The organism is Schaalia radingae (assembly GCF_900106055.1).
Lineage (GTDB): Bacteria > Actinomycetota > Actinomycetes > Actinomycetales > Actinomycetaceae > Pauljensenia > Pauljensenia radingae_A.
On sequence record NZ_LT629792.1, the window covers coordinates 2,248,718 to 2,364,060 of the forward strand.

The 115,343-nt window shown below is 58.7% G+C and carries 101 protein-coding genes, 3 tRNA genes and 2 pseudogenes (2 of these 106 running past the window's edge); 42 read left to right on the forward strand and 64 right to left on the reverse strand.

From position 1 onward, the window contains the following. The 5 genes in view from BLT69_RS09905 to hrpA are tightly spaced (at most 18 nt apart) and all read left to right on the forward strand, a layout consistent with a single transcriptional unit that may run on beyond the window. On the forward strand, nucleotides 1-253 hold the 3' end of the coding sequence (locus BLT69_RS09905; protein WP_092648940.1) for an alpha-mannosidase. The gene continues 2,774 nt to the left of window position 1, outside the view; only the last 253 of its 3,027 coding nucleotides appear in the window; its start codon lies beyond the left edge, outside the window; it ends in the stop codon at nucleotides 251-253. 13 nt (nucleotides 254-266) lie between these two features. Further along, nucleotides 267-1,640: an extracellular solute-binding protein gene (locus BLT69_RS09910; RefSeq protein WP_092648941.1), complete on the forward strand. Its 1,374-nt coding sequence runs from the start codon at nucleotides 267-269 to the stop codon at nucleotides 1,638-1,640. Then, complete coding sequence (locus BLT69_RS09915; protein ID WP_092648942.1) at nucleotides 1,637-2,569, forward strand: carbohydrate ABC transporter permease; 933 nt, start codon at nucleotides 1,637-1,639, stop codon at nucleotides 2,567-2,569. Before BLT69_RS09910 ends, BLT69_RS09915 begins: the two co-directional genes overlap by 4 nt. 1 nt (nucleotide 2,570) lies before the next feature. Beyond that, nucleotides 2,571-3,413, forward strand: coding sequence for a carbohydrate ABC transporter permease (locus tag BLT69_RS09920; protein ID WP_092648943.1), 843 nt, complete (start codon nucleotides 2,571-2,573; stop codon nucleotides 3,411-3,413). 18 nt (nucleotides 3,414-3,431) lie between these two features. Further along, on the forward strand, nucleotides 3,432-7,784 hold the full coding sequence (hrpA, locus tag BLT69_RS09925; RefSeq protein ID WP_092648944.1) for an ATP-dependent RNA helicase HrpA: 4,353 nt from the start codon (nucleotides 3,432-3,434) through the stop codon (nucleotides 7,782-7,784). Here hrpA and BLT69_RS09930 read toward each other — a convergent pair. Then, the gene (locus tag BLT69_RS09930) at nucleotides 7,774-9,231 is read right to left on the reverse strand and encodes an alpha-L-fucosidase (protein ID WP_092648945.1); all 1,458 of its coding nucleotides are present in this window, start codon (nucleotides 9,229-9,231) and stop codon (nucleotides 7,774-7,776) included. The two genes, hrpA and BLT69_RS09930, sit on opposite strands and share 11 nt — an antisense overlap. A gap of 241 nt (nucleotides 9,232-9,472) precedes the next feature. Between BLT69_RS09930 and BLT69_RS09935 the strand changes: the two genes are divergently transcribed. The 8 genes from BLT69_RS09935 (at nucleotide 9,473) to BLT69_RS09970 (ending at nucleotide 15,848) form a co-directional block, all read left to right on the forward strand. Then, nucleotides 9,473-10,399: a carbohydrate ABC transporter permease gene (locus tag BLT69_RS09935; RefSeq protein ID WP_082628613.1), complete on the forward strand. Its 927-nt coding sequence runs from the start codon at nucleotides 9,473-9,475 to the stop codon at nucleotides 10,397-10,399. 10 nt (nucleotides 10,400-10,409) lie between these two features. Then, on the forward strand, nucleotides 10,410-11,348 hold the full coding sequence (locus tag BLT69_RS09940; RefSeq protein WP_257590324.1) for a carbohydrate ABC transporter permease: 939 nt from the start codon (nucleotides 10,410-10,412) through the stop codon (nucleotides 11,346-11,348). After that, nucleotides 11,345-11,524, forward strand: a complete 180-nt coding sequence (locus tag BLT69_RS09945; RefSeq protein ID WP_058237517.1) for a DUF6903 family protein — start codon at nucleotides 11,345-11,347, stop codon at nucleotides 11,522-11,524. Before BLT69_RS09940 ends, BLT69_RS09945 begins: the two co-directional genes overlap by 4 nt. Before the next feature lie 16 nt (nucleotides 11,525-11,540). Continuing rightward, entirely contained in the window at nucleotides 11,541-12,893 is a 1,353-nt protein-coding gene (locus tag BLT69_RS09950) for a carbohydrate ABC transporter substrate-binding protein (protein ID WP_070725461.1), read from the forward strand. 9 nt (nucleotides 12,894-12,902) lie between these two features. Then, complete coding sequence (locus BLT69_RS09955) at nucleotides 12,903-13,427, forward strand: SprT-like domain-containing protein (protein ID WP_257590325.1); 525 nt, start codon at nucleotides 12,903-12,905, stop codon at nucleotides 13,425-13,427. Nucleotides 13,428-13,511: 84 nt separating this feature from the next. Beyond that, nucleotides 13,512-14,642, forward strand: a complete 1,131-nt coding sequence (locus BLT69_RS09960; RefSeq protein WP_058237519.1) for a 6-phosphofructokinase — start codon at nucleotides 13,512-13,514, stop codon at nucleotides 14,640-14,642. Nucleotides 14,643-14,653: 11 nt separating this feature from the next. After that, a complete protein-coding gene (locus tag BLT69_RS09965) occupies nucleotides 14,654-15,238 on the forward strand; it encodes a phosphoribosyltransferase (protein WP_058237520.1) in 585 nt (194 codons plus the stop codon). Continuing rightward, complete coding sequence (locus BLT69_RS09970) at nucleotides 15,219-15,848, forward strand: nucleoside/nucleotide kinase family protein (RefSeq protein ID WP_058237521.1); 630 nt, start codon at nucleotides 15,219-15,221, stop codon at nucleotides 15,846-15,848. The genes BLT69_RS09965 and BLT69_RS09970 overlap by 20 nt, the downstream gene beginning before the upstream one ends. Here the strand turns inward: BLT69_RS09970 and BLT69_RS09975 are convergent. Continuing rightward, the gene (locus BLT69_RS09975) at nucleotides 15,832-16,551 is read right to left on the reverse strand and encodes an ROK family protein (RefSeq protein ID WP_257590326.1); all 720 of its coding nucleotides are present in this window, start codon (nucleotides 16,549-16,551) and stop codon (nucleotides 15,832-15,834) included. The two genes, BLT69_RS09970 and BLT69_RS09975, sit on opposite strands and share 17 nt — an antisense overlap. A gap of 111 nt (nucleotides 16,552-16,662) precedes the next feature. On the opposite strand from BLT69_RS09975, the gene BLT69_RS09980 reads away from it, so the two are divergent. After that, entirely contained in the window at nucleotides 16,663-17,559 is an 897-nt protein-coding gene (locus BLT69_RS09980) for a type 2 periplasmic-binding domain-containing protein (protein ID WP_157886406.1), read from the forward strand. Between the two features lie 89 nt (nucleotides 17,560-17,648). On the opposite strand, the gene BLT69_RS09985 is transcribed toward BLT69_RS09980, so the two are convergent. The 3 genes from BLT69_RS09985 to BLT69_RS09995 form a co-directional block, all read right to left on the reverse strand. Then, a complete protein-coding gene (locus BLT69_RS09985; RefSeq protein ID WP_092648950.1) occupies nucleotides 17,649-18,494 on the reverse strand; it encodes a carbohydrate ABC transporter permease in 846 nt (281 codons plus the stop codon). Beyond that, on the reverse strand, nucleotides 18,491-19,447 hold the full coding sequence (locus tag BLT69_RS09990) for a carbohydrate ABC transporter permease (RefSeq protein WP_257590327.1): 957 nt from the start codon (nucleotides 19,445-19,447) through the stop codon (nucleotides 18,491-18,493). The genes BLT69_RS09985 and BLT69_RS09990 overlap by 4 nt, the downstream gene beginning before the upstream one ends. Before the next feature lie 106 nt (nucleotides 19,448-19,553). Next, nucleotides 19,554-20,861 (reverse strand): ABC transporter substrate-binding protein, encoded by a 1,308-nt coding sequence (locus tag BLT69_RS09995; RefSeq protein ID WP_092648952.1) that lies wholly within the window; start codon nucleotides 20,859-20,861, stop codon nucleotides 19,554-19,556. Between the two features lie 288 nt (nucleotides 20,862-21,149). Here BLT69_RS09995 and BLT69_RS10000 point away from each other — a divergent pair, with 288 nt between their 5' ends. Then, the gene (locus tag BLT69_RS10000; RefSeq protein ID WP_092648953.1) at nucleotides 21,150-22,346 is read left to right on the forward strand and encodes a glycoside hydrolase 5 family protein; all 1,197 of its coding nucleotides are present in this window, start codon (nucleotides 21,150-21,152) and stop codon (nucleotides 22,344-22,346) included. On the opposite strand, the gene BLT69_RS10005 is transcribed toward BLT69_RS10000, so the two are convergent. From BLT69_RS10005 to mtnN, 3 genes are read right to left on the reverse strand one after another with little or no spacing between them, the layout of a single operon-like run. After that, nucleotides 22,322-23,221: a hemagglutinin gene (locus BLT69_RS10005; protein WP_227469118.1), complete on the reverse strand. Its 900-nt coding sequence runs from the start codon at nucleotides 23,219-23,221 to the stop codon at nucleotides 22,322-22,324. The two genes, BLT69_RS10000 and BLT69_RS10005, sit on opposite strands and share 25 nt — an antisense overlap. Then, the gene (locus BLT69_RS10010; protein WP_058237530.1) at nucleotides 23,205-23,681 is read right to left on the reverse strand and encodes a low molecular weight protein-tyrosine-phosphatase; all 477 of its coding nucleotides are present in this window, start codon (nucleotides 23,679-23,681) and stop codon (nucleotides 23,205-23,207) included. Before BLT69_RS10010 ends, BLT69_RS10005 begins: the two co-directional genes overlap by 17 nt. A gap of 4 nt (nucleotides 23,682-23,685) precedes the next feature. Then, on the reverse strand, nucleotides 23,686-24,408 hold the full coding sequence (mtnN, locus tag BLT69_RS10015; protein WP_058237922.1) for a 5'-methylthioadenosine/S-adenosylhomocysteine nucleosidase: 723 nt from the start codon (nucleotides 24,406-24,408) through the stop codon (nucleotides 23,686-23,688). A gap of 121 nt (nucleotides 24,409-24,529) precedes the next feature. On the opposite strand from mtnN, the gene BLT69_RS10020 reads away from it, so the two are divergent. After that, entirely contained in the window at nucleotides 24,530-26,002 is a 1,473-nt protein-coding gene (locus BLT69_RS10020) for a mannitol dehydrogenase family protein (RefSeq protein ID WP_092648954.1), read from the forward strand. A gap of 3 nt (nucleotides 26,003-26,005) precedes the next feature. Here BLT69_RS10020 and ppgK read toward each other — a convergent pair whose 3' ends face one another. From ppgK to BLT69_RS10055, 7 genes are all read right to left on the reverse strand, one after another. Continuing rightward, complete coding sequence (ppgK, locus tag BLT69_RS10025) at nucleotides 26,006-26,758, reverse strand: polyphosphate--glucose phosphotransferase (RefSeq protein ID WP_092649159.1); 753 nt, start codon at nucleotides 26,756-26,758, stop codon at nucleotides 26,006-26,008. A gap of 150 nt (nucleotides 26,759-26,908) precedes the next feature. Beyond that, nucleotides 26,909-28,186, reverse strand: coding sequence for a CehA/McbA family metallohydrolase (locus BLT69_RS10030; RefSeq protein WP_092648955.1), 1,278 nt, complete (start codon nucleotides 28,184-28,186; stop codon nucleotides 26,909-26,911). Continuing rightward, nucleotides 28,186-29,295 carry an ABC transporter ATP-binding protein gene (locus BLT69_RS10035; protein WP_092648956.1) on the reverse strand — a complete coding sequence of 370 codons (1,110 nt, stop codon included), beginning with the start codon at nucleotides 29,293-29,295 and terminating at the stop codon, nucleotides 28,186-28,188. The genes BLT69_RS10030 and BLT69_RS10035 overlap by 1 nt, the downstream gene beginning before the upstream one ends. Then, complete coding sequence (locus BLT69_RS10040) at nucleotides 29,292-30,134, reverse strand: carbohydrate ABC transporter permease (protein ID WP_092648957.1); 843 nt, start codon at nucleotides 30,132-30,134, stop codon at nucleotides 29,292-29,294. The genes BLT69_RS10035 and BLT69_RS10040 overlap by 4 nt, the downstream gene beginning before the upstream one ends. Further along, the gene (locus tag BLT69_RS10045) at nucleotides 30,131-31,027 is read right to left on the reverse strand and encodes a carbohydrate ABC transporter permease (RefSeq protein WP_092649160.1); all 897 of its coding nucleotides are present in this window, start codon (nucleotides 31,025-31,027) and stop codon (nucleotides 30,131-30,133) included. The genes BLT69_RS10040 and BLT69_RS10045 overlap by 4 nt, the downstream gene beginning before the upstream one ends. Before the next feature lie 4 nt (nucleotides 31,028-31,031). Next, complete coding sequence (locus BLT69_RS10050; protein ID WP_092648958.1) at nucleotides 31,032-32,468, reverse strand: extracellular solute-binding protein; 1,437 nt, start codon at nucleotides 32,466-32,468, stop codon at nucleotides 31,032-31,034. 237 nt (nucleotides 32,469-32,705) lie between these two features. Beyond that, nucleotides 32,706-33,944, reverse strand: coding sequence for an ROK family transcriptional regulator (locus BLT69_RS10055; RefSeq protein WP_092648959.1), 1,239 nt, complete (start codon nucleotides 33,942-33,944; stop codon nucleotides 32,706-32,708). Between the two features lie 110 nt (nucleotides 33,945-34,054). Between BLT69_RS10055 and BLT69_RS10060 the strand changes: the two genes are divergently transcribed. From BLT69_RS10060 to BLT69_RS10075, 4 genes are read left to right on the forward strand one after another with little or no spacing between them, the layout of a single operon-like run. Beyond that, nucleotides 34,055-35,701 (forward strand): L-serine ammonia-lyase, encoded by a 1,647-nt coding sequence (locus BLT69_RS10060; protein WP_092648960.1) that lies wholly within the window; start codon nucleotides 34,055-34,057, stop codon nucleotides 35,699-35,701. A gap of 16 nt (nucleotides 35,702-35,717) precedes the next feature. Continuing rightward, nucleotides 35,718-36,542 carry a hypothetical protein gene (locus BLT69_RS10065; protein WP_092648961.1) on the forward strand — a complete coding sequence of 275 codons (825 nt, stop codon included), beginning with the start codon at nucleotides 35,718-35,720 and terminating at the stop codon, nucleotides 36,540-36,542. 28 nt (nucleotides 36,543-36,570) lie between these two features. Further along, nucleotides 36,571-37,638, forward strand: coding sequence for a tRNA glutamyl-Q(34) synthetase GluQRS (gluQRS, locus tag BLT69_RS10070; protein WP_092648962.1), 1,068 nt, complete (start codon nucleotides 36,571-36,573; stop codon nucleotides 37,636-37,638). A 19-nt stretch (nucleotides 37,639-37,657) separates the two neighbouring features. Then, entirely contained in the window at nucleotides 37,658-38,494 is an 837-nt protein-coding gene (locus BLT69_RS10075) for a tyrosine-type recombinase/integrase (protein ID WP_257590328.1), read from the forward strand. Here BLT69_RS10075 and BLT69_RS10080 read toward each other — a convergent pair. The 21 genes from BLT69_RS10080 to BLT69_RS10185 form a co-directional block, all read right to left on the reverse strand. Continuing rightward, entirely contained in the window at nucleotides 38,491-38,829 is a 339-nt protein-coding gene (locus BLT69_RS10080) for a hypothetical protein (protein ID WP_092648963.1), read from the reverse strand. The two genes, BLT69_RS10075 and BLT69_RS10080, sit on opposite strands and share 4 nt — an antisense overlap. Beyond that, nucleotides 38,826-39,050, reverse strand: a complete 225-nt coding sequence (locus tag BLT69_RS11320) for a phage holin (protein ID WP_092649162.1) — start codon at nucleotides 39,048-39,050, stop codon at nucleotides 38,826-38,828. The genes BLT69_RS10080 and BLT69_RS11320 overlap by 4 nt, the downstream gene beginning before the upstream one ends. Before the next feature lie 20 nt (nucleotides 39,051-39,070). After that, nucleotides 39,071-39,787 carry a peptidoglycan recognition protein family protein gene (locus tag BLT69_RS10090; protein ID WP_092648964.1) on the reverse strand — a complete coding sequence of 239 codons (717 nt, stop codon included), beginning with the start codon at nucleotides 39,785-39,787 and terminating at the stop codon, nucleotides 39,071-39,073. A gap of 6 nt (nucleotides 39,788-39,793) precedes the next feature. Next, the gene (locus tag BLT69_RS10095; RefSeq protein ID WP_092648965.1) at nucleotides 39,794-40,243 is read right to left on the reverse strand and encodes a hypothetical protein; all 450 of its coding nucleotides are present in this window, start codon (nucleotides 40,241-40,243) and stop codon (nucleotides 39,794-39,796) included. A 12-nt stretch (nucleotides 40,244-40,255) separates the two neighbouring features. Then, complete coding sequence (locus BLT69_RS10100; protein ID WP_092648966.1) at nucleotides 40,256-42,028, reverse strand: hypothetical protein; 1,773 nt, start codon at nucleotides 42,026-42,028, stop codon at nucleotides 40,256-40,258. Continuing rightward, complete coding sequence (locus BLT69_RS10105) at nucleotides 42,025-44,076, reverse strand: phage tail protein (protein WP_092648967.1); 2,052 nt, start codon at nucleotides 44,074-44,076, stop codon at nucleotides 42,025-42,027. The genes BLT69_RS10100 and BLT69_RS10105 overlap by 4 nt, the downstream gene beginning before the upstream one ends. 140 nt (nucleotides 44,077-44,216) lie before the next feature. Next, nucleotides 44,217-44,480, reverse strand: coding sequence for a hypothetical protein (locus BLT69_RS10110; protein WP_092648968.1), 264 nt, complete (start codon nucleotides 44,478-44,480; stop codon nucleotides 44,217-44,219). A gap of 11 nt (nucleotides 44,481-44,491) precedes the next feature. Further along, a complete protein-coding gene (locus BLT69_RS10115) occupies nucleotides 44,492-44,926 on the reverse strand; it encodes a hypothetical protein (RefSeq protein WP_092648969.1) in 435 nt (144 codons plus the stop codon). A gap of 2 nt (nucleotides 44,927-44,928) precedes the next feature. Beyond that, nucleotides 44,929-45,363 carry a hypothetical protein gene (locus tag BLT69_RS11325; protein WP_092648970.1) on the reverse strand — a complete coding sequence of 145 codons (435 nt, stop codon included), beginning with the start codon at nucleotides 45,361-45,363 and terminating at the stop codon, nucleotides 44,929-44,931. A gap of 12 nt (nucleotides 45,364-45,375) precedes the next feature. Continuing rightward, on the reverse strand, nucleotides 45,376-45,732 hold the full coding sequence (locus BLT69_RS10125; RefSeq protein ID WP_092648971.1) for a hypothetical protein: 357 nt from the start codon (nucleotides 45,730-45,732) through the stop codon (nucleotides 45,376-45,378). Next, nucleotides 45,729-46,040, reverse strand: a complete 312-nt coding sequence (locus BLT69_RS10130; RefSeq protein ID WP_092648972.1) for a hypothetical protein — start codon at nucleotides 46,038-46,040, stop codon at nucleotides 45,729-45,731. The genes BLT69_RS10125 and BLT69_RS10130 overlap by 4 nt, the downstream gene beginning before the upstream one ends. Before the next feature lie 5 nt (nucleotides 46,041-46,045). Continuing rightward, complete coding sequence (locus BLT69_RS10135; RefSeq protein ID WP_092648973.1) at nucleotides 46,046-47,596, reverse strand: HK97 family phage prohead protease; 1,551 nt, start codon at nucleotides 47,594-47,596, stop codon at nucleotides 46,046-46,048. Continuing rightward, nucleotides 47,589-48,746, reverse strand: coding sequence for a phage portal protein (locus BLT69_RS10140; RefSeq protein WP_157886407.1), 1,158 nt, complete (start codon nucleotides 48,744-48,746; stop codon nucleotides 47,589-47,591). The genes BLT69_RS10135 and BLT69_RS10140 overlap by 8 nt, the downstream gene beginning before the upstream one ends. 71 nt (nucleotides 48,747-48,817) lie before the next feature. Then, nucleotides 48,818-50,263 carry a terminase large subunit domain-containing protein gene (locus tag BLT69_RS10145; protein ID WP_092648975.1) on the reverse strand — a complete coding sequence of 482 codons (1,446 nt, stop codon included), beginning with the start codon at nucleotides 50,261-50,263 and terminating at the stop codon, nucleotides 48,818-48,820. Next, on the reverse strand, nucleotides 50,260-50,592 hold the full coding sequence (locus tag BLT69_RS10150) for a hypothetical protein (RefSeq protein ID WP_157886408.1): 333 nt from the start codon (nucleotides 50,590-50,592) through the stop codon (nucleotides 50,260-50,262). The genes BLT69_RS10145 and BLT69_RS10150 overlap by 4 nt, the downstream gene beginning before the upstream one ends. A 120-nt stretch (nucleotides 50,593-50,712) precedes the next feature. Beyond that, nucleotides 50,713-51,021 carry an HNH endonuclease gene (locus BLT69_RS11280; RefSeq protein ID WP_092648977.1) on the reverse strand — a complete coding sequence of 103 codons (309 nt, stop codon included), beginning with the start codon at nucleotides 51,019-51,021 and terminating at the stop codon, nucleotides 50,713-50,715. Next, the gene (locus tag BLT69_RS10160; protein ID WP_092648978.1) at nucleotides 50,960-51,193 is read right to left on the reverse strand and encodes a helix-turn-helix domain-containing protein; all 234 of its coding nucleotides are present in this window, start codon (nucleotides 51,191-51,193) and stop codon (nucleotides 50,960-50,962) included. Before BLT69_RS10160 ends, BLT69_RS11280 begins: the two co-directional genes overlap by 62 nt. A gap of 1,320 nt (nucleotides 51,194-52,513) precedes the next feature. Continuing rightward, nucleotides 52,514-52,774 (reverse strand): hypothetical protein, encoded by a 261-nt coding sequence (locus BLT69_RS10925; protein WP_162272399.1) that lies wholly within the window; start codon nucleotides 52,772-52,774, stop codon nucleotides 52,514-52,516. Beyond that, nucleotides 52,753-52,929, reverse strand: a complete 177-nt coding sequence (locus BLT69_RS10870) for a hypothetical protein (RefSeq protein WP_157886410.1) — start codon at nucleotides 52,927-52,929, stop codon at nucleotides 52,753-52,755. The genes BLT69_RS10925 and BLT69_RS10870 overlap by 22 nt, the downstream gene beginning before the upstream one ends. A 34-nt stretch (nucleotides 52,930-52,963) precedes the next feature. Beyond that, entirely contained in the window at nucleotides 52,964-53,242 is a 279-nt protein-coding gene (locus tag BLT69_RS10180; RefSeq protein WP_092648982.1) for a hypothetical protein, read from the reverse strand. Further along, entirely contained in the window at nucleotides 53,239-53,475 is a 237-nt protein-coding gene (locus BLT69_RS10185; protein ID WP_092648983.1) for a helix-turn-helix domain-containing protein, read from the reverse strand. The genes BLT69_RS10180 and BLT69_RS10185 overlap by 4 nt, the downstream gene beginning before the upstream one ends. Nucleotides 53,476-53,577: 102 nt before the next feature. On the opposite strand from BLT69_RS10185, the gene BLT69_RS10875 reads away from it, so the two are divergent. After that, nucleotides 53,578-53,898 (forward strand): helix-turn-helix domain-containing protein, encoded by a 321-nt coding sequence (locus tag BLT69_RS10875; protein ID WP_157886411.1) that lies wholly within the window; start codon nucleotides 53,578-53,580, stop codon nucleotides 53,896-53,898. On the opposite strand, the gene BLT69_RS10190 is transcribed toward BLT69_RS10875, so the two are convergent. Further along, nucleotides 53,864-53,936, reverse strand: a tRNA-Arg gene (locus BLT69_RS10190). The genes BLT69_RS10875 and BLT69_RS10190 overlap by 35 nt on opposite strands. A gap of 133 nt (nucleotides 53,937-54,069) precedes the next feature. On the opposite strand from BLT69_RS10190, the gene BLT69_RS10195 reads away from it, so the two are divergent. Beyond that, entirely contained in the window at nucleotides 54,070-55,059 is a 990-nt protein-coding gene (locus BLT69_RS10195) for a diaminopimelate dehydrogenase (protein ID WP_092649163.1), read from the forward strand. 29 nt (nucleotides 55,060-55,088) lie between these two features. Here BLT69_RS10195 and BLT69_RS10200 read toward each other — a convergent pair whose 3' ends face one another. Together BLT69_RS10200 and mgrA are read right to left on the reverse strand one after the other, a co-directional pair. Next, on the reverse strand, nucleotides 55,089-56,072 hold the full coding sequence (locus tag BLT69_RS10200; RefSeq protein ID WP_157886412.1) for a PfkB family carbohydrate kinase: 984 nt from the start codon (nucleotides 56,070-56,072) through the stop codon (nucleotides 55,089-55,091). A 13-nt stretch (nucleotides 56,073-56,085) separates the two neighbouring features. Then, nucleotides 56,086-57,156 (reverse strand): L-glyceraldehyde 3-phosphate reductase, encoded by a 1,071-nt coding sequence (mgrA, locus tag BLT69_RS10205; RefSeq protein ID WP_083314349.1) that lies wholly within the window; start codon nucleotides 57,154-57,156, stop codon nucleotides 56,086-56,088. Between the two features lie 230 nt (nucleotides 57,157-57,386). On the opposite strand from mgrA, the gene BLT69_RS10210 reads away from it, so the two are divergent. Together BLT69_RS10210 and BLT69_RS10215 are read left to right on the forward strand one after the other, a co-directional pair. After that, complete coding sequence (locus BLT69_RS10210; RefSeq protein ID WP_257590329.1) at nucleotides 57,387-59,048, forward strand: xylulokinase; 1,662 nt, start codon at nucleotides 57,387-57,389, stop codon at nucleotides 59,046-59,048. Then, nucleotides 59,041-60,513: an arylsulfatase gene (locus tag BLT69_RS10215; protein ID WP_058237536.1), complete on the forward strand. Its 1,473-nt coding sequence runs from the start codon at nucleotides 59,041-59,043 to the stop codon at nucleotides 60,511-60,513. The genes BLT69_RS10210 and BLT69_RS10215 overlap by 8 nt, the downstream gene beginning before the upstream one ends. Before the next feature lie 93 nt (nucleotides 60,514-60,606). Here the strand turns inward: BLT69_RS10215 and BLT69_RS11285 are convergent. The 5 genes and pseudogenes from BLT69_RS11285 to BLT69_RS10240 all read right to left on the reverse strand — a co-directional run. Continuing rightward, nucleotides 60,607-60,924: pseudogene (locus tag BLT69_RS11285) on the reverse strand (acetylxylan esterase); the annotation flags it as partial. 139 nt (nucleotides 60,925-61,063) lie between these two features. Then, entirely contained in the window at nucleotides 61,064-62,797 is a 1,734-nt protein-coding gene (locus tag BLT69_RS10225; protein ID WP_058237928.1) for a dipeptide ABC transporter ATP-binding protein, read from the reverse strand. A 191-nt stretch (nucleotides 62,798-62,988) separates the two neighbouring features. Continuing rightward, on the reverse strand, nucleotides 62,989-63,963 hold the full coding sequence (locus tag BLT69_RS10230) for an ABC transporter permease (RefSeq protein WP_058237537.1): 975 nt from the start codon (nucleotides 63,961-63,963) through the stop codon (nucleotides 62,989-62,991). Then, nucleotides 63,956-64,882, reverse strand: a complete 927-nt coding sequence (locus tag BLT69_RS10235; protein WP_058237538.1) for an ABC transporter permease — start codon at nucleotides 64,880-64,882, stop codon at nucleotides 63,956-63,958. Before BLT69_RS10235 ends, BLT69_RS10230 begins: the two co-directional genes overlap by 8 nt. A gap of 394 nt (nucleotides 64,883-65,276) precedes the next feature. Beyond that, nucleotides 65,277-66,893, reverse strand: a complete 1,617-nt coding sequence (locus BLT69_RS10240) for a peptide ABC transporter substrate-binding protein (protein ID WP_058237539.1) — start codon at nucleotides 66,891-66,893, stop codon at nucleotides 65,277-65,279. A gap of 334 nt (nucleotides 66,894-67,227) precedes the next feature. Between BLT69_RS10240 and coaE the strand changes: the two genes are divergently transcribed. Next, complete coding sequence (coaE, locus tag BLT69_RS10245) at nucleotides 67,228-67,920, forward strand: dephospho-CoA kinase (protein WP_092648986.1); 693 nt, start codon at nucleotides 67,228-67,230, stop codon at nucleotides 67,918-67,920. Between the two features lie 57 nt (nucleotides 67,921-67,977). Here the strand turns inward: coaE and BLT69_RS10250 are convergent, their stop codons facing one another. From BLT69_RS10250 to BLT69_RS10260, 3 genes are all read right to left on the reverse strand, one after another. Next, entirely contained in the window at nucleotides 67,978-72,447 is a 4,470-nt protein-coding gene (locus BLT69_RS10250) for a lamin tail domain-containing protein (protein ID WP_162272400.1), read from the reverse strand. Between the two features lie 122 nt (nucleotides 72,448-72,569). Next, entirely contained in the window at nucleotides 72,570-73,964 is a 1,395-nt protein-coding gene (locus BLT69_RS10255; RefSeq protein ID WP_058237541.1) for a family 4 glycosyl hydrolase, read from the reverse strand. Continuing rightward, a complete protein-coding gene (locus BLT69_RS10260) occupies nucleotides 73,961-74,755 on the reverse strand; it encodes a DeoR/GlpR family DNA-binding transcription regulator (RefSeq protein ID WP_070725441.1) in 795 nt (264 codons plus the stop codon). The genes BLT69_RS10255 and BLT69_RS10260 overlap by 4 nt, the downstream gene beginning before the upstream one ends. A 131-nt stretch (nucleotides 74,756-74,886) precedes the next feature. On the opposite strand from BLT69_RS10260, the gene BLT69_RS10265 reads away from it, so the two are divergent. The 5 genes from BLT69_RS10265 to BLT69_RS10285 all read left to right on the forward strand — a co-directional run bounded on the left by BLT69_RS10265 (nucleotide 74,887) and on the right by BLT69_RS10285 (nucleotide 82,382). After that, a complete protein-coding gene (locus BLT69_RS10265; RefSeq protein ID WP_092648988.1) occupies nucleotides 74,887-75,864 on the forward strand; it encodes a carbohydrate kinase family protein in 978 nt (325 codons plus the stop codon). Nucleotides 75,865-75,891: 27 nt separating this feature from the next. Beyond that, nucleotides 75,892-77,271 carry an ABC transporter substrate-binding protein gene (locus BLT69_RS10270; RefSeq protein ID WP_193599957.1) on the forward strand — a complete coding sequence of 460 codons (1,380 nt, stop codon included), beginning with the start codon at nucleotides 75,892-75,894 and terminating at the stop codon, nucleotides 77,269-77,271. A gap of 92 nt (nucleotides 77,272-77,363) precedes the next feature. Then, complete coding sequence (locus BLT69_RS10275) at nucleotides 77,364-78,305, forward strand: carbohydrate ABC transporter permease (RefSeq protein ID WP_058237930.1); 942 nt, start codon at nucleotides 77,364-77,366, stop codon at nucleotides 78,303-78,305. Beyond that, on the forward strand, nucleotides 78,302-79,111 hold the full coding sequence (locus tag BLT69_RS10280; RefSeq protein WP_070725436.1) for a carbohydrate ABC transporter permease: 810 nt from the start codon (nucleotides 78,302-78,304) through the stop codon (nucleotides 79,109-79,111). The genes BLT69_RS10275 and BLT69_RS10280 overlap by 4 nt, the downstream gene beginning before the upstream one ends. 40 nt (nucleotides 79,112-79,151) lie before the next feature. Continuing rightward, a complete protein-coding gene (locus tag BLT69_RS10285) occupies nucleotides 79,152-82,382 on the forward strand; it encodes a PIG-L family deacetylase (protein WP_070725434.1) in 3,231 nt (1,076 codons plus the stop codon). Here the strand turns inward: BLT69_RS10285 and BLT69_RS11145 are convergent. From BLT69_RS11145 to BLT69_RS10310, 5 genes are all read right to left on the reverse strand, one after another. Next, nucleotides 82,379-83,869, reverse strand: coding sequence for an App1 family protein phosphatidate phosphatase (locus tag BLT69_RS11145; protein ID WP_070725432.1), 1,491 nt, complete (start codon nucleotides 83,867-83,869; stop codon nucleotides 82,379-82,381). The two genes, BLT69_RS10285 and BLT69_RS11145, sit on opposite strands and share 4 nt — an antisense overlap. After that, nucleotides 83,853-86,543 (reverse strand): beta-glucosidase, encoded by a 2,691-nt coding sequence (locus BLT69_RS10295; protein ID WP_070725430.1) that lies wholly within the window; start codon nucleotides 86,541-86,543, stop codon nucleotides 83,853-83,855. Before BLT69_RS10295 ends, BLT69_RS11145 begins: the two co-directional genes overlap by 17 nt. A gap of 86 nt (nucleotides 86,544-86,629) precedes the next feature. Next, nucleotides 86,630-87,988, reverse strand: a complete 1,359-nt coding sequence (locus BLT69_RS10300; RefSeq protein WP_070725428.1) for an MFS transporter — start codon at nucleotides 87,986-87,988, stop codon at nucleotides 86,630-86,632. Between the two features lie 166 nt (nucleotides 87,989-88,154). Next, complete coding sequence (gene pgm / locus BLT69_RS10305; protein ID WP_058237549.1) at nucleotides 88,155-89,825, reverse strand: phosphoglucomutase (alpha-D-glucose-1,6-bisphosphate-dependent); 1,671 nt, start codon at nucleotides 89,823-89,825, stop codon at nucleotides 88,155-88,157. A gap of 60 nt (nucleotides 89,826-89,885) precedes the next feature. Then, nucleotides 89,886-90,221 (reverse strand): hypothetical protein, encoded by a 336-nt coding sequence (locus tag BLT69_RS10310; RefSeq protein WP_092648989.1) that lies wholly within the window; start codon nucleotides 90,219-90,221, stop codon nucleotides 89,886-89,888. Nucleotides 90,222-90,329: 108 nt separating this feature from the next. Between BLT69_RS10310 and BLT69_RS10315 the strand changes: the two genes are divergently transcribed. The 3 genes from BLT69_RS10315 to BLT69_RS10325 all read left to right on the forward strand — a co-directional run bounded on the left by BLT69_RS10315 (nucleotide 90,330) and on the right by BLT69_RS10325 (nucleotide 92,163). Further along, the gene (locus tag BLT69_RS10315) at nucleotides 90,330-91,664 is read left to right on the forward strand and encodes an AGE family epimerase/isomerase (protein WP_058237551.1); all 1,335 of its coding nucleotides are present in this window, start codon (nucleotides 90,330-90,332) and stop codon (nucleotides 91,662-91,664) included. A 173-nt stretch (nucleotides 91,665-91,837) separates the two neighbouring features. Beyond that, nucleotides 91,838-91,924: transfer RNA gene (locus BLT69_RS10320), tRNA-Ser, on the forward strand. Between the two features lie 150 nt (nucleotides 91,925-92,074). Continuing rightward, nucleotides 92,075-92,163, forward strand: a tRNA-Ser gene (locus BLT69_RS10325). Nucleotides 92,164-93,156: 993 nt separating this feature from the next. On the opposite strand, the gene BLT69_RS10880 is transcribed toward BLT69_RS10325, so the two are convergent. The 3 genes from BLT69_RS10880 to BLT69_RS10330 all read right to left on the reverse strand — a co-directional run bounded on the left by BLT69_RS10880 (nucleotide 93,157) and on the right by BLT69_RS10330 (nucleotide 94,010). Further along, nucleotides 93,157-93,303: a hypothetical protein gene (locus tag BLT69_RS10880; protein WP_157843526.1), complete on the reverse strand. Its 147-nt coding sequence runs from the start codon at nucleotides 93,301-93,303 to the stop codon at nucleotides 93,157-93,159. A 147-nt stretch (nucleotides 93,304-93,450) separates the two neighbouring features. Beyond that, nucleotides 93,451-93,630, reverse strand: a complete 180-nt coding sequence (locus BLT69_RS10885) for a hypothetical protein (RefSeq protein ID WP_157886413.1) — start codon at nucleotides 93,628-93,630, stop codon at nucleotides 93,451-93,453. A 65-nt stretch (nucleotides 93,631-93,695) separates the two neighbouring features. Continuing rightward, complete coding sequence (locus BLT69_RS10330; protein WP_058237552.1) at nucleotides 93,696-94,010, reverse strand: ADP-ribosyltransferase; 315 nt, start codon at nucleotides 94,008-94,010, stop codon at nucleotides 93,696-93,698. Between the two features lie 97 nt (nucleotides 94,011-94,107). Between BLT69_RS10330 and BLT69_RS10335 the strand changes: the two genes are divergently transcribed. Beyond that, nucleotides 94,108-94,722 carry a type IV toxin-antitoxin system AbiEi family antitoxin domain-containing protein gene (locus tag BLT69_RS10335; protein ID WP_157886414.1) on the forward strand — a complete coding sequence of 205 codons (615 nt, stop codon included), beginning with the start codon at nucleotides 94,108-94,110 and terminating at the stop codon, nucleotides 94,720-94,722. 268 nt (nucleotides 94,723-94,990) lie between these two features. On the opposite strand, the gene BLT69_RS10340 is transcribed toward BLT69_RS10335, so the two are convergent. Both BLT69_RS10340 and BLT69_RS10345 read right to left on the reverse strand, forming a co-directional pair. Then, the gene (locus BLT69_RS10340; RefSeq protein ID WP_058237554.1) at nucleotides 94,991-96,256 is read right to left on the reverse strand and encodes a VG15 protein; all 1,266 of its coding nucleotides are present in this window, start codon (nucleotides 96,254-96,256) and stop codon (nucleotides 94,991-94,993) included. A 189-nt stretch (nucleotides 96,257-96,445) separates the two neighbouring features. Then, the gene (locus tag BLT69_RS10345) at nucleotides 96,446-97,753 is read right to left on the reverse strand and encodes an ISL3 family transposase (RefSeq protein ID WP_092648991.1); all 1,308 of its coding nucleotides are present in this window, start codon (nucleotides 97,751-97,753) and stop codon (nucleotides 96,446-96,448) included. A gap of 253 nt (nucleotides 97,754-98,006) precedes the next feature. Here BLT69_RS10345 and BLT69_RS10350 point away from each other — a divergent pair, with 253 nt between their 5' ends. After that, nucleotides 98,007-99,791: a hypothetical protein gene (locus tag BLT69_RS10350; RefSeq protein WP_157886415.1), complete on the forward strand. Its 1,785-nt coding sequence runs from the start codon at nucleotides 98,007-98,009 to the stop codon at nucleotides 99,789-99,791. A gap of 263 nt (nucleotides 99,792-100,054) precedes the next feature. Further along, nucleotides 100,055-101,362 carry an ISL3 family transposase gene (locus BLT69_RS10355; protein ID WP_092648991.1) on the forward strand — a complete coding sequence of 436 codons (1,308 nt, stop codon included), beginning with the start codon at nucleotides 100,055-100,057 and terminating at the stop codon, nucleotides 101,360-101,362. On the opposite strand, the gene BLT69_RS10360 is transcribed toward BLT69_RS10355, so the two are convergent. Both BLT69_RS10360 and BLT69_RS10365 read right to left on the reverse strand, forming a co-directional pair. Further along, entirely contained in the window at nucleotides 101,345-102,040 is a 696-nt protein-coding gene (locus BLT69_RS10360) for a hypothetical protein (RefSeq protein ID WP_058237557.1), read from the reverse strand. The two genes, BLT69_RS10355 and BLT69_RS10360, sit on opposite strands and share 18 nt — an antisense overlap. A 14-nt stretch (nucleotides 102,041-102,054) precedes the next feature. Beyond that, on the reverse strand, nucleotides 102,055-102,639 hold the full coding sequence (locus BLT69_RS10365; RefSeq protein WP_157886416.1) for a hypothetical protein: 585 nt from the start codon (nucleotides 102,637-102,639) through the stop codon (nucleotides 102,055-102,057). 551 nt (nucleotides 102,640-103,190) lie between these two features. Between BLT69_RS10365 and BLT69_RS10370 the strand changes: the two are divergent. From BLT69_RS10370 to BLT69_RS10390, 4 genes and pseudogenes are all read left to right on the forward strand, one after another. Next, nucleotides 103,191-104,302, forward strand: a pseudogene (locus tag BLT69_RS10370) (IS1249 family transposase). Nucleotides 104,303-105,070: 768 nt separating this feature from the next. Then, nucleotides 105,071-106,282 (forward strand): L-2-hydroxyglutarate dehydrogenase, encoded by a 1,212-nt coding sequence (lhgD, locus tag BLT69_RS10380; protein ID WP_092649165.1) that lies wholly within the window; start codon nucleotides 105,071-105,073, stop codon nucleotides 106,280-106,282. 47 nt (nucleotides 106,283-106,329) lie between these two features. Continuing rightward, nucleotides 106,330-107,670, forward strand: a complete 1,341-nt coding sequence (locus tag BLT69_RS10385; protein WP_092648995.1) for an MFS transporter — start codon at nucleotides 106,330-106,332, stop codon at nucleotides 107,668-107,670. 211 nt (nucleotides 107,671-107,881) lie between these two features. After that, entirely contained in the window at nucleotides 107,882-108,754 is an 873-nt protein-coding gene (locus BLT69_RS10390) for a nitroreductase family protein (RefSeq protein ID WP_257590331.1), read from the forward strand. Between the two features lie 100 nt (nucleotides 108,755-108,854). Here BLT69_RS10390 and BLT69_RS10395 read toward each other — a convergent pair whose 3' ends face one another. The 4 genes from BLT69_RS10395 to BLT69_RS10410 form a co-directional block, all read right to left on the reverse strand. After that, entirely contained in the window at nucleotides 108,855-110,288 is a 1,434-nt protein-coding gene (locus tag BLT69_RS10395; protein ID WP_157886417.1) for an MFS transporter, read from the reverse strand. Between the two features lie 220 nt (nucleotides 110,289-110,508). Beyond that, on the reverse strand, nucleotides 110,509-111,048 hold the full coding sequence (gene hemG, locus BLT69_RS10400) for a menaquinone-dependent protoporphyrinogen IX dehydrogenase (RefSeq protein ID WP_058237564.1): 540 nt from the start codon (nucleotides 111,046-111,048) through the stop codon (nucleotides 110,509-110,511). Nucleotides 111,049-111,164: 116 nt separating this feature from the next. Continuing rightward, the gene (locus BLT69_RS10405) at nucleotides 111,165-112,238 is read right to left on the reverse strand and encodes an ABC transporter permease (RefSeq protein ID WP_070726113.1); all 1,074 of its coding nucleotides are present in this window, start codon (nucleotides 112,236-112,238) and stop codon (nucleotides 111,165-111,167) included. Beyond that, the gene (locus tag BLT69_RS10410; protein ID WP_092648997.1) at nucleotides 112,235-113,131 is read right to left on the reverse strand and encodes an ABC transporter ATP-binding protein; all 897 of its coding nucleotides are present in this window, start codon (nucleotides 113,129-113,131) and stop codon (nucleotides 112,235-112,237) included. Before BLT69_RS10410 ends, BLT69_RS10405 begins: the two co-directional genes overlap by 4 nt. A gap of 136 nt (nucleotides 113,132-113,267) precedes the next feature. On the opposite strand from BLT69_RS10410, the gene BLT69_RS10415 reads away from it, so the two are divergent. Beyond that, nucleotides 113,268-114,605, forward strand: a complete 1,338-nt coding sequence (locus BLT69_RS10415; RefSeq protein WP_092648998.1) for a sensor histidine kinase — start codon at nucleotides 113,268-113,270, stop codon at nucleotides 114,603-114,605. Next, a complete protein-coding gene (locus tag BLT69_RS10420; RefSeq protein ID WP_092648999.1) occupies nucleotides 114,602-115,315 on the forward strand; it encodes a response regulator in 714 nt (237 codons plus the stop codon). The genes BLT69_RS10415 and BLT69_RS10420 overlap by 4 nt, the downstream gene beginning before the upstream one ends. A gap of 2 nt (nucleotides 115,316-115,317) precedes the next feature. Here BLT69_RS10420 and BLT69_RS10425 read toward each other — a convergent pair whose 3' ends face one another. Then, on the reverse strand, nucleotides 115,318-115,343 hold the final stretch of the coding sequence (locus tag BLT69_RS10425; RefSeq protein ID WP_092649000.1) for a DEAD/DEAH box helicase family protein. 3,172 nt of this gene lie beyond the right edge of the window; the window shows 26 of its 3,198 coding nt (coding positions 3,173-3,198); its start codon lies beyond the right edge, outside the window; it ends in the stop codon at nucleotides 115,318-115,320.

A 115,343-nucleotide genomic window follows, 5' to 3' on the forward strand; every position in this document is an offset into this window, starting at 1 on the left:
GCATGCCCTGATTGAGGCAGTCAAGCTGGCTGATGACGAATCCGGTGACGTGATCGTGCGCTTCCATGAAACAAGAGGCGGGCGCACCACGGCGCGATTCAGTGTCGATATTCCCGACCTGGCGTCGATTGGCCTGGTGGATGGACTGGAGCGCGAGTGCGAGGACGAGGCTGACCTTCGCGCCGATGAAAGCGGCTTCGACGTTGATCTCAAGCCATTCGAACTGGTGACAGTTCGTATGCATCGCAACTAACTAGGAGTAGAAAATGAGAAAGAAGTATGCGGCAACCGCAATCCTGTGCAGTGCAGCGCTGTTGGGGATGGCTGCATGTTCCGGTGGAAGTCAATCTGGACAAAGTGGTTCAGCTGGAAATGGCGATCCCAACACACTGACCATCGCGTATCAGAAGACTGCTGCCTTCCACCAGCTTGAAAACATGCTGGAAAAAGCGAAGACCGAATTTGAAGCGTCCCATGAGGGCATTACTGTCAACATGCAGCCTATTGAGGCTGATCAAGATCAGTACTTCACCAAGCTCGCGTTGATGAACGGCTCGCCTTCGACCGCACCTGATGTCATCTATGAGGACACATTCCAGGTCATGCCGGACGCTGAAGCGGGGTACCTGTACCCGATGGATGAGTTCCTCGATCAGTGGGAGGACTGGGATCAGTTCGACAAATCCGCGCAACAGGCCGGTGTCGCAACCGACGGAAAGACGTATGGAGTCTCCTTGGGAACAGATACACGCGCACTGTACTTCCACAAGGACGTCTTCAAAGAAGCCGGATTACCCGAGGACTGGCAGCCGAAGAACTGGGATGAGATTCTTGACGCGGCCAGGACGATTAAACAAAAGGCTGACGCCATTCCGCTGGCGATTTACGGCGGCAAAGCTGCTGGTGAAGCATCAACCATGCAGGGCTTTGAAATGCTGCTGTACGGCACAGATGACACGCTGTATGACGAAGAGTCCCAAAAATGGATCACCGGGTCGAAAGGATTCCGCGATGCTCTGGGATTCTATAAGACAGTGACTGACGAAGAACTCGGATTGCCACTCGATATTGCGTTAGAATCTTCCGTTGGAGACAAGACATCGCATGAGCTCCTACCCGCAGGCAAGGTTGGTATCGTCATGGACGGTTCGTGGGTACCGGGAAGCTGGATCGAAGGCGAACAAGAGTGGGACGAATGGGCCGATAAGATCGGCTTTGCGAAGATGCCGACTCAGAATGGTCAGAAACCAGGATTCACGTCCATGTCTGGTGGATGGCTCTTGTCCATCGGCGGGTCGACCGCCAACCCGCAGGCAGCGTTCGACTTCATTTCCATCGCCACAAATATGGAAAACTCCAAGCTCTATGACACCACCGAGTCTCAAATTGCCGTGCGCCGGGATGTTCAGGAAGACCCAGAGTATTTGAACTACAACGAGTCTTTCGAGTTCTTCTCCGGTCTGGTGCAGTACACGCATTTCAGGCCGGCAACACCGGACTACTCCCAGATTTCTTCGAATATCCAAGTGGCAACCGAGTCGATGGTCACCGGCGAAGCCACTCCGGAGCAAGCTGCTGAGCAGTACGACCAAGCATTGATCGGCATCGTCGGAGAAGAAAACACACAGGCAGCTCAATGAGTACTGGTCATTTAGAACGTGAGACTGTCCGGGCAGGCGCATCGTTGGGACAAACCCGATCGACTGCCCGGCGTCTCGCCGAGTTCGGCGCGCTGGCACCGGCGCTGCTGCTGATGGCAGTTTTTCTGGCCGGACCAATCGCCTATTCACTGTACGGATCCCTGACAAACCAGGCCATGACGGGAATTCGCGCGGCTGAGCCACAGTTCGTGGGACTGGATAACTACAAGGCTCTTCTGGGCGCGCCTGAATTCTGGAAGTCAGTGCTGCTGACAGTCGTATTCGTCCTTGCCTCCGCAGTTATCGGCCAGAACGTCCTGGGCATGTCGGTTGCACTGCTGATGCGACGCGTCCCCAGATGGGTGGCGACATGTGTGGGCACTCTTGTCATTATCGCGTGGGTTCTGCCTGAAATTGTCGCCGCGTTCGCCTTGTATGCATTCTTCCAGAAAGACGGAATGCTCAACTCCTTCCTGGAGATGATCGGCCTCCATGGCCCCTCGTGGCTCATTGGCTTCCCGATGCTGTCGGTCATCATCGCCAACATCTGGCGCGGAACAGCTTTTTCCATGATGGTGTATGCGGCAGCTCTTTCGAACGTGCCAGCTGATGTGCAGGAAGCCGCCATGATCGACGGGGCAGGCGGATGGCAGAGACTGATCCACGTGACAATACCGATTATCAAGGGATCGATTTCAACCAACCTTCTGCTCACCACGTTGCAGACTCTGGGTGTCTTCACACTGATCTGGGTCATGACAGGTGGCGGGCCCGGGACCCAGTCATCAACTCTTCCTGTTCTGGCGTTCCAGCGCGCATTCAAGTTCTCCCAGGTCGGATACGGCACCGCAATCGCCACCGTGACCCTGATCCTCGGTGCCCTGTTTGCGCTGGTCTACATCAAGGTCCTCAAACCGGAGGTGGACTGACATGGCGCCCTCTGTTGCACAACCGAAACAATCCTCAACAAAACTGTGGGCGTCGGTCGCCCTGCTGGTCGTCAGCATCGCGTTCCTGGTGCCTCTGGCCTGGCTGCTGGTGTCCGCAGTGCATCCATCTCCAGGAGTGTCACTCTCCATCCCGTCGTCAGTGACAATGGAGCATTTTTCTGAAGTAGCCGACTGGGATCTCACGTTCCGTCCGCTGCTCAATTCCATGATCCTGTCACTGGGCACGGCTCTGCTGACCGTGGCCGCCGGAGCGCTTGCCGCATACCCGCTGTCACGCTACAAGTCCCGATTCAAGCGCTCCCTCATGTACACCATCCTGTTCGGCACCTGCCTGCCGATCACCGCAATGATGGTGCCGGTGTATTCACTGTTCGTCCGGATGGATCTGCTGGATTCTCACGGTGCCATCATCTTGTTCATGACGGCAACGTCACTGCCGATGGCCGTGTGGATGCTAAAGAACTTCATGGACGCTGTGCCTGTGTCACTGGAGGAGGCAGCCTGGGTTGACGGATCATCTGCGATGGGCACGTTGTGGCGAATCGTTCTGCCGCTCATGCGTCCCGGACTGGTCGTTGTGTTCATCTTCGTGTTCACCATGACATGGGGGAACTTCTTCGTTCCCTTCGTGCTGATATTCGATTCAGCCAAGCAGCCCGCAGCCGTCGCAATCTTCAACTTTTTCGGAGCATACGGCACCGTTGCCTACGGGAAACTTGCAGCATTCTCGCTGATGTATGCAGCCCCCGTGCTGGCACTGTATGCCATCTCCCAGAAAGTCTCGGGCGGCTCATTCGCAATGGCTGGAGCAGTCAAAGGCTAATCGACATAGACTGGGCCGGTGCCCCGACGACCACGTAAACATTCAGCGTTCAAGCCGTTCACACCTGAACAGCTTGCGCAGCGCGTCGCCGCCATTCCGGTGATCACATACCCGGATTTGCCGGTCAGCGACAGGCGCGACGAGATCGCCGCTGCGATTCGGGATCACCAGGTTGTCGTGGTGGCCGGGGAAACCGGCTCAGGCAAGACGACCCAGCTCCCGAAGATCTGCCTGCAGTTAGGGCGCGGTGTGACCGGCATGATCGGACACACTCAGCCCCGACGCCTCGCCGCACACACTGTTGCTGAACGTATCGCCCACGAACTGGGGCAGAAAGTGGGGCGCGAAGCCGGCCAGGTTGTGGGCTACCAGGTTCGTTTCACTGACGAGGTCGGCCCGACGACGCTGGTGAAACTCATGACTGACGGCATTTTGCTCGCTGAGATCCAGTCGGACCCACTGTTGCGTCGTTACGACACTCTGATTATCGACGAGGCCCACGAACGCTCCCTCAACATCGATTTCATCTTGGGGTACCTCGCCCGCCTGCTTCCTGCGCGCCCTGATCTGAAGGTCATCATCACCTCCGCCACGATCGATTCGCAGCGTTTTGCCCGTCACTTCGGGACACCGGAGGACCCCGCACCTGTCATCGAGGTGACCGGACGTACCTACCCGGTCGACATACGCTACGAACCGCTTTTTGACGACGAGGGTGACCACATCGACCAGGATGAAGGTATCTGCCGCGCTGTCGATGAGCTGCGTACGGAAGGTCCCGGCGACATTTTGGTGTTCCTGCCCGGTGAGCGCGACATCCGTGACACGCAGCAGGCGCTGGCTGACCATCTAGGAAGCACTTCTGACATTGACATCCTGCCGCTGTATGCGCGGCTCACATCGGCCGAACAGCACCGAATCTTTGAGCGTCATTCGCGTCGCAGAATTGTCCTGGCCACGAACGTGGCTGAAACATCACTGACTGTGCCGGGGATCCGATATGTCATCGACCCGGGTCTGGCGCGCATTTCCCGCTACTCGAACCGCACGAAGGTGCAGCGCCTGCCCATCGAGCCGATCTCGCAGGCTTCAGCGAACCAGCGGGCCGGGCGCTGTGGTCGCGTCGCCAACGGCGTGGCGATCAGGCTGTATTCCGAGGATGATTTCGACGCGCGCCCCGAGTACACCGAGCCGGAGATTCTGCGTACCTCACTTGCCAGCGTCATCTTGCAGATGGTGTCACTGGGGTTGGGTGACGTGCAGCGCTTCCCGTTCATCGACCCTCCCGCGCAGCGTGCCGTTCGGGACGGCCTGCAGCTTCTGGTGGAAATCGGGGCACTGACCGCTGACCACGGGCTGACGGCGATCGGCCGCTCCCTGGCGCATTTGCCGATCGATCCGCGGCTGGGCCGCATGCTCATTGAAGGTGACCGTAACGGATGCGGCTCCGATGTCCTTGTCATCGTGGCGGCCCTGTCGATCCAGGATGTCCGCGAGCGCCCTCTGGACTTTCAGCAGGCTGCCGACCAGGCGCATGCGCGCTTCGTGGATCCGCATTCAGATTTCATCACCTACCTGAACATCTGGCGCTACCTCAACGTGCAGTCACGTGACCTGTCCGGCTCCGCTTTCCGCCGCATGTGCCGCGCAGAGTTTCTGCACTATCTGCGTTTTCGTGAATGGCGTGACGTGGTCGGGCAGTTGCGGGACATGGCGCGCCCCCTCGGCCTGGATACTCACCGCATCGGCATTCCCAGCCCGAAAGAAGTGGCGTTTGCTGCCAACAGTGGCGGAATCGCAAACGCCGCTGCGCGCGCAGCCGTTGCCTACACGCGTTCAACGTCCTCACCTGATGCTGACGAAATCCACCGCTCGCTTCTGGTTGGCTTACTGTCAAACCTGGGTAACTGGGATCCGGCGAAGAAGGAGTATGCGGGCACTCGCGGCACACGATTCACCATCTGGCCCGGCTCCGGCCTGACCCGCAGCCACCCCGAATGGGTGATGACGGCGGAGCTGGTCGAAACTTCGCGCCTGTTCGCCCGCACGGTGGCGCGCATCAAACCCGAGTGGATCGAGCCTCTGGCCGGCCCTCTGCTCACCCGCGTCTATTCCGAACCATACTGGTCATCAGGCAAGGGCGCTGCGATGATCCACCAGAAAACCATGCTGTACGGGTTGACGCTGGAAGCTGACCGTACGGTCCTGCTCGGCAGGCTCGACATCACGATGGACGAGGGTGGCCCACGCCGTTCCCGAGTAGCGCGTCCGGGAACACTGGCTGGTATTGCGCAGGGTTTGCGCGGCCATGAGGGGCCCAGTGTGTTCGCTGATGCACTGTCGGACGCCCTGGGAGAAACGACCGTTGAGGAGGACTCCCCCGTCAGCGTGGAAGAGATTGAGCCGCTGACTGCACGCCAGTTGGCGCGCGAAATGTTTATCCGCCATGCGCTGGTGCGTGGCGAATGGCGTGAGCACCACCGTTTCATGGCACAGAATCGTGACCTGCTGGAGCAGGCTCATGAGGTGGAGCAGCGTTCACGCACGAGCGGACTCGTTGCAGGCGAAGACTCCCTCGTCAATTTCTTTGACGACCTGCTGCCTGAGGGCATCATCTCTGCCCGCCACTTTGACCGGTGGTGGGCCAAAAAGCGCCGCTCGAAGCCTGACCTGCTGACGTACCCGCCACAGCTGCTGTTGCCGCGCGGCTCGGGAACGGATGCCGACGCATTTCCTGACACGTGGAACGAGGGCGACCTGGAGTTCCCCCTGTCCTACGAGTTTCACCCCGGTTCCGCCCGTGACGGCGTGACGGCGACGATTCGTGTAGAAGAGCTTCCGCGCGTGACGGGACGCGGCATGGACTGGCTGGTGCCTGGGTTGCTGGACGAACTGGTGATTGAGACGATCCGTGCGCTGCCCAAAGCGAAACGGCGTCTGCTGGCTCCGGCTCCGGAAGTGGGAGTGGATGTGGCTCAATGGATTCGTTCACGCATCGGCGGGGACGATGAAGTCGTGAGCGTTGAAGTGGACGAGCCTGAGGACCCTCGTTCCCTGAACGCCGCGATGGATCGCCTGGCCAAGTGGGGGGCGACCAGCGGATCAGTCAGGCGTAACAAGACGGCATCTGCGCCGTCGCAGCCAGAGCCAGAACACGCCCCGGTCGTGAAGCGCTCGGCCGGCATTGATCCCGATCCCGCCAGGCGTCCGCCTTTTGAGGAGGTGTTCGCTGATGCGGTGCGTCAGATTCGTGGCGTTGACCTGGGTGCAAAGGATCTGGCTCATGCGCGTGAGAATGTTCCCTCCCATGTTGTGATGACGCTGCGAGTAGTGGATCAGGATGGTCGTGAGCTGGGTTCGGGTCCGTCATTGACGTACCTGCAGCGCACGTTGGCACGCACAGCCGACGATGCCGTGCGCACCGCTGTTCGCGGGGCTGTGGCCGAAGCGTTTGCACGGGCGGCTGCACCCTCGCCTGCGCTGACACCGGAACCTGTCACGGAGTTTCCCGACGATGTGCCCTGGTCGGTGGAGCCAGATGCGACGCAGGTGGCATTGCGCGGTTTCCCGGCGCTTGTTTCTGACAAAGATGAGGTGCGTCTGCAGATCGTGGCGAATCCCGATGAGGCGAACCGTCTGCACCGCGTGGGGGTGGCGCGGCTATTGGTGCGCGAAGTTCAGCTGGCGACTGCGCGGGTGACGACCCGGTGGAGTGGCCGGCAGGCAATGATGCTGGCTGCCTCCCCGTATGAGTCGACGCAGGCGCTGGTTTCTGACGCGCAGTGGGCCTCCGCGTTGAGCCTGGTGGACCAGCTTTCCGGTGATGACGGGTCGGCAGCGATCCGCAGCCGCACCCGTTTCGACAGCCTGGTTGCGCAGGCCCGCGACCGGCATGAAGACCGTGTTTACGAGATCCTTCAGCATGTGATCCGCACGCTTGAGGCTTCCAGCGAGGTGGCGGACAGTGTGCGTACTCATCAGCACGCGTCACTGAATGAAGTTCGCCAGGAGGTGCGTGATACGACTGAGGCGCTGGTCTTCCCCGGTTTCATTTCAGCCACACCGTTTGAGGTTCTGCCTCACCTGGCCAGGTATGTGCGTGCCGGTGCCGTGCGCCTCGACCGTGCGGCGCGAGGGCGACCCATGCTCGATCAGGACGCGCAGAATGCGGACGTGATCGGTGATGTTGAAGACGCCATTGAGCAGGCGCAACGCGCATTGGATGAGCATCCGTTCAATGCGAAGCGGGCGCGCACGATCAGCGAGGCGCGCTGGTTGCTCGAAGAGCTGCGCGTCTCACTGTTCGCTCAGCAGCTGGGCACTCCGCGGAAAGTTTCAGCCAAGAGGATCTACTCCCTGCTCAGGCACTGACTGGCCATACGTGCGCCAGGCGCACTGATCCGCGTGACTGCTCGACCGACACTGTGATGCTGGCCAGTTCGACCGGATCGAACGAAATGATGCGCTGGTAGCCCACTGAGTTCGCGCCGCCTAGATCGACGGTGGAGCCATCTGGCAGGATTCCACGCACCGTGACTCGATCGATGCGCTGGCCTTCAGCGATGGCTTCACGGATAATGACGGCGCTGACAGGGGTGGACCGGTCAAAGCTGATGGTCAGCGTGGGCGCTGAGTCTCCCTCGTCCGGCTGCCAGTACGGGGCGGTCAGCAGGGCGGGAATGAGGGGGTCGTACGAGTCATCGAACGGGGTGCCCGCCTGGGCGGTGAGCGTGTCAGGCACGGTTGACGTGGACGCGTCCACGGTGACGGTGCTGATGCGGCGCGCGTAGAAGTCGCGCACCAAATCTCCCAGCCCCTTCAACGAATCGATGTCGGGTTGGGCCAGGACGCCCTTGCGGGTGGGTGGCACGTTGAGCAGCAGCGAGCAGTTCCCGCCGACGCTGCCGCGCCAGATGGCGAACAGTTCATCAGGGGTGCGCACGTGCTCATCTTCGGCGGCGTGGTGGAACCATCCGGTTCGGATCGACGTGTCCACTTCGGCCGGGTACCACACAAGCGGCCCGTCGTAATTGGCGAGGGCAGCTCGCGATCCGAGGTCCTCGTCGGTGGATTTCACTTCGCGTGAGAATGTGCCGTCATCTGCTTTTTGAGAGTGTTCCTGTGTGCGTTCGGCGGACTGGAGTTCTGCTGGAAGGACGCTCCATTCTGCCGGCCTGGCAACGCCGGCCTCGTTACCGCACCAGCGCACATCGGGTCCGCAGATGTTGATGACTGCTTCGGGCTGCAGGGCGCGGATCAGGGTGAAATATCGTTCCCAGTCGTAGTACTGGACCTTGCCGTTCTCTCCTTCACCGTTGGCCCCGTCGAACCAGACGGAGAAGATCGGGCCGTAGTTGGTGAGCAGCTCGGTGAGCTGGTTGACGAAGAAGTCGTCGTAGGCGACGCCTTGCCCGTAGGTGGCTTCGGTGCGATCCCACGGGGACAGGTAGACGCCGAATTTGAGGCCGAAGCGGCGGGCTGATTCGCTGGCTTGTGCGACGATGTCACCCTGGTAGGGGCTGGAGGCGACGCTGTGGTCGGTGTAGGCGCTGGGCCATAGGCAGAAACCGTCGTGGTGCTTGCAGGTGAGGATCACGCCGGTCATTCCGGCGTCCTTGAGGGCGCGCATCCACTGGTCGGTGTCAACGTTGCCGGGAGTGAAGAGTGCAGGATCTTCGTGCCCCTCGCCCCATTCGCGGTCTGTCATCGTGTTCATGCCGAAGTGGATGAAGGCGTACATTTCCATCTCCTGCCAGCGGAGCTGACGGAATGATGGTCGAACGTTGGACAGATAATTCAGTGCGTCACCCGCATGCATGATGGAAAGTCCTTTTCTTTGTATCTGACAGCAGCGATTAAATGTTACATAACACTCACTAACTTGTGATAGTTTGGCACCCTTTCTGATGTAGATTGTTACGAGGTTCTTTTCCGGCCAGCTGACAGTAAATGTCAATGACCCGGAGACTTGGATTCTGACGAATTGAGGATGCCGATGTTGTCACGCTATTTGGCGGAGCACCCTCACATCCTTTCTTTCAACTCAAAGAGGATCAACTATGTCAACGACAAATAGGCGAAAGCGCAGGTCAGCCGAGCTTCAGCGCAATCGAAGCATCTTCGGTATTGCGTGCGCACTCCCGACGGCCATCCTGTTCACTGTCTTCATCGTCGTTCCGACGATCAACATTTTCAGAATGTCACTCTACAAATGGAGCGGTTTTTCTGGTGTTCCCGAATTCGTTGGGCTGAACAACTTCAAGATTTTGTTGGGTGACATGAATTTCGTCCACTCGCTACAAAACACCCTTCTACTCCTTATTGTCGTGACATGTATCACGATGCCCGTTGCCGTGATCTTTGCTGCAATGCTGATTCAAACGAAGATTCTCGGAGCAAATCTGCTCCGCTTCGTGATGTATATTCCGTCGATTCTATCGGCAGTTGTCATCGCAGCAATGTTCTCCGTCATTTACGACCAGGCTGATACTGGTCTAGTAAACGGTACCTTGCACATCCTGCGTCTTGACTGGCTTAAGCAAGTCTGGCTCGGCGACCACAAGATCGTCATTTTCTCAATCGCATTCGCAATGGTATGGCAGTCCTTTGGCTACTACATGGTGATGTATATGGCGTCCATGACTGGCATCGATAAGAGCCTGTACGAGGCAGCATCATTGGACGGAGCCGGCCAGATCCGCACCCTGGTGAGCGTGACGGTGCCACTGATCTGGAGCAACATCCGAACGACATTGATTTTCTTCATCCTAGGGTCGGTCAATCTGAGTTTCGTCCTTGTTAAGGCAATGACTGACGGCGGTCCAGATAACGCATCCCAAGTCATTCTGGGATACATGTACGACCAGGCCTATACAAACTCCTCATACGGTTACGGCATGGCGATCGGAGTAGTGATCTTCCTGTTTAGCTTCATCTTGTCATTGATCGTCAGCCGCGCGACCAAACGCGAACCAATTGAGCTGTGAGGGAAGAAAGATGACACCAACTGTTTCAGTTTCCACGAAGAAATCCTCTTCAAAGAGGATGCGCAAAGCCTCGGGGAGTGTTGCCGACAGGTGGACCCCGCATCGCATCTTCAACCAAGTCATTCTCGTCTTGGTTTCCCTGACGATCGTCATCCCGACGATCTGGGTTTTCCTTGCCTCCTTCAAGCAGAGAGACGAGTTTTACGGAAACCCGTGGTCCCTACCTCGCAGCCTTTACCTACAGAACTACGTCGACGCCTTCACCGACGCCAGAATCGGCGACTTTTTCTTGAATTCTCTGTTCGTCACTGCTCTGGCAATGGTGCTAGTTGTCGCTATCGCGCTGCCTTGCGCTTACGTACTGGCACGATTCGACTTCCCTGGCCGCAGGATCTTGCAGATGGCCATCCAAGGCGGACTGTTCATTAACGTGAACTATATTGTCGTCCCAATCTTCCTGATGCTGGTCGGATTCGACTCATCGGTATACCAGTGGTTCCCCAACGGCCTGTTCATTAACAACCTCGTGGTACTTGCCATTGTGTACGCCTCAACTTCACTGCCCTTCACAGTGTTCCTGCTCCAGGACTTCTTCGCGCGCATCCCTGAAGATTACGAAGAAGCTGCCTTGCTTGATGGCGCCAACCAGTTCACCGTCATGGTTCGCATTTTCTTCCCCATGGCGACACCAGCCATATCCATGGCAATGCTCTTCAACTTCCTGAGCTTCTGGAATGACTACATCATTTCAATGACGCTGATGACCGATTCATCCAGCCGCACCGTCCAGGTCGGTCTGCTCAACCTGATGGCAACGCAACGGGCAGCCACCAATTACGGCCGCCTGTACGCAGGCATGGTCATCGTGATCGTTCCAGTGATCATTTTCTATTCACTCGTTCAAAAGCGTCTACTCAACGTCACCAATGCTGGAGGTATCAAGGGATGAGCGACCGCGCACTACGAATTATCGGCATGATCGGTGCCGCATTGATCTTCATATTCTTCGTTGCACTGGTCGTCATCGGTCAACGTACAACCAGCTGGGGTAGCCTCGGCATCCAGCTAATCGGACTGGCTGGCGTCCTCGGCATGCTCGCTTTCTACAACCATCAATACCGCTAACTAGAAAGAGGTAATCGTGAAACATCACACCAAACGCACTTTGTTGTGCGCGGGAACCTGCCTTGCGTTGACGGCAACGCTAGGCGCATGCGGCGCCGGCGGATCTCAAAGCGCATCAGACGGCAAATCGACGTTGAACCTGGCGTTCTTCGATGGCGGAAACGGCCCTGAACCCTACCAGGAGGTCGTGGCAGCCTACAAGGAACTGTTCCCTGACGTGGAAGTCAACCTTGTGACGTCAACGGAAATCGAAGACGAAATCATGCCTGGCATGAAAGCGGGCAGGTACCCGGACTTGGTCCAGCGTGGCCTGAATGCAAAGGCCGGGCTCGTTGAAACCATGCTCGGTGACAACGCAATTGCCGATGTCACCGATGTCCTGTCGATGCAAATTCCCGGCGAGGAAGTCACCGTTGGCGAAAAGCTGATCGACGGCATCATCGGACCCTACACGAACCCAAATGGCGACGATCGTACCTTCCTGCTGCCGACGTTCTACTCACCTGCCGGATTGGTCTACAACAAGACCCTGCTGGAAGAGAACGGCTGGGAAGTTCCGCAAACATGGGATGAAATGTTCGAACTAGGCAAGAAGTCCAAGGAAAAAGGTATCTCGGTCTTCACCTACGCAACCTCAGGCTACTTCGATTCGCTCGTGGGTGCCCTGCTTGCAGACGCTGGCGGCGAACAGCTCTTCCAGGACGTGATGTTCTATAAGAAGGACGTGTGGAAGTCGGACGAGGCCCGCAAAGTCCTCGACACGATCGGCAAGATCGTCAGCCCCGATTACCTGCACCCGGACACACTGGGATACGCGAACGTGCAGGACTCAAAGAAGAATCAGCAGACGGTTCTCAATGGTGATGCAGTGTTCATGCCCAACGGAACTTGGATCCGCAACGAAATGAAGGACGCCCCGAAGACTGAAAACTTCAAGTGGGCGCTCTCACCCGCTCCCGGTTTTACTCCCGACGAGCGCTACCTGACGGTACTGATGGACGCACTGTGGACGCCAACTCAGGCAAAGAACCCTGAAGAAGCTAAGCGTTTCATGGCATTCATGTACTCCGACAAGGCTGCCGAAATCTTCGCCAAGATTGGTCAAGCTCAGCCCATCAAGGGCATTACCGACAAGCTCGAACCAGAACTCGCTGAGTTGTATGGTGCTTTCGACCAGGAAGGCGTCAAGATTATTCCCGGCACCTCCTTCAGCCAGAATGCAAGCGTTGAAGGTGTCAGTATCAAGGATGACCTGTACTCAACGATCGACTCAATTGCCTCGGGCAAGAAGACCGTTGATGAGTGGCAGAAAAAGCTCAACGACGATTCGAACGCTCTGAATGAGGCGATGCCCAAAGATCAGAAGTAACCTGTCCAGGTGACTGATGATCTGAGCTGGGTGCTTAAAGAAGCACAAACCCTGCTCACTTCGCACGGCGTGCATGGTTGGACTGTTCAGTTCGACCGTGCACGCCGTCGTGCTGGACAGTGCAACCACACGACGCACACCCTGTCGTTTTCTCGGTCGCTGATGACGCTGTATTCCCCAGATGAAATTCGAGACGTCATCGCTCACGAAGTGGCTCACGCTCTGGCAGGCGCCAGCCACCACCATGACGAGGTATGGAAGAAGGCGGCTCGCAACCTGGGGGCGCGACCCGAGGCGCGCCTGTCTGCGGCCTTGCCTGCTCCTGAGGCGCCGTGGATCGGAACCTGTCCGCACTGCGGAGCACGCAGGTATCTATATTCCGCACCCAGGCGCGTGTCATCATGCGCGTCATGTTCACCACACTTTGATGTCGCCTTGATCTGGCAGTGGGAACACCTCGGCCACCCTCGTACCCCACCGGGGCGCTACCAGCGTGAACTGCGCTCACTGACACGCCGATCTTCACGACGTTAAATCATCCTCGTCATTACTCGTGGCACGACCTCGTCCACTACCATGGGAATCACTGCCGATCGGCGCACAGGAAGGAAGCGGATCATGGCGAAGAAAATACAGCGCGTGGGAATCCTTACCGCAGGGGGCGACAGCCCTGGGCTTAACGCAGCAATCCGCGGGTTCGGAAAAGCGGCCATCGGGCATTACGGGATGGAACTGATCGGCTTCCGCGACGGCATCCGCGGCATGGCGGAAAACCGCACCATTCCCATCGATTCACGCTTCCTCTCCGGGATCCTGACCGTCGGCGGCACGATCCTTGGAACTTCGCGCGACAAGCCGCACAAGATGAACGTCAATGGCAAAACCGTTGACATGACGGACACGATCCTGGCGAACTGCGAGAAGAACAAACTGGACTGTGTCGTGTTCATCGGCGGTGGCGGAACTGCGAAGAATGCGAACCGGCTGGCCAAAGCAGGTCTGAACGTCATCCACCTGCCCAAGACCATTGACAACGACATCGCGCACACCGACACAAGTTTCGGATTCTCCACTGCACTGGGTATCGCGACCGACGCGATTGATCGTCTGCATTCAACGGCCCACTCCCACCACCGCATCATCGTGGTGGAAATTATGGGTCACAAAGCAGGGTGGCTGGCACTGGGAGCCGGCATCGCCGGCGGCGCCGACATCATCCTGATCCCCGAAATCGCCTATTCCATCGACTCCATCGCCGCATCGATTCGCAAACGTGCCGAGGCCGGGCATTCGTTCTCGGTTGTCGCGATTGCCGAGGGCGCCCGTGACACTCAGGACACCGCTGACCTCGAAGCTGCTGAAGCACTGCTGTCTGCTGCAGACAGCCCGGAAGCAAAGTCGGCAGCCAAGATGCATAAGCAGTCCCTGGAACTGGCGCATCGCGGCAACGCATTCAAACTGGCCGAAGAACTTGAAGCGGCCACCGGCCTGGAGTCCCGCGTGACGGTGCTGGGGTATGTGCAGCGTGGCGGCACGCCGAATGCTGAAGACCGCATGCTTGGCACGTTGCTCGGCGGGGCTGGCGCAGATCTCGTGGCCAAGAAAAAATACGGCATCACCGTGGCAGCACAGGGACAGGCGGCTGTGCCGGTGCCGTTGAAGGACGTGGCCGGCACGCTCAAGACTGTTCCTCTGGATCACCCGTGGATCACTGCTGCACGCCACGTCGGAACCGGAATGGGCGACTAGAAGGATTATTCGTGACACTTCCATTCGATGACGGAGCCACCACTACCGACGGACGACCAGCTGACCTGCAGCCAGATCGCGAAACCCTCACGTGGCAGGGGTTCGGTGACGCCTCGCGCGCACTCACCCAGAGCATTGTGGATTCAGGCTGGATGCCGGAGCTGATTGTCGCGATTGCACGCGGAGGACTGCTGCCCGCCGGTGCGATTTCCTACGCCATCGGCGTCAAGGCGATGGGCACGATGAATGTCGAGTTCTACACCGGGGTGGGTCAGACTCTGACTGAACCGCAATTGTTGCCCCCCTTGATGGATGTTTCGGCGATGGACGGCAAACGCGTCCTGGTGGTCGACGATGTTGCCGATTCCGGCAGCACCCTGAAGATGGTGATGGACATGATCAACGCTCACGGTCTGTCACTGGATGGTCATACCACTGTCAAGGCAGAGGCCCGCAGCGCGGTGATCTATAAGAAGCCTCGCTCCGTGATCGAACCGGACTACATGTGGCGTGAGACTGATAAGTGGATCAATTTCCCCTGGTCAACATTGCCGGTGATCCAGCGCAGTCAGGACAATGACACCAAGCGCGTCTGAATCAGTTGCTCGCCAGATCGTTGACCGCATCGCCGCTCACCCCCGCCTGCGCCTGCTGGGAATAACCGGCCCGCCCGGCACTGGTAAGTCCACCGTGTGTGCCCTGGTGGCACGAGGGTTGGATGAGCGCGGCATCGAGGTCGCGGGAATTGTTCCGATGGATGGTTTCCACCTGTCGAATGCAGTGCTGCACGCGTTGGGTCGGGCTGACCGCAAGGGCGCTCCCGACACCTTTGATGTTGATGGGTATTGTGAAATCCTGCGCCGTGTTCGGCGTGCCGAAGGAACCGTTTTCGCCCCCGAATATCGCCGCGACATGCATGAGCCGATTGCTGCGAGCGTCGCAATTGCCCCTCGGGGGATCGTGTTGACGGAGGGGAACTATCTGGGCGTGGATCTGCCGAGATGGCGTGACGTTCGCGGCCTGCTCGATGAGCTTGTTTTCATCGACACTGATCGCACCGAGCTGGTGCGACGCCTGGTGGAGCGGCATAAGCAGCACGGACGGCGTACCGACGAGGCGGCGCACTGGGTGCGAACGGTGGACAGCGACAATATTGACCTGGTGTGTGCGGCTGCGGGCCGCGCAGATTTTACTGTGCGAGCGTAGAGTCAACCAGCCACTGCACGATCGCTGCGGTGGCAGCGCCCTGCGCCCAACGGTCAAAACTGCCGGAGCGCTGATGGACGCGGATGTGCGGGTCATCGGGCCGGGAAAATGACGTCAGTTCACGCTGGAAATTGTCCGCCCACGGTGTCTCCAGCAGGCACACACCTTCCCCGTCCAGAACAACATCACGCACGAGGGCGGCTGATGCCACTGTCTGCACATAGACCGCAAGGTTCGTGGCAAATTCCCTGATGGCACGCTGGCTGGCCTGGTCACCGTCTTGAGCCAAAGCGATGAGTTCGTCAGCCGAGGCGGGGCGGCCGTCATCGTCGACAATGGCGCGACCCGAGCGCGCCCGAGATATCACTGCGGGAACCGTCAAGGCGCCGTTGGCGCACCCGATATGACCGTACTGACATACTCCATGCGCTCCGGCCAAGGGGATATGAGCCGTCATACCCAGGCCCCGCAGCGGCGAACGCACAGCTCGCAGGCCGTGCACTATACCGTGTCCGATTCCGGCACCAACCGTGACGATGAGGAAGTCCTCGCAGTTCCGTCCCAGTCCGAACCACAGTTCCAGCATGGTCAGGGCTGAAACATCGTTGATGACTGTCAGTGGAATCGTCAGGTCGAGCTCACGGGCCAGGTCGATATCGTCCCACCCGAGGAATCGACTGGATCGGACAACCGTTCCGTCCACCTGTCCTCCTACGCGCCGGATCTGGCCGACCAGTGGCTCTCGGCCGACGGCACGCAGCGCTATGGCCTGCCCAAGGACTGGGATACCGAGGCTTTGTTCTACAACGAAGACATGGTCAAAGATGCCGGCTATGCGCCCGAAGACCTGTGGAAACTGGAATGGAATCCGGCTGACGGCGGTTCCTTTGAGAAGTTCCTGGCTCATCTGACCGTCGACGCAAACGGTGTGCGCGGCGATGAAGAAGGCTTCGATAAAAACAACGTGAAGGTCTACGGAATCGGATACAACGACGCTGGTTCCGGCTACGGACAGGTCCAATGGTCGCCGTACGCGCTGTCGAACGGGCACTGGACATGGACCGACAAGAATCCGTGGGGTCAGCACTTCAACTACGATGCCCCTGAATTTCAGGAAAGCATCACCTGGTGGCGCTCGCTCATCGAAAAGGGCTACATGCCGCCTTTGTCGGTGGCGTCCTCCGGCATCGGCACAATCGAATCGCTCGGTTCGGGTGCCTATGCGACGCTGATTGAAGGATCGTGGAACATCACGAACATTGCCACGACCACGGAGCTTCCCATTCAGGTCGCACCCACGCCCATCGGCCCAGATGGCCAGCGTGCATCGGTGATGAACGGCCTGGCTGACTCGGTGTGGATCGGGACGTCGCATCCGGAAGAATCGTGGCGGTGGGTGAAGTACCTGGGTTCGGCTTCTTGCCAGGACGTCATCGCTAAGCAGGGTACCGTGTTCCCCGCGATCATGTCGTCAACGGAAAAAGCCATTAAGACCTTTGAGGACATGGGGATCGACGCACGCGCATTTTCCGTTCATGTCGAAGAAGGCACAGCCGTTCCTTCCCCGGTGGCTGACCGCTGGGCACAGGTCGAATCGTTGATGAAACCGGCAATGTCCGCTGTCATCGCCTTCGAAGATGACCCGTCAGCACTGACCGAGGCCAATAATCGCGTCAACACGCTGATGAGTTCGAACAGAGACGACGAATAACACGATTCGCCGTCACGCAAGTCGCCCTCGTTCATGATGAGCGAGGGCGACTTGCTGTCTGGGCCACTCATCACGCTATGAGCGTGTTCCTAACCTTTCACTCCGCCAACTTCCACTCCGCGGAAGAAGAACTTCTGAGTCGCTGCAAACAGGACGATAATTGGCAGGAGGGCGATAATCGTTCCGGCAGCCACGACCCTCGGATCAGATCCCAGCGTCTGGTTCGAGGCCAGGTACTGCATTCCAACTGTGAGGGTGTACTTTTCCGGGTCTGACAACACCACGAGTGGCCACAGAAAATCATCCCAGGCGCCAATAAAGCTCATCAGGGCAACGACCGCTGTCATGCCTCGGGCATTGGGCCACACAATGTGGCGTATGCGCTGGACTGTTGTAGCACCGTCGATGGCAGCAGCATCCAGAATATCCTGTGGAATAGCTCGACAGGCCGTGGCCATCAACAAAACGTTGATCGCACCGATCGCTCCGGGCAGGATTACTCCAACAAGTGAATTGGCCGCCCCCAGCGCTTTCACCGTCAAATACTGACTGGTAAATGTTACTTCGCCAGGCAGCAGCAAGGTGGACAAAATGATTGCCATGACAACCGCCTTGCCTTTGAACTTCATGCACGCCAACGCATACCCTGCGAGCAACGAGAAAAAGCAGTTCAGGACAACGACCGACACCGCAACGATCAAAGAGTGCCACGCGTATGAAAACACGGGAATGGTGCGCATGACTTCTCCGTAGTTGCTCAGAGTGAAGTCATGCGGAATCAGACTGGGAGGGAACGAATACAGATCTTCATTCTTCCCCTTGAGAGACGTCGTAAGCTGCCACAGAAACGGGAAAACAGAAATGACGAAGATGACGATCAGGAGGATATAGCGAATCGTCAGTCCTGAGATCTGGCGCGTTTTCTTTGATGTCATTGTGACACCTTCTCTTTTTCGGACCTCTTATCGCCGCGTTCAATGGAACGGCGCACTTTTCGCGAGAGCCTGTGGATTCTGATCGCTTCGCGGATCTCCTGTCCCTGATTCATCCACCCAACCATTACCAACGGCACAATGGTGAGCAGGAACAAGATCACAGACAATGCCGATGCATAGCCGAGGTTCCCTGCCAGCCCCGAACCGGTCTGTTTGATATGTCCCACCATGGTTTGTGCTTCACCGCCGGGGCCGCCTCCGGAGCCAACAATCGTATAAATCTCCGTGAAAACTCGCATCGCCGACACTGTAATAAGGGCGGATATCAGGAGCATTGCGCCGCGAACACCGGGCACCGTGACAGACCAGAATTTGCGCCACGCTCCTGCACCATCGATCTCTGCAGCTTCGTATAGATCCGGATTGACATTCGACAGTGCAACCAGATAGATCACCATGTAATATCCCAGCCCCTTCCACACCGTCAGAGTGATGGCGACGAAGATGATCCACCATCGGTGAATCAAGAAGTCGACGGTACTGAGCCCGAGAGCATCAAGTGTGGCGTTCACGATTCCGCGAGATTCGAAGAGCCATGCCCAGATAATTGCCACCACAACAGCAGACGCAATGACGGGGAAATAGAAGGTTGTGCGAAAAAAGCCTATTCCCGGAATGTTCCTGTGAACCAACATGGCCAGAAGCAAAGGCAGGAATGTCAGCAGCGGAACGCAGACCAAGGCATAGACAAGGACGTTACCGATGGCGAAGTGAAAGATCTCATCGTTCAGGAGGCGCCTGTATTGATCGAATGCCACGAACGTTGCTGGCTGTAGGGGCTTGGCGTTCGTAAAAGACAGGATGACAGTATTGAGGAAGGGCAACAGTGAGAAGACCAGAACCCAGATAACAGCTGGGGCCAAAAGAATGTACGGCGTGTACCACTTATGCATGCGCATAGAGAGCCACCTTTTTGATTAACGTGATTAGCAGACCGAAGTTCCGGCCTAAAAGCGCGGCGGGCTTTCTGGCCGGAACATTCGGAAAAGATCTCATCGATCAGTTGTTGAGCTCAGCGTTGGCGTTATCCTCTGCTTTCTTCAGTGCTTCCTCGGCAGATATGTCACCACGAACAGCCAGAGCGATCTGCTGGTTGTAGTAGTTACTGATCTTCTCAGTGAGCTGGAATTGCTCAGGTTGGGTCTTGCCGGAAATAGATACAGTCGCCATCTCGGTGGCTTCCTTTTGCAGCGGGTTCTCAATCACAGAGGTAAAGGACTCCGGATTCTCGTTGCCTTCTTTCGTGCCAGGGAAGAAGCCTTGGGCGATCTTCAAGAACTCAACCTGGTTCTCATTGCTGGTCACGTATTGCGCGAATTTCAGTGCCAGCGGCTTGGCTTTCGAGTTGGCTGACACGGACAGTGCCTGGCTGAACAGAGGTGGAATACCGAAACGTGGCGTTGTCTTCGTAGCTTCAAGGATGGAGGGAGCTTCTTTTTCCAGCTCCGACGCAAATCCTCCTGAACCGGTTGTCCAGGCGACTTTGCCTTCCTTGTAGGAAGCAGAGTTGCCTACCCACTCACCGGACAGTGCTTCAGCCGGCATGGCTCCCGCCTTAAATGCTTCGGCGTATTTTTCGACAATCTCCCTAGCCCGATCAGTAGCAAACGTGAACTTCCCATCTTTCATAATCTCAACACCCTCCGAGGCGAGCGTCGCCAAGGCAGGCAGATCGGAAACTACTTTCACTTCACCGTTGGTCTTCTTCGCCGCGTCGATCGCCATGTCAAGCATGTCATCGAGTGTTTCAGGCAACGTGCTGACATCAACACCTGCTTTTTCAAGCATGGCGGTATTCCACCAGTTCACGTCGGTTCCCAGGTACCACCCATATCCGTATGAGCCGCCTCCTGCATCGTCAAATGTGTACGCTTTCGTCACGCCGTCGACATAAGCATTGAGGGCTTCAGGATCCGCCTTCGCTAAATCTTCCAACTGTCCAGCCTTGGCCAACTGATAGGCATACTGGGGTGGAAGGTTAATGACGTCGGGTAACTCACCGGAGTTTGCCTGTTGAAGAACCTTGTCTTCGTAGCCGTCACCGGGCTGATCCATCCACTTGATCTTCGTTCCTGGGTTCTCTTTTTCGAAGTCTGCAATGAGCTTTTCGAAATACGGTGTGAATCGGTCATTCTTCAGCGACCATGTCTGAAAAGTGATCTCCCCTTCGACCGGTCCACTCTGAAGCGCATCGTCTCCGGATTCGTTCGTCGTAGTGACCGGACCACCACCAGTGCAGGACGTCAACCCCATCAGCATTGCCGTACCTGCCAGCATGGCAAGACCGGCTTTATTCCAAGCCTTCATCTGTGTTTCTCCCTCGAAAATATGATGACATGTGCATTGCGCACAGCAACCAGTATGACACTAGTAGCACGTATCAGGTACATCAGATTAGATCTTCCGTACATTCCGTCAGGCTCACTGATTTCTATATAATTTCTCTAGAGCACAAGGGCTTCGGTACCTGGCGCTGGCCGTTCCTGCTGCACAACAGCAATTGAAGTGAGAGCTAGGATGGTTCGTTCTCCTGTTCTTCAGGTGAGCACACCGCCATTCCCACATTGTCATACTCCACGCGAGAAAGAGGCTGTCATGAGCAGTATTCGACCGATTGCCTTCGGCGTAAATTACACGCCCCGGGCAGGCTGGTTTCATTCATGGCTCGACTTCGATGCCGATCAGACAGCACGCGACCTCGATGCGATCGCCGCTTTAGGAATGGATCACATCCGCATCTTCCCGCTGTGGCCATTGCTCCAACCCAATCGCACACTGATTCGCCAATCAGCAATCGACGACGTGCGCCGCCTCGTGCAGTTGGCACACGAACGTGGAATGAGCACATGGGTCGATGTCCTGCAGGGACACCTGTCATCTTTTGATTTTCTTCCTTCGTGGACGTTGACCTGGCATCATGATGATCTCTTCACGTCCGAGCGTATTCGCAGCGGACAGGCCGCCCTCGTCAATGAGTTGAGCACACAGTTGGCTGACGAGCCCGGCACGGCCGGCATATGCATTGGAAACGAATTTCCTCAGTTTGCCGCAGCACGCCATCCCGAGCACAGCAGGGTCGATACAGACGGAGCGCGTCGCTGGCTCACTGAAATACTCGGGGCAGTTGATCGACGCTGTGCATGCGTGCACTGCTTTGATGATGACCTCTGGTTCGATGCCACTCATCCGTTCATTCCACCATTTGCAACGCAGTTCGGCGATCTGACTACCGTTCATTCGTGGGTTTTTGCCCACGTCGGGCCGCGTTACGGCAAGCGGCATCCGGCACTGGAGGTATTCGCGCGCTACCTGGTCGAGCTGGCCTGCGCATGGAACAGATACTGCAACGTGCCTGACCGCGGCGTATGGCTTCAGGAGGTGGGCGCTCCGATCACATGTGTCACGGCTGAGGACGCTGCAGACTTTGCTACCGCAACAATCCGCGGAGTGATCGACGTGCCGGAGTTGACTGGCATCACCTGGTGGTGTTCCCATGATGTGTCCCGCAAACTGGCTGACTTCCCCGAACTGGAGTATTCACTCGGCCTGATCGACAGCGACGGTAAAGTCAAGCCCGTCGGGCGGGCAGTAGCCGAATTTGCTCACGCTGTGCGTTCCGGTGACAATATCGGCACGGCTGGCGCTGACTCAGCTGAGCGTCCCGTACTAGACGTGCCAGCAGACCCCGCATTGCGTCACGAGGCAGGCCCCCAGGGCGACGTCTTCGACACTTTCCAACGCATCTGGACCAGGGATCACGTGTGGCCTCAGCTGCGTGTAAACCACGCGTGATAGTACGCGTAGAAGTTCGCGTTGCCCCAGCTTGAACACTGGTCGCCGGGATGACCGGCGAGTGCGGCATCGTTGGGCTGGTAAGGCGTGTAGTTATACAGATTCGCTGTGGCCTGATTCTCCACCATCACATCGCTGCCACCGCACGCCTCGTCGGGGTGGAATCGGATGGTGTTGACCTGTCCAGGAATCACGTCGTACATGCCGGGGGCGCCCTCGTAAATTCTGAACTGCCTGGCAGCGTGGAAAACCTGCGTGGCAAAACCTGCATACTGCGGGTCGCACGTCTGCCGGTCGGGGCATGCGTATCCCATCGCGGAGGCGTAACGACTCGGGACCAACTTCGCGCCCGAAGCAGTGATCAATCCCTGTTCCTTTTGAAGCATCACCAGCAGCACTTCCGGGTTAATACCGCAGCTGAGAGCAGTTTTGGAGACAATCGATGCCGGGGTATCGCCCGCCTGGCCCGCAAAACCATCGCAGTACTCGTCGGCGGGGATGTCGGCCGTGTCTTCACGGTAGGAACTCAGGCACGGCGTGCCATCGGGGTTGGGTCTGCAGCCATCGTTCCACTGGGTGATGAACGCTTCGATCTGATCCTGCGTCAGTGCGCGGTCATTGAAGAATTCCTCGTCAGAGATGATGTTCGACGGGTCGAAGCCCGAAAAATCCAGCGGTGGTGTCACAGGCCCCGAAGGTGGCGCAGAGTGCGCGGGCGGTTCAAACGTGTCCTTCTTACTGCGGCTAGACAGCGTCGTCGTCACAAGAACGACCAGCGCGATCACCACGGCGACTGCGAGCATGATGATTCCGATCGACGTCAACGCTGCCCGAGGCGACTGGCTGTCGGAGTGGTGCCTATTGCCTGTGCTCACGGATATAGTCAACCACGCCCGGGATAGAGCGTTCGAGAACCTCGAGGGTGTCGACGAAATCCTGATGCCCGCCATACCACGGGTCAGGAAGATCCAGGTCCGAATCTGCCTGCGGATCAAATTCGCGCATCAGGTGGACATCCGGATCCGTTCCAGTGCGTGCAGCCATGCGCTCGATTGCCCGTTCATGGCCGCGAGTCATCGGGATGATCAAATCCCACTGGCTCAGTTCACTGGGCAGCAGCTGGCGCGCCCGATGGGTGGGGATGCCGTATCCTGCTTCGCGCAGCACACGCTCGGCACGATAATCGATCGGGTTACCTTCCTCCTCATCGGAGATCCCTGCCGAATCCACTCGCACATCAAGGTCCGCGTGCTCGACAGCTTCACGAAGGAGCTGTTCGGCCATTGTGGATCGACAAATGTTTCCGGTACATACCATGACTACTGAAAACGACATGCGACTATTGTGCCTGATCCACCTGAGTGCCGCCGATCAGGTCGAGCAGCTCACATACCGCTGCGGCAGAGATGCGCGCGGCCTTGTCGCCGTCCATGTGGAAGTCCTGGCCGGCCTGCGGGCCGCACAGGTCGGATACCGCCCGCATGCTGATCCAGGGGGTGCGTGTGCCGAAACAGACCTGAGCTACACCGGCTGTTTCCATGTCGGTCGCCAGCGCTGCAGGGAAACGAGTGCGAACAGTGTGGACAGTGCGCGCGGTGACAAATGAATCGGCGGAAATGACCTGGCCGGCGCACACACCCTCGACACGGGCGGCACATGCCGCAGCGCGCTGCCCTGCAGTGTATTCCGGAGGCATCTGCGGAATCTGGCCGGGTGCGTACCCGAATTCTGTGGCATCGGCACTGGAATACACGGTGCTGGTACCGACGATGACGTCACCCACCTGGGCTTCCTCATCCAGGCCACCGCATGTTCCGGCAACAACGACTAACGCAGTCGCCGGGTCCTCGACGAATGTGAGTGCGCGGGCTGTGGCGCTCGCAGCATTCGCCAGGCCGATACCGGATTCGACCACCACGACGTCGTGGCCGCGCAGTGTCCCTCGCGTAAAGACCTGCTGGTGAGTGTCAGCATGGCCGATAATGTGGCGGGTGGCGCCTGGCTCAAGCTGGTCGACAAACGGTGCTGCTTCCATCGCCATGGCGCACTGGATAAAGATCATCACGCACGTATTATCGCCGGCCTGCAATCCTGCCGCCACCTTTGGATATACGTGTGTCCTACACTGGAAATGTCAGGGACAACGGAAAAATCTCCAAGTTTAAGATCAGAGGGAGCCACAGATGACGTTACCCGCGCACAGCGATCTTGCACCCACATACTCACGCTCACCGAAATCCGAGCCACGCAATGTGATCGTGCATTTCGGAATGGGAAACTTTCATCGAGCTCACCAGGCCGCCTACCTTGATGAACTGTTGAGTCAGCATGATGATGACGTGCCGGAGTGGGGCATCTGCGGTGTAGGCGTGCTGGAGCGAGACCGACGTATGCACGATGCTCTGCATGCGCAGGACTGCATGTACACTCTGGTCCTCAAAGCACCCGATGGCTCGTACGATGCGCGCGTGATCGGCTCGATCATGGATCACATGCTGGCGGTAGACGATACTCAGGCAGTGCTCGACGTGCTTGCAGCTCCCTCGACCCGCATTGTGTCGCTGACGATCACCGAGGGAGGCTACCCGATCGATGATGCGACCGGTGAATTCGCCCCGGATGACGCTGCGCGTGAGGACGGTCAGTCACCTCAGTCGCCTCACACGCCATTCGGATTGATCGTCGAGGCACTCAGGCTGCGCCGCGAGCGCGCAATTGAACCGTTCACCGTACTGTCGTGCGACAACCTGCCGGGCAACGGTCACATTGCGCACGATTCAGCCTGTGGGCAGGCAGCACTGTCGGATCAGGAGCTGGCGCAGTGGATCGACGACAATGTTGCGTTCCCGAACTGCATGGTCGACCGGATCACGCCCGTGACCACTGACGAAGATCGCGAACTGGTCGAACAGCAGTGGGGGATCGAAGATGCGTGGCCGGTTGGCGCTGAACCGTTCATTCAGTGGGTTATTGAAGACAAGTTCCCGGCAGGCCGCCCGCAGTGGGAAGAAGTCGGCGCCCAGATGGTCACGGACGTGGTGCCCTACGAGCTGATGAAGCTCCGCCTGCTCAACGCCGCCCACCAGATGCTCGCACACTGGGGCCGCCTGTTGGGAATGACCTACGCGCATGAGGCCGCTGAAGATCCGGACATTGAAGCTGTGACGCGCGCCTACCTGGAGCGTGAAGCGCTGCCCACCCTGCGCCCCGTGCCGGGCATCAACCTCGACCAGTATGTCGATACGCTTTTCGAGCGCTTCACCAATCACGCCATTGCTGACACGCTGAATCGTCTGGCCGAAGACGCATCGGACCGCGTGCCCAAATTCGTTCTGCCGGCTCTGCGCGGATGCATCGAGCAGGGTCGCCCGGTTGATCTGGGTGCGGCGATGTGTGCGGCGTGGGCGCTCACACTGGAAGGCAACGACGAGGACGGCGCGCCGATCACCATCAACGACCAGTATCGGGATCGCCTGATCTCGCTGGCGCAGCAGCAAAAGGCCGGAAATACGCGCGCTTTGCTGAGCGATGCCCGCCTGTTCGGCGAGCTGGAATCAACCAGTGAGTTTGCGGATCGCTTCGAACACTGGCTGCACGCAATTCGGCGCGACGGTGCCCGCGCCGTCATGCGTGAGCTGATTGCTCAGGCGAACTGACGCTTAGCGGGCTGCCTCACCGGCAGCACACGCAACTCCGATGATTCCGGCGAGGTTACCCAGCTTCGCCGGAATGATCGGTGTCTTCAGGTCCAGCAACGGCAGGAACTTGTCGTGATTTTCCGACACGCCGCCCCCTACGACAAACAGGTCAGGTGAAAAGAGCATTTCGACATGCGAGTAGTAGCGCTGGAGACGCTCTGCCCACTGCTCCCACGTCAGGTTGTACACCGTCTTCTGGCGGGCTGACGCGTGTGACTCGGCGTCACGCCCGTCAATTTCAAGGTGTCCCAGCTCGGTGTTGGGAACCAGTGTGCCGTCAATGAACATGCCGGATCCGATGCCCGTTCCCTGCGTGGTGACAATGACAACGCCTCCTACGCCGGCGCCTGCACCAAAGCGAACCTCTGCCAGGCCGGCTGCGTCGGCATCGTTAATGACGACGGTGGGCCGTCCCAGCTGAGTGGAGAATCGTTCCTCGGCGTTGATGCCAACCCATTCCTGGTCAAGGTTCGCCATGAAGGGGATCACGCCGTGTTTGATCGGTGCGGGGAAAGAAATGCCGACGGGCACGTCGTCTGCAACGTCAAACTGGTCGATCAGTTGTTGGCATGCGGCGATGACGTGGTCCGGGGTGGCCGGAGCAGGTGTGGGGATTGTGATGGGGTCGCGCAGGACGCGCCCGGTCTTCAGGTCAACGAGTGACCCCTTGACGCCTGATCCACCAATGTCGATTCCAAATGCCTGGGTAGCCATGGGACCTGCTCCGCTCTTCATGCCACGATTGTTTACTTACCGATCTTACTATTCCACCACGTCGCCCTCAGTGCGAACATCTTCAAACGCGTTATGCCTCATTCGTGCAGAATTCGGCAGCCACGTGGTGCGGTTTCATGCGCAGCGCACTCACCCGCACAGAGCCAGTACGCGGCGGTCTGCTCCTTCCAGGCGGAACGGCCCAAAGCGGCGCGGCGCGGCGAGGCGTTGATTCTGGTCGGTGACACAGATGCGCTCCCCCAAACGGTCGACCATAACGGTACCGACCGCATCGACAGCGATAATCCCGTCTTCATCCAGCCGAATCATTGTCGGAATATCGAACAGGATCGGACGTGCTTCATTTTCGCTGACCATCCGTGCCGCCGCTGTGATGGTAGTACGTCCCGCTTTCATCGCGTCGATCAGCGCCTCGGGCGTACATTCTTCAGCTGCCAGCCATGTGGTCGGCATACCGGGGCGCAGCGGTGTGGAGTAATGATGGAAGTCTCCTCCGCCCATCACCACCACATCGTGTTTCCAGCGGGCATGCCACGCCAGGATCGAGGTGTCAGTCGGGCGCAGGTACCAGCTTCCGTGATACAGCTCCGCGCCTGGTGGTTCCGTCTCCAGTGGATGCAGCCACGAGCAGTCATCGGACACCGGGTGATTAATGGACATGAATGCGTCACGCTCAGCAGCTTCGTCCACCCACCGTTGCGCCGGCTGACGAAAATCGATAAAGCCGACCTGGCCCCACGCGTTGGCGTGCCCGCGGTGCGTTGTCATCTCCTGACCGGGAATCAGCGTAATTCCGTGGCGAGCACTGACAGCCGCCAGGTGGGGATGGTGGCTCACTGTGTTGTGATCCGTGCAGCCGAGGTAGTCAAGGCCGGAGGCGACGCCCTCGTTCGCGAGTTGCCACAGCGACAATTGCCCGTCGGAATGCAGGCAGTGATTATGCGGGTCACCTGCGTACCACGTCAGTCCGGGCGGGGCAGGCAGTCCGCGTTCACTGCCGCGCACCTCACGGTGGATCGGCTCATCGGCCGGTCCGTGGTCAATGGATCCGCTGGCGGGTGTGCGCACGCACACCGTCACGTCGCACCCGTGCGAAGGGACAGTATGAAGTCCGAGGACGACTGCCCACGTGCCCGACTCCAGGTCACCGGGAATGTAGCCCGGCGTGGCGTCGCTACGGGCAATGATGAAGCTGGTGCGCGCACCGCCGGACCATCCGCGCCAACCTTGCGGTGATTCGCAGCCCATGTCGATACCAGCGCCGCCTTCGCGCGAAAAACTCAGTGTCGCTTCGATGGAGTCGAACCCATCAACCTCGAACTCGACGCGCGGGTAACGGTTGGCGGCCTGATCCGCCAGGGTCACGTGGAAGGTGCGTTCAACAAGTGTGCGTTGAGCAGGTGCCATCACTGATCACCTCCGCCAATTCGATGACCTGTTTGAGGATCGAAGACAAGCACCTTTGAGACAGGGAATGCGAACCAGCATTCCTGGTCGACATGGGGAAGCGGACTCTCGGGCACAACTGCCTGGAATCGGTCATCTCCGCAGCGTGCGGTCAGGAGGGCCGAGGCGCCTAGATTCTCCACAGTCGCAATCCTGGCGCGCAGCGCTCCGGGCGTTTCCGTTTGCGACCACGTAACGTATTCGGGACGGATTCCCCATATGACGGGTCGCGGGTCGCTGCCGGGCACGTCAATGCTGATAACCGATGCGGCCAGCGGAATATGGATCCCGAATGCATCCAGCATCGTTACTCCGTTCTCAACCTTGAGCGTCCCAGCATTCAGGTTCATCGGATGCGATCCAATAAAGGACGCCACAAAAGCATTCTCTGGCGAGTGAAACACCTCGCGGGGCGTTCCTACCTGTTGGATCTTCCCGTCCTTCATCACTGCAATACGATCTGCCAAAGCGAGCGCTTCAGCCTGATCATGCGTAACGAACACCGAAGTCAGACCAAGCTCACGCTGAAGCTCCTTCAGGAAGGATCGCGCCTCAAGACGTAACCGAGCGTCGAGGTTTGACAGCGGTTCGTCCAGCAGCAGGACGTCAGGACGGGTGGCGATCGCACGGGCCAGAGCGACACGCTGCTGCTGTCCGCCTGATAGCTGGGCGGGTCTGCGTTCAAGCAAATGCTCCAGTGAAAGTCGTTTACCAGTTGTTTCGGCCGCTTCGCGGCGAACCTCTCGTGAGGCCCGGCGGACCTTAAGCGGGTAGGAGATATTGTCGGAAATATTCATATGCGGGAACAGTGCGTAGTCCTGGAAGACCATCGCTACGCCTCGATCACCCGGCTCCACCTCCGTCATGTCGTCGCCGTTGATTTCAAGTGAGCCCCCGGTAAGTTGCTCGAGACCTGCTATGAGGCGAAGTAAAGTGGTCTTGCCGCAACCCGACGGGCCAAGCAGCGCGAAAAATTCACCCTCATGAATGTTCATGGAAACTGAGTTCACGGCACGCACCCCGTTCGGGAATTCTTTGACCAGCTGGCGCATTGAAACGGTCTCAGTCATGATTTGATTCCTCCGTAGAAGCGAAAACCGAAACGACGGTTCACAAAGAAATAGATCAGCAACACCGGCAACGCGAAAACCAGTGCGAATACAGACAGGAGCCGTAGATCCACCTGCCCCGCCTCCGTGTAGAAGGTGTACATCACTACTGCTGCTGGCTGCTTGCTGGGATCACGCAACAGGATGAACGGAACAAGGAAGTTACCCCACACCTGCACAACCGTCCAGATTGCCACGAATGCTATACCGGGCCGGGCAATGGGGATCACAACGTCCCACAGGATACGTGCAGGACCTGCGCCGGCCAATCGCGCGGATTCTTCATAAGACTTAGGGACAGAGTCCATGAAGTCTTTCAGAATGAAAATGACGGTAGGCAGCATGCCTCCGGTGAGAACCAGGATGACACCTGTGTGTGTATCGATCAGCCCAATGGCATTCATCAGTTGAAAGGTGGGAACCATGGCGGCAGTGCCCGTCACGATGGATGAAAGCAGAAGCATGCCGTAGAGCAATCCGTCTCGCATGGGAATGCGCACCCGTGAAAGTGCGTATGACGCAAGGGTGCCTCCAACGACTGTCAGCAGCATCGTCCCACCGGCAATGATCAGGGAATTGACGATTGACGCAAACGCATACGGATTGTCAGCCAGACGATGAAAGTTGGCCAAAGACCATTCGGGCATCTTCAACGCCATCGTCGGGTTCTCATCGAAAGGTGCGATGAAAAGCCACGTCAGTGGAAGTGCAAAGAACACTCCAATGAACCCAAGCAGAATTGAAAAAACGATTCTGTGCAGGACATGTCGACCATGTGCGCCTATGGACGTCGTGCTCATGGAGTCTTCTTTCCGCGTCCCACCCGCATATAGATCAGGGCAATGATGAGGTTGATCCCCAGCATGAGTACTGACAGTGCTGCTCCCAAGCCCAGCTTTCCGCCCGGAATTGCTGTTTTGTAGATATATACCGAAAGGATTTCCGTCTTGCGACCCGGGCCTCCGGCGGTCAGGAGGAAGGGCGTAAATGTATTGAATGTCCACAACGTGATCATCAGGGTATTCGTGAGAATATGGCCACGGATGGTAGGAATCACCACGTCATTGAGCTGACGGAGGGGTGACGCACCAGCCATCCTGGCACTTTCCAGCAGCGAGGGAGCCACCGATGACAGAGCGGACGAGAAAAGCTGCATCGAGAACGCCGTTCCACACCAGATGTTGAAAATGATGATGACGGTGAGCGGATGGTCAATGAGCCAAGCGGTGTTCGGGGTGTGCACAAGCGCATTCAGTGTTCCGCCACGCCGGTCAAGCAGAGCGAGCCACACGAATGCGCCGACTGACCCTGGGATAACCCACGCGGCAAGGACGACGGATTCCAAGAGTGTGCGGGCCCACCCTGCAATGCGCCGCGTACTCCACGCGAGGAAGAAACCGGTTACCGTTTGCCCCACCACGCCCGAAAGAGCGACAAAAACAACACTGAGACGCACCGAGTTCCAAAATGAGGGATCCTTCAGTGCGTGAAAATAGTTATCCAGCGCAACGAACTGTGTGTTCGCTGCGGCGCTGCCTGTCAGCCTGAAGTTCGTCATGCCTAGCACAATCGTCCAGACAGCCGGAAACAGGAGGAACAACGCGATAAGCACGAGCGCCGGAATGACGAATGCGCTAGCTCGGGCTTTCCCGAGCCCCGCAACGTCATCGGCGCGTACGCGGCGACGTTTCATGGTGTCAGTTCGCACTCGCGACCGCTTCGGCTCCGACGATTCCTTCAAGCGTGGACACATACGTGGCAAGGGCATCGTCAATGGACACGCCTGCGACAACGTCCTCAGTGAGCTGCTGGATGGCGACAGAAACCTCCGGGTACTCAGCTACGCCTGGACGATAGGACGTAATCGGCAGAACGTTTTCCGAAACATAGGTGAGCATGGGTTCGTTGGGCAGGAGCTTTTCATTAACATCGAGCCGCGGAGAGATTGACAACGTGCCTTTTGCCCGCACCTCGAAAGCCTCCGGTGAGCTCATAAACGTCAATAATTCCCATGCTTCTTCAGGGTGCGCACTGGCAGGATTGAGAACCCTGGCGACACCACCTGACATTGAAACGAAGTCCTGCGAGCGCACGCCCTTTCCTGGCTGCATCGCCGGAATCAGCGTGTATCCGACAACTTCCTCACGGTTCTCAATCGGAGCTGTTCCCACGCCTTCAGCCGGGTTGATCACTGACCGCCACAGGTAATCGCCTTCAAGAAGAATACCGATCTTACCGGCCGCAAATTCAGCGAAGGAATTATCACGCCCAGCGCTCTCCTGCTGCAGGATCGGGTCACCAAGTTCTTCATCAACATAGATGGTCTTGTAAAGGTTCACAACTGCGCGCATCCCAGGGGTATCGCCGCGCCATTTGCCATTTTCCCACAGCTGCTCCCCGGTTCCCACCAGCATTGGGAGGAAGCCCTGCATTGTGGTCGCTTCACCCATTGCCGTACCGGCATTGAGCTGGATCGGTGTGATTCCATCCAGTTTTTTCAGTTGGCGTGCCGCATCGAGAACGTCATCCCACGACTTCGGTTCCCACGGTTCAGGAAGCCCAGCCTTAGCGAAGAGCTCCCTGTTGTAGTAAAGGACGCGGCCATCAGCGCCCACCGGAACACCATACAGCTCATCGTTGAAGGACGCGGCATTTTGAACAGCTTCAGGGATCTGCTCCCAGCCATCCCACTGGCTAACCGCATCTCCTACAACCTCTTTCAGCGGCTTAATGTAGCCTGCCTCCGCGAATTCCCCGATCCAGATTCCGTCCAGTCCGACCACGTCAGCGCTCTTGCCTGATTCAAAGTCGAGCGCAATCTTGGTTTTGTAGTCTTCATCGCCAACCCCCTGCGGGATGAACGTCACCGTCACATCTTTACCCGCCTGAGCCTGAGCTTTTTCGAATTCGGGAATAACCCAGTCCTGAATCCATTCGGCTTCAGCCGCTCCCTTGCCTCCGGCAATCGAGTTGGCAGTGATCGACAGCGAAATGGCTCCCCCATCTTCGCCCGAGGATTGCCCCGCATCCGGCTGATCGCTTTCGCCGCCTGAACCCGATGAACATGCGGTGATGAAAGCACACGTTGCTGCAGTTAACAAAGCTGTGTGAACAAGACGATTGTGACGCTTCATGATGTGAAAACCTCTTTTACGCGTGAGCTGTATTGGTACAAATTCTGATTGTCAGATTGTCAGATTGTCAGATGGTGTTCACTGTCTGATCCGAAGGGGCCGCCGCGTCAAAAGAACAGGCACGCGGCGAGCTGTTCTTCGAGTCACACCCAGTCTTATTCGCACTCACCTACTTGTCAACCAGGATGCGACATTCATCCGAAACATCTCGTCGCGTGCCGTCAGCACATGGTGTGCTCAGTCTCTGTTCGGCATATCCTCCATGCGCGTGCGTCGCGAACGTGGCGTGTACCTGCGGTCCAGAACGACGGCTGCTGCGCCGATGGCGCCGGCATCCTCGTCCATAATCGACTCCATGATCTGCACGTCACGGTGACGCTGAGTTGCGGACTCCGCCAGCAGATCCTCCACAGCTTTCTGGTAGTAGGGCTGCAGTTCCTTGAAATACGGACCGCCCAGCACGATCAGGTCAGCATCAATGAGTTCTACTGCCCCCACCGTCAGGGTTGCGATACGCTGCGCAGCTGCCTGGAGGATGTCGCGTGCTTCCTGGTTGCCATTTTCGGCCTTGTCACACACCTGGTGCAGAGCTTCGCGCACAGCGTGGTGGTCGGCGCGCGGCGGAAGATCACCGTCGATGGCACCCTTTCCGTGAGCCCGCTCTACAAGCAGAGCAGGATCGTTGTCGAGGCCACCGTCGCTATCCTCTTCGAACATGCCCAGCGTCTTCAGGATTGTGCCCACTTCACCGGAGTTACCGGACGCTCCGGCAAGCGGCTCACCGTCAACGGCCAGTCCCAAGCCAATACCGGCGCCGAGGTAGACGAAGACCATCGTTGAATCCAAGATGTCGCCACCGCGCACCCAGCATTCACCGATCGATGCCGAAATCGTGTCTTTGACAACCGGAATGGGCTTTTCAGCTCCCAGCCCTTCCGCCAGCAGTGCACCCAGCGGTGCGTCCTGCCATTCAGGAAGCCAGACGGATTCCCTAAGCGATCCGTTCGCCACGTCAACAACTCCAGGCACTGCCATGCACACGCCGACAATTCTGTCTTCCGGAACACCGGTTCGTTCCGCCAGCTCCCGGATCCTTCCGGCAGTCTGCTTCATCGCCTCAACCGGATCAGCCAAGGTTGGCTCATCGGAATCGCTGGAAGCAACGACACGGCCTTTCATATCGAGCATAACCAGGCTGGTCACCGCCGGATCGACGTGAACGCCGATCGAGTAGGCAGCTTCCGGGACCAGATCAACGATGACGTGGGGACGCCCTCGTCCACGAAAGTCCGTACCGATTTCCCTGAGGACGTCGATGGACAGAAGGTGGCGAACGATTGCCGACACAGTTTGAACCGATAGCTGGGTGCTTGCGGCAATATCACGCTGGCTCGCAGGCCCCAGACGTCTTAAAGCATTTAGGACAACTTTTTCGTTATATTGACCAACTTCTACCAGACTGGTCCCGATTCTCATCTTCCCCTCCGTTAGATTATTGAGCGACCATCCGCAACGGTGGCAGCAACAAACATAATCACCTACTACTTTACGCAACTTGAAGTCCAATTAGGCGGCACAATAGGCCTATGCACAGGATTAACGACCATTATTTCAACCGGGGGCAGGCAGTTGTTGCTCAGGGAGGGGCTGAAGAGCCTACCCCTGCGTCACTCCTGGCCGGCGCCGTCAGTGCAGCGGACGCGCCGCACCCCCTGTCGGTCTTCGATCTATTTCGCATTGGGATTGGGCCTTCCTCGTCCCACACGGTTGGCCCGATGCGCGCGGGGCTGGCCTTTGCCACCGAGCTGGAGTACACCGACACTGCACCCGAACGAATCACAGTGGACCTGTACGGGTCGCTGGCAGCAACTGGACGAGGCCACAACACCGACCGAGCCACGTTGTTGGGACTGGCTGGCTACGACCCGGAAACCGTGAACATCACCACCGTCGAATCGCTCTTCCCCACGGTCAGCCGCACAGGAATTTTGCCCGTGGGTGCCCACCGCTCCGTGTTCTTCGACATCGCGCGCGATATTCGTTTCGAACCTGAAACGATCCTGCCGTACCACGTCAACGCGCTGACCATCACGGCGTGGGCAGACCAGATGTATCGGCGCATTGCGCGCAGGCGCACCTTCTACTCCATCGGCGGCGGTTTCGTCATGATGCAAACCAACGATGACACCGCCCATCCGGAGGTGACATCCCTCGTAGCTCCCGATGCTGCCGACATTCACGGCTGCCAGGCTCCCTATCCCTTTGCATCTGGTCGCGAGCTGCTGGATCAGTGCGCATCCCGGCAGCTGTCCATCGCAGATCTCGTCTACGCCAATGAGCGGTCGATGCGTCCAACCGAAATGGTCGACGGGTACATTGACCGCATCGCCGCGACGATGTTCAGCTGCATCGAAGCGGGAATCAGCGCGACCGGGATCCTGCCGGGCGGACTCGATGTGCGTCGACGCGCCCACACATTGTTCACTCAACTGTGCGCCCAAGGTAACCGCCCTCAGCATGGCAATTCTGCAGCACCATCGTGGGCCGAGCGACCTGACGATCCGATGCGCGCAATCGACTGGGTCAACCTGTTTGCACTGGCTGTCAATGAGGAAAATGCGTCAGGTCACCAGATCGTCACTGCTCCGACGAACGGAGCAGCCGGCGTCATCCCCGCCGTGCTCGGATACCTTGTGTCGTATTGCCCTGAGGCGGGGGCCACCACGTTTACGCCCAGCGTCGACTCATCTCTGTTCGCCAGTGATGACGAGGGCGGCTCGGGTATGCGCCGCACCCGAGCCATACGCCAATTCCTGCTCGCAGCCACGGCCATCGGCGCGCTGATCAAGACGAATGCGTCAATCGCTGGTGCCGAAGTGGGATGCCAGGGTGAAGTGGGATCAGCATCTGCGATGGCTGCAGCCGGACTGGCTCAGGCTCTGGGTGGTTCACCACTCCAGGTGGAAAATGCAGCGGAGATCGCCATGGAGCATTCTTTAGGGTTGACGTGCGATCCTGTGGGAGGTTTGGTGCAGGTTCCATGCATTGAACGCAACGCGATTGCCGCCGTCAAAGCGATCAACGCAGCCCGTATGGCACTATGGGGCGACGGGAGGCACACAGTGAGCCTCGATGCCGTGATCGAAACGATGCGCCAAACCGGTAACGACATGTTGTCGAAATACAAAGAGACGTCAGCTGGCGGATTAGCCGTCAACGTCGTGGAATGCTGAATGAGAAGGTGACGAAATGGCTCCACCACCGAAGCGATACTGGGGCGTGGCGAAAGGCGCGACCCTGATCCTCGGCATCGTCATCATTGCCTTGTCACTTCTTGGCGAGGGAACATGGCGCCTGCGCATGGCACCCACCATATTTGAAACCCGGCACCTGTTCATCGCCGTCGCCGTCTTCTTCGTGGCGACCTGTGCGCACGGCATTTCCCTGTCATATGTACGGGGTCTGTGGCACCACATGGTGGCGTGGTCTGTCGGCGCCATCGCCACAATCGGCATGATCATCGCACTGGCTCACATCGTGGATCAGCGCGTGCCCAATGAACTCAGCGTCCTGGTTCCGCGTCTCGGTATCCTCGCCGTCGGCGTCATCATCGTATGCATCGGGTTGTGGCGCGAGACTGACGCCCTCCACGAGCACAATGATCACAGACAAAACAACTGGTACGTCCGCACCTCGCGGGTTCTGCGAGCCGCCCACTTCTGGACCCCGGAGGAAGCCGAGGCGCAGGTGCGTCTGGCACGTGCCGACCTGCAACACGCCCAGTCGCACCTGACTGAACCGGGTGAGGCCGACGACCTGGATCCGTGGGAGTATTTCGGCACGCCTGAGGAGTATGCCGCGCGTTTGACGTCACGCCCGGAAGTGACATCGAATCCCCTGCGCACTGCCCGCTGGTACTACCTGATGACGGCTCTCGTTCTGGACGGCTGGGCCACGTATCGCACATTCGTCCATCCGATGAACTGGCTCACCGTGGTGTTACACCTGCTGGCCCTGGTCGCGGTCTTCCTGTTCGTATGGGCATCCATCACGTTGCATCAAAGTGGCCGCTAGGCGCCCTCGACAATGAAAGGAGGGACGCATGAGTGAGGTGAAAGCCCTAGGAGCCGGACGTTTCGCGCCTTCTCCGTCGGGGGATCTGCATGTGGGTAATCTGCGCACCGCGGTGCTGGCGTGGCTGTGGGCGAAGGCAACGGGCCGGCGTTTCAAGTTACGCATCGAGGATCTGGACCGGGTGCGCTCAGGAGCAGCTGACTCGCAGATCGCTGACCTGACGGCGCTGGGTCTGATGTGGGATGCGCCAGTCATGTATCAGTCAACCCGCCTGGATGTGCACCGCCGCGCGATCGACTACCTGGTGGAGCAGGGACTGGTTTTCGAGTGCTACTGTTCGCGCCGCGATATTCGTGAGGCTGCGTCGGCTCCCCACCGCCCGCCGGGCCACTATCCCGGCACGTGTCTGAACCTCAGTGATGCGGAACGAGGGCGACGCCGAGCGGCCCTGGCTGAATCTGGCAGGCGTCCGGCGCTGCGGCTGCGCGCCCCGATGGATGAGTGGACCATTCACGATGAGCTCTACGGTGAGGTGCGCGCTCCGGTCGATCATTTTGTCATTCAGCGCTCCGACGGTACGCCCGCCTATAACCTGGCGGTCGTACTGGACGATGCGGCGCAGGGTGTGGATCAGGTGACGCGTGGTGACGACCTGCTCAGTCAGGCGTCGGCGCAGGGAGCGCTGGCCGACATGCTTGGAATCGACCAGGTGAATTTTGTCCATGTCCCGTTGGCGCTCGCCGCAGGCACCGGTCAGCGCCTGGCGAAGCGCGATGGCGCGGTGACGCTGTCGGATCTGCGCAAGCTGGGGTGGACGGTTAGCGACGTCATTGAGTGGATCGGTGAATCACTGGGGGTTCGCGGTGCACGTTCGATCAATGATCTTTCTGACGCGTTGGATCTGTCGGCGCTTCGCGCCTTGCCGCGAGATCCCTGGATGGTGACGCCGCCCTCGCAAATAAAGCAAAACCCCGACCGGTGGATCGCACCGAGCGGGGCCGCTGCGCGCTCGAAGGGACTCGAACCCCCAACCTTCTGTTTGGTGTCCAATTCGTCTAATGTGATCTCCCTCGATGACTACCGGCGCGCTATCTAGCCATATAGCCTGATCAAACATGAAACAGCGAACGATCACACCGGCATGGCAAAAGTCTTTAGCCGAGTGGCGCGCGGCGCTCGTTGCAGCGGGTCGCACGCCACAGACCATTGAGACGCGCCTTGAGCACATGCGGCGCATGTCGCGGCAGACGGGCGCGCCCTCTCCTGCTCTATTGTCTCGCTCACGCCTTATTGAATGGGCGGGCGCTCACGCTTGGGCGCGTGAAACACGCCGGTCAATGTACGCCACCATTAAAGCGTTCTACAGATGGGCACTCGAAAGCGGCACAGTCAATGATGACATTTCCGACGCGCTGCCACGGGTAAGGGCTGCTGCTCCTGCTCCACGGCCTGCAGATGAAAGCGCCTACCGCGCGGCACTGGCAGCGGCCACGCCTCGCACTCACGTTATTTTGCGTCTCGCTGGCGAGGCCGGCCTGAGGCGCGCTGAGATAGCACAGATCAGCGCGCGTGACTTGTATCGTGATCTCATGGGCTTCTCGCTTCGAGTTCACGGCAAGGGCGAGAAAGTGCGTGCCGTGCCGTTGACTGAATCGCTTGCGCGTGAGGTGCGCGCGCGGCTGGCTGATAGTGCCTCTGGCTGGCTGTTGCCCTCTGAGCGCGGCGGGCACCTCACACCGCGCTGGGTCGGCAAACTGGCATCACGGGTCTTGCCTGACCCGTACACGCTGCACACCTTACGGCACCGTTTCGCCACGTCTGTTTATTCCACTACGTCTGACCTGCTCACCGTTCAGCGCCTTTTGGGTCATGCCAGCGTGGCCACTACTCAACGGTACGTGGCAATAGATGCCGGGCGATTGCGTTCTGCTGTGGCTGCTGCAGCAGTCTAGCGGCGCTGCTCTAGCTGATTAATCCGCTCGTCGTGACGGTCTAATCGGCGCTCATGATCGCTGGCTGCGTCTGCCAGATCGCGTCTGATCTCGCCTATCTGGTGACCTACCGCGCGCGTGCGCTCATCGAGGCCGGTCACGGTAGCGGCAACGCCTGCAAGATGCTTTTCAATGCGGGTCACCTGATCGGCAATACTTGCGCCGTGATCGGGTCGCAATTGCGCGGTATCCTCTTTCACGCGCCGGGTCTTGGCAAGCGTGGCCAGATTAGCGATAAGCGCACCTAATCCACCGAGGCCACCTAGCGCGGTGATAATCATGGCCAGATCATTCATGATGCCTTTGGGGTGTGGACGAGGGCGGTAGCGGTGCCAAGAATCGCTGATGCAAGAGTGATCCACAAGGGCACCTGAGCATCGCTAATAATCCCATAACCACCAAGTAACGCAATGACTGCTAGGCAAATGCCGTAAAGCCATGCTCTAACCTGAGGCGTAAGCCATTCAAAGCGGCGCGGGGTCAGATCGGCGCGCGGCGCGGGCGGCGCGTCGGCCATATGCCGGGGCGTGTACTCGCTCACGCTGCATCACCCGCCTGTGGTGCGCGGCCTGCCAGTGCCTCGGCCTTGCAGTAATCCCAAAATGCGCGCGTGCAGATGAGGGCTGCACCACCGCATAATTGCCGGTTGAGATTATTCGCTGCTGACTGGCCAGTGAACTCTAGCCAAAAATTAGGGGCGACAATGGCGAACCTCAAGCCGTTTCCCTCTTTCAATGCAAGCATAAACATTCCTCTAGTTCCTTTCCCTTGCTGTGGTTTCGTTGCTGGGTTTGGGCGCGGCAGAATCGCGCCTGATTGGATCTGACGGGCGCGCTGGTCTAGCCATGCAAGGCGCGTGTAGTACCTGCCGGGGCACGCGGTAGGCACGATGTCCCGGTGACCCCTTAGCGGCAAATACCCGTATGCGCGCCTGATGTCTGCTATCAGCTCGGCCACCGTTTCAAGATCGCCGGCGCTCATTTCCGGGTGGCACTCAATGCCGATGCTCTCTAGATTGGCTTGCCATGTGCCGGCGTGATAGGCCGTGTTGCTGCACGCTACTAGGCATGTGACGCGGCCAGCGCTTGCCACGTAGTGCGCGCTGGTTTCCGCTCTATTCTCGAAAAAGTCCACCACGCCTGAGTGGGTCTGTCCGTCTGCTCCCCAATGGTGGATGACGATGTAGCGCGGGCGGTTGCCCTCGCGGCCGTATGAGAAACTGCGCGCGGTGTGCTGCGTCTCGTATGTGTACATTGGTGCCTACTTTGCGGGGTAGAACGTTGCGGCCAGCGGCACTAGCCAGCCTGTACCGGAATCAACAGACGTGTAGCTGTCGATTGAAAGCTGGCCATTAGATGAGGTAAACAGTTCTGCATAAGCAATATTTGGGCTATCTTTGCGTGCGACACATGCGCCAATAAATTGTGTCTTAGCTGGTCGCATATTGACGGGCAGAATAGCAATATTATTGAGGTATCCACCCACGCGCCTAATGACTGCTCCCTCGATAACGACAAGGCCGGCCACCATGCGGGCGCGGGGTTCATGACCTGCGACTGTTTCCCACCCGTTCGAGACTGTGAGGCGCTGCCAGTCCGTGAAAAGTTTGTCAATGGTTTCGGCTTGACGCTTGGCTAACGCGGGATAATCGGCCACGCGGTCGCCGGCAATGGGGTACGGAATCTGCAGAATGTCTGTGGTTGCTGGCATAGTTAGTCTCCTTTAGATGGTTGCGGCTGAGAGTTGTGCCCATGTGAGGCGGGCTAGTCGGTCGAAAGTCACGGGGCGCGGGACTTGCTGCCAGCGCACACTATCGGCGCGGGTCGCGGCGCGCGTGAGCGTCATAGCTAGTAGCCATCTGCCCTGCTCAAAAGTGCATGTCCCACCGTCTAGATAAACGGGGATATTTGGCGCTCCGGGCACCCAACCGGCAACGCCGGTAAGCATCAGCGGCAAGCCAATGCGCCGGGTTGAATCAAGGGCAGCTATCACATTGAGCGGGTCGGTGCCGGGATAATCGGTGTCCCATGTTGCGGCGGGGATCTGCCACCCGCCGGGCGCTGTCCGGTCGAGTGTGCGCGCGGCAAGGCGGCGCGCGTCCTGCTCGCTGGTTAGGTCTGTTTGTACGCTCATTGACCTGTATCCATAGGCTGCTAGGCGCTGTGGGTCGCTCGCGCTCACCACGCGGTCGGTCAGTGTTTGTTCGCCCTGCTGGTCGGTCGTGGTTTCTTTCCAGCGCACTTCGACGGTTGTGGCCATGTCGGTGGTGTCGCGTTTGATCGTGATGCCTGAGCGCTGAACGACGGCGGCGGGGATACTCATGGCCTGATCGACGGCGGGGTCTATGGTCACCTGGCCACTAGGCGGCACGGTGAGGGCGTATAGCGCTTTTCGCTGGTCTAGATCCTCTAGTCGCACATAATCACCGGTTACTGCGTGAGTGGCTGGCCACAAAATAGCGCCCGTTGAGTGTGCGATGTCTTGCAGTAGTGCCCATGGCTCGCGCCGGTCTACGTCTAGCGGGGCTAGCGTGAGCGCGCCGGGCGCTGGATCGACTATCGCCGTAATATCGAGGCCGGCCTCGCTGATGATCCGTTCGATACGCTCACGCGCTGTTTCGCGTGGCCACGGCTTGCTGCCAATGCGTATATTCGCCATTTCAGCGGGGAATTCGGCGGCGGTGATAGTGGCTATCGGGCGCTGCAAGCGCGCGTCATACGTCACGGGAATGTCAGTAATTCTGCCAGTGAACACTGTCGCCGTATAGATGGGCGTGTCTGTGCGCGTGAGGCGCGCCGCGCTGATCGTGATGCGCGTATAGTCCTGCCAGCGCTGCTCGTAGGCCGGCCAGCGGCGCTGCATGGTACGCCATAGCGGGGCGATGGGATCGAAAATGACGGCCAGTCCTACCCACACGCCGGGGCGGGGTGTGAAGTCCTGCTGATAGGTGCCTGAGCGGGTCACTGTGATGATGGGGTCGCCTATTTCGGCGGCGCTTGCCCAAGGCGCGGTGAAGTACACGGGTGCCACGCTTGCGCGCGCCTGATCGGGAATAGTGAGCGTGACGGCGGCGTGTAGCACAGTGCCTGCAGCGGCTTTGGGAATGCTGTCCCACGCGGCGGGGCTGTGTCCGTCCTGAGCGAAAACGGCGGGCGGGTAAATGCGGGTGACGCGGCGGGCGGGGCTGCCAGCGGTGAGCGTTTCCGGGCGCGCTGTGATAACGGTCGTGGTCTGAGCGGGCGCGGTGTATGAGGCGGTCACGCTGACGGGCATACCCGCCTGCAGATCCTCTAGCGCGCGCGGCGCGCCGGTGCCGTCTGGTAAGGCCAGTACTGCGTGCATGGTCGCCGGCTCTGGCTGGTCAAGCCGGCTCCTGCGTCCCCACTGCACGCTGAGGCCTGCCAGCGCTGTCACGGTGTGCGCGGCAAGGCTGGCTGCACTATCGGCCACGCGCTGACCATTGATTGCTAGCTCACATGTGATCTGGAGTGTCATGCTGCACCGCCTAGCTTGATGGTGCCCATGCGGTACTGCTGCTCTCTCAGTATGTCGCTAATCTGACGGGCAACACTGAGCGGGTCTAAAGCGCCGTTCACGGTGATGTTGATGATGGGCGCGGCCTGCTGGCCTTGCGCGGGCGCGCCGGTGATGCTCATGGGCTGGGCGGCGGGTATGCTCATCAGATTTTCGGCGCTGCGTGTGACGGCGGCGCGCGTTGAATCAAGCCCTTTGACCAAGCCTAGGCCGGTGAACCTGCCTATCTCGGTAAACACTTTCGACGGGCTAGCGATGCCAAGAAAGCCTTTCACCTTATCTACTGCACTACTGGCTATGCTGGTGACTGAATCCCACACGCGCCCGGCCATGCCGGTAATACCGTTGATAAAGCCTTGAATCAGATCACGGCCTGCAGAATATAGCCTGCTGCCGATGCCGGCCAGCGCGCCTACCGCCTTACCGGGCAGCTCACGCACAAAGCCAACGGCACGGCTGACACCGCTGCTGATAGCGCCGGTGATCCAATTCCACGCGCCTACTACTAGGTTACAGATCGCGTTCCACGCGTTGCCGAAGATTGATTGAATTAGCGTGAGCGCGCCTGTAATGATCCCCTTGACCATGTTGAGTGCGTACCCTATTGCGCCTTGAATGGCTTGCCACGCGCCGGCCACGATGCTTTTAATACCGTCCCACGCGCCCTGCCAGTCGCCGGTGATCACGCTGGTGACCACCTGAATAATGCCCTTAATGACGTTCAGCGCACCACTAATGACCTGCCAGATTGCCTGCAGTGCGCCTGACACGGTATTGAACACTGTCGCGAAAACTGGCTGCAGTGCTTGGGCGATACTCTGAATCATCGGCCAGACCTGCTGCCCAAAGCTCACGAAAGCGTCGAAAATTCCTTTGACTGCTTCTTTTCCTCTTTGCAGCGCGGGGCTATCGAAAGCGGCGGCAAACTTGGAGCCATCAAAACTCTGGATAAGCTCAACGATCTTTCCTAGAGCCTCGCCTACCGTGCTAAACACCGCGCTGCCTAGCGGCTCTAACGCCAGCTTTGTGTTGTTCTTGAGTAGATCCCAATATTCGGCGGCGTCCATGGTCTCTTTTCCTAGATCCATGATGCTATCGCCTGAGCCTTGCGCAATAGCGCTGAGATCGTCCATGTTCAGCGCGCCCTGCTTAATGGCTTGAACGAACTGAGGCGCGCCGCGCGTGCCGAACAGCTTACCGGCAAGGTCTAGCGCGCCGGCCTCATCGCCCTTGTCGATCATTCCGCTGATTTCGCCTGTCACACGGTTAAACGCGTCTGCTGGTGCTTCACCGCTCTTAGCTAGCTCAACTAGGCCTTTACTCATAGAGTTGAGCGTCTTGCCTGTGTCTAGGCCGGCCTTGTCTAGCGCGCCGGCCAGCGCTGCTGACTGGTCAAAGCTCAAGCCCAATCCCTGCAAGGCGGGCGCGGCCTTGCTGACCTTATCGCTAAGATCATTCATGCCGATGCCGGTAGACTGCGACACTCTAAAAAGGGTGTCCATCGCTGCTGTAGTGTCGGTGCCCTCAATGTTGAAAGCGTTGAAAGCGCCGGTCACGCGGCTAATGTCGATGTCCTCGCCTAACATGCGCCCGGCCTCTAACACCTGCCCTGCTAACTGCTGTAGCGTTTCGCCGGCTAATCCGGTGCGCGTGTTCAGATCAGCTACAACGGTGCCGATCTTGTCAAGGTCGGCTGGCACCTGCGCGCCTACCGCTTTAGCATCGTCGATCAGTCCGTCTAGCGCGTTGCCGGTGGCTCCCGTGCCTACCCGGATTGTGTCGCTCATTTCGTCGAACTGTGAGCCTATGTCGTATAGGCCTTTAACGGCTGCTGCTGCAAGGGCGGGCACTGCTGCCACTGCTGCAACCATGCCGGCCTGCACCAAGGGGGCGGCGGCTCCGAACTTGCTCGAAAACTTCCCTATTGCGCGCTCTGCTCCGCTCATAGCCTTTTGGGCGGGCTTGGAATCACCAAGGATCTTTATTTTCATGATCGCTGGGCTGCCCATGATCGCGCTCCTAATAGGCTTGGTCTTCTTGCAGTAGATCTAGTGCTTGCTCAAGCACTGTTGGGTGGTCTAGCCAGTCGCCGGGCGCTGTGCCGGTGCGTATGCACAGGGCGGCTAGTGCGCGGCTGGCTGGGTACTGGTCATTCTCGAAACGGCGCGGCCTCGTCCTCGCTGTCTGTGGTCAGTTCGTCTACCCCGTCTAGCCATTCTGTAAACGCGGCCTGTGTGTCGCCGGCTCTGCGTGCTTCGGTGTACGCGGCGAACGCCGTCCCGGTGTACTGTGCATCTGTGAGGCTCTTTCCGCGCGCTGCGAGATATTCCTCTGCTTTCACAATGGCTGCTGGCCTGAGCGGGTAAGTGTGCTCACCGTCCGGGGTGGTCACGTGGATCATTGAAACGGCCATTACTGTTGCTCCTATTCGTCTAACACTTTCTTGATGTATGTCTCATATTTGCTTAATATTTGCGGTTCCATCTCGTGCGCGGTCTCGAAAATGAACGCGCGGCGCGGGATAGGCGCGGGGAACGGGCGGCGACCTGATGGGGTCTCGTCAGTCGCGATGTTTGGCCACCATGATCTGCCCCAATGGATCGCGTGAGCGTAGGGGACGCGCTTAGACCCCATGGATACTGTCGCCTTGGTTTTCGTGCCTGAGCCTCTCACTGAGCGCCTGAGCCAGCCTTTAGCGCCTACTGGCGCCTTAGCGCGGCTCGCTGCTGCGATTTCCTTAGCGATTTCACGGTGAATATCTCTCAGCTCGTGCAGATCGTCGCCGGCCTTGCGTAGCTTGCGGCGCGCGGCTGTTGCGCCCTCGATTTGAAAGACGCTCGTCCCTCGCTTCTTGGTCATGGCTAGTGACTATCAGCTGTGATAGCTCCCTTGACGGTAAATTTCGCCTTACCAACCACTGGGAACTCATAAGACGCGCTATTGGTCTTGGCCACGTCGCCGCCAACGTCTACCGGCGTAATCATGCACTCACCTGAGATTTGAAGCGCGCCGGCCTTGTTCGGCACAAACTCGAACTGAGCGATTTCGCCTGCGTGCTCGTGGCACCATACAAGCAATGAATTAGTGCCGTAGTCCTGCAGTAGCTCGCCACTGATCTTGCCTGAAAGCTTGCCTGGCTCCTGATACTGTTCACCGTTCAACACGTCGGTGGGGTCTTCTACCTTGTATTCGGGTGAATACAAGGTCTTAGTTGATTGTCCTGAAAAACTCATCTTGGCTTCATTGAGCGTAAACTCAAGTGAGCCGTCGCCAAGTTTCATTGCTTGTACTGCCATTGTGTCTGCTCCTTATAGCGTGTAGGTGACTGTGTAGGTGATCCGGTAAGCGATATAGCTACGGGCGGGCGCTTGCATCATTTCGGCGCGCGCCGTATCAAAGCCGATAGCGGCCAGCGCCTCTAAAGCCGTGTCAAAGAATCGGCGCGCCTGACCGGTGTCAGTGCCGGGCACTGCAAGCCAGATAGTGAACTCGAGGGCGGCCTGACTGTATCCCTCTAGGGATATGTCTGGGTCTGTGAGGATCGCTACCGGCTCGGCTGCTGCTAACGCTTTGAGCGCGCGGGGCGGGTCGGTGTAGACCTCGCACGTGCCGGCCAGTAGCTGCTGCAGTGTGGCCTGCTGGTCTGTGATTGCCTGTGTGATCATGCGATCCCTACCCCTAGATAGGGGGCGAGGATCGGTCGCGCCGGGGTGAGCGGGTCAAGGGCGGGGCGGATCTGCAGCGGCATAGCCGTACCGTCTGAAAAATTCGTGATGTCGCGGCGCGCTGTGCGCCTCTGATACAGATTTGCGGCCACTTCCAGTTGCGCGGCATCACGGGCGGCCTGAGGCACCTCGCGCCGGCGTACAAGACGGCTGACCATGCTTTCAGCTTGTGCCGTGCATAGTTCTAAGAACGCCTGATCACTCGCGGGCGCGGCCACGTACTGCTGCAGATCCTGCCACGTTGTCATGACTACTACTCTCCTAGCTTGATGGCCTTGATCAGATCCGGGTGTGCGCTGTACATCGCGGCGTATCCGTACACGGCAAACTGCTTGGTGAGCGTGGTAATGTCCTCGTCCTCTAGCCTGAGCGGTGCGCCTGAGCTTTCCGCCGTGGTCATTGCCTCTTTGGAATATGCGGCCATGTGTGCGCCATGCCAGTTCGGCACGCGCTTCACGGTGACGGGTCCAATGTCGGCACTGCCAACGGCTCCAAGGGTCAATGTGCCCTGCTGACGGTCGGGCGCTCCGACAAGCTGCAGCGCTTTAGGCTGATAATCCAGATGGGTGAGCGCCTTGAACACGTCGGGCGACACTAAAATACCGTCCATAATGTAAGGCGTTGTGTCGTAGATGTCGTCTAGTTCGACGAGCACGTCCATTAGCGCGTTGACGGTGAGGCCGGCCACGCCACCAGTCAGTGTTATTGCCGGCTTCTTTTCGGCTTGCGTGGCCAGATCCTCGAACGTGGCGCGCGCGTCGGTCTCAATCGCGGTAGCGTACTGGAACGCAAGGTCAGTGAAGATCTCGTTAAGAATCACCGGGCTAGTGGTGCGCTCGATCACCTGCCGGGTCACTTCATCAGTGACACCACCATACGTGTTGACTGTGGCGCTTCCGACCGTCCACGTGGCGGGCTTGCCCTGTGGCAGCTTTGCGCCCTCGGTGGTCTGCTTGCCAACCTTAAGGGTGCTCGTGTCATCGCGGCGCGCGTATTCCATCGTCATGCCCTTATCGGGCAGCGGCACGACGGTAAACGTGTTCTTAATGCGCTGCTTGGCTTCCATGCGCTTAGAAAGATCACCAAGCCAGACGGGGCGGTTGATGGCCTCGAACTGCTTAGAAGTGACTGCTTCCCTGAGCTGCAGCGCCTTTTCATCGTGCCTCTTGTATGCGGCGACGTACTCGCCAAGAGAGTTGAAAGCGGGCGCGGCGGGCGCTTCACGCTTTTCACTCATCACGGCTACTGACCGCTCCAAGGTGGCCAGTCGGTCGTTAATTTCGGCCTCGTCGATCTCGACGCGGCTAGTGGTAGTGTCGGTCATTTCATGTGCTCCTTGTTCGTCTCGGTGGTTAGTAATGGTTGCTGTGTCGTATGCGGGGAACTCGACAACGGAAAACTCGCGGGCTTTCACCTCAAGCCACGTGACATGAACCGTGCCGGTCTCGTCCTCGGTGACTTCTTTACTAATGGGGTCAAAGCCAATACTCATGCGGGTTAAAACGCCGTCTTTGATGAGTTGCCAGACCTCGTTGCCTCGGTCGGTCTGACTGATAACGCCGGTAATCTCTAGGCCGGCCTCAGTGTCAGTTGTGCTCGTGATGCGTCCGATAGGTTCGCGGTGCGCGTATCGTAAGATTGCGCCGGTTGCGTCAACGCTTCCGGGGGCGAACTGCTCCCTGTAGTCGTCCCATAGGTTGATCTCGGTGCCGTAGGGCACGCCTATACCAGTGATTTCGCGCGCCTCGTGGTCAACGCTTCTGATCTCTAAAGATCGCTCCTGACGCTTGTTTAGATCAATCATTAGTGGTGCTCCCTGCTGGCTGTGTGAGTGGTGGCAGATCCTCTAGCGCCCTGACCTCGTTAACGGTTTGGAATCCGCAAGCCAGGGCGATTTGATAGGCCTGATAGCGCGTGAGCGTGTCCGAACGCAATAGGCCGGAATAGTTGAACTTGACGCGCTGGCCTCGAACCGTCATGCGCGTTAATTCGTCTTCGATCGTGCGCGTGTACTGCGTGAGCGTGAAACGGGCAAAGCTGATCCATTCCTGCTCCACGTTTGCGTAGGTCTGGCTATTGCCCTCTACTGCTGCCAGTAGCAATGAGGCCGGCACGCCGAAAAGTCGGGCAATGCTCGTGGTGTCGAACTGCCTTGCCTCTATCCATTGCGCTTCGCGCGGCGCAACGCTTAAAGGCTGGTATTTCATGCCCTTTGGTAGGGCTTTGACGCGCGCGGGGTTATACGCGCGGTTGAGTTCGGCACCTGTTTCCGGGTCGCGGTTGTTATAGGCGGCGATAATGTCTCTGGCTTCGTCGCGGGTCATGTCCTGATCGGTGGTGATAATGCCTGACGGCTGGCCAGTCGCGTCAAAATACTTGCTTGCGTAGTCGCGCGTGTTGATCGCGCCTCTAATGTCAGTGGCTGCTGCCTGTATCGGCCCTAAGCCGGTCACGGTGCCGGGCATCGTGAACAGTTTGCAGTGACCCACGCGCTCGCGCCCGTATGTCTTGCCATCAACTGCGTAGAGTGTGCGCCGCTTGGCGGGGTCGTAGATGGGTTGGACGAGATGGGGATCTAAAGGGGTGAGTTGCGCGGGCGCGCCTCGGTATTCGCCCTCTGCGAGAAAATAGGCGTTGCCGGTGAGTGCAAGGCTGGTGGTTAGTGCTTCCACGAAGTCGCCGCGGGAGTATTCGAGGCTAGGCGCTCTGATGACTGACGGGGTGGCAGATTCTTCAATGCGCTTACCGTCTCGCTCCACGTAGTACGGCATCGACGCAACGGTGTTGGAGATGATGGAGACGGCGCGGTAGACGGCTGCGAGGGAGACGGCTTCACGGCTTGCCACGCCCGGCGCGTCGGTACGGGCGGGCGGCACTGTGCCGGTTGGTGATTTGCGTACCGGCACCGCTTGCGCGCGGCCTATGAGTGTGTCCCATGCGTCCCTGATTCTCATACCGCACATAATGCGCGCGGCCTTGCTCTATCACCTAGGAATGTGGCACCCTCGGGCACACGGTGGAACACCTAGGCAAAGATCATGGGCGCGTGCCTCTCTGCTACGTGGGTTGCGCCATACAGTGCGACCGATGCAGCGATAAACGGCATGGGGTCGGTCTCGGACTTATCGCGGTCGATCCTGCTTCGACCGTTGACGGTTTTCAGATGTAGGCCGGCGACTGCATCAGTGAACGCCTGTGAGTGGTCATGTCGTAGGGTTTTGATGTCTTTCGCGGCTTCGAGTAGCGCGGCATCGCCTATCTGACGCTCGTTAAGACCGGCAGTGTTAATGTCTACTGCTTCGGTGCGCTCGATCAGATCGATAATGCGCATGTTTGCGCCGGCCTTGTCTAGCCAGATCGCGGCATCTGGGTAGGCCTGTTTGAGCTGCACGAGGGCAGGTATCACCCAATTGAGGCCGGCACTCTGCTTAACGAGCGCTATACATGGGCGCTCATCTTCTAGCCACGCTGCCACGATGCACGCGCCGTAAGATCTTGCGGATAACTCCACGCCAAACGCCGGGCGGGCGATTTCGCCGGCCTCGTCTAAGTCTTGCCACTCTGGGATCAGTTCGGCTTCTTTAGCGACGGTGAGGCGGTTGCAGTAGCCTCTGATCCACTCGTTTGGGACTTTCGGCCATAGGGCTTCAAAGTCGGTTGTGAGTGTTTCTATTGTCTGCGTGTTGCCTAGCGCGGGGTGAAACGTCGGCCACAAGGCTTTGTCTGTCGGATCAGCATCGGGCGGCAAGGCGTATTCGACATAACACAAGTCCGCTCGCTGACCTGACCTGCCTATCTCCACGAGGTCGTTCATGTATTCACTCTGAATCGTGCCCATCGTGGAAAGGTTCCACATTTGGGCGGCGCGTCCTAGCGTGGACTGTGCCGGCCTGACGGCTCCCACGAGGTCTGCACCCTCATCACGGCTTAGGCTCCATATCTCATCATTGATTACTAGCTGAGGCGTTTTCGAGTGCATGGCTTCGGCTCCACGGGTAAAGCGCTGAAAGATACTGCCATTGCTGCATCTAAAGCCCTCACTACCGTTTGACCTCATGAACTCAAACGCCACACGCAACGCTGGGTGCCACGATTTATTGAACGCTTGCCCCAACTTCTTCATGTAATCGCCTGCATACTGGCCTGTCTGAGCGGAAAAATAGATCTCTGACCTGGGACGCAATAGGGCGCGGAAAATACCTAACGGGCTAATAAGGGTGGTCTTGCCTGACTGCCTAGGCACGGTGATCAATACTTCCCTATAGCGGTAGGATCGCTCGCCATTCGGCGCTGGCACATACTCGGTAGCCACCTGCAGAACTCGCCTTTGCCACGGCTGCAAGTCCCACTGCATGAGTTTAGCGACGGCGGCTATCTCTGCTAGCTCGTTGAGCGCGCCGGGCGTTGGCTCTGGCATGTAGCGCGGCGCGGGGTCATGCTTCCACCGCTCGGACTTCAGCCAGTCAGTCATGAGGCTTGCCCTTGAATGACGGCCAGAACATTATCAGCTGGGCTGAGTGAGCGGCCACTATTCATTGCTGAGCGGCGCTCCAGCGTCTCCAAGATCAAAAGATACGTCTTGCGTAGGGTAGAACGGCCTGAGGCTGCATCATCATCGCTAATAGCGTCAACGTCACGCGCTGTTGACAGTACTAGCTCGACGAGGGCGGCATCACTGGCAGCTATTGCATCGTCCTTGCGTAGTGCTTCAATGGTTTTCACTGCAGCGTCATAGTTTCGTGTCGATCTGCTCTGATTTGTGGTCAGATTGAACAACATTTCAGGGCTATTTTGGGTCATTAGGGCACCTCAAGACTTCCACTTTTCCGCATGATTCCGCCGTTTTTTGGGTGTGGGGAGAGAAGATATCGGGGGCGGGCGTAGAGTGGCCAAGAGGTCGGCCAGAAAAAACACGGGCGGTCATTTCGCGTCTCTCCTTTCGAGGATCGCTCTGAGATTGTCAAAGCGCTTAATAGGTCGCTTAATCCGGTTGCCACGTGAGCTGTTGCAGCCACAGTGTGCAGGTCTCAAGTTCTCTAACTCGTTGGTTCCACCGAGTGATTGCGGCACGATGTGATCGATACTCAATCTGAGCGCGCGGCGCGTCTCCTGCTCGTAGATCGGTAGGCCACACAGTGCGCATGTCCACCCGTCCCGGTCTGCTATCTCACGGGCGAGGGCGGCGCGCCTGCGTGGTGCCATACGCTGCCACGCTGTTTTGCTTTCCATTGCTCCTGCCCTCGTTGACCCATGCCATTACGTCTGCTGGTGCGTACCTGACGCGGTTGCCTAGCTTGATGTAGCGGATACCGCCGGGGCGCTGTCTCATCACTCGCACTGCGTCAGGTGTCATCTGCAGTAGCTCAGCTACTTCGCTGGTGGTCAGTAGCCGGCCTGTCATTGCTTCCTCGCTTCCTGCCTGATCACGGCTCTGATACCGAGTGCGCCTAAGACTATCTGCCGTTTGAATGTGCTGATCCTCATTTGCTCCTTGCTCATTGAGTAAGGCGAGACTGGCAGTAGATCTTCAATGTCATGTGCCGTGTCTAGGATCGCTTTGGCGTAGTCGTAGATCTCTGTTGCTTCTGGCTCCATTGCTTATTGCTCCTGTGCTAGTAGTCGCGCGGTCTGGTCGTGGAGTGCTAGGCGTGCCCACTCGCGCGGCGATGCGTCTGGGTATGCGCCTGTCATGTAGTCCTCGAACGGGGTTGGCTCCCTGTGCTCCTGTGCGCGTGGTTTCATAGGCATAGGCGCTGTGACTGGTGCTAGGGCTGGCTGTTGTTCCTTGGTGTCCTTGCCTGCGTACTGGCACGCTATGGCAATGCGTCTACATTTCGGGCATGTTACCGGCTTGCCTATGCCGTGCCTGCACTCTTTAGGTAGATAATCGGTGTTGAGCTTTCGATATTTCTTCATTGATTTGTCCTCTGGTCGCTTGGTAAAGCGCGCGCGCTGCCTTGGTGAGCGCGCTTTATCTCCCCTATAAGGGGGTTGGTCTGCACTCACTGCCTCATGGGCTGACCTGCGTAAACACGGCTGCAAGTTTTGAACGTGGATCTTTTCAAGGCGGCGCGCTGTGCGCTCACGGCGCTTGCGCTCACGCCTTGTTGCTGTCGGTAAAGCGTCCCTGATCCACTGAGCTAGAACTCTCTTGACGATGCGGATAATTCCGGCCTCTGGCTTACCGTCCCTGATGCCCCCGCGCTGCCACTTGATCACGCCGGCATCTTCTAGGTCATGTAAGGCGTTCCTCGTCCACCTGAGGCCGTAGCCAGACTGTCGTGCCAGCTGTTCTGCCGTCATGTCGGTTTCCGCCTTGAGGCTTTGCTTGCGCACGGTCATAGCGCGTGCCAGTGCCTGCAGTATTGCGCGCGCGCCTCTAAAACACGCGGCATCTAGCGCGCCCCATTCCACGCTAGAAAGCTGATAAACCAAAGTCTCAACGGGCGCGCGCGCTGTGATAGTCATGCTCATTGCTCTAGGCCTTTCACGTTCGACCACCGGATAAGGCCATCACCTGAGATATGGCAGCCCGTGTGTGCTTCCTGTAGGCCACACTGCACGCCTTTTCTATACGGGTGGACTGCACCGCAATTAACGCGCGCGCCCCACGATGCGCCGGTCACGCTGCTGTGGTGTTCTCCTTGGTGCCCTGCCGGTAGCGTGCATAGGCACGCGCGGTCTGGGTGCCTCATGAAACAAGAATCACGCCTGTATCTAGTCACTTTCCTTTGCCTGCTTCCGCTTCTCGTATCAGCTCGATATGTTGATCGATCCGGGCAGTGATTAGATCAGCGATAGCGGCAACACTTGCAAGCGCATACCCATAGACCTTGACGATTTGGCAATACTCCTGATAATCGAACGCTCTAAGCTCTGCGCAAGCCGTACGAACATCAGTCAAAGTTCTCTGCAGACGGTTGCGCATATCGTACAAACGACACAGTTCCGGGTTAGACTTCATTTCGTTTTCGCTTCCCACGTAACAAGCCCGTAGGTAGCCAGCGACCCAACAGCAAACAATGCAGGTAAGACGGTCAACGGCCATGAATATACGAGGATCGACCATAAGAACAGTGCGATTGAAAGCACCACGGCCAGCGCGGCGATAAACACCGGAAGATTAACCCTACTCATGCCTGCGTTGCCTCTTTCAGTGGCGCGGTTATTCTCACTCGTCCCAGGCATCGAACTTCCCCAAGTCAAACACCACTATTTTGTTCTGCACGGCTCTCAGTTCCTCAAGTGCGCCGCACGTGCCAACCCTGATTTCACGCGCTCCGCTGGCAATGCGAGACCCGGACGGCAGGCCGCGGCCAAATTCCTTAAGAGTTCTCTTAGCGTGCTCAAGGTGGGCACGTGCGTCGGCTAGGTCTTCTGCTGCGTCACTGAGATAGGCCTCAAGCCTGATGCGCTCAAGATGACTAACTGTGAATAGCTCTTTACTCATGCCTGCGTTGCCTCTTTCAGTGGCGCGGCGTATGGAACGTGTAGCGTAATCGGCACTCCCATAGCTGCCAGCTTGTCTAGCTCATCTAGTTGCCAGCGTGTTTTGCCTCGTAGTCGTGCTGACACGTTGGTCTGTTGAAGTCCGATAAGTGCACCTAACTGTGTCTGGTTAAGGTGCTCAGACTTCATATAGCGCTTCACCTGTCTACTAATTGCCGTCTGAGATAGCTCCATGCCGTCCAAGTTAGACTGCTTGCGTCTAGCTCTCAAGGCAACACGCCGTCTATTAATTCAACTGGCTGTCTTCTTTAGTCGATTTGCGGCTATAATGTCAGCATGGCAAGACAAGCTATTCAGTCAGACAATCTGACTACTGCAGATATCGCGGCTGGTAATATCCGGGCGGAAGTAATGCGCGTTGGGCTTAATGCCTCTCAGTTTGCAAAGTTAATAGGAAAGCCTCAAAGATGGACGGCACGTCGCTGGTGGGGTGAAGTTGAGTGGTCGCTATCCGAACTCGACACAGTGGCACAAGTGTTAAACGTCTCTGTTGCTGACCTCGTGCAAGAACAGGGTATAAAGCAAAACCCCGACCGGTGGATCGCACCGAGCGGGGCCGCTGCGCGCTCGAAGGGACTCGAACCCCCAACCTTCTGATCCGTAGTCAGATGCTCTATCCATTGAGCTACGAGCGCAGTGCCGTTTGGCTGAACTTAACTTTAGACCGTCAGGCGCCTGATCTTCAAATCGAATTGGTGTCAACGTCGCCACATTCACAGTGTGGACACCACTGGTGCGTCGGCGGGTGGTGCGGGCTACCATCAACCCATGACACACGGGCATTCACCAATTCGCGTAGCAATTAACGGGTATGGCAACCTTGGCAAGGCCGTTGAGCAGGCAGTTCAGGCCGCTGAGGATATGGAGCTGGTCGCAGTGTTTACACGACGCGATCCCGCGACGATCAAGCCACAATTCTGCGAAGCTGTCGCTGTGAGTGATGCGCTTCAATGGCGTGACAAAGTTGACGTGTGTGTGCTGTGTGGCGGATCCGCTACGGATCTGGCAGATCAGGGTCCAGAGTTTGCCGCACTGTTCAATACGGTTGATTCTTTCGACACTCATGCGAAGATTCCCGAGTATTTCGCTGCCGTTGACGCTGCCGCTGATGCCGAGGGGCACCTCAGCGTGATTTCAACCGGCTGGGATCCCGGTTTGTTCTCACTGGCCCGCATTATCGCCCAGTCCGCTCTGCCAGATGGGAAGACCTACACGTTCTGGGGTCGTGGCGTTTCGCAGGGCCACTCCGATGCTATCCGGCGGATCGAGGGTGTCGAAACCGCTATCCAGTACACGGTGCCGGTCGAAGAAAACAGCCAGCGGATTCGTGCCGGAGAGGAACTCGAGCTGACCACGCGTGAGCAGCACACCCGCGAGTGTTTCGTTGTAGCGGCCGATGGGGCTGACCGCGAACGCATCGAACGCGAGATCGTCACGATGCCGAACTACTTTGCTGACTACGACACCACGGTCCACTTCATCAGCCGTGAAGAGTTCGACCGTGATCACACTGGCATGCCGCACGGCGGAGAGGTGATTCGCAGCGGTCACACGGCCGGTGGTGCGCGCCAGGTTGTCTCCTTCGGCCTGACGCTTGAATCAAACCCGCAGTTCACGGGTGCTTTCGCGACGGCAACTGCCCGCGCGGTTGCCCGACTGGCCCGCGAGGGACGCACTGGTGCAATGACCGTCTTCGATATTGCGCCCGCCTACTATTCACCGCTGAGCGCCGAGGAGCTGCGTTCCCAGCTCCTGTAACCTAGCGTGGGCATGGGTGAGCGACACCGTTAAGACGACAGTGCGGCGGTAAGTTCGGCCAGGCTCGGGCATGTTGCCGGGCCGCGCCGCGTCACTGACAGTGCCGCCGCCACGTTCGCGACGCGCACCGCTTCATTAAGCTCGCTTCCGCGTGCCAGCATCGCGCAGACCACGCCGCAATGCGTGTCCCCCGCACCGTTCGTGTCAATGGCATCAACCGCATGCGGCGCGATGGTCTCGACTCGGCCGCCCGCCGCAACGAACGCCCCCTTGCCGCCTTGACGCACAATGACGGGCGCGTCCACTGTTTCAGACAAAGACAGCGCACGCTGTGAGGCATCGTCCGTTTCGTCAATCTCGACACCGAGCGTGCCCGCAACAATGCGTGATTCGCGGGCATTGAGTGACCAGATCGGATGCACAGATGCCACAGTTTCCAACGTGTCGCGGTCGATGTCAGCCACCATCGTGGAGGGGTCGAACACGATCGTGGGTTTCTCATCGGAATCAGCCGACTGCTTAACCGTGTGCGTGCGCAGCCGTTCAATCAGCCGCAGCAGCGCGGCCTTAGGAGCTTCATCAACCAGCGAATACCCCGTCATATAGACAACGTCCCCCACACCCAGTCGAATATCGTCGTAAGCGTCCAGTGGAGTGTTGAGTTCAGCGCCGCGGGTCGAAACAAAGGTGCGTTCAGCGTTGCGATCCGTCATCGCCACACAGATTCCGGTGTCCATCGTCGTGTCGCGATACCCGCTGGCAACGATTTTTTCGCGTACCAAACGTTCGCGCGCAATATCGGCCAACGGCCCGACTCCCAGTCCGCCGGCGTATTCAGCGATGATGCCCATCTGACGCACGGCGTACATGACGTTGAAACCGCCGCCCACTTCAAGCCCGTATCCGTCAGCAAAGATCTCCGTGGACGGTTGTGGAATGTGGTCGATATTCATGGTCAGGTCGACGACGACCTGACCGGTGTGGATGACGCGACCCACCTGCTGCGTTGTCATGGCGATCCTGCTCCTAGTTGTCCAGCGATGCCTGGCGCGAGTGTTCGTCAATGAGTGCCAGTTCGTCCTCACTGAATGCCGCATTGTCGAGGGCGCTCACCGAATCAGCCAACTGAGCAGCCGATGAGGCACCGACCAGAACCGTGGTGATGCGCTCATCTTTGAGCAACCATGCGAGTGCCATCTGCGCCAGTGACTGTCCACGTTGGGAAGCCAGCTCATTCAAAGCCCGCAGATGGCTGACTCGATCCTCGGTCAGTACATCGGTGTGGAGGAAGCGTTGTTCACGCATACGCGATCCGACAGGGACACCCTCGTCACCCAAATACTTGTCGGTCAGGAGGCCCTGAGCAAGGGGCGAAAAGACGGCCATGCCCAGTCCCTTTTCACCGCAGGTGTCCATGAGGCCGGATTCGACCGAGCGATCCAGCATGGAATAGCGGGGCTGATGGACGATCAGCGGCAGGTGTACCTCCGCTGCCAGGGCAACGGCGCGTTCGGTGTCGGCCGGGGAATACGACGAGATGCCGGCGTACAGAGCCTTACCCGAGCGCACAGCCTGATCAAGGGCGCCGATCGTTTCCTCCAGCGGCGTGGTCGGATCGAAGCAGTGTGAGTAGAAGATGTCCACGTAGTCCAGACGCATGCGGCGCAGTGACTGATCCAGGGAGGCGAGAACGTATTTGCGACCACCGCCGCCTTTCCCGTAGGGACCGTCCCACATGTCGTAGCCGGCCTTGGTGGAGATGACCAGTTCGTCGCGGTAGGGGCGCAGGTCGTGGTCCATGTGGTATCCGAAATTCTTTTCGGCAGAGCCATACGGTACGCCGTAGTTATTGGCGAGGTCGAAGTGGGTGATCCCCAGATCGAAGGCCGTGCGAATAATCTCCCGCTGCACACTGATGGGGTGGTCATCACCGAAGTTATGCCACAGACCCAGTGAGATGGCAGGCAAGTCCAGTCCAGATGCACCGCAGCGCCGGTAGTGCGCACCTGGCCCACTGTATCGGTCAGGGTCCGGTGCCCACGGGCGATCGATCTGCTGTGGTGCGATAGGAGTTTCTGATATGTGCGTGTTCACCATTGGACTGCCTTCATTCTTTTCCCGCTCTGAGCAGTTTGTTCGTCTTCAGTATGGCCCACTGCGTGTGCATCTGCGAACCACTGCCGCGATGATCACGTTAACACCAAGTGGTCAATCAGACTTTCAATGTTCGCGCAATAACGTACACTGGTGAGGAATTCGCACAGGGATGACCCTGACGACTAATGAAGATTCGACACGATGACGACTGTCGGAACTGGGAGTATGACGTGACTTTGACAGATCAGGAAGCACAATCTTCGCACGAACAACAACGCGCAGATATTGACGCTGCACACACGGCGCTGGGAATTGAACTGGGTTCCACCCGCATTAAAGCTGTTCTTATCGACTCACACTTCCAGGTGATTGCCCAGGGTGGATTCGAATGGGAAAACAAGCTGGTTGACGGATTGTGGTCCTATGGGCTGGCCGACGTGGAACGAGGCGTGCAGACCGCCTACCGCGCGCTAGCCGACACCGTGAAGAAGGAATTCGACGTCACGCTGACTCGCGTCGGCGCGATCGGCATTTCCGCCATGATGCATGGCTACCTGGCCTTCGATGCCGATGGCAAACAGCTGGTGCCGTTCCGGACGTGGCGCAACACAAACACGGGGCCTGCCAGCGAAAAGCTCACTGAACTGTTCGACTTCAACATTCCGCTGCGCTGGTCGATTGCTCATCTGTACCAGTCGATTCTCAACGAGGAACCGCACGTCACGGACGTAGCGAAGATTCAGACCCTCGCGTGCTACGTCCACGAACGTCTCACGGGTCGTCACGTGCTGGGCGTGGGCGACGCCTCGGGCATGTTCCCCATCGATTCCACCACCGTTGACTATGACCAGGAGCGACTGCAGCAGTTCCGCGACCTCGTCGCAGAAAAAGGCTTCCAGTGGGACGTTGCAGACCTGCTGCCCACAGTTCTGGCAGCGGGCGACGATGCAGGTGAACTTACCGCCGAGGGCGCACGCTTCCTCGACCCCAGCGGTAACCTCGAAGCAGGAATCGCGATGTGTCCTCCTGAAGGCGATGCAGGCACCGGCATGGTGGCAACGAACGCTGTCGCGCCGCGCACTGGTAACGTTTCGGCCGGCACGTCCATCTTCGCGATGGTCGTCCTTGAGAAAGCCCTGAAGAAGGTGCACATTGAGCTTGACCCTGTCACAACGCCCGACGGCTCCCCGGTTGCGATGGTGCACTCCAACAACGGTTCCAGTGAGCTGGATGCGTGGGTGAAGATCTTCCGCGAGTTCGCTGAAATTGCCGGCGTCGATATTCCCAAGCCACGCGTTTACGACCTGCTGTACGAGCATGGCCTGACCGGCGATCCCGACGGCGGCGGCCTGGTCGCCTTCAACTTCCTGTCCGGCGAACCGATCGTCGGCGTGGAAACCGGTCGACCCATGTTCGTCAACCCGCCTGCCTCCACATTCAACCTGGCAAACTTCATGCGCACACAGCTCATGACGCCGTTCGCCGTGCTGCGCCTGGGCATGAACATTCTGACTGAGGACGAGGGTGTCCAGGTGGACCGCTTGTTCGCTCACGGTGGCCTGTTCAAGACACCGATCGTCGCGCAGCAGTTGATGGCTGGCGCTTTGGGTGTGCCCGTTGCGGTTGGAAAGAGCGCCGCCGAAGGTGGAGCATGGGGCATCGCAATCCTGGCGAAGTTCCGCGCAGACCGTGCCAATGGGGATGCTCAGTCCCTGCCGGACTATCTTGCCGAACGCGTCTTTGCCGACACCGAATCCTCGGTCATTGATCCTGTCGCCCGCGATGAAGAAGGTTTCGAGCGCTTCCTGACCCGCTACCAGGCGGCCATCAGTGTTCAGCAGGAAGCCGGCCAGGCACTCTCCACTCACTCGCAGCACGAATCAAATGACTGATCAAAAGGATTCGCGTCCCAATATCGTCCTGATTTGTGTCGATCAGTGGCGGGGTGACTGCCTCTCCAGTCTGGGCCATCCGGATGTTCAGACCCCCTACCTGGACCGTTTGGCTGGGATGGGCGCGCAGATGTCGCGTACGTATTCCGCGGCTCCAACATGCGTGCCGGCGCGCATGTCACTCATGACGGGCATGAGTCCTCAGTCGCACCGACGCGTCGGCTACCAGGACGGCGTCACATTCGACGTGGCTCCCACCTTGCCACAGTGTCTGAAAGAGGCCGGTTACCAGACGCAGGCGATCGGGAAAATGCACTACTGGCCCGAACGCACGCGAATCGGATTTGACGACGTCCAGTTGCACGACGGCTACCTTCATGTCTCACGCGATCGCACACGCGATGTGGCGTGGTACGACGACTATCTGCCGTGGCTGCGCGACCAGGAGGGCGCAAACGCTGTCGAGGATTACATTGATTCCGGCCTGGAATGCAATTCCATCGTTGCCCGTCCGTGGGACAAGGCAGAACGTCTCCATCCGACGAACTGGGTTGTCAGTGAGGCGATCCGCTGGATGTACCGGCGCGATCCTGACTGTCCATTCTTCCTGTACCTGTCCTTCCACCGCCCGCACGCGCCCCTCGACCCGCCTGCATGGGCGTTCGAGCAGTACGATTCGGCCGAGCTGACTGATCCTCCCGTGGGCGACTGGGCTGATGAGCTCATGGAAGATGAGCAGCGCGCCTGGGATCCGACAGCACTTGCAGCCGTCTATCATCCGCGGTCCGTGCATCGCGCGCGTGCCGGTTACTTCGGACATATGACCCATATCGACACTCAGGTGTCACGATTCCTGCAGGCTCTGTTTGAATTCGGCGTTGACTCCAACACGTATGTGGTCTTTATTTCCGATCACGGCGACATGATGGGCGACCACCACCTGTGGCGCAAGGGTTACCCCTACGAAGGGTCCGCTCACGTGCCATTCCTCGTGAGAGGTCCCGGCATCCCTGCAGGAGCGCGCGTCGACCAGCTGACTGAACTTCGCGATCTGATGCCCACCTTGTTGGATCTGGCTGGCGTACCTGTGCCTGAGGGCGTGGATGGACGGTCACTGGCACCGTTCCTGCGTGGACAGGACGCGTCATGGCGCACTTACATCCACGGTGAGCACACGTTATTCGGCCAGTCACTGCAATGGATTGTCTACGAGCATTTCAAGTATGTGTGGTACTCATCGTGGGGCACCGAACAGCTTTTCGATCTGGCCGACGACCCGCACGAGCTTCACAACCTTGCTTCAGATCCGCACTACGAGTCAGCGTTGAAGAAAGCGCGCGGCTACCTCATTGCCGAACTCGAAGGTCGTGAGGAAGGGTTTGTTGACGAGGGAGACCTGGTGACTGGGCGACCTGTTCATGCCGTCCTGACTCAGCCCCATCCGCCGCTGGATGAGGGCCGGTAGGCGGCTAGCGTGGCGAGCTCGGTGACGATGACTCGTCGAGCAGTGCGCGCAGCCACGTGAGCTGCTTGCTCCCTTCACTATCTGGCCACCTTCGTGCTGATTGAAGGGGTAGACGACGATTTCGGGGGCGTCCCCGGTCTGCGATGCATCAGTCCTGCCCCACCAGTTTCGCGCCGCAAACACGGTCGAAGGTGGGCAGGTCATATCCATCTCCTCTGTTGAAAACAGAGCCGGCGTGTCGGCAGTGACTCGCTTCGCCAGGTTCACTGCGTCGAAGTAGGACAGCGTGGTGAACACCGTGGCCACCTTGTGGCGCATGATCGACAGGTAGCGGGAGATTTCCTCGTAGGGTTCCTGTCCCGTCATGCCCACGGCGCGTTCCAAGTGGCACAGGAACGGTACGTCCGGCATGGCTGCGAAACCCGGTGGTTCAGTGCGGTCGCTGCAATTGTGAGGCCGCCGCCCTAGCTTCCTCCGGCAGTGATGATCCGGTCCAGGCGTCGCTATGCGGCCCTGGCACTTGCCGACAGAGTTTGTCGCTGAGGGGTTCCTACAGGTTGAGCTGGATGGCTCGTCCCGGCACTGCGTCGATCAGCTCGCGCGTGTAGTCCTGCTTGGGGTGATCGAACAGTTCGTCGGACGGTGCCGCCTCGACGAGCTTGCCGTGCTCCATCACCACCACGTCATCAGCGATCTGACGCACCACCGCCAGGTCGTGCGTGATGAACAGGTAGGACAGCGAGAACTGTGCCTGCAGGTCATTAAGCAGGTGCAGAATCTGGTTCTGCACCAGCACGTCGAGGGCAGAGACAGCCTCGTCCAGCACAATCACTTCGGGCTTCAGTGCCAGGGCGCGGGCCACGGCTACGCGCTGACGCTGCCCACCGGACAGTTCGTTCGGATAGCGCCGCATGACCGAGCGCGGCAGAGCGACCAGGTCAAGCAGTTCCTGGGCCCGTGCGATGCGCTCCTTCTTGTTTCCGATCTTATGAACCTTCAGTGGTTCCTCGATAATGCGGAAGATCGAGTACATCGGATCCAGTGACCCATAGGGATTCTGGAAGACAACCTGGAGCTTGCGGCGCAACTCAAACAGCTCTTTGGATGAGAATTGCGACGTGTCCTGCCCTTTGAAGAACACCTTGCCTTCGGTGGGAGTGAGCAAGTTGAGCACCATGTTGGCCACAGTGGACTTACCGGAACCGGATTCACCCACCAATGCCAGGGTTGTGCCCTTGCGCAATCCGAACGTGACGTCGTCAACGGCGCGCAGTTCCTTGGCTTCGCCGCGCGCACCGCGCACGTCAAAGACTTTCGTCAGATGTTCGACGCGCACGATCTCCTCGGTGGAGGACGCACCTGCTCCTGTACCGGTGAGTTCTTCGTCCGTCACTTTCACGCCGCGGGCGTGGGCGGACTCGATACGTGCCGATGCGAGCGAGGGGGCCGCCGACACCAGTCGCTTCGTGTACGGATGCTGCGGATGCTGCAGGATCTCCAGCGCGGGCCCGGATTCCACGATACGTCCGCGGTGCATGACGACCAGCTGCTCGGCGCGTTCAGCCGCCAGGCCAAGGTCGTGAGTAATGAACAGGACAGCTGTGCCCAGCTCACGAGTCATTGTGCCCAGGTGGTCAAGGATGCGGCGCTGAACTGTCACATCCAACGCGGAGGTCGGTTCGTCGGCAATGAGCAGCTTCGGGCGGGCAGCCAGACCGATCGCGATCAGGACGCGCTGGCGCATACCGCCGGAAAATTCGTGTGGGAACTGCTTGGTCCTCTTGCCGCCACCGGCAAGTCCGGCCTCTTCAAGCAGGTCTGCCACGCGCTGACCCACCTGCGAGGTGGGGACCACGTTGTTGGCCCGCAGAGCCTCACCGACCTGCTTGCCGATACGGGTCACAGGGTTGAGGTTCGTCATCGGGTCCTGTGGGACCAGACCAATACCGGATCCACGCAGCTTCACCCACTCTTTGGTGGACAGATGCGTGGTGTCCTTGCCGTCAAATTCAATGCTTCCGCCTGTGACTTCACCGGTGCCGGGCAGCAGGCCGATGATCGCAGAGGCAGTCGTTGACTTGCCGGAACCGGACTCACCCACAATTGCCACGGTCTGGCCGGGGTAGATCGTCAGGTTGACTCCGCGCACGGCGGGAACTTTGCCGGTGGACGTGGTGAACGTGACTTCAAGGTCTTTGAGCTTGAGCAGCGGTTCAGCGTCATCTGGGTGGATGTCGCCTTGGTCTCGTGAATGCTCATTGACCACTTCTGGCGCATCGGACATGACAGTGCGGGTGACCAGCTTTTCGAGGCGTTCGTCTGTCAGCTCAGCGTCGGTCGAGTCACCCTCGTCAACGTCGGGCATAAAGCGGTTGTCACCCGAGTCGGAACTGGCCGGGTTGGGTGTGACCGGTCGCGACGCGGCGAACGTGGGGTCGTCGGGGTCAGGTGTCAGATCTGGATTACGTGGAGTTGTCACTTCTTACGCGCCTTCGGATCGAGGGCGTCACGCACGGCGTCGCCCATCATGATGAAGCTCAAAACGGTCAGTGCCAGCGCGATAGCCGGGTAGAACAGAACCATGGGCTGAACGCGCAGGGATGCTTGTGCCATCGAAATGTCGCCACCCCAGGACACCACGGACGACGGCAGACCGATACCCATGAATGACAGGGAGGCTTCGGCAACGATGAATGTTCCCAGTGCCACGGTTGCGTAGACGATCACCGGTGCCATTGCGTTCGGCAGGATGTGGCTGACCACGATATGCCAGCTCGATGCGCCGGTCGCGCGCGCTGCCGTCACGAATTCCTCGTTCTTGGTGGACATGACGGCGCCGCGGGTGATGCGCGCAATCTGCGTCCACCCGAAGCATGCCAGCACCAGGACGACCATCCACACATTGCGGTTGTCGCGGAACATCTGCATGAACACGATTGCGGCAAGGAGCAGCGGAACCGCGAAGAAGATGTCGATAATGCGGGAGATCACAGCGTCAACCCAGCCACCGAGGTATCCGGCGAGGGCGCCCAGCGATCCGCCGATCAGGACGACGGCGATGGTCGTGAAGACACCGACCGTCACTGAGGCGCGAGCACCGTAGATGACGCGCGCGTAGATATCGCAGCCCTGTCGTTCGAAGCCGAAGGGGTGCCCGGGACCGGCTGGTTCAAGTGAATTGCCCAGTTCGCAAAAACGCGGGTCCTGTGAGGTGAACAGCTGCGGCACGAAGGCCATGAGGAGCGCGATGAAGATGATGATGGCTGCCACCCAGAACATGGGGCGCTTGCGCAGCTGCTTCCACGCTTCACCCCACATGGATGAGGGTGCTGAATCGTCAGCTACGGCGTCGACGGCACCCAGGCCGGTCTCGTCAATTTCAGAGACGTAGTGCTGTTGTCCATGGCGAGTGCGCTCAATGGACGCGGAAGGAATCAGATTCTCACTCATAGCGGATCCTCGGGTCGAGCCAGGCGTACAGAAGGTCAACGATCAGGTTCGCGATGATGTAGACAAGCACGAGCACAGTCGTGAAGGACACCACCGTTGCCGGCTCGCCCTTGATGACTGCTTGCCACAGCGTGCCGCCTACACCGTTGATGTTGAAAATGCCTTCTGTGATGATGGCGCCACCCATGAGGGCGCCGAGGTCACCGCCGAGGAATGTCACGACGGGGATCAGTGAGTTGCGCAGAATGTGGCGGCGCATGACCTGTCCGTTCGACAGGCCTTTTGCCCGCGCAGTGCGCACGAAGTCGGCCGCGGTGTGTTCAGACACTGACTGGCGCGTCAGTCGCAAGACGTAAGCCAGCGATTGGGCGCCCAGTACTATCGCCGGCATCAAAAGATTGGTGATCGTAGTCTTACTGCCCACCGTCGGTGGCAGGATGCCCCATTTCACGCCGACCAGGAACTGGAGTACGAAGCCGATAACGAAGGTCGGTACTGAGATGACCACGAGGGACAGAACCAGAACCGTTGAGTCGAAGAAGCCGCCTCGGCGCATGCCGGCGATGACACCGAAACCCACACCGAGGATCGCTTCGAAAAGCAGCGCCATCACTGCAAGCTTGATGGTGATGGGGAAGGCTCCCGCCATTACTTCGGCAACTGGACGACCCGAGAAGGTGGTTCCGAAATCGAGAGTGAAGACGCCCTTGAGGTACAGCAGGTACTGCATGTACAAAGGCTTGTCGAGGTTGTATTCCGCACGGATACGCGCCTGTACTTCCGGGTTGAGGCCACGGTCGCCTCCCAGGGCGGCAACGGGATCACCAGGCATCAGGTACACCATTGCGAAAATCAGGAACGTGGCTCCGAAGAAGACCGGGATGATCTGGAGGAGCCGTCGTCCGATATATCGGGACATTGGGTATTTCCTTCGGGGTGGACAGGACATGCTCGCCCCTCTGATTGCTCAGAATCGCGTGCATGTGTGCTACAGGATCACGGAGCTGACGCCTCGCGATCGTTTCGGCCACTCACCTTTTGCCGTGAGACCTGCCAACGTCGAATGTTCAACATCGTGCAAACTTCACGCCAAAATATGCAAGCTTCGCTTGGTGAGCGTATCACTAATTCTTTTAGTCTTGGGAGCCGAGTCGACTCTTGAGCGGCATTCGCGTCACTTTTGCACTGTATGACCCATCACATCAGAGACATGTTTGTGCAGGTCACTCGGTTGGACGTGAACATAGTTCTGTGGCGAACAGGGCATTCCTGGTCGCCACAGAACTATGTAGTGCTGATCTATACGGAGCAGATCACTGCTTGGTGATCAGGTAGTACATCGGAACGCTGTGCCAGTCGAATTTCACGTTGTCCACGTTCTCCGACCAGCCGGCGACCACGTTCGAGTACCACAGCGGGATTGCCGGCAGATCCTGGAAGAGGATCTCCTGGGCCTGATCCAGCAGCTTGTTGGACTCTTCCAGCGAGCTTGCGCCCGAGGACTTGGTCAGCAGTTCATCGAATGCAGGGTTCGAATAATTGCCGTCGTTCGCACTTGCGCCGGTGGCGTAAATCGGTGCCAGGAAGTTGTACTTACCGGGGTAGTCAGCCTGCCATCCGGCTCGCATGGCTCCCTTGATGGCGCCGTTGGTGACGTCGTCACGCAGTGACTTGAAGTCCGGGTAGGGGTTGCCTTCCGCTTCGATTCCGAGGGTGTTCTTGATGGAGTTGACCGTTGCGTCAACCCAACCCTGGTGACCGCCGTCAGAGTTGTAGGCAATGGTGAACTTGCCTTCGAACGGAGCGATGGCCTCAGCCTGTGCCCACAGTTCCTTCGCCTTGTCGGCATCGTAGGTCAGAACCTCGCTGCCGGGGATCGAGTCGTTGAAGCCGTCAACGACTGGTGAGGTGAAGTCCTTGGCAGGGGTGCGGGTACCGGAGAAGATCTTCTCGGTGACTTCTTCACGATTGATCGCGTAGGAGATCGCCTGGCGACGCAGCTTGCCTTCTTCACCGGTGAAGTGCTCAAGGTCGTTCGGAATGGTGAATGCCTGGAAGATAGCAGCAGGCTGGTTCACCGAGCGCCCGTTGAGCTCGCTTTCGTAGGTCTGGAATGCGTTTTCAGGGATGGCGTCCAGCACGTCGAGGTTGTTGCCCACGAGGTCCTGGTAGGCCGCGTCCTGCTTGGCGTAGAAGGTGAAGTGGAGTCCACCGTTCTGCGGAGTGCGCTCACCCTTGTACTCGGGGTTCGGGACCAGTGAGAAGCCTTCGTTGTGAACCCATGCGCCTTCGCCGTCAGCCATGTAGGGGCCGTTGCCGACCGGGTTCTCGCCGCCGGCTTTAGGATCAGCCAGAGTAGAGTCGGGCAGCGGGTAGAAAGCTGAGTAGCCCAGACGCTGTTCGAAGTCAGCTTCCGGCTGCTTGAGCTTGATGGTGAAGGTGGTGTCGTCCACGACCTCGAGGCCGGTCAGATCGCCGTTGCCTTCCTCATCGGCACCTTCGATGGGTGCGAAGAAGTAAGCGGAGAGCATGGCCTCTTTTGCACCGAGCTTCCATGCCTCAACGAAGTTCTTGGCCTTCAGATCGGAGCCGTCAGAGAACTTCAGGCCTTCCTTCAGTTTGACGGTGTAGGTCTGATGGTCGTCAGTTTCGATGGACTCGGCCATTTCCATGTGGCTTGCGCCTGTCTCATCGTAGTAAGTCAGTCCGGCGAACAGCACGTCAAGAAGACGGCCACCGCCCGTTTCGTTCGTGTTCGCAGGGATCAGCGGGTTCTGAGGTTCAGATCCGTTGACCTCGACAATGCCGCCTGATGCTGCGGCACCGCTTTCACCACCGTTTCCTGATTGGTCGCCGCTGCCGCCGCCACATGCGGTCAGTGCAAGGGCGAGGGCGGCCGGAACCGCCAGCCATGTTCTCTTAATCCTCATGGGATGCCTCCTGATTTTTATGCAGGTGCTTCTGGGCCGCTGTGTCACATACACAGGACACGGATGCCAGATGTCACAGACACTATCGATCAATCTGCCTCAAAGCGTTGAGAGTTCACCATGTGGAAGCTACAATTTGGTCACGAATTATCACGAAATGATCAAGAACTCGTCTTCATCATTGGAAACAAGCCGAAAGCTCACGTGGTGTCGTCGCGTCACTTTGAGACAAACCCTCATCTTTGCCTCAACTAATTGTGTCTGACTTCACACACTTTGGTCAAGACTTCGCCATGGGACCGTCACCAATTGATTTGTGACTACCCTTGAGTGCATGAAACCCAGCGCTGCAGGTCACGTCATCACGTGCGGAGAGGCACACGCGACGGCACTCCGCACACCGGAGCGTCGCATCACGCAACCGCCTGACGCACTACGTATCGGCATCAGCGGCGGAATCGGTTCCGGTAAGTCGGCGGTGGCGGATGTTTTTGCCCGCCGCCATGCCACTGTTGCAGATGCAGACCAGATTGCCCGGGAGATCGTCGCACCCGGTTCGCCCGCCCTGCACGACATTGCGCAGGCGTTCGGCACGGATATCCTCAACGCTGACGGCTCGTTGAATCGTCCGGCGCTGGCACAGCTCGTTTTTTCTGATCCGGCGCGGCGCACCCGCCTGGAGGCATTTACTCATCCGCGTATTGCTCGCGAGTCGGCGCGCATACTCGCCAGCGCACCGCCCGGCACCTTCGCTGTCTACGACGTTCCTCTGCTGGTCGAGGGTGGCCTGGCATCCACCTTTGACGTCGTCATCATGGTGGGTGCTCCGGTGCAGATCCGAGTCGAACGCCTCGTGAGCCGTGGTCTGACAGCTGACGATGCCCGCGAGCGCATCGATTCTCAGGCAAGTGAGGCTGAGCGACGGGCGGTGAGCGATGTGTGGATCGCGAACACGGGCACGGTCGCTGACCTCAATCAGGTGGTCGACCGACTCATCGATGACTGGCTGACACCACTGCTGTCATAAGCAGGCTCCCCACGCCACCAGATGGCAGTGTGGGGAGCCTGACCAGATCCTTATCTGTCAGTGCGTATGACGGCGTCGTCGCGTCGCCACCATCACGGCGCCCGCCATGCCGATCACGCTGACCGCTGCGAGCAGACCGCCATCAGCGCCGGTGGCTGACAGGTGACGCCCTCCCGCAGATACGTTTGGCGATGCACCTGGTTGCGCTGATTGACCCTGGCCATGGTTCTGATCGGTGCTCGGCTCGACGGGCTGAGTTCCCGGCTCGGTCGGCTGAGTGCCCGGCTCGGTCGGCTCACCGACAGGCACCGCTGTGAACGTCAATACCGGTGAGATCACTTCACCACCATTGACATCACTGACCACCACGTACCAGCTATGTGTCCCCACCGGCACATCTTTCCACGTCGCACTGGCAGTGCCAGGTGTGGTAACACCCCCGGCAGTTCCAATGAGGCGGGTGGACAGCACGTCCGCGGAGAAGGTGTCCGTGCTGAGCACGCGCTGTGAAGGTGTGATTCCCAGCTGCGCATATGAGACATCGAAATGCTGGTACTCATACGGATTGTCAGCGCTGCCCAACAGCCCCTGATCATCGGAATTGTAGCGCTGCAGGGAAGGTGAGTAGGTGCGTACCATCATGCGCTGGCCATCGTTGTCGAAATGCAGCAAGCGCAGGTAGCCCTGGCCACCCTCGGGAAGTGCCTGGTAGTCGAAGAGCATCGATGTCACGGTGCGCTCCGCTACGCCGTCCCCATCGTCATCGAAGCTGTCCGTGCGGGTGAACGCATCGTGGTAGTGCCCCGACATCACCATCCGCACATTCGGGTTCGTGGCGACGACCTCATCAAGGATGCGCTGCGGGATCGGACCGAGCCCACCGGTCGTCAGCATGAATTCGTGCAGGTCGATGATTGCGATGCGGTCCGGGTGAGCGGCCAGCACCTGATTCATCCATTCAATTTCCGCGTCCCCTGGTCCCCAGCCCTGGTAGACGGCAATGAAGTCGATGCCTCCGGCGGAGAACAGATCGAAGTGTCCGCGGTTGTCCTCATATGAGCCGCCGTACCACGGGTTAGCAGCGAAGCGTGCCTCACCGAAGTTCTTCGAATACTCCGAGTAGTCGTTGGCAAGGTGGCCAACATCGTGATTTCCTGCCAGAACGCCATAAGGGAATCCCGCCTCATCGAGCGTGCGATACGCCGGATTGGCACGGTCCCACTGATGCTGCTGGTCGAAGTCGTCGATAATGTCACCTGTGTGGAACAGGTACTGGATATTCATGTTGGCCCGCTGATCCAGCAGGTACTGGTGGATGGCGAGCTGATGTGGGTAGTAGTCGTCGCGCTCGTTGTAGTACTGCGTGTCCGATTCCCAGGCGAGCGTGAAATCGTACGTGGAGCGCGCCTCGTCGTCGGCGTGTGCGGGAGTCACGGTGGACTCACGAGTCGTCAGGTTCTTCCCGGCCCACCCGTCGGAATGCTGGATCAGCACGGTAATCACACCATCATGAGCATACGTATCTGTCTTGACGAGGGCGTCCATGTCAAATTTTTCGTACGCACCATCTGCTGCAGACGCGGCGCGCGTGCTGGCCGAATCCGTGCCTGGGCCAGTGATGTGGCGGTCGACCTCATCCCAGGATCCGTCAGCGGCGCGCACGCGCATCGACACCTGAGCGTTCCGTTCAGCCTGTCCGGACCAGTGCACACGCACCGTGCTGCCAGCGTCGCTGTCGCTGACAGGAATCTCGAACAGTTCGTACGGGAAGGCATCATCTGAGGTGACCTGTTTGACCACGTCATCATTCTGGGCAAGCTGCTCGATCTCGTCACTGGTGAGCGGACGAGCTAACTCACGCTCAGCTTGGGCAGCGTCATTCACTGTTCCGGAGGCGGTGCGAATGGTGCTGTTGTCCACGCGATCGCCTTCGTAGAATTTTGCGGTGACCTGGTCGCCTGCTTCATCATCCACGTGGGCGCTCAGTACCACATCGCCGGCTTCCACACGGGCACCATCACCAGGAGTGAAGGTTGCAACCGTGGGGTCTTCCACGGGCGTCGTGAAGTGGGTGGTGACAGTTGCGGAGTTCCCCAGTTTGTCGACGGCAATGACGGTCAGTTCGTGGTTGCCGGCCGGCAGTGTCGTCGACGAGGTGGTCAGCGGAAGGGTGATGTCCTTGCCGTCGAGTGTTGCGCTGAGTGAATCCAGTCCAATCCCACTGTCAGTGGCGGTGGGATTGACGGTGATGTCACCCTGGAGCAGGGCGCCCTCGTCAATGTGTGTCTCGATGACCGGAGCCGTGTTGTCGACCCGCAGGACGCGTGTGACGTTGTGCTGGGTGCCGTCCACTGTTGCCTGCGCGGTGATGGTGTGCGTGCCGTCTATTGCTGTCGTGGTGTCCCACGCGTGGCGAGCGCCGGTGAACGCGTCGTCAGGAATGTCGAACGTCGCGTCAAAGAAATCGTGCTTGCCTGTGGAATCGCCCATGCGCAGCCATTGTGTGGCATCGGAGTATCCGCGTGGGGTGAGCGTGCGTCCGTCCGGCAGGATCAGTCGCAATGCACGCACATCGAAATCGTCGTTGTTTTCGTTCTCGTCGATCCCGGGTTTGGCTTTGGTACCCGCGTAGATCGAGGCGGTTACGGTCTGTCCGTCCATGTAGACCAGGGGAACGGGCGTCGAAATGGTCGTGATCTCGCTGTAGGTACCCTCATCGAAAATCGTCAGGATATCGCCATTGGGGGCCAGCACGCCGTTGCGGAAGAACGTGTCAGTCTGCGTGGCTTCGAAGGCGAAGACGGGCTCACCTTCCAGTGAGGCTTCCGTCAGCACGTTCGTGCCATCGATCGTCATCGTGATTGACGAGGGGGCATCGGTCGCCGCAATCAGGTCGGTGGTGCCGGACACCCAGTCATTGTCGGCGTGGTTGATACGCAAGGGGTCAGTGGCTACTCCCTGGATGGCAACTCGTACGGGAGCGGTGGTTTTGGTGAAGGTTCCGTCCGTGTAGGTCAGCGTGTAGTCGAACCAGCGTTTGCCGGTCATGTCAGCGGCAGGCACCTCGAAGGTGAAGTGCGTGACGTCTTCGCTGTCATGTGTCAAGTTGATCGCGCGCGAATCTTGATCGGCGCTTGACTTCATGTTCAGTGTCACCGTCTTGACGCTGGTGTTGTCCGTGATGGTGAAGTCGAATGTCAGTGGCTGGTCGGCGCGAACTGTGGATGGGGTGACATCTGTCAGCGCCGGTTCCTGCGTGTCTGCGGCCAGCGCGACCAGGGGCCTGGGGAGCTGGGCAGCCATCAGTGTGCCCGGCGATGCCGAGTGAGTGCCAATGCGGCCCTGTGTGGTGAGGTCGTCCGTGTTCACGCAGAAATGGAATCCCTTGTTGTATTCGACCTCTTTGCCGTTCATGTTGTAGTAGGCCCGGTTAATGACCGTGCCGGTATTCGTCTGGATCTGCATGCCGCGAGCGCCACCATTGGCCATGCCACCTGAGTAGATTTCCACCAGGTCCTGGCCCATAGTCAGCGACGTACCCCACTGCTTGTTGAAATCGGCTGCGCCCAGATCATTGTTGTTGCCGTTCCTGATCCAGAACACCAGGGTTTTTCCGGGTTGGATCACGACATTGTCAGGGGTGGAGGGCCACAGTGCCGAGCTCTTCGAATCGGGGTACAGGTAGCTGAGCGTGTAGTTGGAGAAATCGATGGGCTGGTCGGTGGTGTTGGCAATCTCAATGAACTCATAGCCATCTGAGCCGGACACGTTATCTGTGTCGGGTACGAGTTCGGTGATCATCAGAGGTGCTGCCGTGTCAGGTGCGTCCTGTGCCGACGTGGGGTCATCGGGGTCTGGCTGACCTGACTGGTCGCCGGGATCCGGCTGAGAGGTGCGGACGAACTGTTCGTCGCGGACAGTGCCAGGTGTTGCAGTGGCCTGCGACGCCAGCAACGTCATCGACTGGGTGTCTGATACGGCGAATTCTGCGACTTTGTTGGCTCCAACGGATCCGGCCGGGTAGTACGACCACGATTCGATTTGCCCGTCTTTGAGGACCCGGATTCCGCGCTCACCTTTATTGGCCATACCTGCCTGGCCGGTGATGCGCACAATCCTGGCGGTGTTGCTCATGGACCAGTTGGTGCGAAAATCTGCGTCCGTGCGAGCAAAGGAATCGAGGTTCTTCGCCGTGTAGGACAGCCACATGATGATTGTTTCGCCTGGGCTGAGGGTCAGGTTGGCGTCGTCAACCGTCAGTTGTTTGTCCTGGGATCGGTCATCGGAATCGGCGTAAGTGTAAGCGAAAGAGTACTTCTGTTCAGCAAGGTTGATCGCCGCATCCGTCGTGTTGTGGATTTCGAAGTATTCGTATTCGTCAGAGCCGGTATTGTCGGGCGCAATCTCCGTGATCATGAGCGGCGGAGCGGTGGCCTCAGCCTGTGCCGGGCCACCGCTCCACGCGCTCGTCATCATCAGAGCTGCCGCCACTCCCATAATGAGGGCGCGAGGTCGAACTGAAAACATGTGTATGTACTCCATCAGTCAGCAAAAATCACTATGACTTCACTGACGCTAATGACGCAGTTCAACCACCCGGTAAACACTGCCTAACGTGTAGGTCTACCGGTGTGTGAGCCTTCTTTCCTTTATTCGAAAACCTTCGCGATCTGGGGACTTTGGTCGATGTAACCCTCCAGCACGCGGCGTGCCACGGCAACGGAATCGACCAATGGGTGGTTGGCCATTGCGCGCCATGCAAGGGTGCTGTCCCCCTGCGTTGCCGCTTCGATCACGAGTTCCTCACACCCCTTGACGGTGGTGATGAGTCCGAGTTCGGGACCGGTCACAGGCCGCACGTGCTGCGGATGAACTCCGTCAGCGTCGACGCGACAGGGCACTTCAATCACCGCGTCTTCGCGCAATTGCGGCACGATCAGATCACCGTCCGCATCCGAGTTGCCCACACCCAGGATCATGCGTGCGCGTGTGCCGGTGGTCAGCGAGTTCATCAAATCGAAGGCGACCTGCTGGTAGCCACCTGCGGCGATGTCTTCGTCACGACGGTTGGCGCGGTCTTCCTCATCACGGGATTCGGCCATGTAGGTCGCTTCGCGCTCGTCATGGACCCTGGTCCATGCGGCTGCGGCATCGTGGTCGCTCGCTCCGGCGGCTTCGTCATAGAAAGCGCTTTGCTGCTTGTCGAGGAATTCGCCGCGTGTAGCCTTTTCCTGCCTGATCCGGGCGACTGATTCGCGGTTGAGGTAGTAGTAGAAGAGGTATTCGTTGGGCAACATTCCCAGTGCGCGCACCCACTCAAAACCGATTGTGCGTGCCTCTTCGATGTGATCCAACGCGGCATCGTCGGCCAACAGGTCAGGCAGACGATCTGTGCCGTCCAGTTCCAGCGACCGCAGCCACCCTAGGTGGTTCAGGCCCACGTAGTCGAATGTGAGACGAGGATCGTCCTGGTCAACCCAGTGATGATCGATGCCTGCCGCCGCGCTGACACGGCGCACCAGTCCGATCGGCGTATCGCAAATACCAATCACACGGGAGCCCAGTTCGCGCCGCATCGCCTGAGTAATGATTCCGGCAGGATTCGTAAAGTTGATGACCCACGCATCGGGAGCCACCTCGCGCACTGCACGAGCCAGTTCCATCGCGATGGGCAGTGTACGGAACGCATAGGCATAGCCACCCACCCCGACCGTTTCCTGTCCGAGGATTCCTTCGGCCAGCGCAACACGCTCGTCAGTGACACGTCCGGCTGTGCCGCCCACTCGTATGGCTGAGAAGACGAAGTTGGCTCCCGTGAGGGCCTGGCGCAGGTCGGTGGAGGCGGTCAGTGTCGGTGGATGGGCGAAATCCATTCCGCGGATGACCGCCATCATGACGTCGAGCCTGCGCTGATCGATGTCATAGAGGGCCACTTCGTCGACGTTCAGGCCGCTATGAGGCCCCTTGCCCTCGCGTGCTGCTGAAAGAACTTCGATGATCTGCGGGACGCGGAATCCGCCTCCGCCTGCAATTACAAGTTTCATGCGCTGATCACTTTCGTGTTTGTTCCCTCAAGCTCTGCCAGTGAGGGGGTGGTGGATATTTCGGCGGTCGTCACAACACCCGTCAAGTCACTGAGATGGCACACGGTCAGCAGGCCTGATCCCGGAAACTTGTCCGATGACGCGACGGCGAAGGTTTGTTCAGAATGCGCGATGATTGATTTCTTGATGGGCACTTCCATTCCGGTCGAATCCATCAAAGCGCCGGAATGGCGGATACCCGAGGTGCCAACGAATGCGATGTCAGCTCTGATTGCCTCCAGTGCATGTTCAGTGAGGCTGCCGACCAGTGACAGGTAGTTTGTTCGCAACACACCACCCAGTACGACAAGCGTTGCTTCACATTCGCCTCGCAGTTCGTCTGCGACAGCCAGGGAGGCAGTGACAACGGTCACGTCGCGATGCCTGAGATGGCGGGCCACCATCACGCCGGTGGTGCCGATGTCGATGAGGACGACCGACTGATCGGGTACGAGGGCTGCAGCTGACCTGCCGATACGATCCTTCTCTTCGGCTGATCGCATAGCAACCGTGGCAAAAGGCAGGTCCTGTGTATCGTGAGGGGATTCGCTCAGGGCTCTAAAGCTGGGTACACCGCCGTGAATTCCGCCGCCGCGCACGCGCGTCAGTGCGCCTTGCTCATCCAGACGGTTCAGGTCGCGCCGAATCGTTGACTCGGAGGTACCGAAGTGCTGTGCCAGATCGGATACTGACATACTGCCGCGGTCATGTACCAAGTCAAGGATTCTGGCACGACGCTGATAAGCCAACATAGTGCCAATTATAACGAAATTCTTTCAATTGTGAGCAATATTGGTCATTTGCAAGCACAATGCGCCGAAATATCGCTACAGTGTGATGAGAACAAGATCACGTTCAGTTCCACATTGGCAAGGAGGCATCCGTGGGCACTGTGTCGTCAGATGGATCAACCTGCGTCATTGGCCCTGTCTTCCTTGACGTTGTCATGTCGGGACTTGCAGGCCCCCCGCGCCCAGGTGAAGAACAATGGGTATCAGGATGCGCCATCACTGCAGGTGGAGCAGCAAACCAGGCCATCGCTATTGCGCGTTTACTTCAGGCGCCTGACACAGACGATTCCTCCCGTCCACGCCTAGTCACCACTATCGGCCAGGATCGAGCAGGTCATCTGGTGGCCGACATCCTGACCAGTGAAGGTATTGACCTGAGGTGGGCGAGCAGATGTGACCGCCAGAATGTCACGACGTCGCTGGCATTCAACGGTGACCGGGCAATGGTGACCTATGGCTCGGAGAGCGTCTCACTGTTGGCAGATGTCATCCAGGGGGATCACCCGGCCGCCCTCGTCGCTGACATGAATGCGATTAACGCCAACCACGACAGCATTGCTCAGTGGGGTGATGTGTGGGTGCTGGGCGATGTTGGTTGGGACCCAAGCGGGCAGTGGGATATCAACAATCTGCGCGGCCTTGACGTCACCGATGTGTTCACTCCCAACGAGACTGAAGCGATGCGGTACACACGCACCGACAGCGTCGAGGAGGCAGCCCGGGCACTGTCGAAGAAGGTGCCGCTGGTGGTTGTCACCTGCGGGCCGAGGGGAGCTGTCGCCTGCGATGGAACGGACCTGTTCACGGTCCCGGCCCTGGATATCCCTGTTGTTGACCCGACGGGAGCCGGAGACGTGTTCTCAGCGGGCCTGACCTTCGCTCACCATGCGGGGCTCCAACCGCGCGCCGCAGTTTCCCTGGCAATCGCTGCCAGTAACTACACGGTTCGCTTCCCCGGCGGCTCATCCAGCGCGCCGACCGGCTCCGACCTGCACCACTGGGTCACGAGCCTTTCGCGAGACCTCACCAAGGGACTTGACCTGACTTTTCTTGATGTACTCAACGTTTAAATGACACGACCGAAAGGATGTAACACGATGAAGTATTCTTCTCACGGCTCGGCAATGGTTGCCGGACTGGCGTGCCTGGCACTGATGGCGGGGTGTGCTCCCAGCGGCGGAAACGGAGGCCAGACCAGTGGCGACTCCGGCTCCCAGTCGACGGCAGCATCCGAAGTATCAACCGATATTTCGAACGCCCCCGAACAGACGCTTGTGGTGTGGGACCAGGAAGTGCGCGGCGGCCAGAATGAACAGATCGAGCGCCTGAACAAAGCGTTCATGGAGAAGTACCCGAACATCACCATCGAGCGCAACTCCCAGTCCTTTGACGATCTGCAGACCACACTGCGACTGGCTCTGACCGGCGCGGATGCGCCTGACGTTGTGCAGGCCAACAACTCGCGTTCCATGATGGGCCAGTTCGTCCAAGCTGGACAGATCCAGTGCCTCGACCCCTATGTGGAGGCCTACAAGTGGAACGAAACCTTCGCTGAAGGCATCCTGGCGAACTCTTCGTACTCCTCTGATGCCACCAAGTTCGGTGAAGGCTGCGTCTACGGCCTGCCGCAGGTCGGCGAATCAGTGGGGATCTACTACTCGAAGGCCAAGCTCGCTGACCTCGGCCTGAAGGAGCCCACAACCTGGCAGGAACTGGCCGACCAGCTGCCGACCATCAAGGAAGCCGGTGAAACACCGCTGATGCTCGGTAACGTCGAGAAGTGGCCGGGACTGCACGTCTTCGGCGTCGTGCAGGGCGCACATGTGGACGCAGATACCGTGCGTTCGCTCGGCTTCGGTAACGCAGGTGCTTCGTGGAAGACACCGGAAAACGTTGCTGCCGCCACGCAGATCCAGGAATGGGCCAAGAACGGCTTCTTCAACGACGGCTTCAACGGCGCTGACTACGACAGCACTTGGCAGGATTTCGCCGGCGGCAAGGGCGTGTACCTGATTGCCGGTTCATGGCTCGCACCTGACCTGCTCGAAGCGATGGGTGAAGATGTCGGCTTCATGCTGCCGCCAATGGCCGAAGGAATGGATGCGCCGCAGACCACCGGCGGCACCGGATTGCCGTTCGCCATCACGTCAGCCGCGAAGGATGTCAACGTCGCTGCGGCCTACATCGACTTCCTGACGAACGCCGATGCGATGAAGGTTCTGGCTGAAACCGGAAACGTGCCCGTCAACGATACGGCTACCTACGCCGCCAACGAGAAGGGCGTCGTGGCCGATGTCATGAACGCCTTCGACACGTTGACGAACTCCGGCAACGTTCTGCCGTACCTCGACTACGCCACCCCGACCTTCGATCAGGTTCTTGGTGACGCACTGCAGGGACTGCTTGATTCGCAGATCACCCCTGACCAGTTCGTCGACACTCTGGAGACGGCGTACACCGAATTCACCAACCAATAATGCAGCCGGTCGCCCTCGTTCGTCTTTCATGATCAACGAGGGCGACCCGTCCGCTTTTTATATCCGTTCGCGTGTACATTGAGGAGGCTTCGATGACCAACCACACCGGCGGTGCACAGACAGCGACCGCCACCAGTTCACGCCCCGCACGTGGACGCAACAGGTCACGCGCACAGTCACGGTGGGCCATGTCGATTGCTCTGCTGGCACTGCCAGTGCTGGTGTACGGCGCATTCATGCTGTACCCCATCGGTCGCGTCATCACCCTGTCGTTCTACAAGTGGGATGGCCTGGGCGTAGGAACATGGGCAGGGTTCAACAACTACGTCACAACATTCACCGACCCCAGGCTGTTGGACGCCTTTTGGCATGCTCTTGTCCTCATCATTTTCTACGCGGTGTTCCCACTGATCATCGGCCTCGTCCTGGCGACACTGCTGACACGCTCAAGCGTGCGCGGGCTCGGATTTTTCCGAACCGTCGTCTTCCTGCCACAGGTCATCGCCATGGTGGTGCTGGCCATTTCGTGGCGTGAAATTTACGCGCCCGACGGGCTGCTCAACCGTGTGCTCCGGGCGATCGGTCTGGGCGGACTTGCCAGGCCGTGGCTCGGTGACTACTCGACGGCGCTGATCGCCGTGGGCCTGATCGGCACATGGGTGTCCACCGGCCTGGTCACCGTCCTGCTCATGTCCGGAATTGCGCGCATCCCGCGCGAATACTACGAGGCAGCCATGCTTGACGGCGCTGGGTGGTTTCGCCGCTTCTGGTCCGTCACTATTCCAAGCGTGCGTGGTGAAATCCTCGTCTCACTGACCCTGACGGTGATCGCAGCGCTGAAGACATTCGATCTGGTCTACATGACGACATCGGGCGGCCCCGGCACATCCACAACCGTGCCGTCCTACGAGGTCTACAACCAGGCGTTCCGACTCGGACAGGTGGGAACGGCCTCGTCACTGGCGGTCGTACTAACACTGGTGATCTTCCTGATCAATCTGACCATCAACCTGTGGGGGGAAAAGGACCAATGAAAACTTCTCCCGCTGAAAAAGTTGTCAGCTACATCGTGTTGATCTTCTTTGCGCTGCAGTCCCTGATCCCCATTCTGTATGTCCTGTTCCTGTCGTTGAGTTCAGAGAAAATCAACGACTCGTCGTGGGGACACATCGAGAACTTCGCGAAGGCGTGGAGCCAGGGTAAGTTCTCGCTGTACATGAAGAACTCGGCGATGATCGCCGTGGTTGTCGTGACGTCGGCACTGGTGCTCTCACTGATGAGCGGCTACGTGCTCGGCATTTTGCGCCCGCCTGGCTCCAACGTTCTGTTCTACGTGTTCCTCCTGGGCATCATGGTGCCGTCCGAAGCGATCATCCTGCCGTTGTTCTACGATCTTCGCACCCTCGGACTCACCGACACGCTCTGGGCGGTGGCGCTGCCACAGATTGCGCAGTCACTGGCATTCGGCACATTCTGGATGCGCGCGTTTTTCCGCTCAGTTAACCCATCCATCCTGGAGGCTGCCCGGCTTGACGGCGCCGGTGACATCCGAATCCTGTGGTCGATCCTGCTTCCACTGGCACGTCCCGCAATCGTGACTCAGATTGTGCTGACGTTCATGTGGACGTGGAACGACTTCCTGATCCCGCTGGTCATGTCACCGACCGGCAGGGTGCGCACCGCCCCGTTGAGTCTGGCATTCTTCCAGGGCCAGTACACCACCGGATCCACGCTCCTGGCAGCCGGAGCGGTTCTTGTTGCGTTGCCTATGGTGATCCTCTTCCTCGCCCTGCAGCGCAGCTTCATTTCCGGAATGACCGAAGGAGCAGTTAAAGGCTGATATTTGACCGTGATTGTTGAAAAGAACTGGAGAATTTGCAATGAAGCACCTACTCAGATCGGTCGCGCTCGCAGGGGCGTGTGCGCTTCTGGTCCCAGGAATGATGTATGCGACGCCGTCCCTCGCGGCACCCTCGTCTGAGGCACCTGAATGGGCATTCGGCCACGCCCAGACCTCGTCAACCAGTGATCCAACAAAACTCGATGTCTTGGGCGTGTGGGCGCACCCCGATGATGACGCGTCCTTCAGTGCACCGTGTGGCGTGTGGGGTGATCTTGCCGATGTACGCTGCGGCATTATGCTGACCACGCGCGGCGAGGGCGGCTCCAATTCAGTCGGCTCCGAAGCCGGGCCGGACCTGGGCCTGCGACGTGAAAACGAAGACCGTGCGGCGCACGTACGTGACGGCACAGTTGATGTGTACTTCCTTGACCGGGTGGACTTCTTCTACAACACGTCCGCGCCACTGACTCACCAGCTGTGGGACCATGACGAAACGTTACGCCGGGCCACACAGGTTGTGCGTGAGACCCGACCCGAAATCCTAGTGACATGGCCCGCCTCCTTCGACGCAGGTCACGGCAACCACCAGGCCGCCTCGATGTTGGCATGGGAGGTGGCGCAGGCAGCTGCTGATCCCAACCGTTTCCCTGAACAGCTCAGCGGACCCAACGCGGTTCAGCCCTGGCAGGTCAAGAAGGTCACCGAATACGTCTTTGACTTTGGCAACACCACCAAGCTGCCTGATCAGGCCAACTGTCTGGCTGGCTACGCCGGAATCGAGGGACGTCCCTACACCGTGGCTGGAACGTGGACAGGATACGAATCTGAGTACACGTGGGTGGAAGGCAACGTGCAGGGACAGCCTGCCGGAACACCCAAGACCTGGGCACAGGTTGGCAGTGAAAACGCCAAGGCTCACGCCACTCAGGCCCGCCTGATGGAAAAGACCGTTGTCGACAATCGATGCACACGCTTCCTGGTGGGTAGGTCGTGGGTACCGATGCAGGAAAACGGCACCGAAGGTGGCGGCGATGATCGTTCCATCCTCTTCGGCGCATCCCTGCCTGACCCCAGCGGCATGCCACTGGGCACACTGATGTATGGATCACCGGAAGCCCAGATGGTAGCTCCCGGTGAATCGGTCGACGTCACTGTCACGCTCGTGGCTGGCGAGCAGGCAATTCCGGCCGGCGCCTTGTCGATTGACGCCCCCGCGGGGTGGACCGTCAGCGACAAACAGGCAACAGGTGAACTGGCGTCCGGTGACTCAACCGATGTCACGTTCACTGTGACCGCCCCTGACTCCAGTGCCCTCGGCACGATGCGTCTTCCGATCCGTTTCGCCTCAGATTCTGCCGAAATGACGGGCTACAACGAAACCCATGTTGACGTGGTGGCCCCGGTCAACGGCCGCTTCACGCGTGCCGGCAACGCCGCCTACTACGATCAGTGGACCGCGGAATACAACGTCTTTGTCTACGGCCAGTCACCGGCGCGGCGCGCCATCGGTGCAGGTGAATCGATCACGGTTCCCGTGACCGTCACAAACCGTTCCAGTGAAGCGCAAAGTGGCACGGTGGAGCTGACGGTTCCGGAAGGATATGCGCTCAACCAGCCGTCACAATCATTCGATGCGGTCGCACCGGGTAAGACGGCGACGGTGGAGTTCATTCTCACTCACACTGATCCTGCTGCCGTCGGCAACACGATTGACGAGGTCACAGCCACCACAACCGCTGGAACATCGGTTTCGACCGAGAAGCTCGAACTGAATGTCGTGCCGACGACGGTGATCCCCAAGTTGGCGAAGGCCCCTGCTCTGAATGGTGACGCGTCAGCCTACGGCAGCACGCCGATCAGCGTTGCCACACGGTGGGAAGGCGAGGAGTGCTCCTCCGAGGCTGACTGCGGCGGCACGTCACAGGCATGGCTGGGATGGTACGACGATGCGCTGTACGCTCTGGTCGATGTGGTCGACGAGCAGGCCTCAGCGGCGGCAACACCTGACCGCTGCTTCGGTCACTGGTTGGTTGACTCCGTCGAATTCCTGCTCGACCCGCTCGCACCGTCCAACGACACGTCCACCACGTTCAAGCTCGGTGTTTTCCCATTCACTGACGACCCTGACGGCCGGAACGGCAACGGCGCGAACGGCCCATGCTGGTCGCGTGACGCTGACCATCATCAAGGATTCTCCACTGGACCTTTGGCGGAAACTATCGAGGGTGGCCTGAACGCTCCCGGCGTTGAAGTCAAGGCATTTGCCCCTCGTGACGATTCGGGTGCCTACACGGATGGACACTACAAGCTGGAAGTCAAACTGCCGTTGGCAAACCTGCCGGCAGCAATTGGCCCCACGTCCACTGCACCGACCGGAGATCAGGCCAGCAATGCTGTCAACCCGACCTACCTGGGCTTCAACATCACGCCGTACGATTCCGATACGCCTGACTTCGTTGGCCAGACCCGTCTGGCCTGGTCGGCTTTCGGATCTCAGCAGTCTGAGCCGTACCGGTGGGGTCACGCCTACCTGGACGGGTACGAGCCTCCGACGGACCGTTCCCATGAAGCTGGCGATCCCATCATTCCTGACAGCGCGCTGGACAGTATTGATTCACCTCAAACGGTGTTCCAGTCCGCTACACGAGGCGTGCCGATTGCAGGTCTGATGCCCGCCGCCGATGTCACCGTGGCTCCGAGTATCGATGCCGAGGCCATCCGCGTTCCGCTGTCGGGAACTCAGGCCGGCACGGCGCGCGCCTTCCTGTGGAAAGGGGATCCGTCCTTCATTCCGGTGTGGACGTCCAGCTGCGCGAACTCCGCGCACAACTTCGACGCATGTTCACCTGATGACGGGGCAGCGATGCCGTGGCAGCCGAATATGGGTGGCAGGCTCCTGGCCAGCGCTCAGGCCGACGTGGGGAGCACCGACATGACGATCGAGCTGACCGATGAGATTCGCGCAGCACTGGGTACCGACGTTCACCTGCTGGTGTCCTACCGCAACGGTGACACTGTCAACGCGTGGGCCTACCCGCTAGTGGCGAAGAAGGCCGGTGACACGCCCACACCCAAGCCGGATACCGACAAGAAGCCCGGCGATCAGGATGGGCAGCGTGGCGGCGACGCCGATCAAGGCGATCCGAACGCAGCCGGCCGACCAGGTGGCGTCGCACGAACCGGCGCGTCAGGTAGCGCACTCATCATGCTCGCAGCGTTCGGCGTGGCCGGAGCTGCAGGGCTGGCAGCATCGCGGCGGCGACACTAACGCTGATCGCGACGCATTTGAGCAAGGAGGTTGAAGCCGTTCGGCCCGTACCACACGTCGATATCTTCCGGGATGTCATGGAGTGCTTCGGGCCGAAGCGGCGTCAACGTGCCGTGCGACAGCATTTGCTCAAACTGAGTCAGTGATCGGATGGCGATCCCGGCAACACGTTCCGGATATTTGCGGGCAAAGTCCGCATAGATTTCCGGGTCGTGTTGCCCGTCGTCTCCCACCAGGAACCATCGAACGTTCGGAAGTTCAGTGACCAGGCGCTGCAGTTCGCGCCGTTTGTGTTCACGGCCCGAACGGAACCATGTATTGGCGGACGGCCCCCAGTCAGTCATCAGAAATGCTCCCTCAGGGAAGCCCATCCGCCCCAGGAAGTCCCGCATTGCGGGCAACACGTTCCACGCACCGGTCGACAGGTAGATGACGGGAGCGTGCGGCCGGTTAATCGCCTCAGCGTGCTGGTCACCTTCAGCCAGTTCGTTGAGCAGGCGCATCATTCCCGGCACCGACTGACGTGACGAAAAACGATCGACGAGGGCGTGCCGCAGCGCTATTGCCATACGTGGCAGCATCGACACCAGCACCGTGTCATCCAGGTCAGAGACGACCCCGACCCGCTCATTATCACCGATGATGCGGACTTTAACGGCGACGGGCTGGCCGGCACGAATTCTGCCCGAACGCTTCTCACGCTCAGGCGTGTCTTTCCTGTCGGGCTCACTTGCCGTCAAGACAAGATGCTCAATGTAGGACAGGTGGCCGCCAGCCGTTGAGGAAAGACTCTCCGGCACCAGCTGGTACAGTTCCTTACCCGCAGTGACGAACACCTGCTGGCCTGACGGCATGGTGGGGATGGCATTGATGCGCTGAAGAACTGCCCGTTGTTCGCGTGAAAGCTGAGTGCGCAGTCGGCGGTGCTCCGCAGTGGGCGTGACATCGGTGTGCGTATGTTCGTTACGCACGTGATGCAGAATCGGAGCGTCGCCCTCGACAATTCCCAGGTGTGCCACGTCGCCGGCGTGCAGAACCTGAATCCACGCGTCATGCCAGCCGGGCGCAAGTCCATGGTTGCTCAGTGTCAGGTCGATGTAGCCTTCCGCGTTTGCGAAGCAGATGACGCGCGCCTTTCCCACGGTGATCAGGGCGGGTTGGCGTGGCACCTGCGCGTCGAAGAACTGTCGCCAGCCGCGCCTTTCGGCCAGCCATCGACGCTGATCATCTGTGCGGCTCATGAGGGCGCGCGCCAAGATGCGCACCTGCGTTGCAGAGCCGTACCCTCCGAATCCGACGACGGAGGGATAGAAGCCGCCGAAGGCCAGTGCATGCGCCAAGCCGGTGGAGGCGAATTCGCTCACCGTATTCACTGCGCGCAACAAAGGCGCGAATGTGGCGCGGGCACCCTGGTTCTCGCGGCGGGCATCCCCTGTGTGCAGGCTGTCGGGTTGATCCCCTGTGTCCGGTTTAATCGTCGGATTCACCTTTCGTGTTGTGCTCACTGAGACGCGAATCAGCCTGCGAGGCGAGGGCGCGAACGGTTACCAGCGTACCAATGAGTTCCGCGGTTGCCCTCCGAACGACTGATTCGCCCACTCGTCCTTCGCGCACCGCGCGCACAATCGGAGCCGTGAAAGTGTCATCCGGGGAGGCCGGAGTGATCCAGTTGGTGCCTGCAGGCACCATCATGTCAACCGGGCACGTGTCGTAGGAGGTCCAATCGGTCATGATCATGCCGCGCCAGCCCCACTCGCCTCGGATAATCGTCTCCAGCAGTTCGGTATCTGCAGCGGTGTGACACCCGTTGACGCCGTTGTAACTGGTCATCAGCGTTGCGGCCGGGTGCACGCCGATCGCGACTTCGAAGGATTTCAAGTACAGTTCACGCAGCGCACGCTCCGGAATCAGCGACTGGTTGCGTTTGCGGGAGGCTTCAGCGTTGTTCGCCAGGAAGTGCTTGTAGCAGGCACCCACTCCCCCGCTTTCCAGGCCTTTCGCAAAATGCCCCGCCATCATGCCAGTCAGATACGGATCTTCCGAAAAGTATTCAGGGTGGCGCCCGCACAGGGGGTGGCGATGCAGATTCATGGCCGGTGCCAGGATCACGTCAATCCGGTTGGCGTGGGCTTCCTGGCCGATCACCCGACCGACTTCCTCAGCAAGATCCACGTCAAATGTGGAGGCGAGGACGACCGTCGTCGGCATCCCGATGTTCGGTTTCCTGATGTTGACACCGGAATTGCCGTCAGCCACTACGAATTCAGGCAGGTCAACGTCCGCGACGGTGGCCATGATGCCGGCAGCGCCTGTCCCTTCCATCCCCCAGTCGTCTCGCGAACACACCAGCAGGCGCACACACTGATCCACGTCGAGCTGTCTGGCCAGGTCAGCTGCCGTGGCGCGCCCTGCCACCACGTCGTCAAATGTGACTGGGGTGTCAGAAGGCAGGGCTTCCTCCAGTCCGTCACGCGAGGGGACATGGCGCACGGGGATAAAACCGGGAGTATCCCTGATTCCGCTGCGCGTGCCCTGAGGCCAGGTGTGGGACGGGTCGCGCCGTGAAAGCGCAGTGACCGGCTCAGGTGCGCGCATTACTGGGTGCCCGTGGGCAAGAACCCGGTCAGCGTCAAGACAGAACTGGCAGGTCTGGCCGGCATCGGCCGCGTCGTGTCCGACAAACAGGGTGTACTCACCTTCCGTCACGATCCAGCTGGACACCTCTTCATCCCACACACTCAGGCGGTCAGCGCCAACGTCCAGGCGCACGACATGTGATTCACCTGGCTCAAGGAGTGGCGTTTTCGCAAATGCCACGAGTTCACGTTCAGGTGTTTCGATCCGCTCATGTGGCTTGCGCACGTAGGCCTGGACGACGTCCCGGCCGGCACGCTCCCCCGTATTCGTCACTGTCACATCGATTTGCGCATGCGGGTGGCCCCCCTCGTCACTGTTGATCGTTGCCGAGGGCGTCAGGTCGAATGTGGTGTAGCTGAGTCCGTAGCCAAATGGGTAGGCCGGCTCGGCGTCGAATGTGGAATAGAAGCGGTAGCCCACATAGATGCCTTCTTCGTACGCCGTGTCGATCCATGTGCGGTGTTCGGCGTTGTAGCGCGTCTTTCCACCTGCACAGTCGTAGAAGTTGACGTCGGCGGGCAGGTCCGCGAGTGCCCGTGGCCACGAATCTGACAGGCGGCCAGAGGGGTTCACTGCGCCCGACAGGACGCGTTCGATGGCGGGGCCGGCCAGCATACCTCCCACTCCTGCAAGGATGAGCGCATCGACCGGGTAGGTGTCCATGAAGGACACGTCAATGGGGTACGGAGTGTTCAAGATGACGACGGTGCGGTCGAACAGGTCGCATACAGTGCGCACGAGCGTGTCCTCGGCGCTGTCAAGTCTGAATTCTGCCTCATCTGAGCTGTTGTCCGTGTTTTCTCCGCAGGGGCGGGTGAGCACGATAATGCCGGTGTCGGACAGTGCGCGGGCGCGATCACGCAGGTCACGTGGTGGCAGATCGTTGGTTCCGGTGCGGTAGAAACAGGCCAGTTCCTCGTTGAGAGTGAACGTGTCGGATGCTTCGATGGCATCACGCAGCCGCACCGTGTAACGCGGGTTGATCCTGCCTGCCCCGACGATGGCGGTGCGGAAGGCGTGCACGCCTGCTCCGAACAGGTTGAGTGTGCCCGAAGGCAGCGGCAACGTGTTGCGCCGGTTTTCCAGCAGGACGATTCCTTCTTCGGCGGCGCGCAGGGCGATGGCGTCGTGGTGTGCGAACGCTGGATCGGGGGCAGTGTCGGGCAGGGTGGTCAGCGTGAAGCTGGTCGGTTCCATCACCGTGCCGTTCAGGTCGCGAAATCCCCGGACCGTGACGCGGTGGCACGTTCCTCGCTGGGTGAGCACGCCGAATACTGTGATCCCCAGGTGGGTCACGCCCCGGATAGCCAGAACGTCAGCCAGCACGTACGGGGTTGGGGAGCCGTCCAGGAAAACATCGCCCGGATGTTCCTTGTCGATCTGCGTGCTGAATGCCAGTGAGACACAGCCTTGAAGGGAGCGGTCCAGCATGAACATCTGGCCGTCGGGATCATCGATATCGACGGTGATTCCCTCGGACGGAATGCGCAGCGTGGGTGCGGACGGTGTTGGAGTGACAGCCATGTCAGGTTCCTTTCACAGGTCAACAGGATCAACAGGATCAACAGGATCTGTCACCAGCTTATCCACGTGCGCTCATGGCGCACACTTTAATGTGGGTCACCCTCACTGTGAGAATCGTTGGAAGTGTGCTCGTCAGGCGTCTGCCCGTTGGAGGCTGGTTCTTGGGAGGCTGGCTCCTCGGGTGAGCTCGAGGCCGTGTCTGAGTCTGCGCCTTCGTCTTTTGGCGAGTCTGCGATCAGTGGTTCGGCTTCAGCGCGCAGCACGTCGCGACGCAACCTGGGCAGTCCGATCAGCATGACCGCGACCATCACCCAGCCAAAGGACACGGTAACGAGGAAGCCGCCGTGAGCGCCGGACGCATCGATCACGCGGCCACCCAGCGTCGCCCCCACCGACACACCGATATTCATTGCCGTGGACATCCACGTCAATCCCTCAGTGAGCTGTGAGGAGGCTACGACTTTCGACACAATCGCATTGACGTTCGTCATGGTCGGCGCGATTGCCAGTCCCGTCACGAGCATTGCCACGCCAAGGGCAAGCAGGGAGTGCGCCAGCAGGAATGTTGACACACCGATGGCGAGTGCCAAGATTCCGATGGCAAAGAGTTTCCACAGCGCAGTGGTCCAGTGGCGAGCACCGTAGAACAGTGCAGCCGTGAACGACCCCATTGCGAAGAAGCCGAGCAGCACACCGGCGAGTTCAGGGTGAGCGTGCTCTTCAGTGAAGGCCACCACTGCCACGTCGTTCGCACCGAACATGACGCCCGCACCGATGAAGGTGAGCACCAGGATGATGATGACAGGGTTGAGCAGGACGGTCGGCTGGCGCACGCCCTTGATTTTCGGAGTCGGGGTCGGCTCGCTGGCGCGCTGCGGAAAGAACCCGATTGAGCCGACGATGATGAAGAACACCGACAAAATCAGACCCGTCCCCGGATGGAGCGCTGTTCCCAGCAGCGTGGCAACGATCGGTCCGATGACAAAGACAACCTCGTCAACTGCAGCTTCAAATGCGTACGCGGTGGTGAGCTGTTTCGGCGTGCGCACCACTTTTGCCCAGCGGGCACGCACCAGTGCACCGGGGGAACCCCACGTTGCGCCGGACAGCCCGGCGAAGATGAACAACACCCACGAAGGGGCGTGCAGGACGGCGGCACCAAACAGTCCGATGGTCGCAAGTGCCGACACCACCAGGGACGGCACCATAATGACAGCCTGGCCGCGTTGATCGACCAGGCGGGCAAGTATCGGGGCGCAGATCGACAAGGAGACGACGGAGATTGCACTGACCGCGCCCGCAAGCGTGTAGTTGCCGTACATGCCTTTGACCAGCAGAATCGTTGAGATTCCCATCAATGACATGGGTGCGCGCAGCACCATACCAGCCAGTGAGAATTTCCATGCCCCTCGGATGCGCAGCAAATCAGCGTAATTCGAGAGCACGATTCACTATCCTAACCGTCTGCAGGCGGGTCAGCACCACCATTTTTGGCCAGATTCGTCACCCAGACGGGTATAGAATCACTGCTCTGCCGGCAAGTTTGCAGGCCGGGCCCGCCTCACCTTCATTCCAATCTTCCGGCAGCGTGCAGCAGCGCCGCATCAAGCCTTACGTGAGTGCTTCGCTCACCACGTCACGCGCAGCGTCCTGAACCTTCGCAAGGTGGTCATCGCCCTTGAACGATTCGGCGTAAATCTTGTACACATCCTCGGTTCCTGACGGGCGGGCAGCAAACCACGCGTAGTCAGTGGTCACCTTCAGGCCGCCGATTGCCGCATCGTTGCCCGGTGCGCGCACCAGTTTCGCGGTAATCGGGTCGCCCGCCAGCTCCGTTGCGCTCACATCGTCAGCAGCCAGGTTCTTCAGCTTGTCTTTCTGCTCCCGGTTCGCGGGCGCATCGACACGCGCGTACGACGAGGCGCCGAAGCGTTCCACCTGCTCAACGTGAATGTGCGAGGGCGACTTGCCTGTCACCGCCATGATTTCCGAGGCGAGCAACGCCAGGATGATGCCGTCCTTGTCGGTGGTCCACACGGTGCCGTCTTTACGCAGGAACGAAGCTCCGGCCGATTCCTCACCGCCGAAGCCCACTGACCCGTCCAACAGTCCGGGCACGAAGTACTTGAAGCCCACGGGTACCTCGATCAGCGTGCGATCCAGTGATTGGACAACACGGTCAATAAGGGAGGAGGACACCAGGGTCTTACCGATCGCTGTGGACTCTGACCATCCGGGGCGGTGCGTCAGCAGGTATTCGATGGCGACCGCCAGGTAGTGGTTCGGGTTCATCAGGCCGTCAGCGGTCACAATGCCGTGACGGTCTGAATCTGCATCATTGCCGGTGGCGATGTCGTAGGGGGTGTGCCCGTTGGCATCGGGCGTCATCTGATCACGCAGGGAAGCCATCGCGTAGGGAGATGAACAGTCCATGCGGATCTTGCCGTCCCAGTCCAGCGTCATGAACGACCAGGCCGGGTCGACTTTCGGGTTGACCACCGTCAGGTCCAGATCGTACTGTTCAGCGATTGCCGCCCAGTAGTCCACCGAGGCGCCACCCAGCGGGTCTGCTCCGATGCGGATCTTCGCTTCGCGGATTGCATCCATGTCGATGATCGTGTCGAGCTGGCGCACGTAGTTCGCCAGGAAGTCGAATGTGCCCACACATTCGTGGCTGTACAGGTCAGTGTCGAGGACGCGCGGGATGGAGCGCCATCCTTTTTCAAGGAGCTCGTTGGCTCGCTGCGCGATCCACGAGGTGGCATCCGTGTCAGCCGGGCCACCGTGAGGCGGGTTGTACTTGAAGCCACCGTCGCGCGGCGGATTGTGGGATGGGGTGATGACGATGCCGTCAGCCAGTCCGTCACCACTGGTGCGTAGATTTTCGGGCGCACCGTTCGCATTGAGCACGGCCAGGGACAACGCGGGGGTCGGCGTGTAGGAATGACGCTCGTCAACCTTGATCTGCACGCCTGCAGCGGCAAGCACCTCAACGGCGGTTTTCCATGCAGGCTCGGACAGCGCGTGAGTATCGCGCGCAATGAACAGCGGGCCGTTATATCCCTGGCTTTCGCGATACTCCACGATGGCCGCGGTGATCGCGACGATGTGCGCCTCATTGAATGCGCCATCGAGTGAGGATCCACGGTGCCCGGAAGTTCCGAACACGACGCGTTGGTCCGGATTGCTGACATCCGGCTCAATGTCGTAATACGCGGAAAGAAGTTCTTGAACGTCGATCAGGTCTTCTGGTAGGGCAACTGTGCCAGCTCTTTCATGCATGACTCCAGTGTGTCACTGATCGGTGCCACCTGTCGCCCTATTCCAGCTTTCGGCACGTGCCTACTTGGTTGCCGGATCATCTCCATCAGTGGGATTAATAGGCGTTTCCAGGGAGGATTCATCTGAATCAAGGTTCTCATCAGCAGCAACTGCTCCGCCTGCAGCATCGGTTGCATCAGCGGCGGTGGAGCCTGCCTCGTCAGTGTGTGCCGGCGGAACGACCGGCTTGGCTGCGGCAGCCTGCTCAGCCTGCTGGCGACGCGAATGGCGTGCCCACAGCAACGCGGCGATGGCGAGGACAACCAGCAGGAGGCCAATCAGAACGTACGGCAGTACAGTTGCGCCGGTGTTGGCCAAAGGTGACGACGCGTTGAACGTATTGATGACAGTAGGCATCTGAACTCCACTGAGACGGTAGGCTGAGTACTGATAACAACCACTCTACGACGAAAAGGCAATGACGCGATAGAGGCTCATCAGTGCCATTGGAGGTTAACGAAGACAATGGGTTGGATTGGTTCAGTTGAACACAATAACTGGCTATCGGCACAAATGCGCGCCCTCCTGGAAGAGGCGAAATGCACGATGGCATCCACCGGGTTTGCTCACCTGACCACGGAGGGGGACGCTGACACGACCCGACCAGTGGAGCTCGCGGTCACCTCGCGCATGACCTACGTGTACTCGTTGGGTGTCCTGATGGGAATCCCCGGTTGCCGTCGCTTCGCAGACCACGGGATCCACTGCCTGTCGACACATTTTGTGGATGAGGCTCAGGGCGGCTGGTTCACCGGCCTCACACACGACCTGGATGCTGAGGGCAACGCGGTCCCGTGGGAAGGCCCCTACGCCGACATGAAGTCGCAGTTCCACCACGCGTTCCTGATTCTGGCGGCTTCCGCGGCCACAGTCGCCAACAGGCCCGGCGCGCTTGAACTTCTCAACGCTGCGCTGCACGATCAGGAGCGGTTCTGGCTGGACAAGAACGGGTTGGTGCACGATTCGCTGACCGCTGACCATAAGCCGACCGACCGTCTGCATGCGATGGATTGCCTGCTGCACACCGCCGAGGCTTACCTTTCAGCGGCTGAGGCCACAACCGATCCACTGTGGATTGAACGCGCCGAAGTGATCGCGCAGTTCGTCAACGAGCAGGCGTCGTCTCACAACTGGCGCCTGCCCGAATACTACGACGCGCAATGGAAACCGCTGGATCATGTCCCCTCCGGTTTTGACGACGGTCGGCGCGTGTACACCGGCTACGTCATCGGCCACTCGATGCAGTGGGCGCGCCTGGCTGTCCATATTCGCGCCGCACTGCGCTCGATGGGTCGCCAGCAGCCGGATTACCTGTTCGAAATGGCACAGGAGCTTTTCCACCGCGCCCGCGTTGATGGATGGCGGCGCAACGGAAAGCCCGGTTTCGCACTGACCGTGTCCGCAGATGGCGAGCCTGTGGATACGCACCACCTGCAGTGGGTCGTGTGCGAAGGTGTGTGCGCTGCGCTGGCGATTCGCCGCGCAATGCTCGATGACGGTGTCAACCCTGCTGAGGTGGAGAGCTACGAGCACTGTCACCGTTCCTGGCTCGACTTCATCAACGACTACCTGATCTTGTCTCCTGGCAGGTGGATTCGCGCGCTGGATGAGAACAACGAACCGGCTTCCGAGCCGATCGCCTCACGCCTGGATGTGTACCACGCAATCCAGACATTGTTGATGTCACGCGTGCCGCTGTGGCCGCCGTTTGCCTCGGCAATTTCGCGCGGTCTTCTGGATCATCCGGAGGAAGCACCTACGGATCGGCGTTCGTGGAACATTTTCAAGCATCGCTGGTAGGCCAGTTCGACTATCGCGCGCGGCGCGTGATGCGGGTGGGTCACCCTCGTTCGTCATCATCATTGACGAGGGGACCAGCGCGTTAGTGGTGCCGTGGTGTTGACATCGTTACGTGTTTCACTGCTGTTTCAGATTTTCATCTGCGCGCCCGAACAGGTACACTAGGCGGGCTGGGAGGGCTGACCGAGCGGCCGAAGGTGACGGTCTTGAAAACCGTTGTGTCAGCAATGGCACCAGGGGTTCGAATCCCTTGCCCTCCGCGGGATTTCCCGAAAATGGCGCTTCACCTCGGTGATCACTGTTTTCGGGATTTTTTCCAGCTACGTGCCGCCGCGCCGGGAAGTTTGCCCGGATCGTGAGTCTGCGTATTTGTGGCACGGGCGCAAGCCCGGTAGACTCAAGCGGTACTTGGAGACGTCGCATAGTCCGGTCGAGTGCGCCTCCCTGCTAAGGAGGTAGGGGTTCACGCCCCTCGCGGGTTCAAATCCCGCCGTCTCCGCAAATGCCCCGCTGTTTCGTTGGAACGGCGGGGTTTTTCGTTGGCATGACAGGGTTTCGCTGTAGCTCGTGCCTACGCGTGTGACTGCAAATTACGCCCGGTTTCGGGCCACCTTGAAGGCTTTTTTAGACACACAGTAGTCACAGGCTGAAGCTTGCAGTCGAGGTTGGAGCCGCTGGTCGAGACAGCCGGAGGGCTCCCGATCAGCCACTCAAGGTAGCCTGATGGTTTGCGATCAACCGGTCAAGGTAGAGATCAACCGGTCAAAGTAGCCGGAGGGCTGGCGATCAACCGGTCGAGGTAAGAGAGACCTCGCTAAGAGTCTCATCATGTGAGAACCGCATGATGGTGCCAAAAAGTCGGGGTCTTCCTTCTACACGAGACGTGCATTCAGCGCTCTTACCTTGACCCGTTGACTCAAAAGCCCCTCATCGACCTTGACCCGTTGACGGCACACTCGATCGGAGAGCGATGGTTCGACCACCTGCCGCGCTTCTCCCCACTTGTTTTCACGAGCTGAAACTAGATCCGCAAGAGATTGTTACTCGCACATTGGGACAGACTCCCACGGACTTTTGCCTCAGAGGCAATCAATCATCCGGTGGTGAACCTCGATGGAGTCAAGCGGACGTAAATTGCTCGACCTCCTCAACTGAAACTCACGAGAGTTAATCGACTTTGACCTGCCTCCTTGCGTTGGGCAGGTCGCATGCGGCATCGAACATCCAACAGCTCCCGTATCACGCGACATACGGGAAACAACTCTTCGAGATGACAAACCAATAAGGTAGCAACCTTCGGCAAACACTGATACCGCGCACGGAGCGAGAACTCTCCCCAAGATTCAGCGACGTTGGCACGCTCATCACCGCGATGGCTTTTGTATGTATGACGAAATGCGATCTTTGAAGGCCACGTTCCACGCTCTGGGTTCGCTGCAAGTTCTGTTGTAACGACAGGCATTCGGTCGCGCCACAAATATCTGAGTCTAAGTTAACCAGCCAATTTTTTGCGTTCTCTCACCAGGCGGTTTTCGATGATCCGGTCGAGGTCTTCTTGAATGGTGACCGGTTTGAATCCGCCTGTGTTTTCTTCCGAAACATCGGTGTTGCCCTCGCTGGGCGCGGTTGAATCAGACATGGTCTGTTCCTTTCTTCCCGTTTATGGCTCGTCAGCCTTGTTGGTCCAGCCAATGGTCTCCGGGCTGTTTACGGAGCGCCACAAGGGTGGGCATAACAAAACCCCGCACCAACACCGATGCGGGGCAAAAATTAAAACAAGAGGCGCTTAGGGCTTACCTTCAGATTTCAAACGACGATACTCCCTGGTCAAATCTGAAGTATCGAAAGGCAGACCACGATCTAGGCATTCAGAAACCCTATTCCCTACCCAGTCCTTCTCAGGGCCCGGCCGAGGAATACAAATACCCATTTCTTCCTCTTCAGCTTTGATTTCAGCATCCGTCATTTGACGCGGGTTATTCCATTGGAATGTGCAAGGATCCTGCAAAGGAGACGCGTATTTTCTTATCATTACTGCTCACCTCCAAGATACTTTACAAGAACAACCTTCTTGTCGCCCTCATCCACAATCCTATTCAATTTCGGTTTACCACCGCGTATGATCAGGATCTCTTCCTCGCTGAGAATAACGGAGAACTTGCTGATAGCGGCGGCGTTGGTTCCTTTCGGGAGAAGTAGCCGAATCAGGAACCGTGGCTTACTCCCGACTTGCACGCCGCCGGGCTTCAACGAAGCCGCGATATACCCTTTGTGATCGTGAATCTCGCCAATCTTTTGATAAAGCTCTTCCATATCGTGAGCACCAAATGTTGCGAAAGGTGCCATGCGGTCAACTGTCATGGCGCGTGTTGCAGGGGGCGCCAAGGCACCCCGAGCATCATGAAATACGGCGCAAAAATGCCGTAATAGGTAATATTGCGGCATGTCCATGCGTGAGATGCGCACCAAGCTGGCCGAACTCGCCGCTTACCAAAACGGCATGTTCACAGCCGCGCAAGCCACGTGCCTAGGCGCCACTGGCAACCGACTCGCTCGCGGAGTCAGGTTGGGCAGACTGGAGAGAATTGCATCAGGCGTCTATAAATTCGCCGGCACACCACCCATCGTGTATGAGGACACCTACGCCGCATGGCTCGCAGCTATACCCGCAGTCGAAGCATGGAAGCGCGAAAACACGCTCTACCCAAACGAAGCCGTCGTCGCAGCCCAAAGCGCCCTCGAACTCCACGGACTCACCTACTACGCCTACCCTAAAACTTGCCTTGTCACAACCCACCGGCACCGTACCCGCGCCCGCCATATCTACTACCGTCAACGTAACATCGCACACCTGAACATCGAGCGCATTGACGGGATGCCCGTTATGACACTCGAAGACGCACTAGCCGACATGTATTCGCTCGTCCCCGACGCCGACAATCTTGGAACTGCGATCGACATGCTCGCTGAGATGGGCAAAGCCACCGCCCCTGCGCTTCTCCGACAAGCATTCGCGCGGCATCCTAGAACCACGTTGCCAAAAGGACTCGACTTGTAAGTGGACATGTACCCCGCGTAACTGCATTCGCCCAAAAACTGGCTACACCCTTACGCTTTGCAACGAGTCCGGCAGTGCAAATACCAGGTTCCGATGCCTGTTCATTTCTAATCTCGTGAACATGTTCCTCCAATCACTATGGGAGTGCGGGTTGCGGGGCATAAAAAACCACCCAACCTGAAGGGGGGGTGGCGTAGTCGAGCGATCAAGTGATATAATCGAGGCGTTAGGCGTTCAGTGTGACACTGTAGGGTGACATGTTGAACGCCTATCGTACTTTCATGAGCCTTTCTGTCCCGGTAAGGACATAAACGCTTCCTCTGCCAAATCGTTTTGACCGCGTGAGTATGTCGATGAGAGAAGCATCGTCCATTTGGTCATTTTCGTGGTTATCAAATATGACACGCCGGCAATCGCTCTTCGTTCTCAGTGAACGCAAGTGGGATTCAATCGTGTTCGCGGAACCCGCTTTAAGTAAGGTTTTTAGCTCGATACCGCCAGCAAGATCAGATAATCCAACAGTTACTGTTTCATTTCCACGTCGAATATGCAGTTCGTCCTCGATGAAGTGACACTGAACGCCACATAGCCTTAATCGTTGGGCTGTTCGTAGCTCATGCGGACGTTCTTTAAGAATCTCCTGCTCGACCCCCGGTGACGCGAACGTGATTTCTGGTAGCTCACCGGTGTTGAGCCAGTGCCGATCACGCCAACGCATCTCAGCAAGCTCGATACTGCATTTCCACGACTCATAGTCACGAAGCTCCTCACCGCCCCTGGCGGCCAGCGTCTTCTTATACGCGTCGTACCGTTCGCGCGTCGTCATAGGCGCAACAGTGTCCGCGCACGCTTTATACCGCGCATACAAGCCGTCAGGATCATATCCGGCTAAAGTCTGTTTTCCCCACGATGGAACGATCCTGCAATCACAATCCGAGTGATACTGCATTTCCCGTCCAGCCGTTTTCTCACTGGTATACGCGAACCCTCTCGACGCGAGCATCAGGCAGAACTCGCACGTCTCGCCCCTCGGTACCCTCGCCCATCTCGGGCTGGTCGGATCCAGGCGCATGTTCCGCTGAGTCGTCAGGCGCGCAGCTGAATGAATCATGTCGGCTACAAGCTGCTGCGCAGTATCTACATTCGTAATGTCGGGAAGCAGATCCCAAATCGTCATCCCCGAGTGCACCTCGCCACTAATAACCTGCTTGTAGGTCAGGCCATTAAAGTCGGTGTTTGAGAAGCCGCCTTGAACCTGCCGCAGAGCCCGCCTCAGGTCGATCAGATTGTCGTGCTCGAATGCAGGCAGGTCAACGCCTGCTTTTTCCCACACGGTTCGCACAGCGTCGTAATACTCATTAGCTGCCTGTGACGCTACGGATGTGTAGTCCTTGATCACTTCTAGCGTGTCATCAGCGTTGCCGGCAACCTCCTCGACGAGGCCGCACGCGTACTCTGTGATCGCGTCGAGGTCCTGCTGGTAGTTTGCCCAGAGCCGGTCGAGTTCCTGCTGTAAATTACTGGGAATCTCCAACTGGACCTCCCTGCTCTATCTATTTTTCTTCCAAATCCGTTGCTTCCGATTCAGGCATACGCAAACTCACCGGAACCGCCCCTGTAAACTCGACGCCATCCAGACCCAAGCTTGTTGCCGCCGATTCTGGGGAGACTCCTGCACGGATCGCGACCCCTAGAGCGTCGAACTTTGCTTTTAACGGGCTCTTCACGAACGAGGGTGTAGCGCGGGTCTAAACCCTCCGGCTTCGAGCAGCGACCGAGCGATGTAGTGGGTGAGGTTGCGGAAGCCGAGGGCGGAGCCGCGGAGGTGTTCGAGTCGCCCGTTGATGGCCTCGGTGGGGCCGTTGCTGGTGCCGGGGCGGTCGAAGAATGCGAGGATGTCGCCCGCCCGCTGCTTCATGGTCCGGCCGAGCTTGCGGACCTCGACGAGCGCCGCGGGAACGCCGCTGCTGATCGCAGCGATCACCTCCTGCATCATCGCCTTCGCTTTCTTCTTGTCGGGCTCCCGGTAGGCCGCGACGATGCGCTGGTAGATGCCCCAGGTCGCCTCGACCTCGACGTGCTCCTCGCTCGCGAACACTGCGTCCAGGCGTGCCCGCTGCCGGTCGGTGAGCAGGCTCGCCCCGGTGTGCAGGGTGCGGCGGGCTTTGTAGAGCGGGTCGCCCTTGAGCCCGCGGTGCCCGGTGGTGTCTTGCTGGACCCGACGCCGGCAGACATCCAGCGCGTCGCCGGCGAGGCGGACCACGTGGAACGGGTCCATGACGGGGACGGCGTCGGGGAGTTCCTCGGCGGCAGCGGTCTTGAACCCGGCGAAGCCGTCCATCGCGACCACCTCGATCCGCTTCGCCCAGTCCGCAGGGCGGGCGGCGAGCCACTGCTTGAACACCACCTTGGAGCGGCCCTCGACCATGTCCAGCAGCCTCGCCGGCCCGGTCTTGTTCCTCGCGGGCGTGAGGTCGATGATCACGGTGACGTACTTGTCGCCCAGCCTCGTGTGTCGCCAGACGTGCTCGTCGACACCGATCGTGGTGACCCCGTCGAACCGGGCGGGGTCGTCGATCAGGCGCCGCTTGCCTTCCGCGAGGACGGCGGCGTTCGCGGCACTCCAGGACACCCCGAGACCTGCGGCGACGCGGGTGACGGTGAGGTGGTCGATGACGATGCCCCGCAGCGCCCACTCCAGGCCGCCGCGGGAGATCTTCGCACGCGGCGCCGCTGCCCGCGTCATGTCCTGCCGCCACGTGCGCCGGCAGTGTCCGCACCGGTACCGGCGCACCCGCACCAGCAGGGTCGTCGGCCGGTGCCCGAACGGCTCGTGCGCCAGTCGACGCGTGACCGTGTCCCGCGGCACGCCCTCGACACCGCACTTCCGACACCACGGGTCGTCCTCGACGACGCGGCATTCGATCGTGGCCCGATCCGGCTCGATCAGCTGGCCGACGGCGACGAGGCCGAGCTCGTCGAGGCGGCAGAACGTGGTCAGGTCAGGGGTCGCGAAAGTAGGGTGGAGCACGTCGAGGTCTTTCGGGATGGCGAGCGTGAAGAACTTCCATCATCCGGGAGACCTCGACCCCTACCCGGCCACCGACGCGCTCAACCGACTACACCCTCGTTCGTGAAGAGCCACTTTCGTGTTAGATATCCAAATTTTAGTGTTAGCTTGATTTTTTGTGTCTTGTAAATTTGCAGATAAGTCAGGTATAATCGACGGAGATCTGGGTTCTTGTGTGTGTAGAATCCGGATTCAATCCAGAAAGGGGAAAATTGTGATTCTTGATAGACCTCGGCATAGATTGTTTCTTGCCGGCAGCCTAAGTTTATTTTTAGCCTTGAGTGCTACTTTCCCCGCTTCTGCTGCTGAGGGCGCGCAGTCGACCGTAGTTAATACTGTAGAAAGCGGCGAAGATCCGGCAGTTAACAATCTGCACGAAACCAAAAATTATGTTAATTCAGACCTCTCGGTTCTTCCTGATAACGTGAATTGGGATGGTAGCCGTAAAGGAGTACCCGATACTAATACTTTTGATGAGGCTGTTAAACTGCCAAACACTGCTACCCCATACAGTGTTGTAGATATGCAAAAGTTTCCAGGTGTAGATGAGCCTCTTATTTCAAATGCTGAAGAGTTTGGCTGGGATTTAAATATGGGTGCGATCAGTATTTCCAAGGAGGGGAAAGCCTTTACTGAGGGCACCGGTGAATCGGGAATTATTAATCCGGAAAATAAGCAAAATATATTTTGGTTCGGAAAATACCGTGAAACTCCAGAACCAGAAATTAAGAAAGACGAGAAAACAAACTCGATTGCTGAGCGGGCATGGGCTCCCTGGATTGAGGCCAACCCAGGCTATTTTGAAGGAGCTAAGCTATCAATTGCCACCGGTGAGCACTGCAAGGCAATCAAGCAACCATTTGAAACTCAGACGTTTTGGGAAAAATGTGATAGTCCTGAGGCTGATAAGAGCACAAAGCAAGTCTTTGAAGATTACAGCGCAGGGAAAATCGGCATACATACGATGTTGGCTCGTGCAGATTTGAAGAATGGTACGCACCTTATATTTTCTTTTGATCGTATAGTTTATCCTCGGTTTAATTCCGGGGTTAAACAGGCAGTTGATGTCACCCCTGGAAGTGAAATAGTTATTACTCCGTCTTGGGTGTCCAATGGAAAAGAGGGTGGTACTGACCAGCTGCAGTTGCGAATTTATGACGCTACTGGAAAGCAGATGTCTGATTTCCCAGACTGGAACACAGATCGCCCGGTAATGCTTTACGAAGGTGATACCAATAGGCCAGAAGTTGGAACTCAAGGTTTCGTTTGGAAAGTCCCGGAAGGGGTAACCCGAATTTTCACCAGCTTCCGCCAGGCAGATGAAACTAAGGATCATACTGCTCTTGCAGAGAAGAGTGCGGTTGCTCTTACCGGCTTTACTGGTGCAACTGTCACCACCGGATCGCATCTCACTATGTCCAGCGCGGCTAGCAATGATGCCTCGAAGCAGTTTGTAAATAAGCCTTTCGATTTCTCCTTGGAGATTGTAAATAACGGCTTTGCGGCGACTGCAAATGGAGAGTTTTCTGCGACTCTACCTAAAGGCGTTACTGCAAAGGCGGTATCTGTGCTAGCGGGAGATAAAGAAGTACCGGGAACGATTCAAGATGGGAAAATTACTGTTCCCCTAGAACAAATTGAAGTTAGGCAAAAAGTAGTTATTAAACTGCATGGCTTAGTTCTTCCTGATACTAAAAAGTGGAATCTGGAAAATCCGCAACTGGCATACAATACCTTCGCATTAAACGGAGGTTACACCGCTGCTGCTGAGTTCCAAGATCGGTTCCATATTGTGCATCCTTATGAGATTTCGTTGATGGCAAACGAGGTGTCTAGTGCAACCTCGTCAACGGATTCCAAGCCCGTCAAGAAGAAAGCCGCGGTTAAGGGAGCCTTAGCGCGAACTGGCGCCATGTCAACAGAAATTATGGCGTTAGCTACGATCTTCAGTCTAGCTGGGATTACGTTACTTTTCGTTCGTCGTGAATACGAAAAATAACGTTTAAGGTAAGGGCTCTGGGTGTTATTCCAGAGCCCTTACCTATGTCCGACAGATGGGCATTAGCCCCAGATTCGCCAACTAGTGAAACTCCCTACAAGCCAAGGACTATCCCGATGTAAAACCATATTTATTCAGGTAGGACTTAAGTGGCTCTTCACGAACGAGGGTGTAGTCGGTTGAGCGCGTCGGTGGCCGGGTAGGGGTCGAGGTCTCCCGGATGATGGAAGTTCTTCACGCTCGCCATCCCGAAAGACCTCGACGTGCTCCACCCTACTTTCGCGACCCCTGACCTGACCACGTTCTGCCGCCTCGACGAGCTCGGCCTCGTCGCCGTCGGCCAGCTGATCGAGCCGGATCGGGCCACGATCGAATGCCGCGTCGTCGAGGACGACCCGTGGTGTCGGAAGTGCGGTGTCGAGGGCGTGCCGCGGGACACGGTCACGCGTCGACTGGCGCACGAGCCGTTCGGGCACCGGCCGACGACCCTGCTGGTGCGGGTGCGCCGGTACCGGTGCGGACACTGCCGGCGCACGTGGCGGCAGGACATGACGCGGGCAGCGGCGCCGCGTGCGAAGATCTCCCGCGGCGGCCTGGAGTGGGCGCTGCGGGGCATCGTCATCGACCACCTCACCGTCACCCGCGTCGCCGCAGGTCTCGGGGTGTCCTGGAGTGCCGCGAACGCCGCCGTCCTCGCGGAAGGCAAGCGGCGCCTGATCGACGACCCCGCCCGGTTCGACGGGGTCACCACGATCGGTGTCGACGAGCACGTCTGGCGACACACGAGGCTGGGCGACAAGTACGTCACCGTGATCATCGACCTCACGCCCGCGAGGAACAAGACCGGGCCGGCGAGGCTGCTGGACATGGTCGAGGGCCGCTCCAAGGTGGTGTTCAAGCAGTGGCTCGCCGCCCGCCCTGCGGACTGGGCGAAGCGGATCGAGGTGGTCGCGATGGACGGCTTCGCCGGGTTCAAGACCGCTGCCGCCGAGGAACTCCCCGACGCCGTCCCCGTCATGGACCCGTTCCACGTGGTCCGCCTCGCCGGCGACGCGCTGGATGTCTGCCGGCGTCGGGTCCAGCAAGACACCACCGGGCACCGCGGGCTCAAGGGCGACCCGCTCTACAAAGCCCGCCGCACCCTGCACACCGGGGCGAGCCTGCTCACCGACCGGCAGCGGGCACGCCTGGACGCAGTGTTCGCGAGCGAGGAGCACGTCGAGGTCGAGGCGACCTGGGGCATCTACCAGCGCATCGTCGCGGCCTACCGGGAGCCCGACAAGAAGAAAGCGAAGGCGATGATGCAGGAGGTGATCGCTGCGATCAGCAGCGGCGTTCCCGCGGCGCTCGTCGAGGTCCGCAAGCTCGGCCGGACCATGAAGCAGCGGGCGGGCGACATCCTCGCATTCTTCGACCGCCCCGGCACCAGCAACGGCCCCACCGAGGCCATCAACGGGCGACTCGAACACCTCCGCGGCTCCGCCCTCGGCTTCCGCAACCTCACCCACTACATCGCTCGGTCGCTGCTCGAAGCCGGAGGGTTTAGACCCGCGCTACACCCTCGTTCGTGAAGAGCCTTTTAACGTGACAGGATCTTGTGAACCGGCTGGGCGAGTCAGACTGCTTTCTTCTCCCTCTGGAGCGGTCTGCCCCATCGAGGCGCGTATCTGGTTGAGTGTTTCTTGCGCCCTGACACGCTGCTGGTCAATACGCAACCTGCGTATCTCCTCCTGCGACAATCCCAACTTTTCCAAACCGACATCAGAATCCGCATACCCCGGGATAACAGCAGCAACCTTCGCAAACGAATCAGCACGAGCCGCGCCCGATTCTTCACGAGTCGGAGCCCAAATCGCCGTAACCTTCTCAAGAGCCTGCTCGCCAGGGGAACGCCCATCCCGCACATGCACAGCAATCATCAGCGTGTGAACAAGCGCGCGCCCAAACGCCACATTCTGCCGGTCAGCAATACGAATCAACCGGCGCTCAGCCGCAGCCTGAGACTCCGCAGACGTCGGATTATCCAACGTGATACCCATATAGTCCACAGGCACCCGCATTGACGCCGCGCACAGCATTGCCATCGACTTGAGCATCTCCACGTGCGGAGCCATCGACGCCTGCGCAACCTGCTCAATAGTCGGCACATCACCGTCAATATCTTTACTGGCGGAATCGTCCTTAGTCTTTGTCGCAATAGAAGCGACAACCTCCTTGGGGAGGGCGATCTTGCTTGTTGTCAGTGCCATGATGGGAGTCCTTTCTAATTGTTAATACCCAGTAGGCGGTTAGCGGTTTCCAGTTCCACACTTCGACGCGGTGACTCTGGCTGAGAGCCTGCGCCGCGTACAACTGGTCGTGGTTTGAGGAGTTCAGCGAGCACCTTGGCGTGCGCTTCGATTTCCTCGCGCGTTCCCCCGCGTAACGCCTCAGCGGGAACGCCGGTTTCTTTGGAGATTTCCGCGCGCCACGCGGCGCACTGGTGTTCGGTCTCGAACCGCGCGATCTGCGCTTTCAGCTGCTCGACTTCATCCGCGAGCGCACTGTTTTTGTCCTGCAGGGCCTGGTAGTCGACTGCCTGTTCGGGAGTGGTTTCTGTGGCCTGCTCGCGCGGCTCATTCGCGTCGTCTTCGGGCTCGTCAGCTTCTGGTGCTTGAGCGGTTTCACTGTCAGAGTCGGCAGCCGTCTCTTCCGCCTTGGTCGCGTCTTCAACGCTTTCGCTTGGCTGAGAAGGTTGACCGGTTTCGCCGCTAGTGTCGGCTGCGTTCTTGTCGCTGCCGCCTTGCGGCGAGTCCGGCAGTGCAAATACCAGGTTCCGATGCCTGTTCATTTCTAATCTCGTGAACATGTTCCTCCCATCACTATGGGAGTGCGGGTTGCGGGGCATAAAAAACCACCCAACCTGAGGGGGGTGGCAACAAGTTTCAAGCCCTTATTAGAATTGCTATATTGCGTCTATCTAGCCGGCGGACTATCCTAGAAACAAGTAGGAGCGGCGTGCACGACCCTGTGGAGGTGTGTGTGCGGCTCCTCTTTTCGTAGTAGAATTAAATCCTGTAGGAGCCCCGTGCGCGACCCCATGTGGTGCGTGCGCGGCTCCTACTTCTTATCTCGCCCTAAGAAGCTTTGAGTCGTGAGTTATCACGTATAGCGGTGCCCCTTTTACCCGTCGACTTACAGCTAACTGATCGATTAATTCCTGATCCGAGAAATACGGGTTATAGGACATTTTCTGTTGCTTTTGTGGGGACTTTTCGTTGTTGTGGTGGGGAAAGGTCGTGGTTCAAGTTGGTTGGGGGCAACTTGAAGGTCGGACAAATTGTGTTGCTGTGAGTGGGGTTTTTCGGCTTTGTAGCGCGGGAAAGTCTGCTTTGAAGTTGGGTCGGGCATTGTGTGGGGATGAATATTCCTTCGTGCCCGGTGTGCGGGCGTGTGATGACTCGTCATGGGCATTCCTCTTCGGGGCCCAAAGGTAGCGGTGTAAAGCGTGCAATGTCAGTCAGGTCAGGCATATTGATGCGTGCGCGAAGCATTTGGACGAGTTCTTATCGTGGTTGTTGTCGGGGGCCAGGCAGGTGGACATGCCGCGGGCTGGCCGATCGTTTCGACGCAGGTGCGCATCATTGTGGCAGGTGTGGCCTTTGGCTCCGGTTGTTGATCAGGTTCATGATGTGGTCTTTGCTGACGGGATTTATTTGAGCCGTCACGTGGTCATTGTGATTGCTCAAAGCCGCACGCACGTACTGGGGTGGTATGTGGCTCGTCGCGAGAATTCACGCTCGTGGGGGGCGTTGATGAACCGGATCGCGCCACCGCTTCTAGTAGTCAGTGATGGTGGTAGTGGTTTTGATAAAGCCAGGCGTGCCGCATGGCCCAACACGCGGGTGCAGCGGTGCACGTTCCACGCGTTTGGGCAGATCAAGAAAGCCACGACAATGCGTCCGAAGCTGGAAGCATCCCAGCAGTTGTATGCCCTGGGTAAAGACCTCTTGCACGTGACAACTGTTGAACAAGCCCGCCAATGGGTTCAGGACTACCACCAGTGGTGCGCCCGCTGGAAGGATTTCCTTGCAGAAAAGACATTGAGCGACAATGGGTGGGTGTACACCCATGAGCGGCTTGTACGCGCGCGTAACAGCATGAACCGGCTGATCAGCAAAGGCGTGCTTTTTACTTTTGTGGACCCACACTGGGACCATGCCATGCCAGCGATGAACAACCAGATCGAAGGAGCAACCAACGCTCCCTTAAGGCAGGTACTGCGTGACCACCGGGGAATGCGCCTGACCAGGCGGATCAAAGCAGTGTTCTGGTGGTGCTACATGCACTCTGAGCACCCTTTACCAGCAGCCAAGATCGTGAAAGTCATGCCCACCGACAAACACATCGAGACCGCGTGGGCCACAGCCTGCCAAGAACACCCCATCACTGCAAGCATCCCCCGATGGGGCGACGCAATCTGCTGGAACGAACTCCACCACACCACGCCCTACCACAACCCATGGGACTAAAAAGCAACACAAAATGTCCTATAACCCGCTACTCATACATTGGAACCGAATCCCATGGACGTTTGCCTCTGAGACAATCGATCATCCACTGATGAACCTCGGTGTAACCAAGAGAGAGGTATTTGTGCTTGATCTCCTCGTCCGAATACCGTTCATTCTCCTCTGGGGTCGTGACATACCAGAAAAGTTCAAAAGCGCTTCGTTCCATCATCCCCTTTTCACTCAATCTTCCGCTCCATTCAAGGTGAAGTAGTCATGAAAGTTGACGAGAACACTTTTTCAATCTGCTGACACCATGTTTGTCGTTACCTCAAACTCGAATCTTGACAGTACTCACGAATGTCAACGGAGTTTGATCTGCTTCGCGCCGCTGAGCATGTCGCACAGGGCATCGAATATCCAGCAGCCCCGTAAATATGCGACATCTGGGGATTGATTTTTCACAGTGGCAATCGGATTAGCTAGAGAACATCAGTAAACACTGACACCGCGCACGACCCTAAGACTTTCCGCAGGATCCGGACAAATCAGGCCAATCTCCGACTTCTCACCATGAGAGCATTAAGGAGGATCCGACGCGACTGCGCTTCTTCAACCTCTTCAATCGGGCAGTTTCATAGTGCCGAATTACTAACTAGTGGCCATATTCGCAGCTTCTTCCTCGCCATTATGTGGACATTTTTAGAAAACTACAGACAAACCACCACGTCGAGAGGAGAATACCGTTATTCACTATCGTGGATGTTTCTCTACGAAGGGATCAGATCAATGACGACATTATCGTTCGGAGTAATCGGCGCCGGCATCATTGGCGCTGCGGTGGCGCACGAACTCACAACACGCTATCCCGACTGTCACATTAGCGTTTACGAGAAGGAGAAAGAGGCTGCAGCTCACCAGACTGGACACAATTCGGGTGTCGTTCATGCAGGTCTATACTACGAACCCGGCGGCCTGAAAGCCCGCCTTTGTCGACGCGGTGTGAGTCTTCTCCGGGAGTTCTGTGAAGAGCATTCGTTGCCATACAACGAATGCGGCAAACTCGTAGTCGCACTTACTGAGGATGAAGAACCACGCTTACAGGCGATCTTTGAAAGAGCCACTGCAAACGGCGTACCTGATGTTGCCATTGTTGGGCCCAACGAAATCCAAAACATCGAACCGGAGGCCGTCGGACGCCTCGCACTCCATTCCCCTCATACAGCCATTGTTGACTACGTAGCCATCACAAAAGCCCTCATAGACGAAGTGCGTAAGGCAGGCGGCGAGATTCACTACGATTCTGCCGTCACCGGACTGTCAGCTAAAGACCGCGGATGTTTACTTCGCACCGAAGATGGGGTGACATTCCACGATGCCGTAATCGCATGTGCCGGACTGCAGTCAGACAAGATTGCACGGATGACAGGACAGCCATCCGATCCTGCCATTGTGCCGTTCTTTGGCCAATACTCCCTACTCGACTCCAGCATGAAAGATCTCATCAATGGCCTCGTCTATCCTGTTCCCGATCCTGCCTATCCCTTCTTGGGTGTGCACATCACCAAGAGAATCGACAATGAAGTTCTGATTGGTCCGAATGCATTTCTGTCGTTCGGCCGTGAGGATTACTCCGGTATTCATCCCAGCGTCCTTGACAGCCTGGATATAGCGCTTAACCCCGGATTCTGGCGCTTCGCGGCTCAGAATATGCATGCCGCTAAACGCGAAGTCGCCTCGGTAATCTCGAGACAAAAATTTCTTGCCGGTGCAGCTCAATACGTGCCCGCCTTGGAAGGCGCCCACACTACCCCCATTACTCGAGGAATCCGCGCCCAAGCAATGGACGGTGACGGAAACCTCGTCGACGACTTCGTCATCGAACAGAACGGACGCGCCACGCTTGTACGCAATGCCCCATCACCTGGCGCAACCTCATCGATGGCTATTGCGGAATACATCGTGGACCATATGGAATCTTCCTCAGGCCTCCGCCTCTGAAATTACTTTCCCTAATCCCTCCAATTCATCTGTATAGGAGCACTTCAATGACGCAGACTCACTCCTCTGCCAGCGGTGTTTCACCATCTCCCCAGACGGAAACATCAGAACAGGAAAAGTCACGCCTACGGAAAGTAGCGATAGCAACTGTCCTCGGGACAACAGTCGAATGGTTCGACTTCTATCTTTACGCAACTATGGCATCAATCGTATTCGGAGGCGTTTTCTTCCCCACTGAGAGCCCTGAACTCGCGACCTTGTCATCTTTCGCAACTTTTGCCGTCGGCTTCATCGCTCGCCCTTTCGGTGGAATCGTGTTCGGCCACCTAGGTGACAAGGTGGGAAGAAAGACAACGCTCGTTATTACTTTCTCTCTTATGGGCGTCTCAACGTTCCTCATTGGACTACTACCGACATACGCGCAGATCGGCGTGTGGGCACCCATTCTGCTGGTGGTTCTTCGAATTCTCGAAGGTCTCGGTGCAGGCGCGGAATATGCGGGCGCCGCCGTCAACTCGTACGAACATGCCGCTGAAGACCGTCGCGGACGACAAGGTGCATGGCCGGCTCTGGGGCTCAATATGGGATTGTTGCTATCCTCCGCTGTAATTTTCCTGATGACTCTTTCTGGGGATACTTTCCTCATGAATAACGGATGGCGTATCCCCTTCTTGGCCTCCATCATCCTCGTTGCGATTGGCTTGTGGGTGAGAAATTCGCTACCAGAATCTCCGACCTATGAGAAAGACGTCGAAAACGCCAAAGTCAAGGTCGTATTCAAGGATGTATTTACCCGCCATTGGCGTTCACTCTTGGTTGTTGTCATCATCGCCATTGGCTATAACGCGATCAGTTATATTTTCAAGACCTTCTCGCTGGCTTACCTTAAGCAATTCCAAGATGTCAGTGCTAACACAACCTCCGGTTCAGTAATGGTGGGTGCCGCCATCGCCATCATCGTGGTTCCATTCTTTGGAGCCATGTGCGACCGGTTTGGATCACGTAACGTCATTATGACCGGTGGGGCTTTTTCCGCGATCTACGCCTTCATCTTCCTCAAATTGCTGGAAAGCGGTACGGATCTGAATGCCTACATCGCTCTTGCGATCGGCACTGGCATATTGGCTCCTATGATGTTTGCCGCACAAGGCTCATTCCTATCACGGCAGTTCCCACCAGAGGCTCGTTCCACAGGTGTGGGCGCTGCTCGCGAGCTGGGCACAGCTATTGCCGGTGGCCTTGCGCCACTTGGGGCATTGTCGCTAGTTGTGGCTTCACCGACGAACTCAACAACTGGTGTGGGTATCGTTCTTGTCGCTTCAGGCCTTTTAGTCCTCATTGCTCCAATCTTCGACCAAGGCAAGCGTTACACGACGAGTAAGAACTGAATACGCGTTTCCTATCATCTTCGCGTGTGCGGGAAAGGAGGAAGCCAGCAGGCCTGCCCGAGGATTTCTCCCTGGTGGGCTGGCGAACTGGCTTCACGGCTATCGTATTGGGATTACCTCCGCGTGGACAGGTGTTGTGAATTGCCCGGGCGGGTCAGACAATTGTGGGCAGACAACAACGAGCCGCACACCGCACAGCAAAGGAGGCACCGTGTCCGACCAGTCAGCCCAGCCCAACCAGTCAGCCCAGCCCAACCAGCCGACCCAGCCAGTGAAACCACCCGTAACTGATGACGATCCACTGTTGACTGCTCCGACCACTCCGGTCACCAACGAGACGATCCGCACTCAGCTTGCGCACCGCACGATCCGCGCATTCACAGACGAGCCGGTCGCTGAAGACATCATGGACACGCTGATCGACGTGGCACGCCGCTCGCCCACCTCCAGCTTCTACCAGCAGATGACGATCATCCGTGTCACGAACGAGGACACGCGCAACGCGCTGGCCCGCAACGCGGGCCAACCCTACATTGGAGGCACGAAAGGCGAACTGGTCATCTTCGTCGCGGACCTGCATCGCAACGCCGTGATCCGCGAGCGCGCAGGCCAGCCCACCGACCCGGCATCAACGATCAACGCCTATCAGCAGGCCGGCCGCGACACTCTGATCGCCGCGCAGAACTACGTGATCGCCGCTGAATCCCTCAGGCTCGGCGCCGTCTACCTTGGCTCCATCGGCGCGAAGCCGCAGGAAACAATCGATCTGCTCGGATTACCCGCACACACCTACCCCGTTGTCGGAGTCCTGGTTGGCCACCCGGCCCAGGAACCCCAGTTCAAGCCGCGGCTCCCGCGCGAGCTGACAGTTGGCGTTGACGCATACCCTGACCTGGACTCCGATCAGGCACGCGCGGCACTGGATGACTACGACGCCCTCGTCACCCGGTACTACGACATGCGAAACCTGAACAGCCGCGTCGACTCGTTCAGCAACCAAATCATCTCGAAGTACGGCACGAGCCCATCGGAAACTGCCCCCACCATGCAGGTCATGAACGATCAGGGCCTCGTCCAGAGGTAGTCCTCAGAACCCGTCAGCTGAGCGGCTCCCAGAATCTGTCAACAGGCAGATCTCAAAGCTAGTCAGCAGGCAAATCACAAATCCTGTCAGCAGCTCGTTCTTAGAAGTAGTTCGCGGGCGTCTCCCCGCGTACGGCGCGCTTAATCGGTAAAAATGTCGCGAATGCGCAGATCAGTGCTGCCAGGGCGCAGCCGACCGTCGTCAGGAATCCTCCGATGGCGCCGAACGCATCGATCAGGTGACCACCGATCAGTGAACTGGCAGACTGGCCGACCACCCACATTGTTCCGCACAACGCCATGCCTTCGGTAAATCGGTAGGACGGCACCATACGCACAATCATTTGATTCACGTTCACCACGGTCGGTGCCTGCGCCAGTCCGGCGATGAACATGACGATCGCGGCACCCCACATGGAGTGCACGAATACCAGCATCGAACAGCCCACGGCCAGCGCAATCAGCCCGATGTAGAAACGTTTCCACAGCTCACCCTTCCAGTCGATCGCACCGTAGGTGAGGGCCGCGATCATGGATGCAGCTGAAAAACAGGCGGTGATCACGCCGGACAGTTCCTGGTGGCCCTGCTCGCCACTGAACGCCACGACCGACAGTGTCGTGATCGACAGGAACGCGCCGTAGGCCAGCTGAATGATCAGCATCGATGCGAACGCAACCGACCACAGGCCCTGGCGCGCAGCTGGTTGTGGTGGCAGGGTGTTGGTGGGCAAGTCGCCCTCGTCCGTGGTGGGTGAAGTGACGAGGGAGTCCTGCACGTCGCCATGACGGCGCAGTATTCGCGAGACCTGGCGCGCGATGGATCGGTGGCGGGTAGCGTACTGTGGGGCCGGTTCGTAGGTCGAATCTGCCAGCATGATCCACATGCCCACGCTCATGAGGACCGCAGCTAATGCCAGGGACACGAGCGGTGAAATGGAGGTGGCAAGAAAGGCTGCCAGTGGATTGCCGATCACCCACATGCACTCTTCAAGCGTGGAAGTCAAAGACAAAGCAGAGTTGAGGCCTTGTGGCCGCTCACGCAGCGCAACAGCCCACCGTGCCCGCAGCATGGAGCCGAACGGTGCATACAGGCCGAGCAGGGGGCTAAGAGCAAAGAGCACCCAGATCGGGGCGCGCAGCGCCAGGGCCACCATGACGGCGATGTCGGCCAGAACCCAGATCGTGATGATGGGAATGGAAACGCGGCGCTGGCCGTGGTTGTCAACCAGACGGCCAATGATCGGGCCGGCAACGGCCGAGGTGAGCGCCACGACCGCTGACAGAGCACCCGCCAGACCATAAGAACCGTAGGCGTGCTGAACGCCAATGAGCATGCCCATTCCGACCAGGGGAAACGGGAACTGTGCGATTGTGCCGCCGAATGCGAAACGAGGGGTGCGCGGAATGCTCAGCAGGGAGCGGTAGACCTTCACACCGCGTGATGGCCACTCATCTGCCGGCGAGCTGGAAGAGTGTGACGCATCGGCGGCGCATTCGGAAGTCTCGGGTGCAGGGGTCACATTCTGCGCGCTCACGTGTTCTCCGCAAAAATCGAGCTGAACTACTGTGTGAAGGGATTGATGAGGGCTGCATAGTCAGCATGCCCTCTCAGTGCACCATTGTCCACCATCGAGCAGGTTGTCGCACCGTGATTCTCCACGCATACACACCGAACTTTCAGTGACCGCGCAGCATCGGCAGATCCGGGGTATTCATGGGGATATCGTGCGATCCAGCAACCGGATCAGCGATAGTTTACTTCCCGTGAGCGGCCAGTGCGGAAAAGTCGTGGGCGAATGTGGCCACGTCATCCCAGTTGGTGAATTCGACACGCTGGGTGAAGTCAATGTCGCGTCCCATGAAACGGCGGATCATCTTGATTACCGCGGCATCGAACGGGTTGTAGAGCGAAAAATCGAGGTCACCGGCAAATACGTCAATCATGTCCGGTTTCCATGGGGTGTGTTCGAAGAAGCGACGCATGTACACGTTTGTTTCCGGAGTGTTTTTGCCATCATTCGCGGCCACGAGGTTCACTCCGAAAAAAGCACTGGGGATGTGAGCCAGTGCTGCAGCGTTGGTGCGGGCAAAGCGCCACACTCGTGGGGAAAAATAACCGTACCTGGTGGAGGCTCCGACGATGACTGCCCGACCCGGTGCAGGCTCGATGCGTTCGCGTCCCGTGATGTCCAGGACGCGAGCATCGTTCCCGTCCTGGCGCAGGATGTCAGCGACGCGCCCACAGATGCGGCGTGTATGTCCAAATCGGCTTGAGCAGAGCACCACGATGTCCATAAACCCAGTTCCCGTCCGTCACATGTCAGGTACGGATCCACATCATAGTGCGGTTTTGCGGCTCGTAATATGACAGACTGTGGCAAAGAGCGTGCTGCGCGCACAGTTCCCGCTGCTCACACCGTTTTGATCGCGTCCTTGAGTGCAACGCGCTTGCCGATGCGCATCACCGCACGCTCGTACACGATCGAGCTCAACCACACCAACGCCACCGTGGTGACGATCAGGATCGCCGTGCTGATGAACGGCTCCCACCACTGTGCCGTTCCCATGTACAGGCGTATCGGCATCGCAATCGGAGCACTGAATGGCACATAGCTCATGACGGCCATGACCGTGGTGTTGTCAAAGTAGAGGATGACCAGAACGTACGGAATCATGATGAGCATCATGAGTGGCCCGGTCACTCCTGCGACGTCTTCCTGGCGTGACACCAGTGAAGCAGCACCGGCATAGAGCGCAGCCAACACGATGAAGCCCAACAGGAACAGAATCACGAACCAGATCAGAGCCGATCCCAGCTCACCGAGCAGCAAATCCTGCCCCGTCACCAGCAGACCCGTCGTCGCCAGAATTGCAGCCACACCGATACAAGTGAACGCCACGATCGTGTTACCTGCGATCTTGCCGCACATCAGTGCGCGCGCACCCGTCGTGGCCAGCAGAATCTCCACAATGCGGCTCGACTTTTCCTCCACGACGCCTTGCGCCACGTAACTGCAGAATGTGACCGCACTGAGCATGAACAGGGCCGCAAAGATGAGCGAGATCATGAACGCCATCATGCTGTCCACTTGTGGTGGATCCAGAAGTTCAACCTTTGGGTAGGCCGCCAATACATTGATCACGTTGGCCGGTTCTTTTTCCAGTGCCACCACTGTCAGGCCAACGGGTGAGTCTCCCTCGTCAATGACGGCTTCGACGCTGCCGTCGCGCAGGAGTTCTTCACCGCCGGACCTGTCAGCAACTTCGGTGGCATCCAGCCCCACGCTCGTGGCCATCTGCGTAACGGAGGGTCCGACAGTGGCGACCGAAGGCACCTCATCATCGCCGCCGAGCAGCCCGGGGATGATGGTGCCCGCCAGGACGCCAAGACCCACGATCGACACCATGACGATGAAAGCTTTGGACGTGAATCGTGTTTTTGCCTCGCGTGCGGTAATCAGCACGACTTGCTGGAACCAGTTCATTCGATGACCTCTTTGAAGATTTGTGCCAGTGAGGGGACGATGGGGCCGAAGTGCAAGAGCTGACCCGCTACGTCGCGACGGTGCAGAGCCTGCTCGACGACGCGTTGTTCTGCCTGCTCGTCGGGTGCTGAAAAGCGTGCAAATCCGCCTTCTAGGGCGCTGACTTCGATTCCGGGCATGTCACGAATCCACCCGCAGTCACCGCTGACTTCGATTTCGAACGAGCGGTCCGAGTACTGTTCGCGCAGCTCTTCCCTCTCTCCCGCGGCCACGATGTGACCGTCGCTGATGATGACGAGGTCCTCACATAGGCGCTCGACCACGTCGAGCTGGTGAGAAGAGAAAAGCACCGGAATACCTGTGTCCGATATGCGTTGCAGGACGCCGAGCACCACATCCACCGCGAAAGGATCCAGACCGGAAAAGGGTTCATCGAGAATCAGCGCTGTCGGGTGGTGCACAATCGCCGCCGCGACCTGGGCGCGCTGTTGATTGCCAAGCGACAGGTTTTCCACCGGTTCCGCAGCGCGTTCCGATAAGCCGAGTTCATCAAGCAGCTCATCAGTGGACGTGGATGCGTCGTGCGCGGACACGCCGTGCAGACGCGCGAGGTAGATGAGTTGTTCGCGCAGCGGCATTTTCGCGTACAGGCCGCGTTCTTCTGGCATGTATCCGAATTGCGCGCGCTGAGCGGTGCTCGTCGGGTGTGAATCGATCAGGACTTCACCCGAGTCAGCTTCCAGGACGCCCATGATGATACGCATCGTCGTTGTTTTCCCGGCGCCGTTTCCGCCAACGAAACCCGTCATGCGCCCATCGGCAACAGTCATGGACAGATCGTGGAGGACCTGGTGGCCGGAAAATGACCGGTTAAGATTTCGAACTTCCAGCATGGTGCTTACGCTACGTGCCACCTGAGCCGATCCGCATCCGTCTGGCGGATGATTCCTATCGGTCGTGCGACTGATTTTCGCTTCCCGCCACCTCCCTGACCCCGCGCCCGCAGGATCATGACTTTATGCTGGATTCATGACGGGTCCGATTGTCGAGTTGAACTCCACATGGGTCAGGCCGCGTCCCACTGAACAGGGGCTCAGGCGTGACATTGTGTTGGCCTGCGTGCTGGCCGCATGGTCAGCTCTGACGGTTCCCCTCTACTTGCGTTCGGGCATATTCACGGAAGTTGCCCCCATGTGGCTGACGCTCGCCTCCCTGGCGATCACGTTTACAGCTTCCGCGCTGCGCCGACGCATTCCCTGCACCGTGGCCCTCATTATCACGGCGGCGTTCCTGGTCAATGCGCATTTTGGCGTGCCCGAACAATTGGTCACCTCCCTGTGCCTGTCGATCGCTCTGTACACGGTGGGCGCGTGGGGTCGCCAACGCGTGCGCGCATTGGTGGTGCGGCTGGTCTGCACCGCGGCGATCGTGATCTGGTGCGTCGTGTGGCTCATCCTCGCCTCCTCCAATGTCGAACTTTTCCCCGGTATCTCCCGCGCCGGCGTCTTTTCTGCCTATGCCACGGTCATTCTCATCACCGTCATGACAAACCTGTTGAACTTGACACTTGCCTGCGCAGTCGGTGAAGCCTCCTGGCAGTGGGCACGCACGCGGGCACGCCTCGAAGCGCAAGGCGGAGAGTTGGAACGGGAACGTCGCACCACCGCTACCCAGGCTGTCGTGCTGGAACGACTGGCTATTGCGCGCGAACTGCACGACGTGGTGGCTCACCACATCTCTGTCATCGGCATCCATGCCGGCGCTGCCCGGTTGAACCTGACATCGGATCCTTCGAAGATCGGCCCCGCCCTGGAGCACATCGAGGAAGGCACGTCCGCCGTGGTCACAGAGCTGCGCCGCCTCGTGCACACGTTACGTGACCCGAGCAATGGTGAAGACGGGCCGACCGTCGGCATCGCACAGATCCCTTCCCTTGTAGAAGAGGCCGCGCACATCGGTATGGATGTAACCACAGTTGTGGTGGGTGAGCCGCGTCCGGTGCCGATGCTGGTCGACGTCGCTCTATACCGCGTGGCTCAGGAGGCGCTGACGAACGTGCGTAAACACGCGCCGAAACGCAGCCGCGTCCAGGTCATCGTCCGGTTCGCCTCTGATGCGGTGGAGGTTGAAGTGGTTGACACGTCCAGGGCAATGATTGCCGATCGACGAGGGCGGCCCGCGCATTCGGCGAGCACGTCAACGGGAATGGGGTTGCGTGGTATGCGTGAACGTATCGGTGCGGTCGGGGGTACTGTCGAAGCGCATCCCGGTCAATACAGCGGGTTCGTCGTGCGCGCACATGTCCCCCTGATGAAATCGACCGGTGATCGTGATCCCAGCACAGTCGCCAGGCAGGAGATGGCATGATTCGAGTCGCCCTCGTTGATGATCAGGCGTTGGTGCGTTCCGGGCTGCGCATCATTGTCAACACTGCTGACGATATGGAGGTTGTCGCTGAAGGTGCGAACGGACTGGAGGCACTCGACATTGCACGCAGTGCGAGGCCGGATGTGATCTGCATGGATATTGAAATGCCCGTGAAAGATGGGCTCAGCGCGGCGCGCGAGATTGTGGACGAATGTGCAGATAGCGGGCCGGAGATCATCATGCTGACAACGTTTGGAGATGATTACTACGTTGTTGATGCTGTTTCTGCCGGCATCAGCGGGTTTCTGCTGAAAACGTGCAGGCCTGAGGAACTTCTCGACGCGATTCGGCGCGTCGCTGAAGGCAAGGCGATACTGGATGATGACGTGACGCGCATTGTCATGAACGCGATGCGTCAGCGGAGCGAAGGTGCTCGTGGCGAAGGTGGTACTCGTGGCTCTGAAATGGATGCGGGCCACGCTTTGGATCCACGCCAGGCTCTGGAAGCCGCCAATGTGACCGACCGCGAGCGCGAGGTACTCGAACTTCTGGCAGCCGGTCACACCAACGCGGAAATCAGCGAGGCTCTTTTTGTCAGTGAATCCACGGTGAAAACTCACGTGTCGAGTTTGCTGCGCAAGGTGCACGCTCGTGATCGTATTCAACTGGTGGTGTGGGCACATGCGCACGGCATCAGACCGCGCAGCTGACGTCAGGCCCACACGGTGCGTACCGGTG

Bases quoted from the DNA above. Each gene is read 5' to 3' on its own strand.
- BLT69_RS09910 (WP_092648941.1), top strand. From the start codon at position 267: ATGAGAAAGAAGTATGCGGCAACCGCAATCCTGTGCAGTGCAGCGCTG.
- BLT69_RS09915 (WP_092648942.1), top strand. From the start codon at position 1,637: ATGAGTACTGGTCATTTAGAACGTGAGACTGTCCGGGCAGGCGCATCG.
- BLT69_RS09920 (WP_092648943.1), top strand. From the start codon at position 2,571: ATGGCGCCCTCTGTTGCACAACCGAAACAATCCTCAACAAAACTGTGG.
- BLT69_RS09930 (WP_092648945.1), bottom strand. From the start codon at position 9,231: ATGCATGCGGGTGACGCACTGAATTATCTGTCCAACGTTCGACCATCA.
- BLT69_RS09935 (WP_082628613.1), top strand. From the start codon at position 9,473: ATGTCAACGACAAATAGGCGAAAGCGCAGGTCAGCCGAGCTTCAGCGC.
- BLT69_RS09940 (WP_257590324.1), top strand. From the start codon at position 10,410: ATGACACCAACTGTTTCAGTTTCCACGAAGAAATCCTCTTCAAAGAGG.
- BLT69_RS09945 (WP_058237517.1), top strand. From the start codon at position 11,345: ATGAGCGACCGCGCACTACGAATTATCGGCATGATCGGTGCCGCATTG.
- BLT69_RS09960 (WP_058237519.1), top strand. From the start codon at position 13,512: ATGGCGAAGAAAATACAGCGCGTGGGAATCCTTACCGCAGGGGGCGAC.
- BLT69_RS09970 (WP_058237521.1), top strand. From the start codon at position 15,219: ATGACACCAAGCGCGTCTGAATCAGTTGCTCGCCAGATCGTTGACCGC.
- BLT69_RS09980 (WP_157886406.1), top strand. From the start codon at position 16,663: ATGGTCAAAGATGCCGGCTATGCGCCCGAAGACCTGTGGAAACTGGAA.
- BLT69_RS09985 (WP_092648950.1), bottom strand. From the start codon at position 18,494: ATGACATCAAAGAAAACGCGCCAGATCTCAGGACTGACGATTCGCTAT.
- BLT69_RS09990 (WP_257590327.1), bottom strand. From the start codon at position 19,447: ATGCATAAGTGGTACACGCCGTACATTCTTTTGGCCCCAGCTGTTATC.
- BLT69_RS09995 (WP_092648952.1), bottom strand. From the start codon at position 20,861: ATGAAGGCTTGGAATAAAGCCGGTCTTGCCATGCTGGCAGGTACGGCA.
- BLT69_RS10000 (WP_092648953.1), top strand. From the start codon at position 21,150: ATGAGCAGTATTCGACCGATTGCCTTCGGCGTAAATTACACGCCCCGG.
- BLT69_RS10010 (WP_058237530.1), bottom strand. From the start codon at position 23,681: ATGTCGTTTTCAGTAGTCATGGTATGTACCGGAAACATTTGTCGATCC.
- mtnN (WP_058237922.1), bottom strand. From the start codon at position 24,408: ATGATCTTTATCCAGTGCGCCATGGCGATGGAAGCAGCACCGTTTGTC.
- BLT69_RS10020 (WP_092648954.1), top strand. From the start codon at position 24,530: ATGACGTTACCCGCGCACAGCGATCTTGCACCCACATACTCACGCTCA.
- ppgK (WP_092649159.1), bottom strand. From the start codon at position 26,758: ATGGCTACCCAGGCATTTGGAATCGACATTGGTGGATCAGGCGTCAAG.
- BLT69_RS10030 (WP_092648955.1), bottom strand. From the start codon at position 28,186: ATGGCACCTGCTCAACGCACACTTGTTGAACGCACCTTCCACGTGACC.
- BLT69_RS10035 (WP_092648956.1), bottom strand. From the start codon at position 29,295: ATGACTGAGACCGTTTCAATGCGCCAGCTGGTCAAAGAATTCCCGAAC.
- BLT69_RS10040 (WP_092648957.1), bottom strand. From the start codon at position 30,134: ATGAGCACGACGTCCATAGGCGCACATGGTCGACATGTCCTGCACAGA.
- BLT69_RS10045 (WP_092649160.1), bottom strand. From the start codon at position 31,027: ATGAAACGTCGCCGCGTACGCGCCGATGACGTTGCGGGGCTCGGGAAA.
- BLT69_RS10050 (WP_092648958.1), bottom strand. From the start codon at position 32,468: ATGAAGCGTCACAATCGTCTTGTTCACACAGCTTTGTTAACTGCAGCA.
- BLT69_RS10055 (WP_092648959.1), bottom strand. From the start codon at position 33,944: ATGAGAATCGGGACCAGTCTGGTAGAAGTTGGTCAATATAACGAAAAA.
- BLT69_RS10060 (WP_092648960.1), top strand. From the start codon at position 34,055: ATGCACAGGATTAACGACCATTATTTCAACCGGGGGCAGGCAGTTGTT.
- BLT69_RS10065 (WP_092648961.1), top strand. From the start codon at position 35,718: ATGGCTCCACCACCGAAGCGATACTGGGGCGTGGCGAAAGGCGCGACC.
- gluQRS (WP_092648962.1), top strand. From the start codon at position 36,571: ATGAGTGAGGTGAAAGCCCTAGGAGCCGGACGTTTCGCGCCTTCTCCG.
- BLT69_RS10075 (WP_257590328.1), top strand. From the start codon at position 37,658: ATGAAACAGCGAACGATCACACCGGCATGGCAAAAGTCTTTAGCCGAG.
- BLT69_RS10080 (WP_092648963.1), bottom strand. From the start codon at position 38,829: ATGAATGATCTGGCCATGATTATCACCGCGCTAGGTGGCCTCGGTGGA.
- BLT69_RS11320 (WP_092649162.1), bottom strand. From the start codon at position 39,050: ATGGCCGACGCGCCGCCCGCGCCGCGCGCCGATCTGACCCCGCGCCGC.
- BLT69_RS10090 (WP_092648964.1), bottom strand. From the start codon at position 39,787: ATGTACACATACGAGACGCAGCACACCGCGCGCAGTTTCTCATACGGC.
- BLT69_RS10095 (WP_092648965.1), bottom strand. From the start codon at position 40,243: ATGCCAGCAACCACAGACATTCTGCAGATTCCGTACCCCATTGCCGGC.
- BLT69_RS10100 (WP_092648966.1), bottom strand. From the start codon at position 42,028: ATGACACTCCAGATCACATGTGAGCTAGCAATCAATGGTCAGCGCGTG.
- BLT69_RS10105 (WP_092648967.1), bottom strand. From the start codon at position 44,076: ATGGGCAGCCCAGCGATCATGAAAATAAAGATCCTTGGTGATTCCAAG.
- BLT69_RS10110 (WP_092648968.1), bottom strand. From the start codon at position 44,480: ATGGCCGTTTCAATGATCCACGTGACCACCCCGGACGGTGAGCACACT.
- BLT69_RS10115 (WP_092648969.1), bottom strand. From the start codon at position 44,926: ATGACCAAGAAGCGAGGGACGAGCGTCTTTCAAATCGAGGGCGCAACA.
- BLT69_RS11325 (WP_092648970.1), bottom strand. From the start codon at position 45,363: ATGGCAGTACAAGCAATGAAACTTGGCGACGGCTCACTTGAGTTTACG.
- BLT69_RS10125 (WP_092648971.1), bottom strand. From the start codon at position 45,732: ATGATCACACAGGCAATCACAGACCAGCAGGCCACACTGCAGCAGCTA.
- BLT69_RS10130 (WP_092648972.1), bottom strand. From the start codon at position 46,040: ATGACAACGTGGCAGGATCTGCAGCAGTACGTGGCCGCGCCCGCGAGT.
- BLT69_RS10135 (WP_092648973.1), bottom strand. From the start codon at position 47,596: ATGATTGATCTAAACAAGCGTCAGGAGCGATCTTTAGAGATCAGAAGC.
- BLT69_RS10140 (WP_157886407.1), bottom strand. From the start codon at position 48,746: ATGAGAATCAGGGACGCATGGGACACACTCATAGGCCGCGCGCAAGCG.
- BLT69_RS10145 (WP_092648975.1), bottom strand. From the start codon at position 50,263: ATGACTGACTGGCTGAAGTCCGAGCGGTGGAAGCATGACCCCGCGCCG.
- BLT69_RS10150 (WP_157886408.1), bottom strand. From the start codon at position 50,592: ATGACCCAAAATAGCCCTGAAATGTTGTTCAATCTGACCACAAATCAG.
- BLT69_RS11280 (WP_092648977.1), bottom strand. From the start codon at position 51,021: ATGGAAAGCAAAACAGCGTGGCAGCGTATGGCACCACGCAGGCGCGCC.
- BLT69_RS10160 (WP_092648978.1), bottom strand. From the start codon at position 51,193: ATGACAGGCCGGCTACTGACCACCAGCGAAGTAGCTGAGCTACTGCAG.
- BLT69_RS10870 (WP_157886410.1), bottom strand. From the start codon at position 52,929: ATGAGTAGGGTTAATCTTCCGGTGTTTATCGCCGCGCTGGCCGTGGTG.
- BLT69_RS10180 (WP_092648982.1), bottom strand. From the start codon at position 53,242: ATGAGTAAAGAGCTATTCACAGTTAGTCATCTTGAGCGCATCAGGCTT.
- BLT69_RS10185 (WP_092648983.1), bottom strand. From the start codon at position 53,475: ATGGAGCTATCTCAGACGGCAATTAGTAGACAGGTGAAGCGCTATATG.
- BLT69_RS10875 (WP_157886411.1), top strand. From the start codon at position 53,578: ATGGCAAGACAAGCTATTCAGTCAGACAATCTGACTACTGCAGATATC.
- BLT69_RS10195 (WP_092649163.1), top strand. From the start codon at position 54,070: ATGACACACGGGCATTCACCAATTCGCGTAGCAATTAACGGGTATGGC.
- BLT69_RS10200 (WP_157886412.1), bottom strand. From the start codon at position 56,072: ATGACAACGCAGCAGGTGGGTCGCGTCATCCACACCGGTCAGGTCGTC.
- mgrA (WP_083314349.1), bottom strand. From the start codon at position 57,156: ATGGTGAACACGCACATATCAGAAACTCCTATCGCACCACAGCAGATC.
- BLT69_RS10215 (WP_058237536.1), top strand. From the start codon at position 59,041: ATGACTGATCAAAAGGATTCGCGTCCCAATATCGTCCTGATTTGTGTC.
- BLT69_RS10225 (WP_058237928.1), bottom strand. From the start codon at position 62,797: ATGTCCGATGCGCCAGAAGTGGTCAATGAGCATTCACGAGACCAAGGC.
- BLT69_RS10230 (WP_058237537.1), bottom strand. From the start codon at position 63,963: ATGAGTGAGAATCTGATTCCTTCCGCGTCCATTGAGCGCACTCGCCAT.
- BLT69_RS10235 (WP_058237538.1), bottom strand. From the start codon at position 64,882: ATGTCCCGATATATCGGACGACGGCTCCTCCAGATCATCCCGGTCTTC.
- BLT69_RS10240 (WP_058237539.1), bottom strand. From the start codon at position 66,893: ATGAGGATTAAGAGAACATGGCTGGCGGTTCCGGCCGCCCTCGCCCTT.
- coaE (WP_092648986.1), top strand. From the start codon at position 67,228: ATGAAACCCAGCGCTGCAGGTCACGTCATCACGTGCGGAGAGGCACAC.
- BLT69_RS10250 (WP_162272400.1), bottom strand. From the start codon at position 72,447: ATGTTTTCAGTTCGACCTCGCGCCCTCATTATGGGAGTGGCGGCAGCT.
- BLT69_RS10255 (WP_058237541.1), bottom strand. From the start codon at position 73,964: ATGAAACTTGTAATTGCAGGCGGAGGCGGATTCCGCGTCCCGCAGATC.
- BLT69_RS10260 (WP_070725441.1), bottom strand. From the start codon at position 74,755: ATGTTGGCTTATCAGCGTCGTGCCAGAATCCTTGACTTGGTACATGAC.
- BLT69_RS10270 (WP_193599957.1), top strand. From the start codon at position 75,892: ATGAAGTATTCTTCTCACGGCTCGGCAATGGTTGCCGGACTGGCGTGC.
- BLT69_RS10275 (WP_058237930.1), top strand. From the start codon at position 77,364: ATGACCAACCACACCGGCGGTGCACAGACAGCGACCGCCACCAGTTCA.
- BLT69_RS10280 (WP_070725436.1), top strand. From the start codon at position 78,302: ATGAAAACTTCTCCCGCTGAAAAAGTTGTCAGCTACATCGTGTTGATC.
- BLT69_RS10285 (WP_070725434.1), top strand. From the start codon at position 79,152: ATGAAGCACCTACTCAGATCGGTCGCGCTCGCAGGGGCGTGTGCGCTT.
- BLT69_RS10295 (WP_070725430.1), bottom strand. From the start codon at position 86,543: ATGGCTGTCACTCCAACACCGTCCGCACCCACGCTGCGCATTCCGTCC.
- pgm (WP_058237549.1), bottom strand. From the start codon at position 89,825: ATGCATGAAAGAGCTGGCACAGTTGCCCTACCAGAAGACCTGATCGAC.
- BLT69_RS10310 (WP_092648989.1), bottom strand. From the start codon at position 90,221: ATGCCTACTGTCATCAATACGTTCAACGCGTCGTCACCTTTGGCCAAC.
- BLT69_RS10315 (WP_058237551.1), top strand. From the start codon at position 90,330: ATGGGTTGGATTGGTTCAGTTGAACACAATAACTGGCTATCGGCACAA.
- BLT69_RS10880 (WP_157843526.1), bottom strand. From the start codon at position 93,303: ATGTCTGATTCAACCGCGCCCAGCGAGGGCAACACCGATGTTTCGGAA.
- BLT69_RS10885 (WP_157886413.1), bottom strand. From the start codon at position 93,630: ATGACGGATGCTGAAATCAAAGCTGAAGAGGAAGAAATGGGTATTTGT.
- BLT69_RS10330 (WP_058237552.1), bottom strand. From the start codon at position 94,010: ATGGCACCTTTCGCAACATTTGGTGCTCACGATATGGAAGAGCTTTAT.
- BLT69_RS10335 (WP_157886414.1), top strand. From the start codon at position 94,108: ATGTCCATGCGTGAGATGCGCACCAAGCTGGCCGAACTCGCCGCTTAC.
- BLT69_RS10360 (WP_058237557.1), bottom strand. From the start codon at position 102,040: ATGGCACTGACAACAAGCAAGATCGCCCTCCCCAAGGAGGTTGTCGCT.
- BLT69_RS10365 (WP_157886416.1), bottom strand. From the start codon at position 102,639: ATGTTCACGAGATTAGAAATGAACAGGCATCGGAACCTGGTATTTGCA.
- lhgD (WP_092649165.1), top strand. From the start codon at position 105,071: ATGACGACATTATCGTTCGGAGTAATCGGCGCCGGCATCATTGGCGCT.
- BLT69_RS10385 (WP_092648995.1), top strand. From the start codon at position 106,330: ATGACGCAGACTCACTCCTCTGCCAGCGGTGTTTCACCATCTCCCCAG.
- hemG (WP_058237564.1), bottom strand. From the start codon at position 111,048: ATGGACATCGTGGTGCTCTGCTCAAGCCGATTTGGACATACACGCCGC.
- BLT69_RS10405 (WP_070726113.1), bottom strand. From the start codon at position 112,238: ATGAACTGGTTCCAGCAAGTCGTGCTGATTACCGCACGCGAGGCAAAA.
- BLT69_RS10410 (WP_092648997.1), bottom strand. From the start codon at position 113,131: ATGCTGGAAGTTCGAAATCTTAACCGGTCATTTTCCGGCCACCAGGTC.
- BLT69_RS10415 (WP_092648998.1), top strand. From the start codon at position 113,268: ATGACGGGTCCGATTGTCGAGTTGAACTCCACATGGGTCAGGCCGCGT.
- BLT69_RS10420 (WP_092648999.1), top strand. From the start codon at position 114,602: ATGATTCGAGTCGCCCTCGTTGATGATCAGGCGTTGGTGCGTTCCGGG.